The 85,193-nt window shown below is 62.6% G+C and carries 63 protein-coding genes and 8 pseudogenes; 42 read left to right on the top strand and 29 right to left on the bottom strand.

The genetic code is table 11. The features are described from left to right. Positions 1-117: 117 nt before the first annotated feature. The 6 genes from ACIP9X_RS14465 (at position 118) to ACIP9X_RS14440 (ending at position 7,068) form a co-directional block, all read left to right on the top strand. Entirely contained in the window at positions 118-243 is a 126-nt protein-coding gene (locus tag ACIP9X_RS14465) for a hypothetical protein (protein ID WP_276208512.1), read from the top strand. Between the two features lie 82 nt (positions 244-325). Continuing rightward, positions 326-1,408 carry a tetratricopeptide repeat protein gene (locus ACIP9X_RS14460; protein WP_400480438.1) on the top strand — a complete coding sequence of 361 codons (1,083 nt, stop codon included), beginning with the start codon at positions 326-328 and terminating at the stop codon, positions 1,406-1,408. A gap of 259 nt (positions 1,409-1,667) precedes the next feature. Next, positions 1,668-3,353 carry an ABC transporter substrate-binding protein gene (locus ACIP9X_RS14455; RefSeq protein ID WP_400480437.1) on the top strand — a complete coding sequence of 562 codons (1,686 nt, stop codon included), beginning with the start codon at positions 1,668-1,670 and terminating at the stop codon, positions 3,351-3,353. A gap of 128 nt (positions 3,354-3,481) precedes the next feature. Continuing rightward, positions 3,482-4,411, top strand: coding sequence for an ABC transporter permease (locus tag ACIP9X_RS14450; RefSeq protein WP_400480436.1), 930 nt, complete (start codon positions 3,482-3,484; stop codon positions 4,409-4,411). Then, entirely contained in the window at positions 4,401-5,378 is a 978-nt protein-coding gene (locus ACIP9X_RS14445; protein WP_400480435.1) for an ABC transporter permease, read from the top strand. Before ACIP9X_RS14450 ends, ACIP9X_RS14445 begins: the two co-directional genes overlap by 11 nt. After that, positions 5,350-7,068, top strand: a complete 1,719-nt coding sequence (locus ACIP9X_RS14440; protein ID WP_400480434.1) for a dipeptide ABC transporter ATP-binding protein — start codon at positions 5,350-5,352, stop codon at positions 7,066-7,068. Before ACIP9X_RS14445 ends, ACIP9X_RS14440 begins: the two co-directional genes overlap by 29 nt. Before the next feature lie 437 nt (positions 7,069-7,505). Here the strand turns inward: ACIP9X_RS14440 and ACIP9X_RS14435 are convergent, their stop codons facing one another. Then, positions 7,506-9,470, bottom strand: a complete 1,965-nt coding sequence (locus ACIP9X_RS14435) for a hypothetical protein (RefSeq protein ID WP_400480433.1) — start codon at positions 9,468-9,470, stop codon at positions 7,506-7,508. Positions 9,471-10,231: 761 nt separating this feature from the next. Here ACIP9X_RS14435 and ACIP9X_RS14430 point away from each other — a divergent pair. Further along, positions 10,232-10,483 (top strand): hypothetical protein, encoded by a 252-nt coding sequence (locus ACIP9X_RS14430; protein ID WP_400480432.1) that lies wholly within the window; start codon positions 10,232-10,234, stop codon positions 10,481-10,483. A gap of 420 nt (positions 10,484-10,903) precedes the next feature. Here the strand turns inward: ACIP9X_RS14430 and ACIP9X_RS14425 are convergent, their stop codons facing one another. Then, complete coding sequence (locus tag ACIP9X_RS14425) at positions 10,904-11,287, bottom strand: hypothetical protein (protein ID WP_400480431.1); 384 nt, start codon at positions 11,285-11,287, stop codon at positions 10,904-10,906. Positions 11,288-12,726: 1,439 nt separating this feature from the next. Between ACIP9X_RS14425 and mobC the strand changes: the two genes are divergently transcribed. The 4 genes and pseudogenes from mobC (at position 12,727) to ACIP9X_RS14405 (ending at position 15,733) form a co-directional block, all read left to right on the top strand. Then, a complete protein-coding gene (mobC, locus tag ACIP9X_RS14420) occupies positions 12,727-12,891 on the top strand; it encodes a plasmid mobilization relaxosome protein MobC (protein ID WP_400480430.1) in 165 nt (54 codons plus the stop codon). Then, positions 12,891-14,478, top strand: a pseudogene (locus tag ACIP9X_RS14415) (relaxase/mobilization nuclease domain-containing protein). The gene mobC and the pseudogene ACIP9X_RS14415 overlap by 1 nt, the downstream one beginning before the upstream one ends. A 296-nt stretch (positions 14,479-14,774) precedes the next feature. Further along, positions 14,775-15,266: a hypothetical protein gene (locus ACIP9X_RS14410; RefSeq protein ID WP_400480429.1), complete on the top strand. Its 492-nt coding sequence runs from the start codon at positions 14,775-14,777 to the stop codon at positions 15,264-15,266. A 263-nt stretch (positions 15,267-15,529) separates the two neighbouring features. After that, positions 15,530-15,733 carry a cold-shock protein gene (locus tag ACIP9X_RS14405; RefSeq protein WP_104046164.1) on the top strand — a complete coding sequence of 68 codons (204 nt, stop codon included), beginning with the start codon at positions 15,530-15,532 and terminating at the stop codon, positions 15,731-15,733. 140 nt (positions 15,734-15,873) lie between these two features. Here the strand turns inward: ACIP9X_RS14405 and ACIP9X_RS14400 are convergent, their stop codons facing one another. The 11 genes from ACIP9X_RS14400 to ACIP9X_RS14350 all read right to left on the bottom strand — a co-directional run bounded on the left by ACIP9X_RS14400 (position 15,874) and on the right by ACIP9X_RS14350 (position 31,225). Next, positions 15,874-17,175, bottom strand: coding sequence for a calcium-binding protein (locus tag ACIP9X_RS14400; protein WP_400480428.1), 1,302 nt, complete (start codon positions 17,173-17,175; stop codon positions 15,874-15,876). Between the two features lie 1,327 nt (positions 17,176-18,502). Continuing rightward, complete coding sequence (locus tag ACIP9X_RS14395) at positions 18,503-19,735, bottom strand: saccharopine dehydrogenase family protein (RefSeq protein ID WP_400480427.1); 1,233 nt, start codon at positions 19,733-19,735, stop codon at positions 18,503-18,505. Positions 19,736-20,037: 302 nt separating this feature from the next. Continuing rightward, complete coding sequence (locus ACIP9X_RS14390; protein WP_400480426.1) at positions 20,038-21,141, bottom strand: Gfo/Idh/MocA family oxidoreductase; 1,104 nt, start codon at positions 21,139-21,141, stop codon at positions 20,038-20,040. 370 nt (positions 21,142-21,511) lie between these two features. Continuing rightward, positions 21,512-22,603 carry a nitrilase-related carbon-nitrogen hydrolase gene (locus ACIP9X_RS14385; protein WP_400480425.1) on the bottom strand — a complete coding sequence of 364 codons (1,092 nt, stop codon included), beginning with the start codon at positions 22,601-22,603 and terminating at the stop codon, positions 21,512-21,514. A gap of 180 nt (positions 22,604-22,783) precedes the next feature. Next, positions 22,784-23,776: a LacI family DNA-binding transcriptional regulator gene (locus ACIP9X_RS14380; protein WP_400480533.1), complete on the bottom strand. Its 993-nt coding sequence runs from the start codon at positions 23,774-23,776 to the stop codon at positions 22,784-22,786. A 149-nt stretch (positions 23,777-23,925) separates the two neighbouring features. Then, positions 23,926-24,639, bottom strand: coding sequence for a gluconate 2-dehydrogenase subunit 3 family protein (locus ACIP9X_RS14375; RefSeq protein ID WP_400480424.1), 714 nt, complete (start codon positions 24,637-24,639; stop codon positions 23,926-23,928). A gap of 36 nt (positions 24,640-24,675) precedes the next feature. Further along, the gene (locus tag ACIP9X_RS14370) at positions 24,676-26,328 is read right to left on the bottom strand and encodes a GMC family oxidoreductase (protein ID WP_400480423.1); all 1,653 of its coding nucleotides are present in this window, start codon (positions 26,326-26,328) and stop codon (positions 24,676-24,678) included. A gap of 45 nt (positions 26,329-26,373) precedes the next feature. After that, positions 26,374-27,324, bottom strand: a complete 951-nt coding sequence (locus tag ACIP9X_RS14365) for an aldo/keto reductase (protein WP_400480422.1) — start codon at positions 27,322-27,324, stop codon at positions 26,374-26,376. A 64-nt stretch (positions 27,325-27,388) separates the two neighbouring features. Then, a complete protein-coding gene (locus ACIP9X_RS14360) occupies positions 27,389-28,447 on the bottom strand; it encodes an ABC transporter permease (protein ID WP_400480421.1) in 1,059 nt (352 codons plus the stop codon). A gap of 39 nt (positions 28,448-28,486) precedes the next feature. Next, positions 28,487-30,064, bottom strand: coding sequence for a sugar ABC transporter ATP-binding protein (locus ACIP9X_RS14355; RefSeq protein WP_400480420.1), 1,578 nt, complete (start codon positions 30,062-30,064; stop codon positions 28,487-28,489). A gap of 69 nt (positions 30,065-30,133) precedes the next feature. Further along, on the bottom strand, positions 30,134-31,225 hold the full coding sequence (locus ACIP9X_RS14350) for a sugar ABC transporter substrate-binding protein (protein ID WP_400480419.1): 1,092 nt from the start codon (positions 31,223-31,225) through the stop codon (positions 30,134-30,136). Positions 31,226-31,646: 421 nt separating this feature from the next. On the opposite strand from ACIP9X_RS14350, the gene ACIP9X_RS14345 reads away from it, so the two are divergent. The 4 genes and pseudogenes from ACIP9X_RS14345 to ACIP9X_RS14330 all read left to right on the top strand — a co-directional run. Continuing rightward, positions 31,647-32,675 (top strand): LacI family DNA-binding transcriptional regulator, encoded by a 1,029-nt coding sequence (locus ACIP9X_RS14345; protein WP_400480418.1) that lies wholly within the window; start codon positions 31,647-31,649, stop codon positions 32,673-32,675. Between the two features lie 466 nt (positions 32,676-33,141). After that, positions 33,142-33,574 (top strand): annotated as a pseudogene (locus ACIP9X_RS14340) (recombinase family protein). A 373-nt stretch (positions 33,575-33,947) separates the two neighbouring features. Then, positions 33,948-34,142, top strand: a complete 195-nt coding sequence (locus ACIP9X_RS14335; protein ID WP_400480417.1) for a hypothetical protein — start codon at positions 33,948-33,950, stop codon at positions 34,140-34,142. A gap of 419 nt (positions 34,143-34,561) precedes the next feature. After that, positions 34,562-35,242, top strand: a pseudogene (locus ACIP9X_RS14330) (IS5 family transposase); the annotation flags it as partial. A 6-nt stretch (positions 35,243-35,248) separates the two neighbouring features. Here ACIP9X_RS14330 and ACIP9X_RS14325 read toward each other — a convergent pair. The 3 genes from ACIP9X_RS14325 to ACIP9X_RS14315 all read right to left on the bottom strand — a co-directional run bounded on the left by ACIP9X_RS14325 (position 35,249) and on the right by ACIP9X_RS14315 (position 36,543). Next, a complete protein-coding gene (locus ACIP9X_RS14325) occupies positions 35,249-35,926 on the bottom strand; it encodes a GntR family transcriptional regulator (protein WP_400480416.1) in 678 nt (225 codons plus the stop codon). A 157-nt stretch (positions 35,927-36,083) separates the two neighbouring features. Continuing rightward, positions 36,084-36,347 (bottom strand): hypothetical protein, encoded by a 264-nt coding sequence (locus ACIP9X_RS14320; RefSeq protein ID WP_400480415.1) that lies wholly within the window; start codon positions 36,345-36,347, stop codon positions 36,084-36,086. Between the two features lie 34 nt (positions 36,348-36,381). Further along, positions 36,382-36,543, bottom strand: a complete 162-nt coding sequence (locus ACIP9X_RS14315) for a hypothetical protein (protein ID WP_400480536.1) — start codon at positions 36,541-36,543, stop codon at positions 36,382-36,384. Positions 36,544-37,636: 1,093 nt separating this feature from the next. Here ACIP9X_RS14315 and ACIP9X_RS14310 point away from each other — a divergent pair. Continuing rightward, a complete protein-coding gene (locus tag ACIP9X_RS14310) occupies positions 37,637-39,304 on the top strand; it encodes an SLC13 family permease (RefSeq protein WP_400480414.1) in 1,668 nt (555 codons plus the stop codon). A 196-nt stretch (positions 39,305-39,500) separates the two neighbouring features. After that, positions 39,501-39,935: a hypothetical protein gene (locus ACIP9X_RS14305; RefSeq protein ID WP_400480413.1), complete on the top strand. Its 435-nt coding sequence runs from the start codon at positions 39,501-39,503 to the stop codon at positions 39,933-39,935. Here the strand turns inward: ACIP9X_RS14305 and ACIP9X_RS14300 are convergent. Continuing rightward, positions 39,932-40,164: pseudogene (locus ACIP9X_RS14300) on the bottom strand (hypothetical protein); the annotation flags it as partial. The gene ACIP9X_RS14305 and the pseudogene ACIP9X_RS14300 overlap by 4 nt on opposite strands. A gap of 284 nt (positions 40,165-40,448) precedes the next feature. Here ACIP9X_RS14300 and ACIP9X_RS14295 point away from each other — a divergent pair. The 8 genes and pseudogenes from ACIP9X_RS14295 (at position 40,449) to ACIP9X_RS14260 (ending at position 51,957) form a co-directional block, all read left to right on the top strand. Continuing rightward, the gene (locus tag ACIP9X_RS14295; RefSeq protein WP_400480412.1) at positions 40,449-41,372 is read left to right on the top strand and encodes a LysR family transcriptional regulator; all 924 of its coding nucleotides are present in this window, start codon (positions 40,449-40,451) and stop codon (positions 41,370-41,372) included. A 126-nt stretch (positions 41,373-41,498) separates the two neighbouring features. Beyond that, positions 41,499-42,596 (top strand): tartrate dehydrogenase, encoded by a 1,098-nt coding sequence (locus ACIP9X_RS14290; protein WP_400480411.1) that lies wholly within the window; start codon positions 41,499-41,501, stop codon positions 42,594-42,596. Between the two features lie 141 nt (positions 42,597-42,737). After that, positions 42,738-44,222: a C4-dicarboxylate transporter DctA gene (gene dctA / locus ACIP9X_RS14285; RefSeq protein WP_400480410.1), complete on the top strand. Its 1,485-nt coding sequence runs from the start codon at positions 42,738-42,740 to the stop codon at positions 44,220-44,222. A 1-nt stretch (position 44,223) separates the two neighbouring features. Further along, the gene (locus tag ACIP9X_RS14280; protein ID WP_400480409.1) at positions 44,224-45,384 is read left to right on the top strand and encodes a glycerate kinase; all 1,161 of its coding nucleotides are present in this window, start codon (positions 44,224-44,226) and stop codon (positions 45,382-45,384) included. A gap of 191 nt (positions 45,385-45,575) precedes the next feature. Continuing rightward, entirely contained in the window at positions 45,576-47,066 is a 1,491-nt protein-coding gene (gene pyk, locus ACIP9X_RS14275) for a pyruvate kinase (protein WP_400480408.1), read from the top strand. A gap of 231 nt (positions 47,067-47,297) precedes the next feature. Then, the gene (locus ACIP9X_RS14270) at positions 47,298-47,876 is read left to right on the top strand and encodes a recombinase family protein (protein ID WP_400480407.1); all 579 of its coding nucleotides are present in this window, start codon (positions 47,298-47,300) and stop codon (positions 47,874-47,876) included. 2,057 nt (positions 47,877-49,933) lie between these two features. Beyond that, positions 49,934-51,532: pseudogene (locus tag ACIP9X_RS14265) on the top strand (IS1634 family transposase); the annotation flags it as partial. A gap of 299 nt (positions 51,533-51,831) precedes the next feature. Next, complete coding sequence (locus ACIP9X_RS14260; RefSeq protein ID WP_400480406.1) at positions 51,832-51,957, top strand: hypothetical protein; 126 nt, start codon at positions 51,832-51,834, stop codon at positions 51,955-51,957. A 34-nt stretch (positions 51,958-51,991) separates the two neighbouring features. Here ACIP9X_RS14260 and ACIP9X_RS14255 read toward each other — a convergent pair whose 3' ends face one another. The 4 genes from ACIP9X_RS14255 to ACIP9X_RS14240 all read right to left on the bottom strand — a co-directional run bounded on the left by ACIP9X_RS14255 (position 51,992) and on the right by ACIP9X_RS14240 (position 55,268). Further along, on the bottom strand, positions 51,992-52,216 hold the full coding sequence (locus ACIP9X_RS14255; protein ID WP_400480405.1) for a hypothetical protein: 225 nt from the start codon (positions 52,214-52,216) through the stop codon (positions 51,992-51,994). Positions 52,217-52,605: 389 nt separating this feature from the next. Further along, positions 52,606-53,313 carry a DUF2306 domain-containing protein gene (locus tag ACIP9X_RS14250; protein ID WP_400480404.1) on the bottom strand — a complete coding sequence of 236 codons (708 nt, stop codon included), beginning with the start codon at positions 53,311-53,313 and terminating at the stop codon, positions 52,606-52,608. Between the two features lie 116 nt (positions 53,314-53,429). Then, positions 53,430-54,287 carry a DUF4389 domain-containing protein gene (locus ACIP9X_RS14245; protein WP_400480532.1) on the bottom strand — a complete coding sequence of 286 codons (858 nt, stop codon included), beginning with the start codon at positions 54,285-54,287 and terminating at the stop codon, positions 53,430-53,432. A gap of 294 nt (positions 54,288-54,581) precedes the next feature. After that, positions 54,582-55,268, bottom strand: a complete 687-nt coding sequence (locus ACIP9X_RS14240; protein WP_400480403.1) for a TetR/AcrR family transcriptional regulator — start codon at positions 55,266-55,268, stop codon at positions 54,582-54,584. A gap of 101 nt (positions 55,269-55,369) precedes the next feature. Between ACIP9X_RS14240 and ACIP9X_RS14235 the strand changes: the two genes are divergently transcribed. Further along, positions 55,370-56,422, top strand: a complete 1,053-nt coding sequence (locus ACIP9X_RS14235) for an NAD(P)-dependent alcohol dehydrogenase (RefSeq protein ID WP_400480402.1) — start codon at positions 55,370-55,372, stop codon at positions 56,420-56,422. A 14-nt stretch (positions 56,423-56,436) separates the two neighbouring features. Then, complete coding sequence (locus tag ACIP9X_RS14230; RefSeq protein ID WP_400480401.1) at positions 56,437-57,261, top strand: DUF4386 domain-containing protein; 825 nt, start codon at positions 56,437-56,439, stop codon at positions 57,259-57,261. 54 nt (positions 57,262-57,315) lie between these two features. Here the strand turns inward: ACIP9X_RS14230 and ACIP9X_RS14225 are convergent, their stop codons facing one another. Then, positions 57,316-57,915 carry a hypothetical protein gene (locus ACIP9X_RS14225; protein ID WP_400480400.1) on the bottom strand — a complete coding sequence of 200 codons (600 nt, stop codon included), beginning with the start codon at positions 57,913-57,915 and terminating at the stop codon, positions 57,316-57,318. Between the two features lie 141 nt (positions 57,916-58,056). On the opposite strand from ACIP9X_RS14225, the pseudogene ACIP9X_RS14220 reads away from it, so the two are divergent. The 3 genes and pseudogenes from ACIP9X_RS14220 to ACIP9X_RS14210 all read left to right on the top strand — a co-directional run bounded on the left by ACIP9X_RS14220 (position 58,057) and on the right by ACIP9X_RS14210 (position 62,813). Beyond that, positions 58,057-58,620: pseudogene (locus ACIP9X_RS14220) on the top strand (recombinase family protein). A gap of 622 nt (positions 58,621-59,242) precedes the next feature. Next, entirely contained in the window at positions 59,243-60,691 is a 1,449-nt protein-coding gene (locus ACIP9X_RS14215) for a sugar porter family MFS transporter (RefSeq protein WP_400480399.1), read from the top strand. A gap of 1,351 nt (positions 60,692-62,042) precedes the next feature. Beyond that, positions 62,043-62,813 carry a GntR family transcriptional regulator gene (locus tag ACIP9X_RS14210; protein WP_400480398.1) on the top strand — a complete coding sequence of 257 codons (771 nt, stop codon included), beginning with the start codon at positions 62,043-62,045 and terminating at the stop codon, positions 62,811-62,813. A 104-nt stretch (positions 62,814-62,917) separates the two neighbouring features. Here ACIP9X_RS14210 and ACIP9X_RS14205 read toward each other — a convergent pair whose 3' ends face one another. Next, positions 62,918-63,925 carry a LacI family DNA-binding transcriptional regulator gene (locus tag ACIP9X_RS14205; protein ID WP_400480397.1) on the bottom strand — a complete coding sequence of 336 codons (1,008 nt, stop codon included), beginning with the start codon at positions 63,923-63,925 and terminating at the stop codon, positions 62,918-62,920. Positions 63,926-64,075: 150 nt separating this feature from the next. Here ACIP9X_RS14205 and ACIP9X_RS14200 point away from each other — a divergent pair, with 150 nt between their 5' ends. The 7 genes and pseudogenes from ACIP9X_RS14200 to ACIP9X_RS14170 all read left to right on the top strand — a co-directional run bounded on the left by ACIP9X_RS14200 (position 64,076) and on the right by ACIP9X_RS14170 (position 73,026). Then, positions 64,076-65,254, top strand: coding sequence for a Gfo/Idh/MocA family protein (locus ACIP9X_RS14200; protein WP_400480396.1), 1,179 nt, complete (start codon positions 64,076-64,078; stop codon positions 65,252-65,254). After that, complete coding sequence (locus ACIP9X_RS14195; protein ID WP_400480395.1) at positions 65,251-66,258, top strand: sugar phosphate isomerase/epimerase family protein; 1,008 nt, start codon at positions 65,251-65,253, stop codon at positions 66,256-66,258. The genes ACIP9X_RS14200 and ACIP9X_RS14195 overlap by 4 nt, the downstream gene beginning before the upstream one ends. 259 nt (positions 66,259-66,517) lie before the next feature. Next, positions 66,518-67,567 (top strand): 5-dehydro-2-deoxygluconokinase, encoded by a 1,050-nt coding sequence (iolC, locus tag ACIP9X_RS14190; protein WP_400480394.1) that lies wholly within the window; start codon positions 66,518-66,520, stop codon positions 67,565-67,567. After that, on the top strand, positions 67,564-68,502 hold the full coding sequence (locus ACIP9X_RS14185) for a deoxyribose-phosphate aldolase (RefSeq protein ID WP_400480393.1): 939 nt from the start codon (positions 67,564-67,566) through the stop codon (positions 68,500-68,502). The genes iolC and ACIP9X_RS14185 overlap by 4 nt, the downstream gene beginning before the upstream one ends. Positions 68,503-68,522: 20 nt before the next feature. Beyond that, positions 68,523-70,451, top strand: a complete 1,929-nt coding sequence (gene iolD, locus ACIP9X_RS14180) for a 3D-(3,5/4)-trihydroxycyclohexane-1,2-dione acylhydrolase (decyclizing) (RefSeq protein WP_400480531.1) — start codon at positions 68,523-68,525, stop codon at positions 70,449-70,451. A gap of 19 nt (positions 70,452-70,470) precedes the next feature. Further along, positions 70,471-71,964 (top strand): annotated as a pseudogene (locus ACIP9X_RS14175) (CoA-acylating methylmalonate-semialdehyde dehydrogenase); the annotation flags it as partial. 189 nt (positions 71,965-72,153) lie between these two features. Further along, complete coding sequence (locus ACIP9X_RS14170; RefSeq protein WP_400480392.1) at positions 72,154-73,026, top strand: sugar phosphate isomerase/epimerase family protein; 873 nt, start codon at positions 72,154-72,156, stop codon at positions 73,024-73,026. A gap of 825 nt (positions 73,027-73,851) precedes the next feature. On the opposite strand, the gene ACIP9X_RS14165 is transcribed toward ACIP9X_RS14170, so the two are convergent. The 3 genes from ACIP9X_RS14165 to ACIP9X_RS14155 form a co-directional block, all read right to left on the bottom strand. After that, positions 73,852-74,766 (bottom strand): ATP-binding cassette domain-containing protein, encoded by a 915-nt coding sequence (locus tag ACIP9X_RS14165; protein WP_400480391.1) that lies wholly within the window; start codon positions 74,764-74,766, stop codon positions 73,852-73,854. 12 nt (positions 74,767-74,778) lie between these two features. After that, positions 74,779-75,834, bottom strand: coding sequence for an ABC transporter permease (locus ACIP9X_RS14160; protein ID WP_400480390.1), 1,056 nt, complete (start codon positions 75,832-75,834; stop codon positions 74,779-74,781). A gap of 63 nt (positions 75,835-75,897) precedes the next feature. Then, complete coding sequence (locus tag ACIP9X_RS14155) at positions 75,898-76,893, bottom strand: substrate-binding domain-containing protein (protein WP_400480389.1); 996 nt, start codon at positions 76,891-76,893, stop codon at positions 75,898-75,900. 475 nt (positions 76,894-77,368) lie between these two features. On the opposite strand from ACIP9X_RS14155, the pseudogene ACIP9X_RS14150 reads away from it, so the two are divergent. Further along, positions 77,369-77,638 (top strand): annotated as a pseudogene (locus ACIP9X_RS14150) (recombinase family protein); the annotation flags it as partial. 251 nt (positions 77,639-77,889) lie between these two features. Further along, positions 77,890-78,990: an AAA family ATPase gene (locus ACIP9X_RS14145; protein ID WP_400480388.1), complete on the top strand. Its 1,101-nt coding sequence runs from the start codon at positions 77,890-77,892 to the stop codon at positions 78,988-78,990. A 729-nt stretch (positions 78,991-79,719) separates the two neighbouring features. Here the strand turns inward: ACIP9X_RS14145 and ACIP9X_RS14140 are convergent. Beyond that, the gene (locus ACIP9X_RS14140) at positions 79,720-80,172 is read right to left on the bottom strand and encodes an Lrp/AsnC family transcriptional regulator (protein WP_400480387.1); all 453 of its coding nucleotides are present in this window, start codon (positions 80,170-80,172) and stop codon (positions 79,720-79,722) included. A 125-nt stretch (positions 80,173-80,297) separates the two neighbouring features. Between ACIP9X_RS14140 and ACIP9X_RS14135 the strand changes: the two genes are divergently transcribed. Together ACIP9X_RS14135 and ACIP9X_RS14130 are read left to right on the top strand one after the other, a co-directional pair. Next, positions 80,298-80,924 carry a LysE family translocator gene (locus ACIP9X_RS14135; RefSeq protein WP_400480386.1) on the top strand — a complete coding sequence of 209 codons (627 nt, stop codon included), beginning with the start codon at positions 80,298-80,300 and terminating at the stop codon, positions 80,922-80,924. 43 nt (positions 80,925-80,967) lie between these two features. Beyond that, a complete protein-coding gene (locus tag ACIP9X_RS14130; RefSeq protein ID WP_400480385.1) occupies positions 80,968-81,675 on the top strand; it encodes an RraA family protein in 708 nt (235 codons plus the stop codon). A 443-nt stretch (positions 81,676-82,118) separates the two neighbouring features. Here the strand turns inward: ACIP9X_RS14130 and ACIP9X_RS14125 are convergent, their stop codons facing one another. Further along, a complete protein-coding gene (locus ACIP9X_RS14125; RefSeq protein ID WP_400480384.1) occupies positions 82,119-82,544 on the bottom strand; it encodes a universal stress protein in 426 nt (141 codons plus the stop codon). Between the two features lie 35 nt (positions 82,545-82,579). Further along, the gene (gene glpX / locus ACIP9X_RS14120; protein WP_400480530.1) at positions 82,580-83,533 is read right to left on the bottom strand and encodes a class II fructose-bisphosphatase; all 954 of its coding nucleotides are present in this window, start codon (positions 83,531-83,533) and stop codon (positions 82,580-82,582) included. Between the two features lie 168 nt (positions 83,534-83,701). On the opposite strand from glpX, the gene ACIP9X_RS14115 reads away from it, so the two are divergent. Then, positions 83,702-85,078 carry a CitMHS family transporter gene (locus ACIP9X_RS14115; RefSeq protein ID WP_400480383.1) on the top strand — a complete coding sequence of 459 codons (1,377 nt, stop codon included), beginning with the start codon at positions 83,702-83,704 and terminating at the stop codon, positions 85,076-85,078. Positions 85,079-85,193 lie beyond the last annotated feature (115 nt).

Below are 85,193 nucleotides of genomic sequence, written 5' to 3'. Positions count from 1 at the left end.
CCCGCCACCGCCGGGCTCCAGCTCAACCATTGCGAACCGCTCGTCCGCCGCTGACCCGGCGGCACCCCGCATCACCCAAACCAACCCCGTACCGCCACCACACCTGAGGAGATCACCATGTTCCGCAAAATCTGGACCACCGCCGTCCTGACCGCCACCGCCCTCGGCTTCGCCGCCGCCACCGCCGGCCCCGCCCTCGCCGGGACGAGGCTCAACCATTGCGAACCGCTCGTCCGCCGTTGACCATTGAATATGCAGCAGCCCCCGGTCCGGATCAATCTGATTCGGGCAGGGGATGCTCTTACAGGCAGGTTTGAATGTGGGCATGAAGACCCTCAAGGCACGAAGAATGCACCGGAAGGCCAAGGCCCTGTGGCGAGACGGCGATACTGAGCGAGCAGAAAGACTCGCGCTCCGTGCACTGGACCTGTTACCCACAGCTGACAGCGCCAGTCTGACTCGTGTTGCCGACCACGTCTCCGTTCTGGAGACACTCGCGCAATTCGCATCTGACCTCGCCAACCATTCAGAAGCGCAGCGCCGCTGCGACGACGCTCTTGCTCTTCTGGAGCAGGTTGAGCCAACCGCTAGCCGGGATGCGTGGTGCGTCGCCATTCTGGTCCACAAGGGAAACAGCCAACGGCTATCTGCCGCGTATGACGAATCCGCGCTCACCCTGGCGCACGCCCTTGCTCTCTCAGAACAAACGCCGGATTCACCCCTTCTGCCAGCCGGCCCGCTCAACGCCCTGGGGATTCTGGCCAAAGACCGCGGGCTCTATGAAGACGCGGGAATCTACTACAACAGGGCCCTTGGGTTGCTCGACAGTGACGCCGAAGCGGACGCCCTGGAGCTTGCCGGCATCTATCACAACCTCGCGGGCCTGGCCCACGTTCAGAATCGTTTTGCTGAGGCCGAAGAACCCGCCCAACGGGCGGTCCGATTGCGCCGGGCAGCCAGTCCGCCGGACCCAGCCGGATTGGCTGCCGATCTGTCGGTCCTCGGTGCTGTCCTCGCCGGACAGGAACGTTTTGACGAAGCTGCCGCCCGCCTGTCCGAAGCGCTTGCATTGTGGCATTCCCTTTACGGCCACAGGCACTACGAGGTCGCCGTCCAGCTTCACAATCTCGCGGCAATCCAGCAGGCGAAGGGAGACTACTCAACTGCGGAAGCCACACTGCGTGAAGCCCTGGCAATCAAACGCGGAATTCTCGGAGAGTCTCACCCGGAAATCGCCGGCCTCCTGAACAACCTCGCCACCGTTTACTTAGACACAGGCCAGCACCGTGAAGCCAGGGAATGCTACGACCATGCAATCGAGATATTCACACAGACACTGGGTGAGGACCATCCGAGCACAGCCGCTTGCATTCAAAACCGCCACCACCTTGATGAAAACCGCCTATAAGCGGGCCCTCCCCGGGCAACGCCAGTCGCCCTCGGGGTGGGAGTGTGTTCCGGGTCTCTTGACCACCCAAGACTAAAACTCCTTGGCAGCTTCATTCATACTTTGCTGTGTATTCGAAAAGCATCCACATTTGACGTCCGTGGGACTACGCTCAGGTCCTATGGGTCGTGTCACCATGCGACCGTATGGAACGCGATGCAAGCGGGCTAAGGATTCACGAAACCGCCCGGAATCGCTCCAGCGACTCATAGGAGGCGAAATGCGTTTTACACGCACTTCCAAAGTCTTGAGCATTATGGCCATCGCTGCATTTGCCCTGACCGGATGCGAAGGCGGCGCCGGCACAGACGGCAGTGGCGGCCAGGCCAGCAGCGATCCCAACACGGTCATCACGGCCTATAGCAATGAGCCGCAGAATCCGCTGCTACCCGCGAACACCAACGAGAATAATGGCGCCCGTGTCGTCGAGCTGCTGTTCGAGGGACTGCGCTTCTACGACCCCAGCGGTAGGCCAGTCAACGCATTGGCCGAGTCCATCGAGACGGCCGATGCCCAGAACTGGACCATCAAGGTCAAGAGGGGCACCAAGTTCACCAATGGCGAGGATGTCACCGCCAAGACCTTTGTCGATTCCTGGAACTTCGCTGCGCTGAGCACCAACCTCCAGGTCAACAGCTCGTTCTTTGAGTCCATCGAGGGTTACGACGCCGTGAGTGCCACACAGGAGACCACAAGCGCCGACGGAAAGACCACCTCCACGCCTGCTCCGACAGCCCAGACAATGTCCGGGCTGGTGCTCGAGGACGACTCAACCATCTCCGTCAAACTTGCCCAGCCGGAGGCTGACTGGTCGCTTCGCCTCGGCTACTCCGCCTTCTACCCGCTGCCGTCGGCCGCGCTGAAGGATCCGAAGGCCTACGGCGAGAACCCCATTGGCAACGGCCCGTACAAGTTCCCGAAGGAGGGCTCGTGGATTCATGACCAGTCCATCTCCCTCGTCAGGAACAACGCGTACGATGGACCCCGCAAGGCCAAAAACGGCGGCGTCACCTTCAAGTTCTACACCGATCCGGGCCCGGCCTACACGGACCTGCAGTCCGACAACCTGGACGTCAGCGACGTCCTTCCGTCCAACGCCCTCAAGACGTACAAGACCGACTTCCCGAACCGGAATGCGGCAAAGCCCATCGCCGTGAACGCCACGCTTATCATTCCGCCGTACAACCCACACTTCCAGGGTGACGCTGGCAGGCTCCGTCGCCAGGCACTCTCCTACGCCATCAACCGCGAAGAAATCTGCAAGGTCGTCTTCAACGGGACCCGCACACCGGCCACGGAGTTCACCGCCCCCGTCCTGGACGGCTACAGCGACAAGATCCCCGGCAACGAAGTGCTGAAGTTCGACCCCGCCAAGGCAAAGGACCTCTGGGCCCAGGCCGAGAAGATCAAGCCGTACGACGCTTCCAAGCCGCTCCTGATTGCCTCGAATACCGACGGCGGCAACAAAGAGTGGATCGAGGCCGTAGCCAACGGATTCAAGAACAACCTCGGCGTCCCGGCTGAGATTCAGCCCTTCGCCGAGTTTGCAGAAGTCCTGGACCTGCGCACGTCGCAGGCCCTCCCGGGGCTGACCCGCACAGCCTGGCAGGGCGACTACCCGTCGCTGTACAACTTCCTGGGCCCAGTCTGGAAGACCGGAGCATCCGCCAACCTTGAGAAATACTCCTACCCGGAGGTCGACAAACTTCTCCAGGAAGGCCTCGCAGCCAAGGACGCGAGTGCGGCAAACGCCAAGTTCAACAAGGCCCAGGAAGTTCTGTTCAAGGAACTCCCTGGCCTGCCGCTGTGGTACAACAACCATCCGATCGTGTGGAGCAACAACGTCATCTCGGCCGAGACAGGCTGGAACGGCGCCATCCTCTATTACGACATCTCGGCCAGGTAGACCGCAGGATCTGAACTTGCTGAGACGGCAATGGGGGTCCGACTTCATGCCAGGCGCCCGTTCGCCTGCAGCGGCAGGAAGGCGACCATGACTCCCCGTCGCATCTCCATCGGAAGGAGCGCCATCCTGTGACCAGGTACATCCTCCGGCGCCTGCTTCAAGTAATTCCCGTCTTCATCGGGACCACTCTCCTCGTGTACTACATGGTCTTCGCCCTTCCGGGCGACCCGATTGCCGCGCTCTTCGGAGACAAGCAGCCTCCGCAAAGTGTCATCGACGCCCTGCGGGCCCAGTACCACCTCGACGAGCCCTTCTGGGTCCAGTACGGCCTCTTCCTTAGGAACCTCGTCACCTTCAACCTTGGTGTTGACTTTACCCAGCAGCCGATCGCGGCCACCCTAGGCCGAATCTTCCCCGTGACCGCGATGCTCGCCGTCGAAGCACTGATCATCGAGGCAGCGTTTGGGGTCACGTTCGGTCTGTTCGCCGGACTGCGCAAGGGGAAACTGTTTGACTCGACCGTGCTTGTGATGTCCCTGGTCGTTATCGCGGTTCCGACCTTTGTCCTGGGCTTCGTCCTGCAGGTGGTCATTGGCGTCCAGCTTGGCTGGGCAAGACCAACGGTAGGAGCAGATGCGGACTGGGGCACCTTGGTCCTTCCAGCGATCGTGCTTGGGCTTGGCTCCTTTGCCTACGTCCTGAGGCTCACACGGACATCGGTGCTCGAGAACATGCATTCCGACTACGTTCGCACAGCGACAGCAAAGGGTCTCTCCCGGCAGCGCGTGGTCATGACTCACATCCTGCGCAATTCGATGATCCCCGTTGTCACCTTCCTGGGTGCCGACCTCGGTGGGCTCATGGGCGGCGCCATCGTCGTTGAAGGCATTTTCAATGTCCCAGGTGTGGGCAACAAGCTCTTCCAGGCTGTGTTAAGGGGGGAAGGGCCAACGGTGGTAGTTATCGTCAGCGTCTTGGTCCTTGTCTTCGTGGTGGCCAATCTCCTGGTTGACCTTTTGTATGCGTGGCTTGACCCGAGGATCCGCTATGAAAAGTAACCGTCACATCGAACATTTCGTCGCGCCCGTCGACGAAACGCCGTTGCTGGCGACCGATACCCTGAAGGTCGAGGCAGCACCGCTAAGCCTTTGGGTTGATGCTTGGCATAAGCTTCGCCGCAGGCCGTTGTTCATCATTTCCTCGGCGATGATCCTTCTGATCGTTGCAGTGGCAATACTCCCCGGCCTTTTCACTCAGACGCCGCCGAATGAGAATTGTCTCCTCGCAAACTCGGAAGGTCCTCCGAGAGAGGGACACCCGCTTGGCTTCACGTTCCAAGGTTGCGATGTGTATGCACGCATCATTCATGGAACGCAGGCGTCCTTGAGCGTGGGTGTCTTGTCAGTCATTTGCGTGCTGATCATCGGTGTGGCTCTCGGAGCCCTCGCTGGCTATTACGGTGGCTGGATCGATGCCCTTCTGGCCCGCTTGGGCGACATCTTCTCTGCCTTGCCGGTACTCCTCGGCGCCCTTGTCATTACGCAGCTTCCGTTCTTCCGAGAGAACAAGGGCGTGTGGACCGTCGTACTGGTGATCGCCATGCTCGCGTGGCCGCAGATGGCGCGCATCACACGCGGCGCCGTCATACAGGTCAGGAACGCCGACTTTGTGACTGCGGCGCGTGCCCTTGGCGTTTCCAGATTCAGAACCCTTGTCCGCCACGTTCTTCCGAATGCAATTGCACCGGTCATTGTCCTCGCGACGCTGGATCTCGGTGTGTTCATTGTCCTGGAAGCGACGCTGTCCTTCCTCGGTGTCGGTATGCCTACATCAATCATGTCCTGGGGCAAAGACATCGCCGCAGCCCAACACTCAATCCGCACCAACACGATGATTCTTATCTACCCAGCCATAGCGTTGTCAGTCACGGTGCTGAGTTTCATGATGCTCGGGGACTCCCTCGGGGACGCCTTGGATCCCAAGAGACGGCAACGACATGAGGACGCCCCACGTGACCATCAGTGAGAGCAGCGCGGAAACCGAACGACCGTTGCTGGAGATTAAGGACCTGGAGGTTTCCTTCAAGACTTCAAGCGGGGAGTTCAGGGCGGTCACCCACGCACACCTCACCATTATGGCAGGTGAAACCGTCGCCATTGTGGGCGAATCCGGTTCCGGAAAGTCCACGACGGCGCTTGCCGTCATCGGGCTCCTGCCAGGCAGTGGATGGATCTCCGGTGGGCAGATACTGCTCGACGGCGAGGACATCGCCCATGCCCCCGAACAGCGCATGATCGAGCTTCGCGGCAACACTGTCGCCATGGTGCCCCAAGACCCGATGTCCAACCTGAACCCGGTGTGGAAGATCGGTTACCAGATTCGCGAGACACTGAAGGCCAACGGCAAGCCCGACGCCCCTTCCGATGTTGCCAAGGTCCTTTCGGCGGCCGGACTCCCTGATTCCGGGCGCAGGGCCAAGCAGTATCCGCACGAGTTCTCGGGAGGCATGCGGCAGCGCGCACTCATCGCCATCGGGCTGTCCGGCGAGCCCCGTCTGCTTATTGCAGACGAACCGACGTCGGCCTTGGACGTGACTGTCCAGCGCCAGATCCTGGACCGCCTCAAGGGAATGACGTCAGAGCTGGACACGGCAGTCTTACTCATCACCCACGATTTAGGACTGGCCGCCGAACGGGCCGACAAGGTTGTGGTCATGTACCGCGGCAATGTTGTGGAGTCCGGGCCTTCGCTGGAATTACTGCGTAATCCGCAGCATCCATACACCAAGCGCCTCGTAGCCTCGGCGCCGTCGTTGATGTCCCGCCGGATGCAGGTTGCCAAGGAGCGCGGAATCGAATCCGAAGAGCTTTTGGCTCCGGGCGATTCCGTCGCAGTGCAGAAAGCGCTCCCCGAGGATGTGCTGAAAGTGGAGAACCTCACCAAGGTTTTCAAGCTTCGATCCGGCATTGCCAGGTCCACGAACTTCGTTGCCGTGGACGACGTCTCGTTTGGCATCAAGAGGGGCACGACGACGGCAATCGTGGGGGAGTCGGGTTCCGGTAAGTCCACAGTCGCCCAGATGGTGCTGAATCTTCTGAAGCCAACGTCGGGACGGATTACTTTTGACGGCGTGGACACGTCAACGCTGAACACCAAGCAGGTTTTTGCCTTGCGGCGCCGCGTCCAGCCAATCTTTCAGGATCCGTATGGCTCACTCGACCCGATGTACAAAATCTTCAAGACCATTGAGGAGCCCCTGAGGACGCACAAGGTCGGTGACCGTGCCAGTCGTGAGAAGAAGGTGCGGGAGCTCCTGGAACAGGTGTCGCTGCCGCGGTCCTCGATGCAGCGCTACCCGAATGAGCTCTCCGGTGGGCAGCGGCAGCGGGTCGCAATCGCCCGCGCCCTGGCACTGGAGCCTGAGGTCATCATCTGCGACGAGGCGGTCTCCGCCCTTGACGTGCTGGTACAGGCCCAGATGTTAAACCTCCTCGCGGCGTTGCAGTCCGACCTCGGCCTGACATATCTCTTCATCACGCACGACCTCGCCGTTGTGCGCCAGATCGCAGACTACGTCTGCGTAATGGAGAAGGGCAGGCTCGTGGAGACGGGCACCACAGACTCGGTCTTCGAAGCACCACAGCAGCACTACACGCAGGCCCTGCTCAACGCCATCCCAGGCTCGCGGCTCAAGCTGCCGCCCGAAGTGGCCTGACCGTCGCCTTGCGTGATTTGGTTGGTCTCGTTGCGATGAACCCGGCCATAGCTACCGGCCCATCGCGTCTTACCCAGAGGGCCACCGAACGCTTGAGGACATCACGCTGCATCCGCAGCTCGACGTTCTCCCTACGTAATCGGACCAGCTCGGCCCGCACGGACGCGTCGCGGGTCATTGCTGGTCGCGAACGCAGGGGTGGTCGCGGGCAGCGGGTGGGCGGCCACGATGGTGTCGTCGGGAAACATGCCCGCATCCACGGTCGACAGTGCGACTGGGTAGTCGACGTCGTCGCCCAAATCGGCTTCGCGCAGCAGGTACGGGTTGGCCAGCAGAGTGGAGTCACCTCGTGAGCACGGCGTGCTCGAATCCCCCGAACCGGGGATGCCAACAGTCCATTGTGGCTGCCAGCACCCTGTTGTCGTTAGCGGCGACCCTCACTGACCCGGGCTATTCACCCGCCACCTGAGCGCATTCAGTTCGGCCGGTAGGAAGCTTTTCGCCATCCCGGTGTCCATCATCAGCCCGACGGCCCTTCTCGGGGAGTGGTCGAGTCCGAATTGGTGGCCCAACTCATGTGGCGCCAGCGTTTGGATGACTATCGGCGTTACGTTTCCACCTTCGCGGAGCGTCTCCATGTACAAGAGGCTGCCGTCACCCCCGGCAGGCACGGTTGCCTCCGAGACAACGCTGCTGGCTGCCGCGCCGTCGTAGGGCGTGACGCCCCACGTCGAATCGTCACTGAGGGGGTCGTCGTCCGCAGAGGTATCGCCCTGGTAGGCATGCTGGAAGTACGCCACCCAGTACTCACTGCTGTCTGCTGCGGTCGATCCGCGCGACCCATTGATCTGCGGTTGAGAGTTCACCACTCCGGCGGGCACGTTGAGCCGGAACGGCGCGGTGGCGTCGTTCGCCCCGCCCCCACCGTCGTAGACCGGCTGAATATAGGACGGCGCATAGACGTTGCGCACCGGGTCGTCACTGTCCTGCAGCAAGGAGTACAGGCCCGCGATGGCGGAGACGGCGCGACCCTCGTCTCCCGTGAGTGTCCCGCTGCTTGTGTAGTCGTCGTCATCGACCAGCGTGAACGGCCTCCCGGCGGCGGACGTCCCGACCGGCAAAGCTGTGGACAACGTCACCACGGTCCTGCCGTTGGTCGACACAGCCGCCGACACGGCGGGCGCGGTGGCCGTGGCCGGGAGCGTGAGCAGCCCCCGCTGGTACTGACCCGCCTCCAGGTTCGCGAGCGCGACGCCGGCGCTGCTGTGCAGCGCGCCTATCGTCAGCTTCTTGCGGGTGGCATCGATCATGGTAATCGTGCCGAAGGTCTGATTCCCGGTGACCGCAGTCATGTCGTCGCGTTCAATGTGCACGCGGCGCCACACGGTCAGCATTTCGGTGACCTTGGCACCATCGGTCGGAAGCGCGGTCCCCGTTGAGTCGACGATGCTGGTGCCGGAGACCCGCAGACCGTTCAGGTACTCCAGGGAGCAGGCGGCTGCCACTCGTACGTTGTCGCCGGGATGAGCTGGAAGTTGCAGCGTCACCAGCGCATGCCCGGTTGAATCGGCGACCGCGGATCCGCCGCTGAGTGTTCCAGCCTTCGGCGTGCCGCGGTTGTCATCACCGAGTGCTCCGTTGGCGTCGATGGGCGCTGCGTCGCTTGACGGGTCGTCGACGTCGAAGGCTTTGAAGTACACGGTGTCGCCAGGTGACGCCGTAGCTTCGACCTGAACCTCACGGCCACTAGGGGACGTGGGATTGTCCTTGTCGGCGAAGATCTTCTTGCCTCCGCCAGACGAAGGGTTGGTAAGGATTCGGCCGTCGTTGACCCAGTCCACCGCGGAGAGATCGGTGACTGTGAGGTCCATCGGACCTGGTGAGTTGAAGCACCCGATGGAAGGACTGCAGGAGGAAACGATGGTGTGCCCAGCTGCGAGACCCCTCACATAGAAAGTGTCACTGCGCCCGATGCCGTTGCTGTCCACCGTTATCTGCGTCGAGAACGGGTCGACGAACGGCCCGTTAGGAAATGCGGAGATGGCGGCCATCCCCTGGGGGTTCGTTGCGACTTGGACCTGGAATGTCTGTCCTGAATACGCCCAGTTGTTCAACTTCAGATACCCGGACGTGTTCTGACCGACGCAGCTGGTGGCGAAGAACGTCCCGGACGCGGTGATAGTTGCCTCTACCGCGCCCGAGGCGCGATCCGCGTCCATAGCGGAGCCTTCGCCTGCACTGCCGAAAGGTATTGGGATCGAGTTGGCGCAGGTTGCCTCATCGCTGACCGACCCGACCCCGACTTCTCCGGCGGCGCCGACCAGTCGGGCTGCTGAGGCAGGCGCGGCAAGGATGAGAGGGGCTATGAGAAAAAGCGCAGCCAGCAATGCGGGGCGTTTCATGACGTACCTCGATGTGCCGCCTCCGGACCGTCGGGTACCAGGAACCCCGACCGACAGAAAGGCTGCATTGGCGAGGGCGGCTATGCGCACATGTCGCGTTCCGCGGCCCTTGAAACGGTGCATCCGGTAGAGGGTGTTTGGACTTGCCCCTGATTTATCCCGTGGGCTCTCTGTTTCCCGAGGTGATGGTTTCTTCATGATTTCTGTCCCTTCGATTCTTGTCAGGCGTCTCGGCAAGCGTCTGACCTCTGTGTAGATCGTGCGCCGCGACCCCCCCGCACGGCACGAAGCCTTCTAGCGGGCAGTTAACGGAACGTTGGTTCGCCGGAATATCCAGAGTTCCGGGGGACCCGAAGACGAATTTTGCGGGGTCAGCAGGCTGAACCTCGGTCGCGTCCGCCCCGTTCAGTTCGGCCGGGGCATTTGCGGTAATCCGGGCATGGGCTGGCAACCTCACTGCCACGCGCCCCGAGGCCTAAGACTGTTATGACTGTCAATCCGAGCAGTCCTGCCAAATTTCCTGACCCCACATCTGGCGGTCAGTCAGTGTGGAGGGCTTTAAGTCCTGTGCTGCCACGGGCCCGGCGTTGTTCGCCAGTGCATGAATGCGCTGACTGTTGTGGATCCTGGTTGCTTCTATCCCCTTCATGATCAGGATCCCCTCTAGATCGAATAGGGCCGGTGGGAACGGTGGTGCTTTCGGATCCGTTGTGACCGGCTGGTGTGTATCTGATGCTCTAAGAGTCGCGCGCGGGGCTTAAATGATCCTTAATTCACCGGGCTGGGCCGACCTGACCGAGCTGTGGAGTCGGGCGGCTGCACTGATCGGTCGCGTTGGTGCACGCCTGAAACGATCGGATGGAGTGGCCCAAGGCAGCGGTGATGGCGTCGTGTACATCGAGGCAAAGACGGACAAAGCCGCGATAACAAACACCGGGGCAGGCAACTTTGTGGTCTGCGGATACGGTGGCAGCAGGGCCGAGCTGGCAGTCAATGAGGGACAGCGAGGCTGACGCTTCCGGGCTACGTCCAGGTTAAGTCAACAGGGGATTGGACCATCACGCCTGGATGAGAAAAGCGATGCTCTGCACGGGCCTGACCGCAGCCGGGCGCATCGGTGAAGAACTGGCCCGTGCCCGGGAACAACGCTTCCGCGTCGCCCAGGCTGCAGAAGAACAACAGGGCCGAGACTTGCGTGCCCGTCTCGAGGGCGAACCCGCAGCCGCACGGGCACAGCTCGCACCCGCGCTGGATCCCGCTGGTGGGACAACGCCAAAACCGAAGACATCGTCCGCGTCCACCAAACGCCACAGCATGGAAGAGCCAGGACCCCATGACCCGCTCAGCAGCGGACGCTATCCGCGAACAGGTACAGCAGCGCTACGGGATCGACGTTGACGCCCTGGGAACAGGTGGGGATGGTGCAGCCGCACTCAATGAAGCGGCACGGGCAAAGGCCCAGGCCCAGGCCCAGGAAGAACGGACAGCAGCGGCGGGGGAAAATGCTCAAGCCGGCCAGCTTCCCGCATGACGGTCAGCGGAGGAGCAGCCACGTCGGTTGCGGTGATCTTCACTGCCAGGTCGCAGATGCGACCAAGCTCATCGAGGTCGCACTCGAACTGCACGACGTCCTTGCGGCCTTCTGCGAGGAGCTCGGGCACCGTTATCTTGACCGTCTTGGCAACCGATCCGACATCACGCGCAAGCGCTAGCGCGGAGGTGGACGCATCGACCCGCCAGTTTTCTAGGTCGACCATGAAGGCGGCAACGAGGGAGTCAGTTTTGCCTGGCTGGGAAACGCCCAGACGCGCAAACACGGTCCCGCACCCTGTGACGCCGCTACACCACCCCTTGAGAAGCTCACCGGCGCCAGCACCGCTTAAGAATCAATTAAGGCCCCTGCACCATTCTTGAATCAACAATCAAGAACACCCAAGGAGACGATCATCCTAGAGACCACAAACCGGCAGTTCTGATCCTTGCCACCGCCGCGGCTCTGTAGCCGCCACCGCCGGGCCCGCGCACTGGCCGGTCTACAGGCTAACCACACCAAACCATTGACCTGGCGCTAGCCCGTCGGGCACCACGAACTATCGAGAAGAAGCACTATTGAGAAACGCCGAGCAACCGAGAATACGGAGTAATCAAGAAACGAAGCGTTGAACTTACGTTAACTACATCTGTGATGCAGGCGGGGTTCAAGATTCCATAACAATTTACCAACCCAGAAATTTAACCCGATACATGAAATCCGAAAGGAAAAGCATCATGTGGCACCGAGTGTTGGAAATAATAAACCAAAGAAGTCATGCCAAAGCGTCCGCTATGCCAGCAAGACTAGAGTCAGGACAAAACAGTGAGAAAAAAGACTGTAGGCGCCCTTACAGGACGACAGGAGTGATCTTAGGTAGCGTTCTTGCCTTGCTTCCCATTTACCCTGCTGCTGCGGCGTCATCGCCCGCCGCCCCAGTTAATGTGACAGCTAATAGAACATTCTCCAATGCGGACGATATTTCGTGGTCTGATGCCTCTACGAATGAATCTTCTTTCACGGTTGAGTACCGCACTGCGACGGGACAAACATGGACACAGTTTTCGAAAGTACTTAGCACCTCGACTACGACAACGGGTAAGCGTTATTTGACAAGCTTTAATGGCCTCCCGACAGGAAAGTATTTTTGCTATCGAGTTGCCGCCCAAAATGCAGCCGGGAAGACATACTCTCCACAAGTTTGCGCGGGCTTTAGGCCATCGAATCCTAAAAACCTCAGACTCTCCCTCAATTGGTATAGCGCGGGACTTACATTTGAGCGGTCGGCTAGTTGGGAATTAAAATATCGGCTATATTACCAAGTGAATGGTGCTGGACAGTGGTTTGCGAAAGTTTACAACGCCCCCACCCATACTTTTACCGACGTGCGTATTGGATGGTATGACACGCTTCCTAATACAAATTACTGCTTTTACGTGGTAGCATTCAACGATATCGGTAATTCTTCTCCCACGAACACGGTATGTGGTAATACTGGCCCCTACTATGAACCCTAAGTTCTGAGGCCAATTCTCCCAGCTCATACTGGCCAGACGTAAAAATGGGCTAGGGCGAGAGTCATTCCGATTCTCGCCCTAGTTCAGCTCTGCGACACAACTTGATCATAAACAAGAATGTCTTAGCGACCTCAGCCCATCAAGGGGACTCCTCGACTTTTTTGACTCGGGGTCTTAGGCCGCTGTAAGCGCGGTCCGGTTGATTGTTATGGCAGCACGCCGGTACTTGGCTGCGTTGTCGAACAACGTCAACCAGCTGGCCCGTCACGCCAACGCAACCGACGAATTCCCGGAAGCCGCGCGTGTGATGCTGACCCGTGTCCGGGCAATCGCAGACCGCATCAACGCGATGCTCGATGCGAGGGTGCGCTGATGATTCCCAACATCACCAAGGGCACCCGCATGCAGGGCCTGATCGCATACCTTGCCGGCCCGGGAAGGGCTAACGAACACACCGATTCGCACATCGTTGCCGGGTCGCCGTCCATCATGGCGTGGCACAACGACGACGAACTCAGCTCCTCCGCCGCTCAGGCGATCGCCCGTGAACTCGATCAGGCACGAGCGGTCCTCGGTGTTGAGGTTGTCGGTGGCCATGTCTGGCACTGCTCGCTTTCGCTGCGTGCAGAAGAAGGTGACCTGACGGACCAGAAGTGGGGCGAGATCGCCCAGGATTTCATGGACGAGATGGGATTCACCGAAGCCAGCGGTCGGGCACCTGCCCAGTGGGTGGCAATCCGTCACGGGCACAGTAAAGCCGGAAACGATCACGTCCACATTGCCGCGTCCATGGTCCGCGAGGACGGTACCAAGTGGGATAGCTGGCGGGACTTTCCCCGGGCCCAAAAGGTGGCACGGGAACTGGAAAAAAGTATGGCCTGGAGGAACTTTCACCCACCCACTCCACGCGAGGTCTGCGGCCCGGAGAGCGCGAAGCGTCCGAACGGCGCGGCGCTCCCGAACCGGAACGCCGGTCACTGGAACGCAAGGTTCGGGCATGCGCCACGTCTGCCAAGGATGAAGCAGAGTTCGTTCGCAGAATCCGCCGAACCGGTGCCCTCATCAAACCCCGTTACGTGTCCGGACGCGATGATGTTGTGGTGGGTTACAGCGTTGCCGAACGTCCCCCGAAAGGCGTCCGGCATGTCTGGTCCGGTGGCGGTCACCTCGCCAAGGACCTGGCACTGCCGAAGCTGCGTGGTGAGTGGCAGGACACGCCCCAGTCAGCTGGCGAAGCCGTTGCCGAATGGGGAGCAGCTGCACGCGGCCGGCGCCCCGTCACCGTCGGGCGTGAGGCACATGAACCGGACCCCCAGCAGTGGGAGTATTACAGCAACGAGGTAGCCCGGCTGCGGGACACCCTGCGCGCGGTTCCCCTGGATGACCACGCCACCTGGGCGCACGTCGCACGGGAAACCGCAGGTGCTTTCGCCGCGTGGTCCACCGCCACCGAAACCATGCCCGGACCGCTGGCCGCGGCCGCAACAGAACTGTCCAAGTCAGCCCAGCTACGCAAGTACCCGGTCAAACCCGTCAAGACCGTGGGGCCCTCTGCCCGGGGAGCGTCCTGCTGCTGATGGCCGCAATCAAGGGATCAGGAACTGCAGCGCAGGCGATCCTGCTCCGGCAGCTGCTCAACGTCTCCAAAGCCATCCACGACATGCACCAAGCGAACAACGACCTGCGCCGGTCGCGGCAGATCAACGCCATGATCCGTAGCCAGTTGCTGGCAGTCGCCCAGTCCCTTCCGCCCGTCCCGGACAAGTCAGGAACGTCTAACCCGCAAGTTTCTGCGGTGGACGCCGAACTGGCCGCGGTGCGTCGCGCACGCGAGGGACTGGCACCGGTGTCCAAACCTGGATCGGTCCTGCCGCCCAAATACGAACGAACACGAACCACCACAAGCACCCGGAACGGACCCGACCGCCCCGGACATCGCGCGATAGCACCAGGAAGGTAGAGGATGAGCGAATCAGACGGACTGGACGAAGTTGTAGAAACAATGCTCCGCACGGGCCTGACCGCTGCAGGACGCATCGGCGAAGAACTGGCCCGCGCCCGGGAGCAACGCCTCCGCGTCCCCAGGCTGCAGAAGAACAACAGGGCCGCGAACTACGTGCCCGCCTCGAGGGCGAACGCGCAGCCGCCAGAGCGCAGCTCGCCCCAGCACTGGACGCCCGCTGGTGGGACAGCGCCAAAGCCGAAGACATCGTCCGCGTCCACCAAACCGCCACCGCATGGAAGGGCCAGGACCCCATGGCCCAGTCAGCAGCTGAGGCCATCCAAGAACAGGTACAGCAACGCTACGGGATCAACGTTACAACTCTTGGAACGGGTGCCAGTGCCGCCGCAACACTGAACGAGGCAGAACGTGCAAAAACCCAGGCGCAGGAAGAACGCACGGCAGCCTCCAGCGTAAACGTCGAGGCCGCCCAACTACTCGCCGAAGCCGAACGGGAAGACAAAGGTCGCCGCCAAAACGTGGAAGCTGACAACTCACGTCCCGAGCAGCTGACCGAAGAAGCAAGCGCGGCTTACGATTCCGAGGAACGCCGAGCGGCCCTGGCAAAAAGCCTTGACCACATCGGGGACAGCGAAGCCGTTCAGGCCAGACTCATCGCGGACCGGGACCAGGTCACTCCGCCGGCAGCAGCCGTCTCTACGAGACACACTAATGCTCCGAAGGCCCGGAAAACCCGCGCAACTCCTGAAGCCAACAAACAGGCACAGAAGGGACGGAGCCGCTAGTTCGGAGCCCAGTCGATGCCTGCCGGGTTGGACGCTCTGGAGGATGACTAGTCGCTGGGATCATCTCCCTAGAGGCCGCTGAGTCCAGAACCGCCGGAGCAGCCGGCCCCATGGGCGGTTGGGGCAGACCGCTTCATCTATAGGTTCCGCGTTTTGAACGATCTGTTGCCCGCACCCGCACTGACACATACGCTCAACATGTGAGTGGCGGGGACGGCAACCCGACAAGCGGATCCGGCCCGCGACCCGTGAAGGAAAAAAGCATGGCAACAGGTACGGTCAAGTGGTTCAACGCCGAAAAGGGCTTCGGATTCATCGCCCCCGACGACGGAAGCGCTGACGTGTTCGCACACTTTTCAGCAATCGCATCCAGCGGTTACCGCTCCCTGGACGAGAACCAGAAGGTGCAGTTCGACGTCACCCAGGGCCCTAAGGGTCCTCAGGCGGAGAACATCCAGCCGCTCTAAGTGGTTCTCAGGAAGCTGGCCGGTTTGCAGCCGGCCAGCTTCTCTGTTTTCACCCAGCCCCGTGCCCCACAGCGGCATGACCACAACTCGGCGGGGGAGTCCCTTGACACGCAAAGGGCCTCTGCGGTGCTCAACGGGGCTTAGGGAAATACGTCGCAACCCTGCCTAATGTCTGGGGGATCGAGGTAGCAGGTATCCGTCCCTTGCCCGCCGTCGACGAGGTCGGCCCATACCGGGGGAGGGGAGTCTCTCGCATCCAGCCGGTCGTCCCCTTGATTTCCCCTCATTCGATCCCACCCGCCGCCGCCAACGATGACGTCGTCGCCATAGCTGCCTGTTAAGGTGTCGCTACCTCCGAGGCCCAGAAGGATGTCATCTCCCCCGGATGATCCGTTCAGTACGTTATCGGAGTCGTTTCCGGTGAGTATGTTGTCAAACGGTCCGCCATCGATACGCTCAACGTCGGGGAGGATGTTGTCTTTTGGTCCAGGCTTATCAAGCCCGTCGTCCCGAACGCCATCGAGGTCAGCACGCACAGGGCCTGCGGAATAGAGATAAGAGACAGCGTCAAACCCAGGGCCGCCGCTCATGACAAGAGTGTGACTGCTCTCCGCAAGGCTCCAAGGGTAGAAGGTGTCGTTGCCGGCACCGCCGTTTGCCGATGTCTCCCCTGCCTCACCAGGATTCGGCCCAAATGTGTCGTTACCATCCTCGCCGTTGAGGATGTTTGTGCCAATGCCCCCGTTTAAATAATCCCCGTCGGGGCCCCCGTATATCAGGTCATTGCCTCCTCCCCCGTCAACCGAGTCGACTCCGGGGCCGCCGTTCAAACGGTCGTTACCTCCTTCACCGTTTACCCTGTCAGCTCCGGGTCCTCCGTTGATGTCGTCAATCGCGGCACGCCCAAACAGTCGGTCGTCGCCGGGTCCGCCACCTATTGCATCGGTGCCCGCCGAACCAATAACCGTGTCGTTCCCGGCCATGCCATGGCAACTACTGGTCCCGATTCCCTCGCATTCGAGCCGGTCGTTACCGTCGCCTCCGTAGGCCTCAACACGGGTATCAACGTTTAAGTTGATATACAGCTTGTCATCTCCGCCCTCGGTCCTCACGAGGATCTTTAAAACTCCCTCAGCGGGGCAGTGCATGTAGGGGCCGGAGCGTACACAGCCGGGTAGGGTTTGGTGGACGTCGACGTGATCCCATATCTCGTACACATCCCCGGCCCTACGTATATTGATGTTGTTTCCCACGTTGCCTGCTGTAACGGTGATGACATCACCCTGCCTTCCGGCAGTGGTTGTTGCTTGGGCAGGTGCGGGCCCAGCCAGTGTCCACGCGCAGACGAGCGTGCCGGCCGCGACGAGCCGGCCCAAAAGCGTCCTGGCGGGGGTTTTCGGTGGCTTTGAATAGGAGTCTGTCCGGGATGCTGAGGTGTTCATAGTTCACTTCCCTGGCGTGAGCCTCATGGCCTGTAATTTCTTCACGGGACTTCCCCGCTAAGTCCAGGATCTTCGTGTTTTGCCCGTACGCGGTGCTATGCATAAGAAGACCGGCAGAGTGGCCGAATTGTTGAGCACCGCACTGCCCTCGGCGGTGAGACTTCGACGCGTAAGGTCGATCTCGCGTTTATTCTGCGCTTCAAAACCAGTCAGATTCAACATCGATTTGAACGGCCGCTGATGACCGAAGAGGCGTCCCTTAGCCGGAAGGGAACGACGCAGGGGAGCCGGGGTGCGCACTGACCTTTTTGGCCCCGGTTGGACGGACGTAGCTGGCCCCACCAGGAGTCCTGAGGCTCTGTTCCGCATACGAACCAGTTGAATCGCTGAGCTACACATAGGCTCGGGGGGCTTGCCATGGCACAGCCGTAGCGTTCACGCTTCCCTCACCGTGTGAGGTGCTCTTTGCCACGCCGTATCTATCGCCGCTCCAATTTGGCTGGCAGCACTTCCGGAAAGGCGCAAGGCCGGTACGTGTCGGCAGTGAATCAGATACGCTGACACCCATAGGCCAAGCAAGCTACTGATTCAAAGGGAACGGCAGGCAGAGTGCGGGACAGATCCACAGTTATATGGAACAAGCATGCGTTCAACGCGGGAACGTTGCTCAGTCGGCATCATCTTCCCAACGTCCTCCAGCACAGGCACCACATCAGATATGAAGGCGTGGTCGGCCCGCTGAACAAGTGGGTTGACGAGGTCAGGGTCTCCACAAAAGAAAGCGTTCCTTACTTCGACCCGCGGGCGGCGACGCTGGGGGCCGATGTGCTGGTTCTGCTCCAGGACCAAAGCTAGGGCAGGTATTGGCTTTGAAAGGCAGAATTCTGTAGCCTAAGGCAACTAGTTGACATAATCACGGTTATCGGCGCTTGAAAATGGGCAGGGGAGAGGCTGCGTATTGGGCTCTCCGGACCTGGAGCAGAGTGCTGGTTTGGACTCAGGCGTGAAGGCTCGAGCCACTTCTAACGGACGAAGCCGGTGAAAAGACCCTCGAGCTATTTTCCACTTCCGGCCGGAAACCACCGATTGGAACGGCTGGTTCGCGCCACTGGCTGCGGACTCCGGTATCGACGCGATCGGCGATCCGCGACCCGGCGAACACGCCCGAGACCGTGAACCCGCCCCTTTAAAGCCGATTTGGAACGCATCGCTGGTCGGGATCATTAGATGACCTGGCATACTCCCTCGGGGAAATCGCATTGGACCGCTAGTCGGACTGGTCCAGTCAATGATTGTCCCGTTATCAGCTGACCTGCAGGACCTGGGTTCAGGCGAGTCTGGTTACCTCGTAAGTGTGGCCGGCCGCACGGAGTCGCTGTATGAGCACGTTGCCGAGTGCAGTGGCCGGTGTCAGCGACCCTTTCGCGGTCGGCAGCCGGTCACCGTCGAGGGCAAGAGCGAGTGCAGTCTCGCCTGCCATCACGGCGGTGGCGGCATAGCCGGGGTCACCGGGGCCAGCAGCAATCGCCTGGTATCGGTGCCCGTCCTCGGTGCGGGCGGTTACCTGGGAGTGGAACCAGCCCGCGCGCTGCGTGCTGGCGCTCGGACCCGCACCTGGTGCCGGAAGACAGCGGTCGAGCACCCCCCGGGTCGGCGGGAACGCCATCGCGCCCGTGAATGCCCTCAGCCCAAGTGCCATTGCCCTGGCGATGACCGCTCCTGCCGGTCCGGGGGCCACCCCCATCACCTCGCCGTACTGAAGGGAGCGGCCGTAGGCCCAGCCCTGCAAGGCGTTGCTGCGGCGCACTATCCGAGTGTTGACCGCGGCCATGATGAAAGGCACGGTCCAGGTGCCGTCATCGGAACGCCGCACAGGACCGGCGTCAGGAGGCTGTTGTGTCGTCGGCTCCCTTGCGGGGTCGGGGCTCAGAGCGTAGGGGTCCGCGGCCAATGACCTCAGGGCGGTGCTCGATCGCATCGCGTCGAGCTGCCCGCGCATCGATTCGAGCGTGCCACCGCTGATGCCACCCTTGGCCCTAGCAACGAGTTGGACCTCGACCAAACCGCCAGCGCCATCGGCTTCTGCCGCCTGATGAAGCAGCAGTACCGCGAGGTCGGACGGCACGGAATCGTAGCCGCACGAGTGCACGATCCGGGCCCCGCTCGTCCTGGCCCGAGCGTCGTAGCGATCGATCGCCTCCCGGATGAAGGACACCTCACCGGCGAGGTCGGCGTAGTGGGTACCGGCCCGTGCGCAGGCGTCGACGACAGGTAGTCCGTGTTTCGCGTACGGACCGACGGCAGTGAAGAGCACGTGCGTGCCCGCAGCCAGGGCGGCGATCGAGTCCGCGTCCTCCGAGTCGGCCTCGATGAGGGCCCATCCTTGCGCCGCGACCGGCAACTGCGACCGAACCGCCCCGAGTCTGGACCTCGACCGGCCCGCGAGTCCGACTCGCATACCGGCCGGTGCATGCTCCGCGATGTAGACGGCGATCAGACCGCCAACGAAACCCGTCGCTCCGTAGAGAACGAGGTCATGTTCCCGATATGAATTGTCCATAACTGCAGCCTTTCACAGCGGCAACTCCAAGCTGACACACGGCTCCATGCCTTGGTCATCGGAACAACCGGAACTGATTTACGTTCGAACGAGAAGTCCGGTCCGCCCGCCCACAGCCGGGGACAATTCTCGTAGGTTATCCACCGCTACTGCTACCAAGGAGCTACCTCGACGGCTCCTACTCCAGCCGTGGATAACCTAAATTGACCCCAGCCATGGACGGAATGCAGTCGCCACCAGTTCCGGCCGCGTGATCAGCAAGCACGTGTTTGCCCCACCAACGCCGGTTGACGGAAGATCCATTATCGGCGAGCTTGCTCGATGATTTTGAGGACCTCAACGGCGTCGCTGGGATCAACAGGTGGAGCGCTTCCCGTCTGCAAGGCAAGCGCCAGCTGCGCGTAGAACTGCGGATAGTCGCCTCGGCGGGTCGGCTCATCGCGAAAGGATCCCGGAACGCCTAATTTCCCCCACCTTTCCCGAGGTTCAACGCCGTATTCAGAATCGGTCGGAAGCACGCCCTCCCCCAGCGCCTTTTCCTGTCCGTCAAGTCCCCATTTCGTGTAGGCGGCTTGGGAGCCCAGGACGTGGAAGCGGGGACCTAGCCGGGCAGCGTGACCGTTCATCCACAGGCGGGATCGTGTTCCGGAGCGGTGCAGAAGTGAGAGGAAGGCATCTTGGTCTGCGTCGGACTTATTGGGATCGTCATATCGGGCGGTTTCCCCGTAGATTTCCGCGACCGGGCCAAATAATTGGATGGCCTGGTCGATGAGGTGGGCGCCGAGGTCGTGAAGTATCCCTCCGCCCTCGGCCAGCAGGGCTGTGTCGCGCCAGTTCCGGAACCCACCCGGCATCCACCATTCGAAGCGGGATTCAAAGGTGCGGACTTTGCCAAGCTTTCCGTCGCTAATCAGCTGTTTGAGGGTAAGGAAGTCACCGTCCCATCGGCGGTTCTGGAAGACCGTCAGGCACCGGCCGGCGTCAGCCGCCGCGGCGATAAGCGCTTCAGCATCTGCAGAGCACGTGACGAGCGGTTTATCGACAACGACGTGGAGGCCTCGTTCGAGGGCTGCTTTGGCCAGTTGTTTGTGGTTGAGGGGAGGTGTGCCGATGACGACAACATCCAGGGCCAGTTCCCCTTCGTCAACCTTGGCAAAGAGCTGCTCAGGGGTGGGAATGATCCGGGCATGCGGGTAACTTGCCCGGGCAGCTTTCGTCCTTCCTGGGTCTGAAGTGACGATGGCTTCCAGAACATAAGAATCGTCTGCCTGAATGAGCGGGGCGTGGAAGACACGGCCGGATATCCCAAAGCCGAGAATGGCGGCCCGCAGTGGAAGCCTATCGCTTGCTGTTGCTCCTTTCGGCTCTGATTCGTGGTCTTCGCCGGTCAGCGGCTGGCGGGTCATTGAGCATCCTCTTCGGTCGGATGGTGAACACGGTTGAGTAACGTCTCCGGGCTGGTTGGCACAAAAGTCTCCGGCGACACAGGTGCTGCAGCTGGAGCGTTCGGGCCGGGAAGGCAAAGCCGCCTCCCCTTTTGCCCCGATCCAGTTTCGACCGGCCGGCTCCGGACGGCGAAGCCGCCGGCAATGGCCAGCAATGCGCGGTCCTTCCAGGCCGATGCAGCCGCTTGGGGAATCCTGAAACACTGCAACCGTCGTCGTTAGGCTTTGTTTTCCATGTCGTGGCGCCGCTCGCCTCGGTCCCCAACGGGCATGGCCGCCATCGAGGAATTGGCCGGGGGACACGAGACGTCTTCCCCGGCCAATTCCCCCTCTATGCCTTGTAGCCGGAGGGCGGCGTGAGAACACCGCGTTCGATGAGCTTTTCGATATTGGCAGCCCGTGTTGAGTCTTCCCGGGCCAGCCAGCCTTCGCTCGGTGGTGCATCGAGGTACTGGTTCTTCGGGTAGATCGGGTTGTCGTAGATGACCCGGTACTGCTCTGTGCGCAGGTCCTTGAACTGGTTGTACAGGCCGTTCGAGACACGGGCGCGGCGGAGCGCTTCGATGTCGATTGTGGTGCAGACGAACGAGTCGCCCGAGGTCCAGCCCTGCTGCTTGGTCAGGATCTGGCCACGCGGACCGACGATCATGGACTGACCGCCGAACAGGTCCTGCATGCTCCCGTCCTCACGGACTTCGGGCCCCAGGTTCGGAGCGACGACATACGCCGAGTTGAACATGGCGTGTGCACGGTTCTGCAGTTCCCACATGCCGTTTTGGACGGCCGGCTCGATCAGCGTGCCCCGGATTATGATCTCGGCGCCGTTCATCGCGAGCCCACGCGCCACCTCGGGGTAGACACCCTCGTGGCAGATGGCGTACCCGATGTTGCCGATCTCGGTCTTAGCCACAGGGAAAATGGCGTCCATTGCATTGCCATTGCCCTTCTTTTCAATCCACTCGTCCCACACGTCGTGCGGGTTCATGTTGCCAAGCATGCCGCCCTCGTAGGCATCACTGGTGGCCTTGTAACGCTTGTAGATAATTTCGCCCTGCGGATCGATGATGAAGGCGACATTGAAGTGTCGGTCCGGGAAGTCCTCATCCTTCACCATGTACAGCTCGGCAGCGATGTAGGTGTTAAGTTCCACAGCTTTTTTCGCCAGCTCGTCCGTCTCCGGCCCGGGGATCGTTACGGCAAAGTGGCGCTCCTTCTCCCGGTTTCCTGGCGTGTTGGCGATCATGCCCTGGATTGCCATTTCGGGGAGGACGACCAGCTTGACCGGAGAGCCCTCCCAGGCCCCGACCATGACCGCCGTATCGATGAATTCGTTGATGCGCTTGACGTTGGCTACGCCGTCGCCGGGATTTTTCACATTGATGGTCCGCGGCGAAACCGCCACGACTACAAATGGATCGACCATTGTTTTCTCTCTTTTCTCTTCTTCGAGTACCTGAGTTAGCGCTAACTCACGGTATTCCGGATAGGTAGGAAATTGCAAGACCTGGGGGTCACCGCTTTTTAGGGAGCGGAGCCGGGCCTTGCGTCCCTGGGTCGGGGGTTCAGCCCTGGGTGCGGGTGGAGGCAGCCGGCGCGGTTCGTGTTAGCGCTGGCTTCGGGGCGATGCTGTGGTGTCGCGGAGTATGAGGCGCGGTTCCAGCAGGGGGATGTCTCCCTCTGCCTCCTCTTTGATCATGGCCAGGATGCGGCCTACAGCGATGTGGCCGATGGCTTCGAAATCGAGCTTTACCGTCGTTAGTGCCGGCCGAAAGAAGGGTGCTTCTTTGACGTCGTCGAAGCCCACGACGCTGACGTCGCCCGGTACGTCGCGTCCGGCCTCGTCCATGGCCTTGATTACTCCCAGCGCGAAGGGGTCGTTGGCGGCAAAGACTGCTGTGACGTCCTTCTTTTGGGCGAGTTCGCGGCCGACGCGGTATCCCTCGGCGGCTGACCAGTCGGAGGTTGCGAGCGGCTGCGGAACGAGGCGTCCGGCGGCCCCGAGTTCCGCTGCCCATCCCTGGACGCGGGCGGATGTTGCCATCCATCCCGGAGGGCCTTGAACGTGCCACACTGTTTCGTGTCCGAGGTCCAGCAGGTGGCGCACGACCATCCGGGCACCACGTACTTCGTCAACGGAAACGCTGGTCGGGCTCGGCTGCGATCCTTGCTGGAAGGTCACCACGGGGACACCGATGTCGAGGCCCTCGAGCACCGTGATCGCGTCCAACAGGGGCGCGAGCACGATCACGCCGTCAACCGTGTCCGCGTTGATGGATTCGAAGGCAGCCCTGATATCTTCCCGACGAAGGCTGGCCAGCGTGACTAAACGCGTCGCGTAGCCATGTTGCCTGGCTTCCTCGGAGATACCGTACAGGGCCACTGTTGGCCCCAGGACGGACAGTTCGAAGCTGACAACGCCGATCGTCATGGTCCGGTTGCTGGCGAGAGCGGCGGCGGCCGGGTTTCGCCGGTACCGCAGTTGTGCGATGGCATGCTCGACCCGTTGACGGATGTCGGGGTCCACGTTGGTGGCTCCCCTGACAACGCGTGACACCGTCTGCTGGGAGACCCCGGCGAGCCGGGCAACGTCGGACATCCGGGGAGCCTTTGACCTGGAGGCCAGCCGCTCCCCGCGCCCGTTGGAGTTTCGGGCTTCTGAGGGGGCGGGGGTCGTGGACACCGTTCCATTATCCCCGGCTCCTCTCGGCGAGCCCCGGAAGGCGACACCGGTCGGCGCGCCAGCGGTCATGGGCGCCGGTACCGCAGGACTTCGGGATGCTGATCGTACGGCCACTCCGCCCCCTCCACCATGTACTTACGGGTCGTGTAGCTGCCATCCATAGTGGAGGCCAGAGACGGGGGCCCGTCGAAGCCGATGACACCCCACCCGACACGGTTCTCGTTGCCTCCGTACACCGGGTCGCCGTAAAACCCCTGACGGGTGTTGAGCACCAGCAGCGGGAAGAACTCCAGAAAGTCCTCGTTGACCGGTTGGTTGCCTGCCGGCGCGCCCCCAAGACCGGTCTCGGAGTGCTCCAGCGAGAACGCATCTGGCTTCGCCGCACCCGATAGTGTCTCGAGCACCGCGTCCTGGTCCTCTACCGGGAGTTCGAGGAATTCGACGTCGGCACGCTCTTTGGCCAACCGGTCCAACTCCACGACGCCCTCGCGGTAAAACTCCCGGCGCTGCTTGATGCGCTCCTGCCACGCGGCCTCGTCCCGGCCCTCCATCCGGAGGAACCCGTTGCCGTCCGCAGCCGGGAAGATAAACTGTGTTCCCGCCAGCATCCGGTCGATGAAGCGCACGACATTGGCCTCACGCGCGCCCGGGTGGTGGTCGGTGGGGATGATCCGGGCAGTTGCGGCCTCGATCGTATTCCACTCGTGCTCGGTGAAGAAGACGGGCCCGTCGACGTCCCGTGTTGAGATGGGTACCGTAGCCCATTCAGCCTGTCCCATGTGGCATCTGTCCTTTCGTGTCCTGTGAAGTGTGGATCAGTTTTCGGACCAGCCGTGGCGGTCGACCTGGAGGATCCGGTCCGAGCACCGCCAGGCGTTCGCCATGATCGTCAGGGCCGGGTTGATGCCGGTCGCGGTCGGGAAGAAACTTGCGTCGAAGACATAGAGGTTTGGTACCTCGTGTGAGCGGCACCAGCGGTCGACGACGGACGTTGCCGGGTCGTTGCCCATGCGTGCGGTGCCGAGTTCGTGAGAGGTGTTGCCCGTGATCCGCTCCATGTTGACCGGAATGACCTTTTTCGCACCTGCGGCCTCGAGGATTTCCCCGTTTTTGGCGACCTGCCAGCGTTCTTGGGCGAAGTCGTTGGAGTGGGGCGTGTGGGTGATGCGGGCCACCGGCAGGCCCCAGGCGTCCTTGACATTCGGGTCAAGGTCGACGCGGTTGTCCTCAACCGGCAGATCGTGCAGCAGGACGCCGATCTTCATGCTGTGGTTAAAGAACTCGCGGTCTGCGTCCTTCGCCGCCTGGCCCCAGGTAGGGCGGCCGGGGAAGCTCCAGTTCACGGGGTGGCCGATCATCGACGGGAAGATCAGCGATCCGAGGATGTGGCCGCGGCTTTCGTCCGTTTCGTAGAAGTCGAACGAACACAGGCTCATGTAGTGGCCGGCCCACCCGTACAGCGGGTCGCTGACCTCACGGTCGAACAAACCGACCGAGAATGAGTACTGATGGAAGGTCGCGTTCTTACCGACCATGCCGCTGCCGTTGCCTAGGCCGTCCGGGAAGAGCCCTGACTTCGACATGAGCAGCAGGCGTGGGGTCTCGATGCCGCCGCCGCAGACGATCACGGCTTTCGCGTGCTGGACGAACTCGTCGCCGTCCTCGTCCTGGTAGCGGACACCCGTGGCGCGGCCGTCCTTGCCGACGAGTATCTCGCTGACGTAGGAGTCGGAGCGGAGGTCGTAACGGCCGGTCGCGACCGCGTCAGGAATGAAACTGATCAGCGTCGATGACTTGCCGCTGCCCGGGTCCGGGTATTGCTGCCAGAAGCCGTTCTCGCTGAAGGGCTGGCGGCCACGGTAGGGTTCGGTGACCATGCCCTGGGGCATGGGGAAGGTGCTGTGGCCGAGCTTGGACATCGCGGTGGAGAAGGTCCGGCCGATCTGGCTCAGCGGTGAGGGTTTGGTCGGGTAGCCGCGGCTGCGCCACGCCTCCCACTTGTTAGCCCCCGCCAGGCCGGACGTGCCGAACTCCCACTCTACGCGCGTGTAGTACGGTTCCAGTTCGTCATAGGAGATTGGCCAGTCGACCAGGCTAGCGCCCGGAACGTCGCCGTGCAGGCTGCGCAGCTTGAAATCGCTCTCGGCCATGCGTGGAACCATGCCGCCCCAATGGGTGGTGCCGCCGCCGACGACCTGCGGCGTGGCGGAGAAGTTGGTGATTTCCGCCTCGACCTTGTCGTTGGGGCGGTAGGTCCGTGGTTTGACCTTCGGGTCCTGCCAGATGAAGTTCCTGTTGAGGAACTTCAGCTCGTCTCCGGAGGCGTGCTCGGGCTTCAGCCATGGGCCCCGTTCCAGGCCCACCACCTTCAGGCCAGCCTCGGACAGCACCTTTGCCGCGGTGGCCCCGCCGGCGCCTGCGCCGACGATGACGACGTCCACCGGCTCGGGCTGCTTCTTCCTGGTCATTATTTTGGTTTCCTTTCGTAAAGTCCTGCTTCGCGCCCCGCGGGGTCAGACCGTCGCGGCTTCAATGCCGTTCCGGCCCGCGCTTGCAAGGGGCAGGAGCTGGTCCCAGAGTTCCTGCGGGATGTCGTGGTTGAGCAGGCGGAGGGTCTCCTCGACCCGGGTCGGGCGGGACATTCCAACGATGGTGGACGCTACGCGCTCGTCCCGTACCGAGAATTGCAGGGCAGCTGCGGCGAGTGGGACGCCGTGCTGCCCGCACAGCGCTTCCATGCGCAGGACCCGGTCGATGGTCGCCTGGTCGACAGGTGCGTAGCAGTAACGCGGGACGGCCCGCGGTCCCTTGACGAGCATCCCGCCGCCGAACGGGGCGGCGTTGACGAAGGCGACCCCGCGGCGGGCTGCGTCCTCCAGGAGCGGCTCGGCGGTCTGTTCGACGAGGGTGTAGCGGTTGTGGCTGATGACGGCGTCGAACGCGTCCGTGGCAAGGTACTGCAGCTCCAGATCGATGGGGCCCCCGGCGACACCCAGGTGCTGGATAACGCCCTGGTCCCGGAGATCGATGAGGGCTTCGAGTGGGCCTCCCTTGGCCACTCCCTCCTCGAAGGAGATCTTCTCCGGGTCGTGCAGGTAGACGAGCTGGAGTTTATCGAGGCCAAGGCGCTCCAGGCTTTCCTCCACGGACCGGCGGACGCGGTCCCCTGAGAAGTCGGTGCTGCCGGGAACCGGGTCGACCTTCGTGGCGACGACGTATCCCTCGGGGATGCCGCCGCGCTCGGCGATTGCCCGGCCAATCCGCTCTTCACTGGCACCTCCGCCGTACTCGTTCGAGGTGTCGATGAAGGTGAAGGGCCCGTCGAAGACGCGGTGGATCGTGGCGACGGCGGTGTCCTCATCGACTTCGTAGCCGTACTGGGCGGGAAAGCTCCCGAGCGCACTGGTGCCGACACAGATATCGGAGACGGTCAGGCCGGTGCGGCCAAAGGGACGAATGGACATGAATTCCTGCTTTCTGAAGCTGAACGGGTTTGGCAGTGGATGGGCGGCTAAAGCGGCCTGGGTTCTAAGCAGCTTGGGTGCGCCGGAAATGTTTGGAGAAGAAGCCGGAGATCCTTTGGACGCCGCCTGCGCTGGAGAGGAAGACGGCGAGGATGATCACTGCGCCCTTGATCACCAGCTGCGGCTCGGAGGAGATTCCGACGAGGTTCATGATGTTGATAATGGTCGTCAGGATGAACACGCCGATCACCGCGTTCAGCGGATCGCCCTTGCCGCCCATGAGGGAGGCGCCGCCCACAACCACGGCTGCGATGGCGTCGAGTTCGTAACCTACGCCGATAAGCGAGCTTCCCTGCCGTAGCTGGGCCGCGGCGACGAGGCCTGCCAGGCCCGCGAGGACGCCCGAGATGGTGTAGGTGACGATCAGGTTCCGCGCGACCGGCAGGCCCGAAAGCCGCGAGGCTTCAGGGTTGCCGCCGATCGCGTAGAGGGAGCGGCCGAACGTCGTGTACTTAGCCACGAGCGCTGCGACCACCGCAACGATGATGAAGATCAGGACGGGGTTGCGGATGCCGAGGAAGCTGCCGCGGGAGAAGGCCTGAATGAGCTCCTGGTCGCGGATCTCGATCAGGCTGGTCGACTGGATGATGTAGCTGAAGCCCTTGACGGCGCTCATCATGGCGAGCGTTGCGATGAACGGGGGGATGTTCAACCACACGACGAGGATGCCGTTGATCAGTCCGGCGACAGCGCAGCAGGCAAGCACGAACACGACGGATGCGCCGGCGGGCATTCCGGCCTGCAGGGTCAGTGCCGTAAGGACCGTGGACATGGCCAGGATCGACCCTACGGAGAGGTCGATGCCGCCCGTCAGGATGACGAAGTATTGGCCGATGGCGAGTACGACGACGATCGATGCGGCCGTGATCACGTTTTCGGCGTTGCGGAACGTCAGGAAGTCGTCGGAGACGTAATAGCCCACCGCGATGATCGCGAGGAGGACGAGGATCAGGTAGCTCTTTGGCAGGGCGCGCAGGGCGCTGCCACGTAGTCGCGAGGCGATACTTGGGGATGGGGACGTGGTGTCACTGCGCTGGGGCAGGGGCGACAGGGTCCGGGACATGGTTGTTCTCCTGGATAGAAAGTCTGCTGGATGGCGCCGTCAGGCGAAGCGTTCGAGGATGGCGTTGCCGGATGGGTCGATGTCGTCGTGGTCGAGTTCTGCGACGACTCGGCCGCGGGCCATTACGAGGACGCGGTCGCACATCATCGCCTCGGTGATCTCCGAGCTCGCCACGACGACGGTTCCTCCGGCCTGCGCGAATTCGCGGATGAGCTCGTACATGTCTTCCTTGGCCCCGACGTCCACGCCGCGGGTCGGTTCGTCGCATACGAGGATGCGTGACTGGCGGACGAGCCACCGGGCCAGGATGGCCTTCTGCTGGGTTCCGCCACTCAGTGTTTTCAGGGGCTGGTTCACCCCGGAGACCTTCATGCCGAGGCGGTCGACCATGTCGGCCGCGGTGCTGCGCTCGCGCCGGGACTGGATCACGCTCAGCCGGCTGAACTGCGGCAGGCTGGCCAAGGTGATGTTGCCGGCCACACCCATGTCAGGGATGAAGCCTGCTGCTTTCCGGTCCTGCGGCAGCAACCCGATGCCGCGGCGGATCGCATCCCGTGGCGCACGGAATTCCACCGCCTGCCCGTCGACGCTCATCTCGCCGGAGGTGCGCTTCCGTGCGCCGGCTATGAGGCCTGCGAGCTCGGACTGGCCGCTGCCGATGAGCCCGGAGAGGCCGAGGACTTCGCCCTCGCGCAGCTCGAACGAGACCTGGTCCACGGACCCGTGCTCGGAGAGGTCGCGGGTGGAGAGGATGACGTTTTCACGGGGGCCAGGGCCGAGGCGTGGCGAGCGTTCCCCGCGGAGGGCTGCGTCGGCAATGGAACCTTCGAGACTCTTTCCGACCATTGCCGTAACGACGTCGGCGGGCTTGGAGTTTGCCGTCTTCAAGTCGGCGGCGTTCACGCCGTCGCGCAGCACGGTTACCGCATCACAGAGCGAAAAAAGCTCGTCCATGCGGTGGGAGATGTACAGGAGCGTCACGCCCTGTTCGGACAGGGACTTGAGGACGGTGAAGAGCCGTTCAACGTCGGGCATAGGCAACGTGGACGTGGGCTCGTCCAGCAATAGGACCCGCGCGTCCTTGTGCAAGGCCTTAGCCAACTCCACGGCCTGCTGCTCTGCGGTGGAGTAGCTGCCGACGGGGCGGCGTACGTCCAAGTCGAAGCCGACCCGGTCCAGGGCCGCCCGGGCCTGTGCCTGCATCCGCTGCCAGTCCACGGCCGCGCCGCCGCGCAGTGGCAGCTGGCCTAGGAAGATATTCTCGGCTACGGACAGGGAAGGAACGAGCGAGAGTTCCTGGTAGATGGTGTGAATACCAGCATGCTGGGCGTCCATTGGATCCCGGAACCGCTGGAGCTCGCCACCTAGGCGGATGCTCCCGGAGTCCGGAGATTCGGCGCCGGAAAGGATCTTGACGAGCGTGGACTTGCCGGCCCCGTTTTGTCCGGCCAACGCATGGATCGATCCGCGGCCGACGCTGAAGCTGACGCCCTTCAGCGCCTTCACGCCAGGGTAAGACTTGGTGATGCCCTCGAGTTCGAGCTCTGGGGCACTTGAAAGGGATTCCCCCGCGGTCCCGGTGGCTGACGTCACCGGTGCCTGGTTGTTGGCGGACATAAATGTTCCTTATCTGGGACTTTCGGAGCCGAGCGGGCCGGCTGAAGATTGCTGTCCGGGCCGGCAGGTTTAGTCCTTGGCGCGGACGTAGGTGTCTCCGGGGACGTAGTATTTGGCCGCGTCAGCGGGCGTAACCACGGTCGTATCGATGTACTTGGTCTTGTCCGGGCACTGGGACTGGTCACCCTGGGCAGCGGCAACTGCCATGCGCACGGCTGCAGCTCCCTGGTCCCACGGCTGGTTGGACGCGTCCGCCTGCAGCGGTCCCTTTGGGTTGTCCACCATCTCCTTGATGGCACCCATGCCCCCGTCGTAGCTGGCCATGATGATCCCATCACCCCACAAGCCGGCCTGCTGCAGGCCCTGGACGATGCCGCCATGCATGACATCACTCATGCTGTAGATGACCTTGAGGTCGGGATTGGCGGTAGCGACGTCACGGATCGGGGCCAAGGCCTTGTCCGGTTTCCACTCCCCGTACTTGGTGTCAAGCTTCACGGTAGTGACGCCGGGGTGCTTGTCCATTACGCGCTTCCAACCGGCCATGAAACCGTTGAACCGAAGGTCGCTGAGCACATCTCCGGGGAAGCCGCCGATGCCGACGATCTTGATCTGTCCCTTCTCGCCGTACTTCTCCAGCGCCCGCTGTGCAGCCACTTCGCCGGCCAGGGAGCCGGTATGCTCCTGATCCTCGGCGACGTAACAGAACATGTCCGGAACCAGGGACTTGTCTACGCTCGAATTGACTGTCACAACGGGTATGCCCGCATCCTTCAGAGCCTGAATTGACGGGCCGACGCCAATCGGATCATTTGGGTTCATAACGACCACGTCCACGCCCTTAGTGATCAGGGTCTGCACGTCGGCGTTTTGCCGCACCGTGTCACCGTTGGCGTCCAGCAATTCCAGACGCGCCCCGATCTTGCCCGCCTCGGCCTGGCCGCCCTCAACGAGAGTCTTCCACCAGTCACTGCCGCTGATGCCGCGCTGGCTCCAACCGATGACCAGCCCCTCGCCGGAGGCCTTCTCACCCCCGCCGTCCGCGGCAGCGCCGCCCTTACAGCCAGCAAGCCCAAGCATCGCGACCGTCAGGACAGAAGCGCACAGAGCAGCCCTGCCAAGTTTTTTGTTCCGAGGAATACCAGTTGTAGTTTTCTGCATGAACAACACTCCCTTGTGTTCGTGACACCCCACCTCGGGGCTACGTGAGCCACGTTACAGTTCGAGTTAGCGCACTATCAAGCGTTTTGAGGAAATCCATTGAAGTTTCTGATGTCCACTGGAATCAGGCGCAAAACTCCTGCAAACTTGGGGGATCGCTGACCCAAACTTTGAACAGCGGTGTTAGTAAGTTTGCTGATTTATCGCTAACTCATGGCTATTCTTCACGCGAATGCCCGCGAAACGACTCGCGGCCAACTAAGTAGGACACATGTGCGCGGATCTTGATGGGAACCGGCCCCTGGGACAACGGGGGCGACTCGAAAGTACAAACGCGGCCTCCGTCCGTCGGCTCGGCGCGGACGCCCGACTGAAAAATGCGGTCGCGGAACCCGCCAAGACGGCCGATAACCGTGTGTCGATGGTGGATGTCGCAGTGTTGGCAGGAGTCTCGACCCAGACCGTGTCCCGGGTGGCGAACGGCAGTCCTGACGTGCGCGCTGCCACCAGGCGGCATGTCATTGCTGCGATGAATGAGCTGGGGTACCGGCCCAACAGTGCCGCACGGGCACTGAGGCGCGGCAGTTTCCGGACCATCGGGGTGATCACGTTCTCGCTGTCCTCACTGGGAAACATGCGCACCCTGGAGGCCATTGCCCTGCATGCAGCCCAGCAAGACTTCGCCATCACGCTGATCCCGGTCACCGCCCCGACACAGACCGGCATTCAGGGCGCGTTCTCGCGGCTGGGCGAACTCGCCGTCGACGCGGTGATCGCCATCATGGAGGTCCATCTCCTCGACACGGCCACGGTCACCTTGCCGCCGGGGGTGAAGGTCGTCGTCGTCGACTCCGACGCCGGCGAGCAGTACAGCGTGGTGGACACCGATCAGATCGACGGCACCGGCAGAGCCGTCAAACACCTCTTGGACCTCGGTCACGCCACCGTTTGGCACGTCGCCGGCCCCAAGGAATCCGTCACCAGCGAACGCCGCGCGGCCGCCTGGCGCACCACCCTCACCGCCGCAGGGCGATCCGTCCCGCCCGTCGTCCGCGGCGACTGGTCAGCGGACTCAGGCTACGCTGCCGGGCTCCGGCTCGCCGACGAAGCCGGCTGCACGGCGGTGTTCGCTTCCAACGACCACATGGCCCTGGGCCTGCTTCGGGCCTTCCGCGAAAAAGGGAAAGCCGTCCCCGAAGACATCAGTCTGGTCGGCTTCGATGACGTTCCCGAAGCTTCCTCCTTTACACCCCCGCTCACCACTGTCCGCCAGAACTTCGCCGACGTCGGCAAGCAATGCGTCGACAACGTCCTCCAGCAAATCCGCACCAACACCACGGAACCTGGCGCCACCATCGTCCCCGCCCGGCTCGTGATCCGCCAAAGCACAGCAGCTCCCGGAAGTGGCTCCCCGACAGCGGCCGACGCCACATGGCGCTTCATCAAGTAAATGAAACCCAAGCGTTCGATGATGATGCCATCCGTATTCACGTGACGAGTCGACGACTTGATGAAAAGCTCGAAGTCGCTGTGAAACAACTTCAGGCAGTGGCAATGCGCACCCGAACACACGGAATACTCGTCACACGCCACGGACCCGGTGCATACACCGCCACGCTGTCAGATCAGGTGCCTTTCGGAACAACAATGGAGCGGACCTGCTAATTGAAGGCGGAAGAGAACAGGCCCCAGTGAGCGGTGAATGGAAGCATCTCGTCGGGTACACGGTCGAGGTACGTCGCGACGGCCACCGGCTGCGGAACTAAAACCAGGATGTCAGCCAGCGTTTGTACGACTTGATCTGCCGTCAGTTCGAGGCACACCCCAACCTGACGGTCTGAACCCGGGATGTCTTGACGTTCTTCTCGGAAGGCCCTAGAACTCAAGCTGACAGGGCGACGGGGTTGGAGGCATCAGTGGCTGGACAGCGGATCGGGTACGTGCGGGTCAGCACCCTTGACCAGAACGAAAAACGCCAGCTTGACGGCCAGATTTTGGACCGGGTCTTCACGGACAAAGCCTCGGGCAGGGACACGACCAGACCGGAGCTCACCGAACGGAACGGTTGTTCTTCACCGGGGAGGACTCCCCCATGGCCAACCTCATGCTCTCCGTCATGCCTTCGCCGAATTCGAACGCTCCCTCATCAGGGAACGGCAGCGGGAAGGCATCGCCCTGGCCAAGCAGCGCGGCGCCTACCGTGGACGGAAGAAGACCCTCACACCGGAACGGGCGGCCGAGCTGGTCCAGCGGGCAGCGAATGGAATCCCCAAATCCGTCCTCGCCAGTGACTACGGCATCAGCAGGGAAACGGTGTACCAGTACCTGCGCCAAGCCAAACTGCCCTGACAGGCTCCCTGCAACCCACGCTGATGCAAGAACAGCCGAGCCAGCTTGACGGAAGGCGGTTATCGGCGTTTGAAAATGGGCGGAGGAGTGGCCGCAAAAGGGGTTCCCAAACCCCTGTCAATCGTCACGTGCTCCTGCATCTCTGCGCTGGCGTCGAGGTACTGCGTCAGGCTGCTGGCTGCCCTGGTGTAGCCACCTTCCTCCGCAGGGCCGACAGGATAAACCTTCATGAAGCGGCCATCGTTGAAGTCACTACTTCCTACCAGGAGCTTTTCGGCAAGGGCGGAATTGACGTCTCCCCCGCTCTGGTCAGGCGGCGGAAGCCACTGAAGGCTACCCCTTCCTCACTCAACTCGTCGGCTATTACCTCTGGATGGAAGCCGACAAGGCAGGCTGGACCTTAAACGAGGAGAATGTTCAAACTGCCATCGTCGCCGCTCAGCGACGGAACACATTGGTTGTGGTCGAATCAGCCCTGTCGGACATCTCCGACAAGGACCGTGAGTTCCTCAATGCCATGGCCGGCCAGGACGGCCCGTCGACCGCCGCCCAGATCGGGCAGGCATAAGGTCCAAACCCAATGTGGTCTCGAAGTACCGGAACAGGCTTATAGCAGCGGGTCTGATCGAATCAGCCGGATATGGGAAGGTTGACTTCGCCATTCCCGGCCTCCGCCAGTACCTCCGAGCTTGATCGTGCACGGGCTGCTGCTCCACGCCCACAAACGCACGCCACCAGGAGCCGGAAGCGCGCCTATTGTCTTGTCTCCGTCATAGGATCGTTTAAAGGGGGCTTTCTTATCGATCAGGTCGCGCATGTGGGGCACAAGGGAATGCATGCATTGCTACCGCTCTCCCTTTGTCTGGCATGCGCTTGCCGAGGACCCATAGGCGTGATTACCTCAACCGAGCGGAAATCACGACTGTCGCCCTGTGATCGGCCCGCCACCTTGGCCTGCATGCCGCTGAAGCCGTCCGACCGCGTGTCTATCGGTGCGGGATCGCCTGGCGTGACGTGCCGGCGGAGTTCGTCCGTGGCAGACGATTTGGAAGCGGCACCGCCGCTATAGCGGCGACGGTACATGGGACAGGATCCTTGCCGGGCTGCTGACTGTGGCGGACGCCCAGGGGGAAGTGCATTGGTCGGTCGGTCTCGGTTGACTCGACAGTGAATCGTGCCCACCACCACGGCACGAACCTTCCCCGCGCCACAGGGGGCCCCATCGAATTACATGAATCTGCGCGATGAACCGGCCGATCATGCGATTGGCCGTTCCCACGGCGGATTGAGCACGAAAATCCATGCCCTGGTTGACGGCAAGGGCCGGCCTTTGGTGCTGTTGGTCGCGCCAGGGCAGGGCGGAGATGCGCCCATGTTCCCGCATTTTGATCGACCAGTTGAAAATCAATCGGGCGGGTCCGGGAAGGCCACGCACCGTGTTCGCGGAGACAAGGCTTATTCATCCCGGGCGATCCGGAGCCTTCTGCGCGGACGCGGAATCGCCGCGGACATCCCAGAACCGGCCGATCAAATCGGCCATCGGAAACGACGCGGTTCGGTCGGCGGCAGACCCCGCTCTTTGACAAATAGGACTACAAGGGCCGGAACGTCGTCGAACGGAACCTCAATACCTTCAAGCAGTGGCGAGGCCTGGCCACTTTAGGAGACACGCCCTTAGTGGGGGAATGCTTCCGGGCCTGGCACTCCGCCGACTGCGGCCACGAGCCGCTCTCTGGGGCGGCTGAGATGCTCGTCGAGGAACGTGCCGGCGGCGGCTCCGTCGCCGGCTTCAATAAGTTCGAGCAGGTGTTGGTGTTCTTTGATGATGCGTGCGGGCTGGACGAGCTGGAGGTCCTGGATCTGGGCCATGCAGAGCTTGACCTGGGAGACGAGCGAGCCGTACATGCGGCTGGTTCTTGGACTGCCGATGCTGTCCACCAGCGCCATGTGAAAGCGCAGGTCTGCTGGGTCGACCGTACCAAAGCCGGAGTTGCCGTCCAGCCGTTTCAGTTCCTGTTGCGCCGCTAATGCTCCGGGCGGTACTGACCGCGCCTGGGCCAACTGCAGGAGGACCGCCTTTTCAAGCCGTGCGCGCGTGAAGTAGATGTCGCGGACGTCTTCAGGTCCGAGTTTGATGACTCTTGCTGTCTTGCTCATGGGCCGTTCCAGCACCGCCTCGGAGACGAGCTTCTCTATTGCTGCCTTCGCGGTAGGGCGCGCCACTTCATAGCGAGTAGCGACATCCGTTTCTGTGAATGTGGTTTCGCCCGGGCATTCGCCACCCAGAATCCGGGACCGGATGTCATCCGCGATGGTCGCCACGAGGGATGCAGTCACTAGCCGAGTCGTCACGAAAACTCCTTACTCTAATGCCGGGGCCACTGCCGTCGTCGGCGACTCCCGAGTGGACGGGCCGGGCTACTTCTACCAGCCCACCATCCTCACCAGTGTCATCGAAGGAACCTGGATCCGGTCCGACGAAATCTTGTTGGGCTTCCTCTGCTGTGGATCAGGCGGGCCTAGGATCGAGGAGTGTTTTGTAGCCGTCGGGCTGGTGGAACATGCGGCGGCCCGCACAATTGTCCTGCAGCAGCCACATGAGGGAGCCGTCGGCGGAGATGGCGTCGACCATTCCCGTTATCCGGGCTTTTCCTTTCTCCGGACCCAGCAGAACGATGGTGTCGCCCGGCGTTAGCTCGCACCAGCTGGTCACGACCGGTCGCCGGTAACCGTAGTGGGTCGGGCGGGAAGTCTGGGTGTAGGACGTGTCCATTGGGGCTCCCTGGGAGGGTACTGAGGCTGGGTGTTTAGAGAGCCAGCGCGAGAGTCCGGGCTGGCTGCCGGACGGGAAAGGAGGGCGGGTTCATGGCAGCCTTCGCGAGGGTGTCCAGCAGGGGTGCCGTTTCCTCGAGCAGGAGCTCGTCCTTGCTCATCCGGCGGGCAAAGCGGTGTGCCTTGAGGATGTTCATAGCGGACAAGAATCTGACGTCTGGTTCACAGAACTACCTTCCTTGGTTCAACCGCATACGTCCTCGTGTGCGGGTGCCCGTGCCCAATCGTGTTGCGGGGCGGGACATCCGGCCATCCGCCTGTGCTCCTGCAGACTGTTTTTGCTTGGTGTTGACTCTGCCCGTTCCATTACAACGGCTATCCGGAACGGGCGTCCAAGACCTAGATGCGATGCGCCTGATAGGCGTAGGCTATCTATGCCTCAGCGCGGCATCGCACCGTTCCCTTTGGGCCGGCAATTAGACCGCGTGGGAAGCCCAAGAGACCGAACCGGCGAAAGAGCTGGCATGGACACCCGTAAGCTCAAGTACTTTTTCGCAGTTGTGGATCACTACGGATTCACCTTGGCCGATTAGCACTTTGAGACGCCACGGCAATCGTCCAAAGCTTTGGACAGCAGAAACGGGGCCAGCAGCGGGCGAATCGGCGCCAGTAGAAACAGGTTAGACCAAAAACGGCCAGGCTGTATGAAGTCTCTTTGCACGGCGGACTGCCCTAACTGGCCCCCTTCGCCTAGTCCATACTTCAGCTTGTCCCACAACCAAGTTTCAACCAACAGAACGACGCGAGTACTTGAGAAGCACTGCCACGAGACAATCAGCCGTTTGAAGCGCCGAGTGCAGCAAGTCTCACAAACATCTCTTCTCACCTGGGTGGCAGAAACGGCGGGAATTGTTTCCAGCGTCAAAGTAAACTGCCGCCGCCTACAACCGGCGCCAATTCTCGTAGGTTATCCACCCGCTACTGCTGCGCGAGCTTACCCCAACGGCTCTCTTGCGGCATCAACCTCGTCGCCCAAGTAGCCTTCCCGGGTGCCAGAGCCGTACGGATGCATCGTCGTTGTGGAGGCGACCGGGTCACGCGTTCACAATCGCCTATGACGTCCGTGCCGTCTGTCTGTCGTTCAGGGACGGGAACCGACGCTTGCTGCCGCAGCGGTCACCACTTGCCGGGAACCCTTTCAATAGGCCGAAGAGGCCGCTAAGGGGGCTTAGATTGGTTTTCCCTATCAGGCTAGTAGGGAATTGGTCTTGGACGTGATTCGGGTCACGGATGCACAGTGGGTCCAACCCCTACGACGAAAGGACGATGATGTCCAGCAAGCTAACGGCACCCTCAGAAGCCGGCCCCTCACCTCAACGGACCGATGTTCGAGCAGCCTTACTTGGCGGTAAGACGTTCCGGAGCCTGAGTGAACAGAAGCTGACTCCGAGGGAAGAAAAGTTCGAGAAAGCCCGACAAACACTCGGATTCTTTCTGGCACCGGCAGTATCCATTATTTTCGCGCTCCTCCCCACCGGGATGGATCACACCCAGCAGCTGCTTGCAGCCGTCTTGCTCGGCGTCATTATCCTGTGGATCTGCGAACCGGTACCCATCCCGGTCGGCGGACTCATCGGTGTCGCTGCCGTCGTCCTACTTGGCGTGGCACCAGCCAATGAGGTGCTGCGACCCTTTGGCTCGACAACCATTTTTACCTTTATTGGCGCCTTTATACTCGCTGCAGCCATGCTCAAACACGGCATAGCCCAACGGCTCGCCTTCGCCGTTTTGTCCATTCCCGGTGTCGCCAAATCCACCTACCGGGTCATCATCGCCTTCGGCGCAATCACCTGCGTCCTGTCCGCGTTCGTTTCAAACACCGCCACCGTCGCCATGCTCATGCCCACCGCCCTGGGTATCCTGGCCGTCATCGCAAAACTGATGCAGGACCGCGGCGTCGTCAAGGCAGACTTCGACCCGCTGCGCCTGCGCGTGGGAGCGGCCCTGATGCTGATGCTCGCCTACGGCGCCAGCGTAGGTGGCCTCCTGACCCCCGTCGGAGCCCCCCCGAACCTCATCGGCCGCGGACTTATCGAGGAAGCAACCGGTACCAAGATTTCCTTCGTTCAATGGACAGCCACAGTGGCTCCAGTCTGCGCAGCAATGTTCGTCGTGCTCGCACTCATCATGTTCCTGCTGAACAAGCCCGAAATCCGCCGCATCGAAGGCGTGGACAAATTCATCCGCGAACAGAAGGCCGAGCAGGGAAAGATGTCCCGGGCCGAAATCAACACCCTCATCGCTTTCGGCCTGACTGTCACGCTGTGGCTCCTCCCGGCAATCGCAAGCCTCATCACCGGTCCGGACTCCGAGCTCTATGCGTTCCTTGACGACCGGCTGGACGAAGGCATCGTTGCCGTGATCGGCGCATCCCTGCTCTTTATCCTTCCGACCAACTGGAAGGAACGCCGCGCGACCATGACCTGGTCAGACGCCGCAAAGATCGACTGGGGAACGATCATCCTGTTCGGTACGGGCATCATCTTCGGCGCCCTCCTTTCGGCCACCGGCCTTGCCCAAACGATCGGGAACGCTGCCGCCGCGAACCTCGGCGTCACCAACATCGTAGCTATCACCGCATTCGCGGCAATCCTGGCAATCCTCATCTCGGAAACCACCAGCAACACCGCATCCGCTGCCGTCGTTGTTCCCATCGTCATCCCATTGTGTGTCGCAATGGGAGTAGACCCCCTTGTCCCCGCCCTGGCAGCCACATTCGCAGCATCCTTCGGGTTCATGCTGCCGGTCTCAACACCCCAGAACGCCATCGTCTACGGCTCAGGCGCCGTTCCCATCACCCGCATGGTCCGCACCGGATTCACATTCGATATCCTCGGCGCAATCCTCATCATCAGCATCGTCCCGATCATGGTCGGTATCACGGGCATCGGCAGATAAGCCAGAACCAACCGGTCAGATCCGCAGCCACCTCAAGGGGCAGGCTGTGGACCTGTCCGGTTCTCCCGCAGCTTGTCCTGGAAATCGGAACACTCACCATGACTGGCCGCCAGGTCGGCCGATAGGCGGGCGATGCTGCGCAAGGGGACAGGGACCGGCAAAAAGTGTCAGCTTGCTCCAAGGATAGGCCCCTCCAGTGGGAACCGTTGAAGCGATAGTTCTCCCGGCGCGGGCACGCGGAACCGCAACACGCACCCGAAACTCGGGGGCCCGTGCCGGGTTTTATCTTCCTTCCCGCCAGGAAAACGGCACATCAAACACTCTCGCCAATCACCTGAGCATTGACCTTGATAAAAACGAAGGGCACGGCATGTACATCTCGAATCCCCGCACTCCCCACCCCATGCTCTCCAGCCGCCTGCGCAAGGAAATAGGCAACTGGCGCGAGCTGACCCCCGGGGACACCGTCGTGCTCCTGACATCAGATAAGCGAAACCCGCGAATCATGGGACGCGTGGACGACATCTCCGACGACGGGCGGTACTTGTGGCTGTTGCAGGACAGCTGCGCCGGGCGTCGCCTTTTGGACCGGGCCGAGGGATACACCACATTCCTGGACTCAAAACTTTAGAAGCAACTCTGCGGAGCTGGTGGCGTCATGCCGGGCAGTCCCGGCCTGGTAAAGGCTGAACCCCGTACCGCCCCAAGGCTCTTTGAGCGGGCATTCGGGCGGCCGCGCAAACCCGGCGGCACCAGCAGACGGCGGGTCACGCCGACCATTTCTTCCGGACGCGGACCACCTGGCAGCTGCCACCGAACTCGTTGTCGTAGGAGACGTAGAGCACCAGATTCTTCTCGTTTCAGATCGTGGCGCGGCCGTTCGCGTATCGTTCTCGTACGCGGATCCCGGCCGCCTGATGACGCACAGCGGGCGAGCCGACCCAACCTTCGGGGCAGCTGCGGCCCCTGAAGTGGTCGCTATATCGTCCATGAGAGCCACTGCTTGGGAATGCGGCCAAGCCCTAGAAGCAAACCGGCTGATAGGCGTAGCCTATTTAGGCTCATGGCTGCCCGTCGTCCCGGAGAGGGCCGCTCAAGGGCGTTGCTGCCAAACCCAAGGTTCGAAAACGCGTGAAGGAGCTGCGTGGATACGCGAAAGCTGAAGTACTTTTTGGCCGTGGTAGATCACGACGGGTTCAACCGCGCGGCAGAGCATTTGCTGATCGCCCAGCCCTCGCTCTCGCAGACCATCGCGAGTCTGGAGAAGGACCTGGGCGTGCCACTGTTCCACCGCATCGGCCGCCGCGCCGTCCTCAGCGAAGCGGGCAAAGAACTCGTCGGCCCAGCCAGACTGGTCATGCGGGATCTCGACGCGGCGGCCTCGGCAGTCCAGGCTCTTCGCGGGATCCGAAGTGGCCGGCTGGACATCATTTCGATGCCCTCCCCCGGCATTGAGCCGCTGACGTCCATGATCGCCGGCTTCACCCGGCAGCACCCTTCGGTCAGGCTTAATGTCAGTGCCGCCTTCACACCGGAAGAAGTTATCGACTCCGTCCGCTCAGGCAGCACGGAGATCGGCCTTGCAGGCTCCCCCACACCGGTCCGGGTCCCAGGAGTCCAGGTCCTTGAACTGGAACGCCAGCCCCTGATTCTCATCGTCAATCCCCAGGCCGACACCTTCAACCCCGGAACGTCCATCCAACGAGAAGACTTGGGAGGCCACCGACTGATCGCGAGCCAACGCGGATCCCTGATGCGCTGGCTCGTTGATGACGCGCTGGCCCACGGCGTCGACACCGAAATTGTGGTCGAAGTCGCCCACCGGACCTCGATCCTGCCGCTCGTTCTCGCGGGCGTGGGCCACGCGGTCATGCCTTCATCCTGGGCACCGCTGGCCCACAAATCAGGACTCAGAACCCTGCTCATCGAACCCGTCTCCCACCTGGACGTTGCGGTCCTCAGCCGGAAAGAAGACCTCACCCCCGCTGCCCGGGCCTTCCTAACAGTGGCAAAACTCCACGCCTCTCCAGACCCGGAAACCGCGGACCCATCTGCATCGATAGGCTGAGCCTATATGCCGTATCGAATCTTAGTCTTGGACGCCCCATAGGAGCAGGCCGTCTACTTGAAGAGGAAGAACAGTGTGACCCCGCTAACAGGCTCACTGCTAAATACTCAACGAGGAGGTAGGCACATGAGCGCCACCGAAAAATTCAGCATCGCAGCAATCCCCGCAGACGGTGTGGGCAAGGAAGTTGTCTCCGCTGGCCGCCGCGTCCTGGACGCCCTGGCAGCGAACTCCAATGGCAAGTTCGCCTTTGACTGGACCGAGTTCCCCTGGGGCTGCGGCTACTACGCAGAAACCGGCAAGATGATGGCCGACGATGGCCTGGAGACGCTGAAGAACTTCGATGCGATCTACTTCGGCGCCGTCGGCTGGGAGAACGTCCCGGACCACATCAGCCTCTGGGGCCTGCGCCTGAACATCACCCAGAACTTCGACCAGTGGGCCAACATCCGCCCCGTCAAGTTCCTCCCCGGTGTCCAGTCCCCGCTGCGCAAGGCAGACAACACCGAGCTCGACTGGGTCGTTGTCCGTGAAAACAGCGAAGGCGAATACGCCGGCCTCGGCGGCCGGAACCTGAGCGGCCGCGGCCCCGGCAACGAGGTAGCCCTGCAGACTGCACTGTTTACCGAGAAGGGCTGTGAGCGCATCATGCGCTTCGCCTTCGACCTCGCCCGGACCCGCACCGTGAAAAAGGTTTCCTCCGTCACCAAGTCCAACGCCCAGCAATACGGCATGGTCCTCTGGGACGAAGTCTTCAACCGCGTGGCCCTGGACTACCCGGACGTGCAGACCGAAAGCGTCCTCGTGGACGCAATGAGCGCCAAGTTCATCCTCAAGCCCGAGGACCTGTCAGTCGTCGTGGCCTCCAACCTCAATGCCGACATCCTCTCGGACCTGGGCTCAGCGGTTGCCGGCAGCCTGGGCCTGGCCGCCAGCGCCAACCTGAACCCGGAGCGCCGCTTCCCGTCCATGTTCGAACCGGTCCACGGTTCCGCCCCGGACATCGCCGGGCAGGGCATCAGCAACCCGATCGGCGCCATCGCCTCCGCTGCACTGATGCTGGACCACTTCGGCCTGCACGAGGAAGCACGCAAGGTTGAAGCTGCCATCGAAGCTGCCACCGGTTCCGGCCACCTGACCCGCGACGTCGGCGGGAACGCCAACACCGACGATGTCACCGAGGCGATCATCAAGGCCCTGACCAGCACCCTGGCCGCCGTCTAGCCAGAACGCGCGACCGGCCAGGGACGATCCCGGCGGTCAGATAACCCGGAGTGGACGGCGGCAGAACACCGCCGCCGTCCACTCCGTCATGCCCACCTTCATCAAGAACTTCCAGCTACATTCCACAACGAGGTAGGAATCATGGATCACAGCACCTCCGCCGGCAGCGCGGCTACAGCACAAAACGCGGCCCGCAAAACACCTTTGTACCGCCAACTGTATTTCTGGGTACTGACCGCCATCGTCATCGGCATACTCGTCGGCTGGCTCGCCCCAAGTGTCGGCATCGCCATGGAACCCATCGGAACCACATTCGTGGACGCGATGAAGATGCTCATCGGCCCCATCGTGTTCCTGACCATCGTGGGCGGCATCGCCAGCGTCGCGGACCTCAAGAAAGTCGGCATGACCGGCCTGAAGGCCCTGACCTACTTCCAGGTCGGCACCATCCTGGCCATGATCTTCGGCCTGGTGGCCATCAACATCTTCCGGCTGGGCGACGGCGTCAACGCCGACGCAGGCAGCATCGAGACTTCCGAATCCGCCGCGAAGCTGATCGACGCCGGGGCAAACCAGGAATGGTGGCAGTTCCTCACCCACATCATCCCGGAAAGCATGGTCTCCCCCTTCGTTGAGGGCAACATCCTCCAGATCATCTTCATCGCCGTCATCTTCGGCATCGCCCTGAACGCCATGGGCAAGGTCGGCGCCCCCGTCCTGGACGGCGTGCAGCGCCTCACCGGGGTCATGTTCAAGATCCTGAGCTTCATCATGAAGGCCGCCCCCATCGGTGCCTTCGGCGCCATGGCATACGCCGTCGGCAAGTTCGGTGTCTCCTCCCTGACCAGCATGGGCGGGCTCATCGCCCTGTTCTACATCACCTCAATCCTCTTCGTGGTGATCGTGCTCGGCTCCATCATGCTCTTCCTGAAGCTGAACATCTTCACGATGATCCGCCACCTCAAAGAGGAGTACATGCTCATCCTGGGCACCTCCACCGCCGAACCCGCCCTCCCGGGCCTGATGCGCAAGCTCGAGCACGCCGGCGTCAAGAAAGAGACCGTGGGCCTGGTCGTCCCCACCGGCTACAGCTTCAACCTCGACGGCGCCGCCATCTACCTGTCCCTGGCCGCCCTCTACATCGCCCAGGCCACCAACACCGACCTGACCATCGGCGAGCAGCTGGGCCTGCTCGCCGTGATGCTCCTGACCTCCAAGGGCGCAGCAGGCGTCGCCGGCGGCGGCTTCATCGCCCTCACCGCCACCCTGACCACCCTCGGCACCATCCCTGCCGCCGGCATCATGCTCATCTTCGGCATCGACAAGTTCATGTCCGAATGCCGCGCCCTGGTCAACTTCACCGGTAACGCCGTTGCTACCCTCTTCATCGCCTGGTGGGACCGCACCCTGGACGCAGACCGCGCCCGGCGCGTCTTCGCCGGCGAAGCCGTGGAGCCCATGCCGTCCGAGGACCCGATCCACCTGGACGAAGTCATTGACATCGATGACGACTTGACCGAGTACGGACACCATGGGCCCAAGGAAACCACTGCCAAGCACGCAGAACCGGTCCCGGATCTCGTATCGACAACTGACCGACGCCCCGCCTACTCGGAAACCGTCTGACATGAGCACAACTACCGCCCCCAGAACCGTGCGGACCCTTATCGCCCCCGACAAGTTCAAGGGCAGCCTAACGGCCAGCGAAGTAGCGCAGGCCCTGGCAACAGGGCTTCGCACCGCCGCTGACGTCCCAGGCACGGTCGGAGCGGTTCAGTGCGAACTGCTTCCCCTGGCGGACGGAGGTGACGGCAGCGTCGACGCCGCCGTCGCCTCCGGCTTCACCCGCCACAGCTACACCGTTGCCGGCCCCACGGGCCAACCCGTACAGGCCAGCATCGCGTTCGACGGCACCACAGCCGTCGTCGAGGTGGCCAACACCTGCGGACTCGGACTGCTGCCGGAAGGCAAACCGGAGGCACTGAACTCCTCCAGCCGCGGATTCGGTGAAGCGGTCCTGTTCGCGCTCAGCCTTAACCCTGCAAGAATCGTGCTGGCACTGGGCGGCAGTGCCAGCACCGACGGCGGCATGGGAATGCTCACCGCCCTGGGCTACAGCTTCCACGACTCCGCAGGACGCCAGCTCTACGGCAGCGGAGCAGCGTTGGGACAGGTCCATTCCGTTCACCGCACTGCGCTCCCGGAACTGCAAGACACCGAACTCGTCGTCGCAAGCGACGTCCACAACCCCCTCCGCGGCCCCAACGGCGCACCGGCGGTCTTCGCCCCACAAAAGGGTGCCACAGCCGAGGAAATCGCATTCCTCGACGACAGTTTGGGGCACTTCGTGAACCAAATGGCAGAAGCCGGATTCGCCGACGCGGAGTCCCTTGCAGCACATGAAGGCGCCGGAAGCGCCGGCGGCATCGGCTACGCCTGCCTGCTGCTCGGCGCCAAACAGGTATCCGGAGCCGACTACTTCCTGGACCTGCTGGACTTCAACACCCGCAAGGACAGCTGCGATGTGGTGATCACCGGAGAAGGCAGCATCGACGAGCAGACCCTGGCGGGGAAGCTGCCCGCCGCCGTGGCGCGACGATCAGGCACCCGTCCCATCATCGCCGTCGCCGGCCGCTCCCTCCTTCCCAAGGAGCGATGGTCAGAAATGACGCTGACCCGGGTCTATACCCTGACCGAATACACAGACCAGGACTCCTCCAAAGACCCCGAACTTTCCGCCACGCTGCTCCGCCAGATCGGCAAGGACATCGGAACAAGCCTCCTGTAGACAGTGGAAACCAGCTGCAGGAACAGATTCGCCCGCCCGGGGGTAGCCCGGGCGGGCGATTGGGATCGGAAGAGCAACCATGCCGTCCCCGGCGCGCATCGCAGTCTCGCGGCCTCCCCGGCTCGAGTACCCGGCCCACCAAGGGTCCACCACTACCAGTCGTCAATCCAAGATAATTCAAGGACAGTCATATGAGACGTGCCAAGATCGTGGCTACCTTCGGGCCCGCAATCGCGAGTTACGAAAACACCCTCGCGGTGCTGGGAGCCGGCGTTGACGTCGCCCGCATGAACATGAGCCACGGCGACTACACCGTGCACGACAACACCTACGAGAACGTCCGGAAGGCCGCCGCCGAGCTGAGCAAGCCGGTGGCCATCATGGCTGACCTGCAGGGACCCAAGATCCGCCTGGGCAGGTTCGTTGACGGCCCGCACGCCCTCGCTGTTGGTGACACCTTCACCATCACTACGAAGGACGTTCCCGGCACCAAGGACATCTGCTCCACCACGCTGAAGAGCCTCACCGAGGACGTCAACGTCGGCGACGCCCTACTGATCGACGACGGCAAGGTGGCCCTGCGTGCCACTGCTGTCGACGACGTCAAGGTGGTCGCAGAGGTGACCGTGGGCGGCATGGTATCCAACAACAAGGGCATCAACCTGCCCGGCGTTGCTGTCAACGTCCCTGCACTGAGCGAAAAGGACGAGGACGATCTCCGCTGGGCCATGCGCCGCGGTGTTGACCTGGTGGCCCTGTCTTTCGTGCGCGATGCGTCCGACATTGTCCGCGTGCACGAGATCATGGACGAGGAAGGCCGCCGCGTGCCGGTCATCGCCAAGATCGAAAAGCCGCAGGCCGTCGAGCAGCTCCCCGAGATCATCGACGCGTTCGACGCCATCATGGTGGCCCGTGGCGACCTCGGCGTGGAACTCCCGCTGGAGGAAGTGCCGATCGTCCAGAAGCGCGCGATCGAACTGGCCCGCCGCTGGGCCAAGCCGGTCATCGTGGCCACCCAGGTGCTGGAATCCATGATCGACAACCCGCGCCCCACCCGCGCTGAGGCGTCCGACTGTGCCAACGCGGTGCTGGACGGTGCCGACGCTGTGATGCTTTCGGGCGAGACCAGCGTCGGCAAGTACCCGATCGAGACCGTCAAGGTCATGGCCCGGATCATCGAGTCCACGGAAGTTCACGGGCTCGAGCGCGTTCCGCCGCTGGGCACCAAGCCCAAGACCCGCGGCGGCGCGATCACCCGTGCCGCCGTCGAAATCGCCGACCAGCTGGAAGCAAAGTACATCTGTGCTTTCACCCAGTCCGGCGACTCCGCACGCCGCCTCTCGCGCCTTCGTCCCATTAAGCCGGTCTTCGCGTTCACCCCAGTGGAGCAGGTCTGGAACCAGCTGGCGCTGACCTGGGGCATCCAGCCGGTGCTGGTCCAGATGGTGGACCACACCGACGAGATGACCGCCCAAGTTGACCGCAGCCTCCTGGAGATGGAACTCGTCAAAGACGGCGACCTGGTGGTCATCGCTGCCGGGTCCCCTCCCGGAAAGGCCGGTTCCACCAACTCGCTGAAGGTGCACAAGGTAGGCGACCTCGCCGACTCCACCCGCGTTGGCAAAGCCACCAGTAACAAAGAAAAGCTCGGCCCCTGGCCGGAAAAGAAGAAAAAGCCCTAATACGTGGTGGGCTGGCCCAATTCATCCCGGGGCCCGTGGTGGGCAGAAAACGAACACGGCCATTCGTACCCGGACAAACTCGGAAAGTAGAAAGAACATGGTGCGCCAGCTGGGAGTTCGTCGTGTCAGTTAGGGCACACCCCACTCTGACATCGACCAGTCCAGTATCTTGACCTGCTCCAATAAAGGCCATAGAACTCAATCTGACAGGTTGAAGGTTTGGAGGCTCAGGTGGCTGGACAGCGGATCGGGTACGTGCGCGTAAGCACGCTGGATCAGAACGAGAAACGCCAGCTCGAAGGCCAGGTTCTGGACCGGGTCTTCACGGACAAAGCCTCGGGCAGGGACACGGCCAGACCGGAGCTTACGGAGCTGCTGCGGTTCGCCCGTAACGGGGACACCGTCGTCGTGCACAGCATGGACCGGCTCGCCCGCAACCTCGATGACCTGCGTGCTCTCGTCCAGGGCCTCACACGCAAAGGGGTGCGGGTGGAGTTCGTCAAAGAGAGTCTGGTCTTCACCGGCGAGGACTCCCCCATGGCCAACCTCATGCTCTCGGTGATGGGTGCCTTCGCCGAGTTCGAACGCTCCCTGATCCGGGAGCGGCAGCGGGAAGGTATTGCCTTGGCCAAGCAGCGCGGCGCCTACCGCGGGCGGAAAAAGAGCCTCACACCGGAACGGGCGGCCGAGCTGGTCCAGCGGGCAGCGAAGGGAATTCCCAAATCCGTCCTCGCCAGCGACTACGGCATCAGCCGGGAAACGGTGTACCAATACCTACGTCAGGCGAGGCTCCCGGAGCCTTCACTTTAAGCCGCCTTAGTCGGTGTCCGTGTCCGCTCGAGGGCTGCTACGGGATGCCGCTCGTTGGGAAGGGCTTGTTGCTCGGCTACAGGACGGTTGTCGTAGGTGCAGGCTCGCCTCAGCCCTACCCACCCGCAAATGTGCCACAGGCCGTGGCACATAGTTGTATGACTCCACAAGCGCGCAGACCCTCTGAGCTGTTGGGTTCATCGCGCAGCCCAACGGACCCATCTGCGTGCCCGATGGACAGGTAAAGACGCCAAAAAGTGGTTCCTGCCTTACCGGATACAGAACGCCTGGCCCCTTTACGGCGCCTGAAAAGACATCCAACGTCGCCGACGCTGAACGGCTCTTTCGCAGAGCAGGTCCAGCCTTGCCCCAGCATCCGCTCTTCTGCCTGAGTTGACGAAAGATCGTTATCGGCATCAAGAACTTGGCACGAAAGGCACTGCAATACAGGTTTCTGTTGCACATACGGCGGGCGGTCAAGCTGAGACGGAAAAAAGGCCAACTTGGCCTCGTGAAGTGGGACAGTACGGGCTTAGAATTAGAGCCCTTCGTCCCGTCAAGGATTGCGAACGCTGGGGTCGTGGTCATAGGGCGCGTATCTTAACGTGCCATTGTTCTATTCACGCGTGCCCAATAACCGCTCATCTTCGGAGAAGACCATGAGAAACCCTAGCAAATCAAAATGTTCGGCCATCTTATGCTTCATTGCCTCGATGGCCCTGCTAGCTCTTTCGACGTCCCCGGCCGCTGCCGATCCGCCGACCCAGTTCAGGACCCCTGAGCAGTGCAACTATGTCCCGGCCCCTACCGACCTGCTGTTCTGTTTCAGCCAGAGCGGGCAGATCATCAGAAACAGTTCCGAGGGCGGCAACACCCTATTCCTGGCTCATTTCATTACCAGGAGTACCGTTTATGAAGGGCCAACCAAGGAGGGTGTTCTATTTTCCCAAAGGACAACTACTCAACATCAAAGTTCCCTAGTCAAAGATGGTGAACTGGCAGTCTTCCACTTCCGGGAAGTCATCAAGAGTAGTAGTTCGGCAACGGCGTGCACCTTTACAACGCACTCCGTCGTGGTGGATGGCGAGGTCCGGCACCTTGTTATCCAAGACGTAAAATGTCGCTGAAGGCGCACGCAAACCTAAAGTTATACTTGGGTTCTGCCACGATGAGTCCAACAAATTATGTAAGCTCCCGTCCCAGTAAAATAGGGGCAGCGGGACATCAATGCAAAATCGACTAAGAGGCCCATACGCCAGAATCCGACTGACTGAAAGCAAAAGCCAGGAAATATATCCTAGGCAAAACTAGGAAGCCTGCCAGGAAAGTACTGACAGGCTTCCTAGGAGTTCGAAACAGCCCAAAGCGAGAAAAACGGTTGGGATCAAGCGAGCGACAGTCGGTGCGGTGCCCAAGAATCGACGTCCAAGTTCGGCAGGCAGTGTGGGAGAAGGTGTCCTTGAGGAAAAACCTCTCAGGGACGGCCTTTGAAGAAGAGTACCGGGGTTGGGGGACCGCCTCGAACCGGCCCGGCGGAAAGGGGCGGAAGTCAGGCTGCAAAGGGCATCCGACGGGAACCGTGCACCAGTACCTCCCCCAGACCAGGCTTCCTTGAAGCCCTTGCCGGTAGTCCTGTCATTCTGGCAAAAGCACACAAAGCCAGGTTGACGGAATCTCCATTATCGGCGTCCGGGAATGGGACCAAAACAGCCGCGAGAACAGGTGCGGCTACAGTTCAGCCGGGGCATGCGGATAGCTTCCTGGGCGTGGGAAACATCCCACAGCAAGCATACGCACCGCCAGACCGGCAGTTTAGAGCGGGTATCGTCCCAGGCAGCTACCGCCGGCACCTTTCGCAGAGTCTCCTTGCCGGGGGTACGGGGAGCCGGCCCCGTGGACCCCCTGGCCGCGGATCGCCGGCCGACACTCCCGGGCGTTCTGACCTGACTTGGCTCACGGGTCGTGGTCTTGAGATAGTGCAGCGCTCTGACCTGCGGTGATGTCGACGGATTCGTGCTTTTTCACGCACTAATGGGTTTTGTTCTAGTGTCTCCGTTGTGGCGTTCATCAGGAGGGTGCGGACGGCCTCGGGGGCGACGGCAGTGCAGATCGCCGAGTATGTGCGCGGCCGGCAGCGGATCGTGGAGCACGTCGGCTCCGCGCATACGGAGGCCGAACTCGGCATGCTGCTCCAGCGCGCCCGTGAGCTGCTGGACAATCCTGCCCAGGGCGTCCTCGAGCTCGGCATCGAACCCACGCCTCCGGTGAAGGGCCTGATTGTGCCCGCCGAGACGGGCCTCTTCGAGACAGCCGGCGCCGTGACGCCGACTGGCCGTGACAGTCCCGGACGCGTGGTTGGCACAGACTCGCGGATCCTGTTCGATGCGCTGGCCAGCGTGTTCACGGCGTTGGGGTTCGATGGTTTGGGTGACGAGGTGTTCCGCGCCCTGGTGATCGCCCGGGTCGTGGAACCGACATCGCTGCTGGACGCCGGTAGAGTGCTACGCGATCTTGGTCAATCCGCGGCCAGCTACGCGACAATGAAACGCACCTTGAGCCGGGCCTCTGCAGGTAATTACCGCGACCGGATCGCAACCTGGTGCTTCCAGCACGCCAGCACGAGCGGGGACTTTTCCCTGGTGCTCTACGACGTCACCACGCTCTATTTTGAGGCCGAGAAGGAAGACGAGCTGCGAAAGGTCGGGTACTCCAAGGAACGGCGCGTTGATCCACAGATCGTCGTCGGTCTACTGGTGGACCGCGGCGGGTTCCCGTTGGAGATCGGCTGCTTCGAGGGCAACAAGGCCGAGACCTCGACCATGATCCCGATCATCAAGCAGTTCCAGGCCCGGCACGACCTGAGCGATATGGTCGTCGTGGCTGACGCCGGCATGCTCTCAGCAGGGAACCTGCGTGAGCTTGATGATGCGCACCTGCGGTTCATCATCGGCTCCCGGATGACCAAGGCTCCGGCCGACCTGGCCTCGCACTTCCGTTGGCACGGCAACGCGTTCACGGACGGGCAGCTGATCGACACGATCACACCTAGAACCGGGCATAAGAACGAGAACAACACCGATGTGCGCGCTGAACCGGTCTGGGACCCCACAACGAATCCCGGCTCACGGCGGGCGGTGTGGGCCTACTCACGGAAGAGAGCGGTCCGCGACGCCACCACCCTTACAGCCCAGGAGAACCGGGCGCGCGAGGTCATCGAGGGGCAGAAGGCGGCCCGGGTCCCGCGCTTCGTCAAGACCACCGGCGGCAAACGCAGCCTCGACGAGTCGTCACTGACACGTGCCCGGCAACTGGCAGGCCTCAAGGGCTACGTCACGAATATCCCGGCGACGGTCATGGCGGCAGGGGAAGTCATCGGCTCCTACCACGACCTTTGGCACGTCGAGCAGTCCTTCCGGATGAGCAAGACAGACTTGCGGGCCAGGCCCATGTTCCACCGCACCCGCGACGCGATCGAGGCGCACCTGACGATCGTGTTCACCGCGCTTGCCCTCTCCAGAACCGTGCAGAACAGGACCGGGCTCGCGGTGGCCAACGTCATCAAGCAACTCCGGCCCCTGCGCTCAGCGACGATCGCCATCAACGGCACCACACAGACGTTCGCCCCCGACATCTCCATCGGACAGCAAGCCATCCTCGACGCCATCCACAGCCCAAAAGTCACGCACAAAGCAAATGAGCCAAGTCAGGGGGGTACGGGGAGCCGGCCTCGTGGACCCCCTGGCCGCGGATCGCCGGCCGACACTCCCGGGCGTTCTGACACGCCGCTGGTTTCCGGTGGACAACCACGAGTTGGTTGTCCACCGTCCCAGTCTGGGCGCAGCGGTCGTGTGGACATGCTGTGTTCAGCCGCTGCCGATCGCATTTTGCTGCTGCTCGAGGTGTCGGCACCTGCCCTTACGATGGTCAGCCCAGCCGAAGGAACAGGTGGTCTCAGGTGAACGAACATCGCAGTGGCAAGGCGACCCGTGTGCAGGTCGCGGGATTGTGGATCGGGCCCTGCAGCCTCGCCCCGGCGCTGCTCCGCACCGTGTTCGACGTGCTCGAGGTGATGGGACGGTGAGCGGCCAGCCGGAACTCGAGTGGGGCTGAGAATCTTAGGGAGGTTGGGGCGACACCGCTTCAATCCAATCGACGGCTTGGTCCGAAAAATAGAACCCCGAGGGCCCACTACTGCCCACCCACCATCCACCGGTAGTTGCTGAACCGCCAGCTTCCGCAATCTCGGCGAGGACCTCGGCAGGCACCGCGTCGCCGTTATGCTCAATGAGCCATTCCCGCGTAGATGGCTTCAGCTTCGGCCACCATTTTTCGATACTCATGGCCGCAGTCTTCCACCTCATCCCTCAGCCCTCCAGCCACAAGCGGTGATCTGTTCTCCGCCGACCGCGGATTACGTCAAGCTGCATTCAGAAGGGCCAGAAACGAGACCGGCGGCGGGCTGGGGTGTCCACAGGGATGGGGGCAAACCAATGGGTCCTCCGCCGTCGGCCTGTTCTTAGGGTACGCCCGGAAAGTCTTCAGGAGTCGCCTTGTGCTGGTACCGGTTTGCATGGCGGCTTCCTTCAGAGCTTTATGATCGGGTCCCGCAGCTCACTATGCGTTTAGGACCGGATAAAGCACAAGCACTAGAATCCACAAGTCCGTTCCCGGGATGAACGCACAGGGGTGGTTCAGTTTCAGCCCCGCCTCCGTCCCGTCAGGAGAAGGTTCAGCGTGCTTGAGCGGTCCGGACGGGAGGACGGGAAGTTCGCGCGGGTCCTTGGGCGCGCCGGTAGATGAAGTACTCGGCCACCATAAGGCTGATGACCCATGATGCCCCTATCAGCAGTGCCCTGGTCAGTTCATCAACTGGCCCGATCAGCAGGATCCAGGGGATAGTGACGACAACTATGGTTCCCTGGGCGATGCCGATGGCGTACGCCCGGGACATCCATTCACTGTGCCGGACGTAGTTCCGGCGCCGTACGGCCATGAATCCCAGGACAAGGAACGTCACCATGGCGGAGCCGAAGACCAGTCGAAGGACGAGAAGGAGCGGCCCGTCCAGGGGCGGGAGGTCGTAGAAGACCGCCATCCATAGGCCCGATAGGGCGGCGAGCAGGCCGATGGGGACGAGAGTACGACCGGCGATTTTGTGCCAGCTGAGCCTGCCGCGTTTGCCTCGGCGCAGCGATGGAACGAACTGGAAGGCCCCGAGCACGAGGTAGACGGTGACGGCGGGTATGTGAATCAGTACGGGGATGGGCGAGTCGAAGAACCGGGCGTTATCCGGTGTTAGCTGACCTCCCGATAGTTCGGTAAGGCGCGACGCGCCGGCGATGATCGGGACGAGGCTGAGGAGGATCAGGGAGGCGGGTACGAGCCATCGGGTACGGGGTGGCCTGGGGCGGGAGCGGGGAATGGTTTCGGCTGTCATGGTGTCGCTCTCTCGCGGGTGCGCTCACGCACCCGCCGGGTTGAGTCGGTCCAGGACCCCCAGAGTCCCTTGCGGTTGTGCTGGAAACAGGCGTGGCCGTCGCGGCCGCGGTGGCATTAAGCAGGCGTGGGTGATGCCACAGGGTTCGTGGGGGGATCGAGCGAGCCTTGGTCGAGCCGGAACGGAGGGTACTTGTCACTCATCAAGGCCACATATGAGACCGTTCGCACGGTCCAACGGTTGATGCCCATCAACAGGTCGAAGATCCCAAGGCGATAGACACCGGTGAAGAGCAGGATGACTGCGGCGATGCATACCAGCAGGCTGAGCAAAGAGATGCCCGCCGTTGAGGAGGATGCCGCGCTGCCGGTGAGGGCGGCCACGATGAGCAGTTGTGGCAAGGCGAACAGCCAGGACTTGAACAGTACCTTCCAGTGCGAGAGCTTCACCGGGTAGGCAACGTCCAGTTCCGCCGGGTAATCGCTGCGGGCAAGGGTAAAGGGCGGATAGCGGTCCGTGCCAAGGACGCCGTAGGCGTAAAAGGCCACGCGCCAGTTCCAGCGCAGGACTCCGACGGTGAACTGGAAGAGCGAGGCCGGGTAGCGGCCGGTGAACAGGATCGCAAACCCCGCTGCCACTGTCACGACCAGGAACGCGACCCACAGCAGGGCCAGGATGATGTAGTGGGGAATGACGAGGACCCATTTGACCAGCCAGAGCCACCGCGACAATCCGGGATCAAGGTGCCCGGTAAGTTGGGCCGGCTCGTTTCCGGCCCGGTCGGCTTCCTGTGAGGCCCCGGGGGCGATCCCTCGTCCCACGCCTGCAGCTCCCACGAGGATTAGGACCAGGGATGCACCGAGCACGAGCAGTGCGGTAGTAAAACCGCCCGGTCCCAAGGGAAGGGAACGGTAGGCCGAGAGCACAACCGTCGTGGCGAGTCCCAGCAGGACCCCCACCACGAGGACGGCCATGGGCACTGCGGGCATCCTGGCTACTGGTGAATCGGGCCCCCGGGAAGAGCTGCCGGGCATTGACGTGGACATGGCGATCTTCTTTCATGGGGCCGAGGGCCAGCGCGCCGGGGGCTGACAACCGGAGTACCGTGTCAGCAGCACGTTTCGTACGGCGTACGCCCACCGTACCGTACAAAGTACGGGTTGGCGATAGCTGCAGGTCCTACAACCCGGAAAACGGTAAGACTCTCTCCGGCCTTCGCGTGACGGGCCGGGAGCTTCCGCTAACGGACCGGGCGAGCTGGTGCCGTGCTAGGCCCCGTCGTCTAGCGGGTGAATCGACCGGGCGAGTCCGTCGAGGATGACGTTCAGTCCGAAGTCGAACTCGTTCCCGAAGTCGTACCCGGGTTTGAGGACGTGTTCGGTGGCAATCTCAACCAATCTCGGGTATTGCCCGTCGGAGAAGAGCTTGACGATCGATGTTGTCACTTCGGCCGTGGCGTCGGGGCCGTGGAAGGGAAGGGCCGCTTCCTGGAGGGCGGCTCCGTAGATGTAGCTATCCAGCAGCGCATAGGCGTGGGCTGTCATCTGCACCGAGAACCCGGCGGCGCGCAGGGTGGCAAGGGTCGCCTCGTGATGGCGCAGGGTCGCAGCTCCAGGGGATGTCCGGGTCTCCAGCAGCCCTACGGCCCAGGGGTGGCGCTTGAGTGCACGCCGCACTGCGTGCGCCCGGCGGTGCATTTGGTCCCGCCAGTCGCCCGCCGGGGATGGCGGCTCGATTTCGTCGAAGACCATGTCCACGATGCCGTCCAGGATCTCATCCTTGTTGGCCACGTAGTGGTAGAGCGACATCGGCTTCGTGCCCATGCTGGTCGCCAGGGAACGGATGGTCAAAGACGCGATTCCCGACTCGTCGGCGAGATCGAGGGCGCATCTGAGTACCCTTTCCCGGCTGAGCGGAATGCGCTGCGGGGGCAGGTGTTGAGTGCTGACGGACATCGTGGCTCCCAGCCGTATCGGTTTAGTACTATGTACGCTACCATGATCGTACGGCGTACGAAATGGCGCTCCAAATCCAACACACTTCAAGGAGAGCGGCCATGACCTCACACGGTCAGAGCGTCACAGAAAGTCCGTCGGGACGCGCAGCGTCGGCAGGGGAAACGCCGATGCGGGCCATCGTGCAGGAGGCCTACGGGTCCGCCGATGTCCTGCATTTGGCGTCTATTGCCCGGCCTGCAATCGGCGAGAAGGAAGTTCTGGTCCGGGTGCACGCGGCGGGACTGGACCGGGGCACTTGGCATGTGACCACCGGGCTGCCGTACGCGTTGCGGATGGTCTACGGCCTCCGCGCCCCCAAGAACCCCGTCCCCGGATTGGATTTGGCTGGCACTGTCGCGGCAGTTGGGGCAGCAGTGACCAGGTTTTCCGTCGGGGACGAGGTTTACGGTTTCGGAAAAGGCCCCTTCGCTGACTACGCGGCCGCACATGAAGACAAGATAGCCCGCAAACCGGCCAACCTCACTTTCGAACAGGCCTCGGTCGTTCCGGTTTCGGCCAGCACCGCCCTGCAGGCACTCCGCGCCGCCGGTCCGGTAACGCCGGGGCAGAAGGTACTGGTCCTTGGCGCCTCCGGGGGTGTCGGCAGCTATGCCGTGCAGCTGGCCAAGGCCGCCGGGGCCGAGGTCACCGGTGTGTGCAGCACGACCAAACAGGACCTGGTGCACTCCTTGGGCGCCGACCACGTCATCGACTACACCCGCCAGGACTTCGCCGACGGCACCGAGCGCTACGACCTGATCCTGGACATCGCAGGAAACCCCACCCTCACCCGGCTCCGCAACGCCCTCACCCCTACGGGAACGGCGGTCATCACCGGCGGGGAGGAGGGCGGTTCCTGGACCGGAAGCATGGACCGGCAGCTCCGCGCCCTGGCCCTGTCTCCGTTCATCGGCCAGCGGCTGACCATGGTCATGGGCAAGGAAAACGCACCGGACCTCGAGCACCTCCGCGGACTTATCGAAGCCGGCACGCTCACACCCGTCATCGACCGGACCTACACCCTGGAGCAGGTCCCGGACGCCATGCGCTACTTCGACTCCGGTAAAGCCCGCGGAAAAATCGCCATCACCATCCACACCCCACAAAGCTAAGAGAGAAACCCGCCATGTCAGTTCCAGCGCCGCACAGTTCCCTGGCCGCCACTGGCAACCGATCCACCAAATCCCTGCGCACCCCGAGCACCAGAATCCGGTTCGCCACCGGCGGGCTTTTTGCCTTCAGTGCCCTGGCGTTCGCGGCAGCGGCCACCGCGCTGTCAGTGATGTTTGACTGGCCGGACGTGCTGCGGGAGCCGGCTGAGGTGGTGCTGCCCGCCTTTACCGCCGGCGGCCCTGCCCTTGTGTGGGCCTGGTTCGCGGCGGCCTGGACCTACGGGCTCCTCGCCATCCCTATTCTGCTTCTGCCGGCCGCACTGGGCCTGCAGGGGAACCCCGCTATGAACGTTGCCACCTATGCCGGAGCTGCCTCGGTGCTCCTGTCACTCATCGGGTTCCTGCGCTGGGTGTTTGTCGTGCCGGCACTGGCAAGCACCTACGCGACAGGGGACGGGCAGACGCGGGCTGCGGTGGCCGCTGCCTGGACGGCACAGCACCAGTTCGGCGGGGCGCTGCTGGGCGAGCATCTGGGCCAACTGCTGGTGATCGGATGGTCCGCCGCTGTCAGCATCGTGATCCTTCGCAGCGGAATTCTTCCCCGATGGATAGGCGCCGCTGGCCTCATCACCAGCAGCATTTATCTGCTCAATCAGGGCGACATCCTCGCCACTGCCGTCCCCGGATTTCCCGTCTGGGACCTCGCCGGCCTTCTCGGCAGTACCGGCTGGGGCCTCTGGATTGCCGTCCTCGGCATCAGCATCCTGCTCAAGCGATCAGCGGCTGCAAGTCCCGCTCCCACCACGCACTTCCATTCGGACCATCACGGCATTGCCTAAGGAACTGACACCATGACCAACAGCGGCTGGCGTCCTCCGTATCGGTTGGTATGTCTATCGGGACTGTAGAGCATCCAGTGCCACTGCCATCGCGGCCGCGACCCGGCCGTCGAGTCGTGCGCCCGGGAGGGTGATGAGGTATCGGTCCCGCAGTGACCGTCCCCGTTCTGATGTCATGAGCACCTGTCCGCTCGAGTCGACGAAGTCGAAGTGGAAACGGAAGGGCGAAGGGATGGCGTCTCCCAGGGGTGTCGCTTCCCATATGCGCCGGCCGATGGCGATGCCGAGGCTGCGTTCACTCCCGGTGACTTTGAGTCCGGACGATTCGAGGTGCCAGGTTGATCGCAGCAGGGACTTGCCAAAGTCTTTTCGGAAGTTGCCGATCGGTTGTCCATTGGCGTCCAGCACGTCGTACGTCGCGCCGAGGTCGAGGCGTTGCCGGGCCTTGAAGGAGAAAAGGGGTATGGTCCTTGACTCGTCCTGGTAGAAGGTCACCTGCTCCTTGAAAGCGGCTCGCTTCTGCTGAGCGACGGCGAGCAGGTCCCCGGGTTGCCAGTCTTCGGTCGCGGAACGTATTTCGTATCGATTCACCATCAGTGTGAGCTTCTGTGTCACGGTGAAACGGTCGATGCCCTGTGTAAGTTCTGCGGCCATGTGCGTCCTCGTGGTTAAGGCGGTCTCGAAATGTTTGAGGTTCGCCTGTTGCTATGTTGTCTGCCTGCCTTGACTAGCTCTGCCGTCCACAAAAAAGCGGACGAGCTCATCCGCAGCCTATACGAGCCCACTATGAGATTCCTGGGCCACTCCAGCTCAAGCTCAAATAAGGTCTCCTGCAGTACTGGTACGGGTGCATTCGTGCAGGTGAGCACGCTGGACCAGAACGAGCGACGCCAGCTCGATGGTCCGGTTCCGGACCGGGTCTTCACGGACAAGGCCCCGGGCAGCGACACGTTCCGACCGAAGTTGGCTGAGTTGCTGCGGTTCGCCCGTGACGGGGACAGCGTGGTGGTGCACAGCAGGGACCGGCTCGCCCGCAACCTGGATGACCTGCGTTCACTGGTCCAGATTCTGACCAGTAAGGGCGTGCGCGTGGAGTTCATCAAGGAGCAGCTGGTCTTCACTGGGGAGGACTTCCCCATGGCCAACCTCATGCTCTAGGTGCTGGGTGCGTTCGCGGAGTTCAAGGGTTCCCTGATCCGGGAGCGGCAGCGGAAAGGCATGGCCCTGGCCCAGCAGCGCGGTCCCTACCGCGGACGGAAGAAGACCCTCACGCCCGAAACGGGTGACCGAGCTGGTGCACCGCCGGCCAGTGGAACCCCCAAATCCGTCCTCACCAGCGACTACGGCATCAGCAGTTAAACGGTGTACCAATACCTCCGTCAGGCCAAGCTGACGTGAATCCCTCCCCTACTGACGCAGCCGTTATGCCGTGGCTGGAACCGCGCCAGCTTTACGGAAGGCTCATTATCGGCGTTTCAGAATGACGAGGGGAGTGGCGCAGCAGGCCTCGGAAGTCTTCCTCAGGACTGATCGGGGCCTAGCAGCCTGTCGCCGAGGTCCTGCATCTCGTCAATGATGATACCGAAGCCGGCCTGCTATTGGCCATGGCCAAGGCGACGTCCCCGACGGGCTCTGCAGGTCGATGTCGAGATTCCAGAGTGGGCGCGGCCGGCCGCTGTGCCAAGCGTTGCCGCAACTCCGGTGAACCCATGGTGACGCCGAAGGACGCGATACTGCCTACGACGTCCTTCACAGAGGTTCACGCCGACCTTGCCCTCTTGGAAGACCCTGAACTTGGGCTTCCTTTCCCACCCATGGAGGGTCGCCGTACTTATCAGGCGGTAACAGCCTTGCGCCACGTCATTGATGAAGCAAGGTTAAGCACGTTTGTCAGTTTGACCTTACATGACACGCCGGTGCCGACTAGTATTGCTGCGAGGCAAGTCACATCTGCCGTGAAAACCTGACAAAGGAGTCCCTGATGGCCACTGCCCATGCACCAAGCGGAACGTCTAGACCGACCCCGCTCCCACCCTTGACAGAGGGCCCGCATCGCAAGCGACTTGGCCTTGTCGCACTGACTGCAACGTTCGGTGGACTGCTGTTCGGTTATGACACGGGCGTTATCAACGGCGCGCTCCGACCGATGACCGCTGAACTCGGGCTTAACCCGCTCACCGAGGGAATTGTCACCAGCTCCTTACTCTTCGGCGCCGCGGCAGGCGCTGTCGGAGGCGGCCGTCTTTCGGACACGTGGGGCCGCCGAAAGACGATCATCCTGCTGGCTGTCCTGTTCCTCGTTGGCACCCTCGCCTGCGTGATCGCGCCGAACTTCGAGGTTATGGTTGCAGGTCGCGTCATCCTCGGCCTCGCCGTCGGCGGGGCATCATCGGTGGTCCCGGTGTACCTGGCCGAGCTTGCCCCCTATGAGATCCGCGGTTCACTCGCAGGCCGCAACGAGCTCATGATCGTCATCGGCCAGCTCGCAGCGTTCGTCGTCAACGCCATTATCGGCAACGTTTGGGGCGGACATCCCGGAGTCTGGCGCATCATGCTCGCTGTCGCCGCGCTGCCCGCCATTGCCTTGTTCTTTGGCATGCTCCGGATGCCAGAGTCCCCGCGCTGGCTGATCTCCAAACGCCGGCTCCATGAAGCTTTTGATGTCCTCGCCACAATCCGTTCAGCCGACCGCGCTGCCGCTGAAATGGCCGAGGTCAAGCACCTCGCCGACGAGGAAGAACAGATGAACCTGTCCGGCTGGAGCGCGCTTAAGAACAAGTGGATCCTGCGCATCCTCCTCGTCGGGATCGGCCTTGGTGTCGCACAGCAACTCACCGGCATCAATTCGATCATGTATTACGGCCAGTCTGTGCTCATAGAGGCAGGTTTCGACTCGGGCGCCGCGCTCATCGCCAACATCGCACCCGGCGTCATCGCAGTCATCGGTGGAATCATCGGACTCTCCCTGATGCAGCGCATCAACCGCCGCACGACCCTCATTACCGGCTTCATTCTGACCACAGTCTGCCACTTCCTCATCGGTATCGCTTCGATTGCCCTGCCGGTCGGTGACCCCTCCCGGCCATTCGTGATCCTCTTCCTCGTGGTTGCCTTCGTCGGTTCGATGCAGACGTTCCTCAACATCGCAGTATGGGTGATGCTCTCGGAGATCTTCCCTCTGCATATCCGCGGCTTCGCGATCGGCGTATCCATCTTCTGCCTGTGGATCGCCAACGCCCTCCTCGGCTTGTTCTTCCCGTCCCTTGTGGCGGCGGTCGGCATCACCGGGACCTTCTTCCTGTTCGGCATCGTCGGAATCCTGGCGCTGATCTTCATCTACACGCAAGTCCCAGAAACCCGGGGTCGGACCCTCGAGGCGCTGGAGGAAGACGTCACAACCGGCGCCATCTACATCGTCCACAGGAAATAGGCAACGATGAGGCGATTGCTCGCCCTGAGATTGATGCAGTGGTAATTGCATCGCCTAAACGCTTCCACGCAGATCACATCATCCGGGCAGTGGATGGATGGCGATAAAGCGGGCGTTGTCGAAAGGCCAGTCGCTCTCTCGATCTGAACAGGGCATATTGATGCACCAGCCGGTCGGGGATTGCCTCGACCGGCTGGTGGTTGCCTTCAGATTCGCTCTTCCTTAACGGTAGCCCCAGGCCGCATCATCCCGGCGACCTCGGAGGTGGTAAAAGCTCACTATCAACAGCCGTGACCCTGCACCACCGCCCCTCGAGCGCGATCCCTTATCGCCGGCCATACCAGGAACATATAGGACTTTCACGTGGCCCGGGTCCCCTTTGGAGACTCGTCTCCGATGCGAGCTTCAACCCAGAAAAGGAACCCAAATCCTGCCGCAGGTGACGCATCAGGGGGCCATCGTCAGCCTTACGACGACGAGGTCGCTGGTGACAATCCTGAACTCCCGCCATCCTTCCAGGGGCCCCACGATCAGCGCCCAGAGGTGTTGGGCCGCTCGGGACACAATGGGTCACCATTGCCGGCGTGGGTGGGTCCTTCCAGAGCCAAGCTTGGGACCTACACTCGAGCCATATTTGCCTCGGACGAAGCACTCGGCTTTGCTCTCTTCGCTGACCAATCCGCCCTGCCCGGCGAATTTCTCATGCGGACCCCTCCAGCTCTTCGCGACTCATACTGGAAGCAGCCATCTCAGCCCGGACCGGCAAGGCCTACTTACCTCTACAGGAAAGATCCGTCGGCAGCATCATGGGCACCGAAACGGGCTCTGCTATCGCCGCTGAAGTCGCCCGAAGCCGATGCTATTCCTGGACGATGCTACTCCTGCATATTCCAGTCGGCGCCGAGATTACAGGTAGCTCCTAGTCCCACCACAAGCAACAGAGGAAGCAATCCTGGGCCGGCGCGCTCGGCCTACATCGTTCATGCAATCCATCGGCGCGGATTGACACGAGTATGTTGTAGGACGGCTGGATCCCCGCGCATGGCCATTCCAGTCCCTGGCACCGGATGAATGATGCATTTGCCAAGGTTCGAGAGTTCCTGCAGGGGCTGCGGTCTCAATGCCTAGCGTCGAAGACAGCAGGATTGAACTCTCCGTTGTACAACACTCGGCCCGGTTGCTTGCTTGACAAAGCACGCCTGCCCCTCCACACTAAGTCTGGAGCGCTCCAGTCCTGCAAGTCGTGTGAACTTCACTGTGGAGGGGTCAGTAGCCGCGGGCGTAGTCCTTTTTCTGGCTGCCGGAAGAAGCTGCCGCGTTGGTTTTACGCCAAATCATCAACCACTGCCATATGGCACTCCAGCTACAGGAATCCAAGACGCCCATGACGCATCTGAACCTCGACATAGACCGAAACTCGCCCGTGCCCCTTCACCACCAGGTGGCGCAAAGTTTCGAGGAGGCCATAATCGAGGGTCGTCTTGCCCCAGGGCACCGCGTGGAAAGCGAAATGGTCCTATCCACGCGTCTTCGACTCTCCCGCCCCACCGTGAGACAAGCCATGGACTCTCTGGTCCGGCGCGGTTTGCTCGTCCGGAAGCGCGGGATTGGAACTCAGGTGGTGGACGGACCGCTGAGGCGTCCCGTCAAGCTAACAAGCCTTCACGAGGATCTCCGGGCAGTTGGCTTGGACCCAACGACGGTGGTCACCTCTTTCGCTTGGGAGGTTCCCAAGGCGGAGATAGCTGAAGGCCTTGGGTCGGCCGCAGACTTAAAAGTTTGTCATTTCACCAGAATCCGCGCTGTTGACGGGAAACCGCTGGCGCTGATGGAAAACTGGGTTTCCAGCACAATAAAGGGCTTGTCCGCCGAAGCACTCGAAACGGACAGCCTTTATGACGTTCTGCAGCGTGCCGGCGTAAACCTGCGCGTTGCGAGCCAGAGCATCGGTGCCGCAACGGCCGACAGCGCTCAGGCGGCACTGCTGAACATCCGGCCCGGCGCCGCCCTCGTGACCATGAGACGAACGGCCTCCGATGACACTGGCCGAGTTATCGAAATAGGCCGGCACGTTTATCGAGCCGACTCTTACACCTTCGACATGACGCTGGTCGGGGCATGAGAAAGAAGTGAAGGCACGGGTGGCGGGGAAGGCACGCACCCCGGCCGGTTGGCTACCCCGGGTCTGGCGGCGAGGCGTTGCGCGTATTTATGAACGTGCGGAAACTACGCCGGAGCCGCTGTTGATGCCCTGACTACGAGTTCCGGGCCTACGAGGACAGTTCGGGGCGGCGCCGCGGGCTCCTTCAAGCGGCCGAGAAGCGCCCTCGCGGCTTCTATACCAACGTGACCGCTTCGATCATCAATAGTCGTTAGCCGCAACAGATTGGCGGACGCAAGCGGCGAATTGTCGTAACCAATTAGCGACAGATCCTCGGGGATGCGTTTACCCCTGTCGCGGGCAGCGCCTGCAGCGCCAAACGCCATAGTGTCATTTGCCGCGAAGATCGCTGTGATTGAGGGGTTCTCATCCAGCAGTTTTAAGGCCGCCTGGTAGCCGTCAGATTCTGTGGTCAGCCCTTGGCCCTGGGCGATATGCGCAGTTAGCCCGCGTTCATGCATCACGACTTCGAAGCCTTGGGCGCGCAGGCGCGCAGCACCTCCCCCGCCGGTAACATGGCCGATTTCCCGGTGGCCCAACTCGAGTAAATGCTCAGTGGCGAGTCGGGCGCCTGCCAAGTCATCATTAGCGACAATGTCGGCACCAGGAACGATGACATCCCGATTCCCGGCAACCACCACGGGAACGTCTATGCCGCCGAGCATGCTCTCGGACGGCTCGGTGGCAATGACGATGCCATCCACGCGCAGGGACATAAAGCCGTCCACTGGAGTCCTGTCAATGTGGGCATTGAATGAAGGGTCTGCCACCGCAACTCGGTAACCATGGGGTGCAAGTTCATCGTGCATTCCCCCCAGCAGTCCCACGAACCAAAGATTCCGGTAGTCATCCAGCACTACGCCGATCGTCTTGGACGTGTTGCCGGCTAAGGCAGAAGCAGCACGGCTGGGGCGGTAATTCAACCGCTCCATCGCGTCCTCGACAGCTGCCCTGCGGGCAGGCGAGACGCCTGGTGATCCCCGTAGGACCAGCGAGACGAGGGACTTGGATACCCCTGCCGCCGTGGCCACGTCGTAAATGTTTGGGCGTCTGGCGTTGGTCTCCTGCGTCACTCTGCCATTGTTACTCATTCGTCCCCCTTTAAAGAGATTGACAGGACAAAGCTGTGGGCTTATCGTGTTTGTGGAGCGCTCCATTTCACATTACCCCAATTTCAGCTGCTGTGTGCGCGCAGCCTCGGCTGAGTTTCGAAGGAGAAATCAATGCCCAAGGATATTGGCGTTGCCGTAATCGGTGCGGGCATGGCCGGCAAGGCCCATGCTGCCGCCTACCGCACCGCTTCCGCCCTGTACAACCCCGTCCTTCCGCCGGTCCGGCTGGTCTCCATCGGTGACGTGAATGCCGAGTTCGGCTCACTGGCTGCGAGGCGCTTTGGCTACCAACGGAATGACACCTCGTGGCAGGCGATCGCCGAGGCTGATGACATCGACGTCGTAAGCGTCGTGATCGCGAACTCCCTCCACCGTGAAGTCGTGGAGGGCCTGCTGGCCGCCGGGAAGCACGTACTGTGCGAGAAGCCGCTGAGCGACTCCATTGAAGACGCCCGCGCCATGGCTGACGCGGCACGGAATGCCTCCTCGATTGCCCGCATCGGCTTCACGTTCCGCCGCACCCCTGGCATCGCCTACATCGAGGACCTCATCCGCAACGGCGTTTTGGGCAACGTGCTGCACTTCAGCGGCCGATACTGGACGGACTACGGCTTCAGCCCCTCCGCTCCCATGAGTTGGCGCTACAAGGGCGGCCCCGGCTCCGGTGCCTTGGCCGACGTCGGAAGTCACCTGGCCTACGTTTCCGAGTTCCTCTGCGGCGACATCAAGTCCATCAGCGGCGGCCGTCTCAGCACCGCGATCGGCAAGCGTCCCCTGCCGCTGGGTGCCGTCATTGGCCACGACCATGCCGCTGTCAGTGACACCTTCGAAGCCGTGGAGAACGACGACTACGCCGCATTCTCCGCCGAGTTCGCAAACGGCGCCGGCAGCTTTGAAGTCTCCCGCGTTGCAGCCGGACACGCCAACAGCCTCAACTTCGAGGTCTTCTGCGAGAACGGCGCCGCAAAGTTCGATCAGCGCCGCCCCTCCGAAATCCAGCTGTTCCTCAATGACGGCTCCGGCACCGAGAACGGCTACCGCCAGGTCATCCTTGGCCCGGGCCACCCGTATATTGCCGGCGGCCTGGCCATGGACGCTCCTGAAGTTGGCTTCGGCCAGAACGACGCCTTTGGCTACCAGGCGCGCGCCTTCCTCGAAGAGGTCGCCGGCCTTAGCGAAGCTGAGTCTCTGCCCCGCTGCGCCAGCTTCGAGGAGGGCGTCCGCAATATGGAACTGCTCGGCGCCGTCACCGAATCCGCGCTGAACAACGGAAAGACAATCACGCTATGAAACTCGGCGTCTACAACGCAATCCTGCACGACCGCCCGCTTCCCGAGGCCCTGAAAGTCATCGCGGACCTCGGACTGACCGGCATCGAAATCAACACCGGCGGCTTCCTGCCGGCGGTGCACGTGCCCAACATGGACCAGATCCTGGAAAGCGACGCCGCCCGTGACGACTACCTCGCCATTTTTGAAGGCACCGGGGTCTCGATCGCAGGCTTGAACTGCAACGGCAACCCCCTTCACCCCAACCGCACCATCGGCGACAAACACGCCGAGGACATCCGCCGCTCCATCCGCCTGGCCAACCGCCTCGGACAGAACCGCGTGGTCACCATGTCAGGACTTCCCGGCGGAGAACCGGGAGCAACGGTACCGAACTGGATCGTCAACGCTTGGAATTCGGCAGCCCTGGACGTCCTGGACTACCAATGGGGCATCGCTGCGGACTTCTGGAAGGAAACCGACCGGCTGGCCCGGGACCTGAACGTCAAGGTCGCCCTGGAACTGCACCCGCAAAATCTCGTGTTCAATCCGGCGGACGTGTACAAGCTCGTCGAACTCACCGGAGCAACCCACGTCGGCGTCGAACTCGACGCATCCCACCTGTTCTGGCAGCAAATGGACCCCGTCGCAGTCGTCCGCGAGCTGGGCCCCCTGGTCTTCCATGCCGCCGCCAAGGACGTACGCGTCAACAAGGAAACAGCCGCCATATACGGGGTCCTGGACAACCGCTTCCGCAGGCTTTCCCCGGAAGAGAACCGCACCAACCTCGGCGGCGACGAGTGGGCCAACGAATGGCCAAAACCCGCCGCGTGGGACTTCGTCGCGCTCGGCAAAGGCCACGACGTGGCCTATTGGACCGAATTCCTCCGCGCGCTTCACGAAGTGGACCCCAACATGCTCGTCAACATCGAACACGAAGACGTCGAGCTTGGCCGCATCGAAGGACTTGAGGTCGCCGCCAAAGTCCTGAAAGAAGCAGACGCAGCACTGACCGTCTCGGCGTAAGAGGTTGTGGGGCCGCCTTCCTGGCGGCCCCACACCCGCCTCCACCGCATGACCAACCAGCGAATGCTGGATCTCCTGTGGCTCCCAGAGTAACGGCCGTCCCGAAGCAAAGAAGTAAAGCCGCGGCCGGAGGTACTCCCTCAAATGTTGACGCGAACCATCCGACGCACCCTCCCTCACCGCGGCGCCTGACCACCATGGTCTACGAACGCTCACTCCGTAACTCACGGGGTATGAATCAGAAAGGTCCGCGATTACCGTGACCCACGAACTGCTCACGATCGGGCGAATCAGCGTTGATATCTACCCGAACGACATCGGGGTGGGCTTGGAGGACGTGACATCCTTCGGCAAGTACCTCGGCGGATCACCCTCCAACGTCGCTGTCGCCGCCGCCCGCCATGGCCGCCGTGCCGGCGTCATCACCCGCACCGGCGATGACCCCTTCGGCACCTACCTACACCGCGAACTGGAAAAGTTCGGTGTGGACGATTCCTTCGTCACCCCGGTCCAGGGGCTCCAGACGCCGGCGACCTTCTGCGCCATTCAGCCGCCGCATGACTTCCCGCTGTACTTTTACGGCCGTTTCCCCACCGCTCCGGACCTGCAGATCGAGGCCGAAGAATTGGATACCGACGCTATCCGGACGGCAGGCATTTTCTGGTCCACCGTTACCGGCCTCTGCCAGGAACCCAGCCGGGAAGCGCACATCAAGGCCCACGAAGCCCGGCCGCGCACCGGCCTGAAGCCCGGCCAGTACACGATCCTGGACCTCGACTACCGCCCCATGTTCTGGGCTTCCGAGGAGGAAGCCCGCGCCGAGGTCGCCAAGGTCCTGCCGCACGTGACCGTTGCCATGGGCAACGATCAGGAATGCGCCGTGGCCGTGGGACAGGGCACCCCTGATGAGCAGGCGGACCGCCTCCTGGCCGCCGGCGTGGAAATCGCCGTCGTCAAGCTTGGCCCGGAAGGCGTGATGGCCAAGACCCGCACCGAGCGCGTGGTCTCCGCCCCCGTCCCCGTGGAGACCGTCAACGGACTGGGAGCCGGTGACTCGTTCGGCGGAGCCTTCTGCCACGGACTGCTGTCCGGCTGGCCGCTGGCGCAGGTCCTCGATTATGCAAACGCAGCCGGCGCCATCGTTGCCTCCCGGCTGTCCTGCGCCGACGCCATGCCCACCCCGGCCGAGGTCACCTCCCTGCTCGCTGAGCGGGGACGCCTGGTTCCTGGCACGGACTCCGCCCCCCGCAAGCCTGCCGTTCCCGGCCAGGACCCCAGCACTCTCACCCCCGAAGGAGCGGCACTGTGAGCCTCAATCCCGGCAGCGCCACCCTCACCACGGTGGATGACGACCCCCGCCGCTATGAACACCTGAGCCGCATCCGCCTCGAGGACCCGGAAGCCGTGGCCCGCGCCGCGAAGGCTCGCCGCCGCCACCCGGGTCCGAAGGCAGGCAAGCAGAACTTCATCGTCGCCGCTGACCACCCGGCCCGCGGGGCCCTCGCCGTCGGCAGCGATCCAGTGGCCATGGCGGACCGCCGCCAGCTGCTGGACCGCCTGCGGATCGCCCTGGCCAACCCGGACGTGGACGGCGTGCTCGCTTCGCCGGACATCATGGACGACCTGCTGCTGCTGGGCGCCCTGGAAGGCAAGCTGGTCTTCGGGTCGATGAACCGTGGCGGCCTCACCGGGCTGGTCAACGAGTTCGATGACCGGTTCACCGGCCACACCGCTGCCGCCCTGGAGGCGCTGGGGGCCGACGGCGGGAAGATGCTGACCCGGATCTGCCTGGAGGACCCGGACACCGTGGTCACGCTGGAAGCCACCGCCAAGGCCATCGACTCCCTGGCCGAACGCAAGCTGATCGCGATGGTGGAGCCTTTCCTCTCGGTGCGCGAGAATGGCAGGGTCCGCAACGACCTGTCCACGGATGCGGTGATTAAGTCGATTGCGATCGCGGAGGGCCTGGGCTCCACCAGCGCCTACACCTGGATGAAACTGCCCGTCGTCGCGGAGATGGAACGCGTCATGGCGGCAACCACCATGCCCACCGTGCTGCTGGGCGGAGATCCTGCGGGTACCCAAGACGAGGTCTTCGCCAGCTGGCAGACCGCGCTGGCCCTGCCCGGCGTCCAGGGCCTCACCGTCGGCAGAACATTGTTGTATCCAAGAGATGGTGACGTAACGGCTGCCGTTGCTACAGCAGCCTCCCTCTTAAGCCACCGCGCGAGCACCCCGGAGTAAGAATCATGGCAACGCGAAGAATGACCGTGGCCCAGGCCGTGGTCGAGTACCTTTCCAAGCAGTACACCGTCGATTCTGTCGGCGGAGTGGACTACCGCGAGCGGCTCATCCCCGGCACGTTCGGCATCTTCGGCCACGGCAACGTGGCCGGTGTGGGCCAGGCGCTGAAGCAGTACCAGGCCGCGGACCCCACCGTGATGCCCTACTACCAGGGCCGCAACGAGCAGGCACAGGTCCACCAGGCCGTCGGCTACGCCCGGCACACACGCCGCCGCCAGACCTACGCGATCAGCACCTCCATCGGCCCGGGCTCCTCGAACCTGCTTACGGGCGCGGCGCTGGCCACCACGAACCGCCTGCCGGTGCTGCTGCTGCCGAGTGACACCTTCGCCACGCGCGCCGCGGACCCGGTCCTGCAGCAGCTTGAGCAGCCCTACGCCTACGACATCACGGTCAACGACGCCTTCCGGCCGCTGTCGAAGTTCTTCGACCGGGTCACCCGGCCCGAGCAGCTGTTCTCCGCGTTCCACCACGGCCTGCGCGTCCTCACCGACCCCGCCGAGACCGGCGCGGTGACCATCTCGCTGCCGCAGGACGTCCAGGCCGAAGCGTTCGACGTGCCCGAGGAATTCCTCGCCGAACGCGAGTGGCGCATCCGCCGCCCGGAAGCCGACGACGAGGACATCCGCCGCGCCGCCGAGGCCATCCGCGCGGCGAAGCGTCCCCTGATCGTCGCCGGCGGCGGCGTGCTCTACGCCTACGCCAACGAGGAACTCGCCAAGTTCGTGGAACTGACCGGCATCCCGGTGGGCAACACCCAGGCCGGCGTCGGCGTGCTGCCCTGGGACCACAAGTTCTCCCTGGGAGCCATCGGCTCCACCGGCACGACGGCGGCCAACGCCATCGCAGCCGAAGCGGACCTGATCATCGGCATCGGGACCCGCTACGAGGACTTCACCACCGCGTCCCGCACCGCGTTCCAGAACCCGGACGTGAAGTTCATCAACATCAACGTCGCCGCGATCGACGCCTACAAGCACGGCACCTCGCTGCCGATCGTGGCCGACGCACGCAAGGCCCTGGTCAAGCTGAACCAGGCCCTGGGCGGCTACCGCGTGGGCGCTGACGTCGAGCAGAAGATCGCCGCGGAAAAGCAGCGCTGGGACGCCACCGTGGACGCGGCCTTCGACACCCGCTACACGCCGCTGCCTGCACAGAACGAGATCATCGGCGCGACCAGCCGTGCCATGGCTGCCCAGGACGTCGTGATCTGCGCTGCCGGGTCCCTGCCGGGTGACCTGCACAAGATGTGGCGGGTCCGGGATCCGTTCGGCTACCACGTCGAGTACGCGTACTCCTGCATGGGCTATGAAATCCCCGGCGGCCTGGGCGTCAAGCGCGCAGCGCTGGCCGAAGCAGCCGGCGGCGGAACCCAGCGCGACGTCGTCGTGATGGTAGGGGACGGCTCTTACCTGATGATGCACACCGAACTGGTCACCGCCGTCGCCGAACGGATCAAGCTCATCGTCGTCCTGATCCAGAACCACGGCTACGCCTCCATCGGTTCCCTCTCGGAAATGCTCGGCTCCCAGCGCTTCGGCACCCAGTACCGCGTGCTGGACGAGGAACAGCACAGCTTCGACGAAGGCGAAACCCTCCCCGTGGACCTGGCCACCAACGCTGAAAGCCTCGGCGTGAAGGTCATCCGGATCGAACCGGGGGAAAAGGTCATCGCCGAACTCGAGCAGGCCATCCGCGACGCCAAGGCAGCACCGGAACGCGGCGGCCCCATCCTCATCCACGTCGAATCCGACCCGCTGCTGGATGCCCCCAGCTCCGAATCCTGGTGGGACGTTCCCGTCTCCCAGGTCTCCGAGCTTGAATCCACCAAACAGGCCTTCCAGGCCTACATCGATCAGAAAAACCGGCAGCGCCCGCTGCTCGGTTAGTCAGACAAGGAAGTCCAACATGACTCACACGATCAACCACTTCATTAACGGTGTTGAAACCGCCGGTGAAGGCGACCGCACGCAGGCGGTCTACAACCCCGCGACCGGGGCCGTCAGCGGCGAGCTGCGCCTGGCCAACCGCGCGGACCTGGACACCACCGTCGCCGCAGCCCGCGCCGCGGCCGACACCTGGGGCGATATTTCCCTGGCCAAGCGCACTGCGGTGCTGTTCAAGTTCCGCGAGCTCGTCGCCAGTCACATCGACGAGCTCGCCGCGCTGATCACCGCCGAGCACGGCAAGGTCCTCTCCGACGCCAAGGGCGAAATCGGCCGCGGCCTGGAGGTCATCGAGTTCGCCTGCGGCATCCCGCAGCTGCTCAAGGGCGACTACTCCGACCAGGTCTCCACCGGCATCGACGTCTTCTCCTTCCGCGAACCCCTCGGCGTGGTCGCCGGCATCACCCCATTCAACTTCCCCGTCATGGTCCCGCTGTGGATGGCCCCGATGGCCATCGCCACCGGCAACGCCTTCATCCTCAAGCCCTCCGAGCGCGACCCCTCCGCCTCCATGCTGCTGGCCAAGCTCTGGAAGCAGGCCGGGCTGCCCGACGGCGTCTTCCAGGTCCTGCACGGCGACAAGGAAACCGTTGACGGGCTGCTGACCCACCCGGACGTGGACGGCATCTCCTTCGTCGGCTCCACCCCGATCGCCAAGTACGTCCACGAGACCGCCACCCGGCACGGCAAGCGCGTCCAGGCCCTGGGCGGGGCGAAGAACCACGCCATCGTGATGCCCGACGCCGACCTGGACAACGCCGCGGACCACCTGGCCGCCGCCGCTTTCGGTTCCGCCGGGGAACGGTGCATGGCCATCTCCGTCGCCGTCGCCGTCGCTGACGCCGCTGACCTGCTCGTGAAGAAGGTCGAAGAGCGCGCCCTGGCCGTCAAGGTCGACAACGGCACCGTGCCCGGCGCCGAAATGGGACCGGTCATCACCCCGGCCTCCAAGGAACGCATCGTGCGGATCGTCACCGAAGCCGAACAGGCCGGCGCCGCCATGGTCGTGGACGGCCGCGACCTCGTGGTCCCCGGCCACGAAGAAGGCTTCTGGGTCGGCCCCACCGTGATCGACCACGTCAAGACCGAAATGACCGCCTACCAGGAGGAGATCTTCGGACCCGTCCTCGTCGTCGTCCGCGTCGACACCCTGGAAGACGGCATCAAGCTCATCAACTCCAACCCCTACGGCAACGGCACCGCCATCTTCACCTCCTCCGGCGCCCACGCCCGCAAGTTCCAGCGCTCCGTCACCGTGGGCATGGTCGGCATCAACGTGCCCCTGCCCGTCCCGGTGGCCTACCACTCCTTCGGCGGCTGGAAGGCCTCGCTCTTCGGCGACAAACACATCTACGGCCCCGAAGGCGTCTCCTTCTACACCCGCGGCAAGGTCATCACCTCCCGCTGGCCCGAACCCACCCACGCCTCCGGCGCCTCCTACAACTTCCCCTCCCACGCCGACGACAGCCACGCGGTCCGCCACGACGGCATCGCCGAGGGGCTGCCGGACGAGCTCGCCGGAGGAGAGGACGCCGTTCCCGGACGCGCCGACGACGCCACAGAAGGACGCGGACGCCGGGACTAATGAAAGCCCGTTTGCCCGCCAGTCCATTAATGTCACGACACACCCGCGATGGAGGCCCACGTGAAAATTGCCCTTGATCCCACCCCGTTCCACCACAGCCACAGCCTGCTGGAGTTCCCCAAGGTAGTGGCCGACCTCGGCTACAAGTACATGCAGATGACGCCGCACGCCGACTTCATCCCGTTCTACAACCACCCCAAGGCCGACGACGAGCTGGTGGGCCAGCTGAAGAAGGCCTGCAAGGACGCCAGCATCGAAATCGCCTCGGTGCTGCCGGTGCTGCGCTGGTCCGGGCCGGACGAAGACGCCCGCGAGGCAGCCGTCCGCTACTGGAAGCGCGCCATCCAGATCACCGTGGACCTCGGCGTAGGCACCATGAACACCGAGTTCAGCGGCCGGCCCGAAAAGGCCGAAGAATCCGAGCGTGCGTTTTACCGCTCCATGGAGGAACTGCTGCCGATCATCGAGCGCGAGGGCATTGACCTTCTCATCGACCCCCACCCGGACGACTTTGTCGAGGAGGGGCTGGCAGCCATCCGCGTGATCCGCGGCCTGAACTCCAAGAATGTCGGCATGGTCTACGTGGCCTCGCACAGCTTCCACATGAAGAACCGGCCCCTGGACATCATGCGCGCAGCAGGGGACAAACTGCGCCTGGTCCATGTCGCGGACACGATGGACCACCACGCCTCCCACGGCCTGCGCTACATCACCAACCCGCCGGGCAACCCGGTCCGGGTGCACCAGCACCTGAAGATCGGCGACGGCGACGTCAACTGGGAAGAATTCTTCGGCGGCCTGAACGAGATCGGCTTCCTGGACCGCGATGACACCGTGATGGTGTCCAGTGTCTTTGCCGAGGACGAGAGCGCGGAGGAGGTCTCCGGGTACCAGCTGGAGACCATGAAGCAATACGTGCAAAAGATCAAGTAACAGCCAAGAATCAGACGCAACAGAAGGCCTCCCGGTTTGTTTAGTGCTCGTCGAGCGCCGACATTCCTGGAGGTCTTTTGTGTCCCGCGTTCACCTGGTCTTGCCTCTTCGGTGCGCCTGTCTAAAGCGCTTGGACGCGATCCGGTCCGCATGTTCAGTGTCTTTGAGCACATCATCGCCCGTTGGCGAGGCTGGCTGTAGGACCAGCAGCAAGCCTTCGGGACTAGGAATCCGAGACCGGCAGTTCTGCCCTGGACTGCCTTCATCGGGGCTCAGCCCGGGGGTGGTCACCGTCGGTGGCCCGTGTGTCTCCCGCAGAAGGGTACGGGGGCGGGAGTACAGCGCGCAGCGGCTGCGCAGCACCAGGGCATGAACCTGTGTCTTGAGGGACAGGGCAGGAAAACCAAAGCCGCGTCGCCGCGGTGCCGTTTTCGGCTGTTTAGGGGATCAGATGAGATCCGTCACTGGGGGTGGCCGCGCTGGATAACTGTGTTTGTGGCCGCCCTCCCTGGGGCGGCTGTGCCTTAGAGCGTAACTCCGTTTAGGTTCGCGACGCTTAAATCATTGCTCCGGTCACGCCGGTGACAGGTTCGCTGGGCAGGGTCAGCACGTGCATGAACAACTCTTCGACGGTGCTTTTCTGCTCTTGTGCAGAAGAACAGCGTGGACCGCCAGCGGGGCCCTCCACGGTGGGGCGCTTAGGCTGGCGACTGTGACCGGGGCGGGGCCGCGGAACTCAAACATGAGCAGACCCGGCAGGTACAAGAATGTGCCTGCCGGGTCGGTTGCCTATTATGGAGCTGGCCAACGGCCGCTCCCTTGTTGCTACCGGGCGCCGGTCGCTTCAGTGTCCACTCCCGCGACTTCAGCCTGGACTTCCTTGACGATGTCGCCGTGCCCGCCGAGCTGTTCGAGTTCGTGGGCGAGTTCGGCGAGTTCTGCGCCGCCGGCCATCTGGGCGGTGAGTTCGTCGAGGGTGATGTCCTTTTTGTCGTAGTAGCCGATGGAGCGGCCGCGCTTGAGGAGCAGGAACCTGTCGCCCACGGGGAAGGCGTGGTGGGGGTTGTGGGTGATGAAGATGACGCCCAGTCCCCGGTCGCGGGCCTGCAGGATGTAGCGCAGGACCACGCCGGACTGCTTCACGCCGAGGGCAGCGGTGGGTTCGTCCAGGATCAGGACCTTCGCGCCGAAGTACACGGCGCGGGCGATCGCGACGCACTGGCGCTCACCGCCTGAGAGTTGGCCGATGGGCTGTTCGACATCACGGAGGTCGATGCCCATGTCGGCGAGCTCTTTCTTGGTGATGTCCTTCATCTTCTGGACATCGAGCTTCTTGAACGGTCCGACGCCGGTGGTCAGCTCTGAGCCCAGGAAGAAGTTGCGCCAGATGGGCATCAGCGGCACCACGGCGAGGTCCTGGTAGACGGTGGCGATGCCGACGTCCAGGGCGTCCCTGGGGGACGTGAACTTGCGGTCCTCCCCCATGATTTTCAGGACGCCTTCGTCGTGCTGGTGCAGCCCGGCGATGATCTTGATCAGGGTGGATTTGCCGGCACCGTTGTCACCGAGGACGCAGGTGACGCGGCCGTTGTCGACGGCCATCGTGACGTCGGTGAGGGCGACGATGTTCCCGTAGTGCTTGCCCACGCTCTCCAAGGAGAGCAGGTGCACGGGGGTGTGGGTCAGCGGGTCCTTTTCATCCTTGAGGAGCTGCTGCTGGTCGATCTGCTTGGCGTTCATGGTTTTCAGCCCTTACTTGCTTGCGTCGGCGCGGCGCTTGACGATCAGGTTCACGATGGTGGCCAGGAGCAGCATCAGGCCCAGGAAGAACTTGAACCAGTCCGGGTTCCACTGGGCGTAGACGATGCCCTTGTTGGCCATGCCGAAGATGAAGGCGCCGATGGCGCCGCCCACGGCCGAGCCGTAGCCGCCGGTGAGGAGGCAGCCGCCGATGACCGCTGCGATGATGTAGAGGAATTCGTTGCCCACGCCTTCGCCGGACTGCACGGCGTCGAAGGCGAACAGGTTGTGCATGCCCAGGATCCAGCCGCAGAAGCCGACGGCCATGAAGAGGCCGATCTTGGTGGCCTTGACCGGGACGCCCACGGCGCGGGCGGCGTTTGCGTCGCCGCCGACGGCGAAGATCCAGTTGCCCACCTTGGTGCGCAGCAGTACCCAGGACGCCACGGCAACCAGGGCGATCCAGATGAAGACCGTGTTGTTCACGTCCACGCCGGCGATGTTTACCGAGGAGGCGAAGATGGCGCGGGCCGCCTGGTAGCCGTCCATGCTGGAAATGGACGGGGAGGACACGCCGCCGCCGATCATGCGCGTCAGGCCAAGGTTCAGGCCGGTCAGCATCAGGAACGTTGCGAGAGTGACGATGAAGCTCGGCAGCTTGGTCTTCATCAGGATCCAACCGTTGATGAAGCCGATGCCCAGGGACACCACGAGCGCCAGGACCACACCGACCCACACGTTCATGCTGAAGTACCAGCTGAACATGGAGGCGGTCAGGGCGGAGCTGATCACGGCAACACCGGTGGAAAGGTCGAACTCCCCGCCGATCATCAGCAGCGACACTCCCACGGCCATGATGCCGATGGTGGAGCTGCCGTAAAGGACCGTGGCGAAGGCATTCGGCTGGATGAACGTCTGGGAGACGGAGGCGAAGAAGACGAAGAGGACGATTGCGCCCACGAGGGCGCCGACTTCCGGACGTCCGAGCAGCTTCTGCAAAGGGTTGCGTTTTGCAACGCGCTCATCTCGCGCTGCCGGGGGCTTTGTCACACTCTGGGTGATGGTCATGATGATTCTCCTACCTAGGGCCGGGTCCGCAGCCTGAAGCCGCGGACCCGGCCCAGCGGGTTGTTAGCGGATACCCTGCTCGGCGAATTTCAAGACGTCCGCCGCATTGGATTCATCGACGATGGCCGGGCCGGTCAGCACCGGGAGGCCACCGCCGAGCCGGAAACCGCCACGCTTGTTCTGCCACAACGCATCCACGGCGCCGTAACCCTGAAGCCAGGGTTGCTGGTCCACGGTGAACATCACACTGCCATCGACGATCTTCTGGGTAAGTTCACGGTTCAGGTCGAAGCTGGCAACCTTGGCCGAACTTTTCGCCGTAGCGACGGACTTCAGGAGCGTTAGCGTGATGGGGGCGCCCAGGCCGATGATGACATCAGCATCCTTGGAAGCTTGCAGCTTTGCCGTCGCAGTCGACTCGACAGCAGTCATATCAGCGCCGTTTACGTAAAGGATCTCCGTACCGGGGACCTTGGCCTTCACGCCGGCACAACGGGCCTCCAAGCCCACATGTCCCTGCACCTGGATCACGCAGATGGGATGCTTGACACCCTGCGCTGCCAGCTTTTCTCCTACAGCCTGACCTGCGAGTTCCTCGTTGGAACCGAAGTGTGTGAAGGCGCCGAGTTCCTTGGAGACCGATTCACCGGCGTTCACGCTTACGACAGGAATACCGGCATCAGTAGCCTTCTTCAGTACACTCCTCAGGGCATCCGGCGTCGCCAGGGTGACGGCGATGCCGTCCACCTTCTGGTCGATAGCCTGCTGAATCAGCTGCGACTGCCGGCCGGCTTCGGGGTCATTCGTGTAAAGCAACTCAACATTGTCTTTCGCCGCCGCTTCCTCGGCACCCTTACGGACAGTGTCCCAGAAGGTGTCACCCGCCGGAGCATGCGTGATCAGGGCAATTTTCATCCGGTCCGTCGTGGCCACCTGGCCGCCCCCGGCGGCGTTGTTTGCTTCCGGTGCCCTTCCACCTTGGCTGGAGCAGGCTGTTAGCGCCAGCATCGGGACTGCAACTGCCGCGACCGCCGCGCGGCGCCAAAAGAACTTCTTCACTGCTGATCTCCTTCGATCCAGGCCTAATGAGGAATGCACACCGCGGGTAAACCTCGAAAGAAAGAGAGGCGATGTGATTCAGAGCATATGGAGCGCTCCATGAAACCGAGACTACGGTCAATACTTTGTCCTGTCAATCCCTCAATGTCCATGGTGCGACGAGTCTGCCAAAGAAGGGCGCAGCCTCCCGCAACTGCCTGCTACCCCAGCGGCAACGCCATTGGTGCGGAGGCTCGCCGGCGGGTAACTCACCTAGTGCTTGCCCAGCATCCTCCGCGGCCGCGCGGTCGGCGCCCGTCTCGCCGCCTCCTAGCGTCGGGAGTACCTAACTCATGCATGAAAGACCGTCAGGTGGGGGCGCACCCCAACCTGACGTTCTTGGGTTTGATGTCTTGCCGTTCTTCTTGACTGGCCTTGAAACTCAATCTGACACGGTGAGGGTTGGAGGTGTCGTGGCTGGACAGCGACTGGGTATGTGCGGGTGAGCACCCTGGACCGGGTCTTCACGGATAACGCCTCCGGCCGGGACACCGCCAGGCCGCGGCTGGCTCAACTGTGCGCTTCGACCTCGACGGGGACACGGTCGTCGGTGCACAACATGGACCGGCTCGCCCGCGATCTGGACGACCTGCGCGCCCTGGTCCAGGGCCTGACCCGTAGAGGCGTCCACGTGGAGTTCGTCAAGGAACACCTCCTTTTCACCGGAGAGGACTCCCCCATGGCCAGCCTCATGCTCTCGGTCATGCCATGGACTACGGCATCAGCCGTGAAACCGTCTACCAGTACCTCCGCCCAAGCCAAACCGATGTGACGCCCCGCCGACGAACCGGCTCTGCCCAAGACTGGTGGGCGATGCTGTCGCTGCACCTGAGCGGCAACCGTGTTACCTGAGCGGTAACCGTGGAGAGAAGTGCTTGGGTCGAGGCTGGAGATGATATGGTGGCGGAAGTTTCACCACTTTCACCAGTTTCACCTGGTTTCACCTCGGAGCGTCCGTTGCAGAACCCCTCTAAGCAGAACCCGTTTAAACCGACCGCTGGAGCCACGCCTCCTGTACTGATCGGGCGGGCAGGGCTCTTGGACGAGTTCGAGTACGGCCTGCAGCAAGGTTCCGGCGCACCGGGTCTCCTGACCATCATCACCGGGTCCAGAGGTATCGGCAAGACAGTCATGCTCAGCACAGCAGAGGCAATCGCCAGGGCCCACGGTTGGGCCGTCATATCCCGGACAGCCACCCCCGGCTTCCTCGCGGGGATCGGCGATGACATGCTCCGGCTCATCGAAGAGCTCGGAGACGGACCACCAGTCCGGAAGATCACAGCATTCTCCGCGGCCGGGTTCGGCCTGACAACACAGCTCCCTCCCGAACGGATTGCGGACTGGCGACGGACCGGGAACGAGCTGCTGCAGCTGCTGGACGCCAAGGGCACCGGCCTCGTCATCACCATTGACGAGATACATGCCGTTGACCGGACGGAGATCTCGCAACTGGCCGCCGACGTCCAACATTTCATCCGCGACGGACTGCCCATCGGCCTGATCTTCGCCGGCCTGCCATCGGCCGTGTCCGACCTCCTCAACGAAGGCGTTGCCACCTTCCTGCGCCGGGCCGACAGGATCAATCTCCACGAGGCAGCCATCGCCGAGGTCACCGCATCGTACAGCGAGCTCTTCAGCCAGGCAGGCATCAGCATCTCCACCGACTTCATCACCAAGGCTGCAGAGGCCACAGAAGGTTACCCCTTCCTGATCCAGCTTGTCGGCTACTACCTCTGGCTGGAGGCAAGCAAGGAAGACTGGAAGCTGGATGGAAGCAGCGTTCAACGGGCAATCGCTGCCGCCCAAAGGCGCAACACACTGGTCGTCGTAGAGTCAGCACTCTCGGACATCTCAGAGAAAGACCGCGAGTTCCTGGACGCCATGGCAGTACAGGATGGTCCCTCAGCGGCCGGTCAAATAGGCAGCATCCTCAAAGCCAAGCCCAACGTGGTGTCCAAATACCGGCGAAGGCTCATCGCAGCGGGCCTCATCGAGTCAGCCGGTTACGGAAAAGTCGACTTTGCCATCCCCGGACTCCGCCAATACCTCCGCCACTAGCGCGTGTGCCCGCGGCCAGGGCGGCAATCGAGTCCGCGTCCTCCGAGTCAGCTTCGATGAGGGCCCATCCGTGCGCCGCGACCGGCAACTGCGACCGAACCGCCCCGAGCCTGGACCTCGACGGACCCGCGAGTCCGACTCGCATACCGGCCGGTGCATGCTCCGCGACGTAGCCGGCGATCAGTCGGCGAACGAAACCCGTCGCTCCGTAGAGAACGAGGTCATGTTCCCGAGATGAGTTGTCCATAACTGCAGCCTTTCACAGCAGCAACTCCAAGCTGACACACGGCTCCTTGCCTTGGTCCTCGGAACAACCGGAACGGATCTTACGTTCTAACGAGAAGTCCGGTCCGCCCGCCCACAGCCGGGGACAATTCTCGTAGGTTATCCACCGCTACTGCTGCCAGTGAGCTACCAAGACGGCTCCCTACTCCAGCCGTGGATAACCTGAATTGACCCCAGCCATTGGACGGAAGGAAGTCGCCACCAGTTCCGGCCGCGTGATCAGCAAGCACGCGTTTGTCCCACCGAAGCCGGTTGACGGAATAGTCATTATCGGCTCTTGAACAACGGCTCGGGGAGTCGCTGCAAAAGTGATAATCCGTCGGATACCACGAATCAATTTGGGCTGCTATGCACCCCTCCTGTCGCCCTGCAGGTTTTACGAATCGCCCGTCGTTCGGCGGGGCTGCCATGGAGAGCTACCGGCACTACCCGGGCACCGCTCGTTCACAGGGGTAGGGGCCGGTTCGCGATGACGTTCTTCATGATCAGGGTGGAGCTCAGGCGCTGTACGCCGGGCAGGGCGGAGAGTTGCTCGTCGTAAAGCCGTTGGAACGTCCGGACGTCGCGTGCGACTACTTGGAGGAGGTAGTCCGGATCGCCGAAGAGGCGCTGTGCCCGCACGACGTTCGCTACTCTTGCAACGGCCTCTTCGAAGGCCGCCACAGTATCCCGGTCTCCATCACGCATCGTGACGAAAACCAAGGATTCAAAGGTGAGGCCAAGTGTCTCGGCGTCCAACTGTGCCCGGTATCCAGTGATGGCGCCTGACTGCTCCAATGCACGCAGCCGGCGGTGGCAGGGTGACAGGCTCAGCCCCACACGCTCAGCCAGCTCTGTCAGGGAGAGACGACCGTCCATCTGCAGCTCCGCAAGAATTTTTCTGTCCAACTTGTCCATGGGGAAGATTCTTCCTCAAAGCGGTGCCCTGACCAAAGAACTTGGAAGCACATTCCGGCCACACTCTTCTAAGCTTTTTCTAGGGCCCTACACCCAAGCGCCCCTCAGAATAAGGGAGAACAAACGTGCCGATCGGATCCATGGCCGCATTTTGGGCTGTCTCCTTCCTGTTCGTGTTGACCCCGGGTGCGGACTGGGCATACGCGATCTCCGCAGGGCTCCGCCACCGGACGGTCATTCCCGCTGTGGCCGGTCTGCTGACGGGGCACCTTCTGGCCACTGCGGTCGTCGCGGCAGGTGTAGGGGCAGTAGCGGCCAGCTCACCAATAGTTCTGACCGTCCTGACAGTCGTCGGATCCGCGTACCTGATATGGCTGGGGTCTGGCATGTTCAGGAGTCCGTCCCTTCCGGAGGCCGGAGTTGCTTACGTCGAGGGCAGCTGGGCACGTCAGGCGCTTAAGGGCGCAGGGATCAGCGGCCTGAACCCCAAGGTCTTTCTCCTATTTCTGGCACTTCTGCCCCAGTTCACCAATCCCGCCAATCCGTGGCCCGTTGCCGGGCAGATCGTGGCACTGGGCCTGGTCCATGTTGCTAGCTGCGCCATTATCTACACCGGCGTCGGCGCCGGCGCCCGCGTGGTGCTGCGCACCCGGCCAACCGCCGCCCGTGCCGTAACCAGATTTTCCGGCGCGGCCATGATGGTCATCGGAGTAATCCTGCTCCTCGAACAGCTGCTCCACTGGTACTCCTAGTCCTGCAGCCACCCACTACCAAAACACTTCGGAGAACATAGCCTTGCAGTCAGAACAGCTCCAGCGCACCTACTTGGACCTCACAACCCCTCACGTCGCCGATGCATGCATGCGCCTGGGCATCGACGTGCGGTGTGCCCCGGTAGGAACCGCCCCGCTGTGGACGGGAACCCATATGGTTGGCCGCGTCGCCGCTGCCCAGCACGCAGGAAGCGTCGACGTCTTCCTCGAAGCCATCAACCGAGCCGAGCCTGGCGACATTCTGGTAGTGGATAACGGAGGCAGACAGGACGAAGCCTGCGTCGGTGACCTCGTCACCCTCGAAGCAAGCCGGGCGGGCCTGTCCGGCATCCTCATTTGGGGACTGCATCGTGACACCGCCGAACTGCGGACCATTCGCCTGCCCGTATTCAGCCTGGGCGCCCTGCCAGTGGGACCGCAGCGCCTCGACCCGCGTGATCCTGCCGCGCTCGAGTCGGCAATGTCCGGGCTTTACAGCGTCACGGCTAATGACTTCGTCCTGGGAGACGACGACGGTGTGCTCTTTGTCCCTTTGGACCGCGCCGACGATGTGGCGCAGGTGGCGGAGAAAATCCGAGATACCGAACGCGCGCAAGCCGCCCGCATGCACCTCGGCATCACCCTCAGGAACCAGGCAGGCTTAGAGGAGTACATTTCGGCACGAAATGCCAATCCAGAGACGACCTTCCGGCAGCACCTCCGCTCCATCGGCGGAGAGATCGAGGAATAGCCCCCAACTGCCTTCGGATTCAGGGCCGCAGTCCCAAGCGAAGCGAGCCGCAGGTCTTGGCCGGGAGCTACTGAGGCCGGGGGCAAGCGAATGCCGCGTTCAGGCCCCGGGCTTCGGTTAGTTCCGCATCGCGTCCGTCCATCCAATGATTCCCTGTGTTCTGACTGGAGCCGAGGACTCTGCATGCCGCCTGGTTCACGGCCCTCTTTTGGGTGCTTCCGGCGTCCCGATCATCCCTTGAAGAGAACCCAGTGACCTGTCCGTCGATCGAGAGGGGAACCGGCTGGTGTCATGAGGTCCCGGCGCCGGCTCCCGTCCGTCGGGTTTGCGTGTTGCGATTCCGCGTGCCGGCGCCGGAAATTTAGGATGCGATGCTCGTTGGCAGCGCGGGCAATAGGCTTGGTAGCGGTGCTATCGGAGACTTGCCTGCACGCCGGAGATCGTCAGATATCGGTTTTGGCGATGTAAACGTCGCAGGGGGCGTTGTGCGCGACACTGCTTGCGATGCTGCCGAGCACGCGCCCGATTCCCTGCATGCGCTTGTTGCCCACAACGATCATTCGGGCGCCGTATTTTTCCGCTTGTTTGAGCAGGGCCTGGGCTGGCGTGCCACGGACGGCGAAGTAGGCCACTTTGAGTTCGCCTGTGCTGAGGTCGACGGCCACGCTTCGGGCGACCTTTTCGGCGTTATCTTCGGTCGAGACAGCCAACTGGTCGCTCCCCGTACCAAACACGACGGTGTGGTCACCATCGAACGCGGTAATTACGTGCAGTGTGGTTCCCAGCGCCAGCGCCAGGTCCCGCGCGGATTCCGCGGCCTTCCTGGCGGTTTCGCTGCCGTCGACGCCTACGACGATTACTCCGGTCATAGTTTTCACTCTCCTTGTTGTTCCATCGAAAAAATTCAGTGGCGTTCGCCGGGTGTGCCGTACCACTTGGACTCGAGATGGTCAGCGACTACGCGGCGGACCGTTCCGGAGTGAGACCGCAGGACGATGCTGGAGGTGCGGATCAGGCCGGAACCCCGGCGCACGCCCTCGACGAGAGCGCCATCAGTCACGCCTGTTGCGACAAAGTAGACGTTGTCGCCCCGCACCAGATCATCCTGGTTCAACACGCGCCCCAGATCGTGCCCGGCGTCCAGAGCAGCGGAGCGCTCAGCGGCGTTGCCGGGCGCGAGACGGGCCTGGATCACGCCTCCGAGAGCCTTGACCGCACAGGCAGTGATGATCCCTTCCGGAGTCCCTCCAATGCCGACGCACATGTCGATCCGAGAATCCGGGCGTGCGGCGTTGATGCCTCCAGCGACGTCTCCGTCCAGGAGCAGACGGGTGGAGGCTCCGGTGGCCCTGATGTCGGCGATCAACTGCGAGTGGCGGGGGCGGTCCAGCACTGCGATCTGGAGGTCGGCCACGGGCATCCCCTTCGCATTGGCAAGTGCCCGGATATTCTCCGAAATGGGCCGGTCCAGGTTGATGACGCCGTGTCCTTCGGGGCCGGTGACGATCTTGTCCATATAGAAGACAGCGCTGGGGTCGAACATGGATCCGCGATCGGAGACAGCAATGACCGAGAGAGCGTTTTGCCGCCCGGCCGCCGTGAGACTTGTTCCGTCAATCGGGTCCACAGCCATATCGCAGACAGGTCCTCTGCCGTTGCCCACGTGCTCTCCGTTGAACAGCATTGGAGCTGCGTCCTTCTCCCCTTCACCGATCACGACAACACCGTCGAATGCCACGGTGCCCAGGAATGACCGCATGGCATCGACGGCTGCGCCGTCGGCCGCGTTCTTGTCACCTTTACCGATGAAAGGAGCTGCCCGGATGGCCGCCGCTTCGGTTGCACGCACCAGCTCCATCCCCAGATTTCGGTCCGGAAGGGTGCCTGCGGGAGCTTGGGAATCACTGTTCACGTGCACCACTGTACAGAAAATCGGGCAAGTGGTCGACCACTTGACCACTTAGCTTGACTGGTCGACCACTTAGGCGATACCGTCGAAGTCGTGCCCGAGCCGAAAGGTTCTGGGATGAAGGTTGCCCCAGCGGTGGCCCAGAACGTCAGAGTCGCCGTCAGGGATAAGAATCCCTCTACACAAGGAGTAACGATGCTCGCCGTCTTCGGATTCGCAACCCTCGCGACATTTATGGTCGCGGTCATGCGCAGATGGGCCACAGCGTTTGTCGCCATCATCAGCGCACCCGTCCTGTTCGCTGTCATCGCCGGCTTCGGCCCCAGGCTGGGCGACATGGTGCTCACCGGCCTTGAAACAGTCGCGCCGACCGCAGTCCTGCTCCTGTTCGCAGTCCTGTACTTCGGCGTCATGATGGACGCCAAACTCTTCGACCCGATCTCGAAACTCATTCTCCGGCTGTCCAAAGGCGACCCGGTCCGCATTTGCGTCGGAACAGCCGTATTGTCCCTGGTGGTGGCCCTGGACGGTGACGGCACCACCAGCTACATGATCATTTGTTCGGCATTCCTGCCGATCTACAAGAGGCTGAACATCAACCCGCTGGTGATCGCCACCGTTGCAGCCATGTCGTTGGGCCTCATCTCCGGATCAACCCCCTGGGGCGGCGCGGCAACCCGGGCAATCAGTGTGCTCGAACTGGACGCAACCGACTACTTCGTGAGCCTCATTCCGTCACTGGCACTTACCTCCGTCTTTGTTCTTGTGGTCGCGTACGTCCTTGGCTTGACGCAGCGCAAGCACGTCAACGCAGCTGCGGCTGCGGAACTCGCCGCTGAAATCAAGAACGGCACCCTCCACGCCGAAGAACGCGCCACCTGGCGCACCTGGGTAAACGCAGGCCTCACGATTCTGCTTCTCGTCCTGCTGATCACCGGTGTCGCACCCCTGGTGGTTCTCTTCATTGGAGCCTTCGTCATTGCCCTGGTCATCAACTACCCGAAACTCCACACCCAGGGTGAACTCGTCAAGCGTCACGCCGCAAGCGCAGTGCCCGTCGTGATGCTGGTCCTCGCAGCAGGCGTCTTCACCGGCATCCTCTCGGACTCCGGCATGATCCAGGCGATGGCAGACGCGCTGCTGAGCGTCGTTCCGACCTCGCTCGGCGGACTGCTGCCCCTCTTCACCGCCATCATCGCGATCCCTCTCGGGTTCTTTATGTCCAACGATGCGTTCTTCTTCGGTATCCTCCCGGTCCTCTCCGAATCAGCCTCGCAGTACGGGATCCACGCCAACGAAATCGCCCGGGCGGGTGTTGTGGGACAGATTTCCCACATGATCGGCCCCGCCTCGGCGCCCCTGTGGGTACTTCTGGGTCTTTTGAAGAAGGACCTTGGCGAATTCCAAAAGTTCTCCATCCTCTGGATCGTCGGCGGCTGCTTTGCCTTTATCGCCTTCCAGCTCCTCACCGGCGCAATCAACCTCACCTTCTAAGCGCCCCTCCCGTAACCTCCGGTCCGTCAACGAGACCTGGATATATAGAAAAGGAAATACCGTGACTGAATCCAAGCAGTACCGACTGGCCGTTCTGAACGGCGATGGCATCGGC

Origin of the sequence: Arthrobacter sp. NPDC093125 (assembly GCF_044754225.1) — a bacterium.
Taxonomy (GTDB): Bacteria; Actinomycetota; Actinomycetes; order Actinomycetales; family Micrococcaceae; genus Arthrobacter.
The sequence above is the reverse complement of the archived record's forward strand: the minus strand, read 5'-3'. Positions and strand labels throughout refer to the sequence as shown.

Excerpts from the sequence above, each read along its gene's own strand:
- ACIP9X_RS14410 (WP_400480429.1), top strand. The coding sequence starts at position 14,775 with ATGGCCCAGTCAGCAGCTGAGGCCATCCAAGAACAGGTACAGCAACGC.
- ACIP9X_RS14230 (WP_400480401.1), top strand. The coding sequence starts at position 56,437 with ATGTCAGTTCCAGCGCCGCACAGTTCCCTGGCCGCCACTGGCAACCGA.
- ACIP9X_RS14460 (WP_400480438.1), top strand. The coding sequence starts at position 326 with ATGAAGACCCTCAAGGCACGAAGAATGCACCGGAAGGCCAAGGCCCTG.
- ACIP9X_RS14335 (WP_400480417.1), top strand. The coding sequence starts at position 33,948 with ATGGAAGCCGACAAGGCAGGCTGGACCTTAAACGAGGAGAATGTTCAA.
- ACIP9X_RS14125 (WP_400480384.1), bottom strand. The coding sequence starts at position 82,544 with ATGACCGGAGTAATCGTCGTAGGCGTCGACGGCAGCGAAACCGCCAGG.
- ACIP9X_RS14350 (WP_400480419.1), bottom strand. The coding sequence starts at position 31,225 with ATGCAGAAAACTACAACTGGTATTCCTCGGAACAAAAAACTTGGCAGG.
- ACIP9X_RS14290 (WP_400480411.1), top strand. The coding sequence starts at position 41,499 with ATGAGCGCCACCGAAAAATTCAGCATCGCAGCAATCCCCGCAGACGGT.
- ACIP9X_RS14370 (WP_400480423.1), bottom strand. The coding sequence starts at position 26,328 with ATGACCAGGAAGAAGCAGCCCGAGCCGGTGGACGTCGTCATCGTCGGC.
- ACIP9X_RS14400 (WP_400480428.1), bottom strand. The coding sequence starts at position 17,175 with ATGAACACCTCAGCATCCCGGACAGACTCCTATTCAAAGCCACCGAAA.
- ACIP9X_RS14455 (WP_400480437.1), top strand. The coding sequence starts at position 1,668 with ATGCGTTTTACACGCACTTCCAAAGTCTTGAGCATTATGGCCATCGCT.
- ACIP9X_RS14255 (WP_400480405.1), bottom strand. The coding sequence starts at position 52,216 with ATGAGTATCGAAAAATGGTGGCCGAAGCTGAAGCCATCTACGCGGGAA.
- ACIP9X_RS14115 (WP_400480383.1), top strand. The coding sequence starts at position 83,702 with ATGAAGGTTGCCCCAGCGGTGGCCCAGAACGTCAGAGTCGCCGTCAGG.
- ACIP9X_RS14315 (WP_400480536.1), bottom strand. The coding sequence starts at position 36,543 with ATGAACATCCTCAAGGCACACCGCTTTGCCCGCCGGATGAGCAAGGAC.
- ACIP9X_RS14380 (WP_400480533.1), bottom strand. The coding sequence starts at position 23,776 with ATGTCCGACGTTGCCCGGCTCGCCGGGGTCTCCCAGCAGACGGTGTCA.
- ACIP9X_RS14250 (WP_400480404.1), bottom strand. The coding sequence starts at position 53,313 with ATGACAGCCGAAACCATTCCCCGCTCCCGCCCCAGGCCACCCCGTACC.
- ACIP9X_RS14345 (WP_400480418.1), top strand. The coding sequence starts at position 31,647 with ATGGTGGATGTCGCAGTGTTGGCAGGAGTCTCGACCCAGACCGTGTCC.
- ACIP9X_RS14465 (WP_276208512.1), top strand. The coding sequence starts at position 118 with ATGTTCCGCAAAATCTGGACCACCGCCGTCCTGACCGCCACCGCCCTC.
- ACIP9X_RS14310 (WP_400480414.1), top strand. The coding sequence starts at position 37,637 with ATGCACAGTGGGTCCAACCCCTACGACGAAAGGACGATGATGTCCAGC.
- dctA (WP_400480410.1), top strand. The coding sequence starts at position 42,738 with ATGGATCACAGCACCTCCGCCGGCAGCGCGGCTACAGCACAAAACGCG.
- ACIP9X_RS14245 (WP_400480532.1), bottom strand. The coding sequence starts at position 54,287 with ATGGCCGTCCTCGTGGTGGGGGTCCTGCTGGGACTCGCCACGACGGTT.
- glpX (WP_400480530.1), bottom strand. The coding sequence starts at position 83,533 with ATGGAGCTGGTGCGTGCAACCGAAGCGGCGGCCATCCGGGCAGCTCCT.
- iolD (WP_400480531.1), top strand. The coding sequence starts at position 68,523 with ATGACCGTGGCCCAGGCCGTGGTCGAGTACCTTTCCAAGCAGTACACC.
- ACIP9X_RS14355 (WP_400480420.1), bottom strand. The coding sequence starts at position 30,064 with ATGTCCGCCAACAACCAGGCACCGGTGACGTCAGCCACCGGGACCGCG.
- ACIP9X_RS14225 (WP_400480400.1), bottom strand. The coding sequence starts at position 57,915 with ATGGCCGCAGAACTTACACAGGGCATCGACCGTTTCACCGTGACACAG.
- ACIP9X_RS14195 (WP_400480395.1), top strand. The coding sequence starts at position 65,251 with ATGAAACTCGGCGTCTACAACGCAATCCTGCACGACCGCCCGCTTCCC.
- ACIP9X_RS14375 (WP_400480424.1), bottom strand. The coding sequence starts at position 24,639 with ATGGGACAGGCTGAATGGGCTACGGTACCCATCTCAACACGGGACGTC.
- ACIP9X_RS14405 (WP_104046164.1), top strand. The coding sequence starts at position 15,530 with ATGGCAACAGGTACGGTCAAGTGGTTCAACGCCGAAAAGGGCTTCGGA.
- ACIP9X_RS14430 (WP_400480432.1), top strand. The coding sequence starts at position 10,232 with ATGATCCTTAATTCACCGGGCTGGGCCGACCTGACCGAGCTGTGGAGT.
- ACIP9X_RS14385 (WP_400480425.1), bottom strand. The coding sequence starts at position 22,603 with ATGGTCGATCCATTTGTAGTCGTGGCGGTTTCGCCGCGGACCATCAAT.
- ACIP9X_RS14160 (WP_400480390.1), bottom strand. The coding sequence starts at position 75,834 with ATGACCATCACCCAGAGTGTGACAAAGCCCCCGGCAGCGCGAGATGAG.
- ACIP9X_RS14165 (WP_400480391.1), bottom strand. The coding sequence starts at position 74,766 with ATGAACGCCAAGCAGATCGACCAGCAGCAGCTCCTCAAGGATGAAAAG.
- ACIP9X_RS14435 (WP_400480433.1), bottom strand. The coding sequence starts at position 9,470 with ATGAAACGCCCCGCATTGCTGGCTGCGCTTTTTCTCATAGCCCCTCTC.
- ACIP9X_RS14240 (WP_400480403.1), bottom strand. The coding sequence starts at position 55,268 with ATGTCCGTCAGCACTCAACACCTGCCCCCGCAGCGCATTCCGCTCAGC.
- ACIP9X_RS14140 (WP_400480387.1), bottom strand. The coding sequence starts at position 80,172 with ATGGACAAGTTGGACAGAAAAATTCTTGCGGAGCTGCAGATGGACGGT.
- pyk (WP_400480408.1), top strand. The coding sequence starts at position 45,576 with ATGAGACGTGCCAAGATCGTGGCTACCTTCGGGCCCGCAATCGCGAGT.
- ACIP9X_RS14320 (WP_400480415.1), bottom strand. The coding sequence starts at position 36,347 with ATGGACACGTCCTACACCCAGACTTCCCGCCCGACCCACTACGGTTAC.
- ACIP9X_RS14445 (WP_400480435.1), top strand. The coding sequence starts at position 4,401 with ATGAAAAGTAACCGTCACATCGAACATTTCGTCGCGCCCGTCGACGAA.
- mobC (WP_400480430.1), top strand. The coding sequence starts at position 12,727 with ATGGCAGCACGCCGGTACTTGGCTGCGTTGTCGAACAACGTCAACCAG.
- ACIP9X_RS14200 (WP_400480396.1), top strand. The coding sequence starts at position 64,076 with ATGCCCAAGGATATTGGCGTTGCCGTAATCGGTGCGGGCATGGCCGGC.
- ACIP9X_RS14215 (WP_400480399.1), top strand. The coding sequence starts at position 59,243 with ATGGCCACTGCCCATGCACCAAGCGGAACGTCTAGACCGACCCCGCTC.
- ACIP9X_RS14365 (WP_400480422.1), bottom strand. The coding sequence starts at position 27,324 with ATGTCCATTCGTCCCTTTGGCCGCACCGGCCTGACCGTCTCCGATATC.
- ACIP9X_RS14440 (WP_400480434.1), top strand. The coding sequence starts at position 5,350 with ATGAGGACGCCCCACGTGACCATCAGTGAGAGCAGCGCGGAAACCGAA.
- ACIP9X_RS14210 (WP_400480398.1), top strand. The coding sequence starts at position 62,043 with ATGGCACTCCAGCTACAGGAATCCAAGACGCCCATGACGCATCTGAAC.
- ACIP9X_RS14360 (WP_400480421.1), bottom strand. The coding sequence starts at position 28,447 with ATGTCCCGGACCCTGTCGCCCCTGCCCCAGCGCAGTGACACCACGTCC.
- ACIP9X_RS14280 (WP_400480409.1), top strand. The coding sequence starts at position 44,224 with ATGAGCACAACTACCGCCCCCAGAACCGTGCGGACCCTTATCGCCCCC.
- ACIP9X_RS14235 (WP_400480402.1), top strand. The coding sequence starts at position 55,370 with ATGACCTCACACGGTCAGAGCGTCACAGAAAGTCCGTCGGGACGCGCA.
- ACIP9X_RS14395 (WP_400480427.1), bottom strand. The coding sequence starts at position 19,735 with ATGGACAATTCATATCGGGAACATGACCTCGTTCTCTACGGAGCGACG.
- ACIP9X_RS14390 (WP_400480426.1), bottom strand. The coding sequence starts at position 21,141 with ATGACCCGCCAGCCGCTGACCGGCGAAGACCACGAATCAGAGCCGAAA.